The organism is Pseudooceanicola sp. NS-SX8, assembly GCF_057380755.1.
On sequence record NZ_CM170819.1, the window covers coordinates 4831898 to 4926900 of the forward strand.

86 protein-coding genes and 1 tRNA gene (1 of these 87 cut by a window edge) are annotated in these 95003 nt (G+C 67.8%); 46 read left to right on the forward strand and 41 right to left on the reverse strand.

Features of this window, described 5'->3' with window-relative positions; all coding sequences use genetic code 11:
* Positions 1 to 257, reverse strand: partial view of a hypothetical protein gene (locus AC2IR1_RS22190; RefSeq protein ID WP_486474146.1) — the start only. 289 nt of this gene lie to the left of the window's left edge; 257 of the gene's 546 nt are visible here — the first part of the coding sequence; its start codon is at positions 255 to 257; the stop codon falls past the left edge of the window.
* Positions 258 to 540: 283 nt separating this feature from the next.
* On the opposite strand from AC2IR1_RS22190, the gene AC2IR1_RS22195 reads away from it, so the two are divergent.
* Genes AC2IR1_RS22195 through AC2IR1_RS22205 form a run of 3 tightly spaced genes read left to right on the forward strand, consistent with a single transcriptional unit; the run spans position 541 to position 2270 of the window.
* Positions 541 to 828: a hypothetical protein gene (locus AC2IR1_RS22195; protein WP_486474147.1), complete on the forward strand. Its 288-nt coding sequence runs from the start codon at positions 541 to 543 to the stop codon at positions 826 to 828.
* Positions 800 to 1501, forward strand: coding sequence for a winged helix-turn-helix domain-containing protein (locus AC2IR1_RS22200; protein WP_486474148.1), 702 nt, complete (start codon positions 800 to 802; stop codon positions 1499 to 1501). The genes AC2IR1_RS22195 and AC2IR1_RS22200 overlap by 29 nt, the downstream gene beginning before the upstream one ends.
* A 16-nt stretch (positions 1502 to 1517) precedes the next feature.
* Positions 1518 to 2270 carry a LamB/YcsF family protein gene (locus AC2IR1_RS22205; protein WP_486474149.1) on the forward strand — a complete coding sequence of 251 codons (753 nt, stop codon included), beginning with the start codon at positions 1518 to 1520 and terminating at the stop codon, positions 2268 to 2270.
* Between the two features lie 99 nt (positions 2271 to 2369).
* On the opposite strand, the gene AC2IR1_RS22210 is transcribed toward AC2IR1_RS22205, so the two are convergent.
* The 4 genes from AC2IR1_RS22210 to AC2IR1_RS22225 all read right to left on the reverse strand — a co-directional run bounded on the left by AC2IR1_RS22210 (position 2370) and on the right by AC2IR1_RS22225 (position 7630).
* Complete coding sequence (locus AC2IR1_RS22210; RefSeq protein WP_486474150.1) at positions 2370 to 3548, reverse strand: ABC transporter permease; 1179 nt, start codon at positions 3546 to 3548, stop codon at positions 2370 to 2372.
* A 13-nt stretch (positions 3549 to 3561) separates the two neighbouring features.
* The gene (locus AC2IR1_RS22215) at positions 3562 to 5220 is read right to left on the reverse strand and encodes an ABC transporter permease (RefSeq protein WP_486474151.1); all 1659 of its coding nucleotides are present in this window, start codon (positions 5218 to 5220) and stop codon (positions 3562 to 3564) included.
* 112 nt (positions 5221 to 5332) lie between these two features.
* Positions 5333 to 6415, reverse strand: coding sequence for an extracellular solute-binding protein (locus AC2IR1_RS22220; protein WP_486474152.1), 1083 nt, complete (start codon positions 6413 to 6415; stop codon positions 5333 to 5335).
* A gap of 114 nt (positions 6416 to 6529) precedes the next feature.
* On the reverse strand, positions 6530 to 7630 hold the full coding sequence (locus AC2IR1_RS22225) for an ABC transporter ATP-binding protein (RefSeq protein ID WP_486474153.1): 1101 nt from the start codon (positions 7628 to 7630) through the stop codon (positions 6530 to 6532).
* A 398-nt stretch (positions 7631 to 8028) separates the two neighbouring features.
* Here AC2IR1_RS22225 and AC2IR1_RS22230 point away from each other — a divergent pair, with 398 nt between their 5' ends.
* Positions 8029 to 8709 (forward strand): TetR/AcrR family transcriptional regulator, encoded by a 681-nt coding sequence (locus AC2IR1_RS22230; protein WP_486474154.1) that lies wholly within the window; start codon positions 8029 to 8031, stop codon positions 8707 to 8709.
* A 64-nt stretch (positions 8710 to 8773) separates the two neighbouring features.
* Here the strand turns inward: AC2IR1_RS22230 and hglS are convergent, their stop codons facing one another.
* Both hglS and AC2IR1_RS22240 read right to left on the reverse strand, forming a co-directional pair.
* Entirely contained in the window at positions 8774 to 10195 is a 1422-nt protein-coding gene (gene hglS, locus AC2IR1_RS22235) for a 2-oxoadipate dioxygenase/decarboxylase HglS (protein WP_486474155.1), read from the reverse strand.
* Positions 10196 to 10216: 21 nt separating this feature from the next.
* Positions 10217 to 11512 carry an NAD(P)/FAD-dependent oxidoreductase gene (locus tag AC2IR1_RS22240; protein WP_486474156.1) on the reverse strand — a complete coding sequence of 432 codons (1296 nt, stop codon included), beginning with the start codon at positions 11510 to 11512 and terminating at the stop codon, positions 10217 to 10219.
* A gap of 206 nt (positions 11513 to 11718) precedes the next feature.
* Here AC2IR1_RS22240 and AC2IR1_RS22245 point away from each other — a divergent pair, with 206 nt between their 5' ends.
* From AC2IR1_RS22245 to AC2IR1_RS22265, 5 genes are all read left to right on the forward strand, one after another.
* Positions 11719 to 12648, forward strand: a complete 930-nt coding sequence (locus tag AC2IR1_RS22245) for a LysR substrate-binding domain-containing protein (RefSeq protein ID WP_486474157.1) — start codon at positions 11719 to 11721, stop codon at positions 12646 to 12648.
* A 427-nt stretch (positions 12649 to 13075) separates the two neighbouring features.
* Positions 13076 to 14149 (forward strand): NAD(P)H-dependent glycerol-3-phosphate dehydrogenase, encoded by a 1074-nt coding sequence (locus AC2IR1_RS22250; RefSeq protein WP_486474158.1) that lies wholly within the window; start codon positions 13076 to 13078, stop codon positions 14147 to 14149.
* Positions 14146 to 14940 carry an HAD-IIB family hydrolase gene (locus AC2IR1_RS22255; protein ID WP_486474159.1) on the forward strand — a complete coding sequence of 265 codons (795 nt, stop codon included), beginning with the start codon at positions 14146 to 14148 and terminating at the stop codon, positions 14938 to 14940. Before AC2IR1_RS22250 ends, AC2IR1_RS22255 begins: the two co-directional genes overlap by 4 nt.
* Position 14941: 1 nt before the next feature.
* Positions 14942 to 16447: a glucosylglycerol-phosphate synthase gene (gene ggpS, locus AC2IR1_RS22260; protein WP_486474160.1), complete on the forward strand. Its 1506-nt coding sequence runs from the start codon at positions 14942 to 14944 to the stop codon at positions 16445 to 16447.
* Positions 16448 to 16698: 251 nt separating this feature from the next.
* A complete protein-coding gene (locus tag AC2IR1_RS22265; RefSeq protein WP_486474161.1) occupies positions 16699 to 17469 on the forward strand; it encodes a hypothetical protein in 771 nt (256 codons plus the stop codon).
* 187 nt (positions 17470 to 17656) lie between these two features.
* On the opposite strand, the gene AC2IR1_RS22270 is transcribed toward AC2IR1_RS22265, so the two are convergent.
* A tRNA-Lys gene (locus AC2IR1_RS22270) sits at positions 17657 to 17732 on the reverse strand.
* Between the two features lie 139 nt (positions 17733 to 17871).
* Between AC2IR1_RS22270 and dapF the strand changes: the two genes are divergently transcribed.
* The 4 genes from dapF to AC2IR1_RS22290 all read left to right on the forward strand — a co-directional run bounded on the left by dapF (position 17872) and on the right by AC2IR1_RS22290 (position 21636).
* Positions 17872 to 18711 (forward strand): diaminopimelate epimerase, encoded by an 840-nt coding sequence (gene dapF / locus AC2IR1_RS22275; protein WP_486474162.1) that lies wholly within the window; start codon positions 17872 to 17874, stop codon positions 18709 to 18711.
* Entirely contained in the window at positions 18712 to 19986 is a 1275-nt protein-coding gene (gene mtaB / locus AC2IR1_RS22280; protein WP_486474163.1) for a tRNA (N(6)-L-threonylcarbamoyladenosine(37)-C(2))-methylthiotransferase MtaB, read from the forward strand. It abuts the gene before it with no gap.
* A gap of 316 nt (positions 19987 to 20302) precedes the next feature.
* Positions 20303 to 20929: an FMN-binding negative transcriptional regulator gene (locus AC2IR1_RS22285; RefSeq protein ID WP_486474164.1), complete on the forward strand. Its 627-nt coding sequence runs from the start codon at positions 20303 to 20305 to the stop codon at positions 20927 to 20929.
* Between the two features lie 95 nt (positions 20930 to 21024).
* Complete coding sequence (locus AC2IR1_RS22290) at positions 21025 to 21636, forward strand: glutathione S-transferase family protein (protein ID WP_486474165.1); 612 nt, start codon at positions 21025 to 21027, stop codon at positions 21634 to 21636.
* 150 nt (positions 21637 to 21786) lie between these two features.
* Here the strand turns inward: AC2IR1_RS22290 and AC2IR1_RS22295 are convergent, their stop codons facing one another.
* Positions 21787 to 22473 (reverse strand): outer membrane protein, encoded by a 687-nt coding sequence (locus AC2IR1_RS22295; RefSeq protein WP_486474166.1) that lies wholly within the window; start codon positions 22471 to 22473, stop codon positions 21787 to 21789.
* A gap of 225 nt (positions 22474 to 22698) precedes the next feature.
* Here AC2IR1_RS22295 and petA point away from each other — a divergent pair, with 225 nt between their 5' ends.
* The 3 genes from petA to AC2IR1_RS22310 are packed head-to-tail and all read left to right on the forward strand — an operon-like array spanning position 22699 to position 25459.
* Positions 22699 to 23280 carry a ubiquinol-cytochrome c reductase iron-sulfur subunit gene (gene petA / locus AC2IR1_RS22300; RefSeq protein WP_486474167.1) on the forward strand — a complete coding sequence of 194 codons (582 nt, stop codon included), beginning with the start codon at positions 22699 to 22701 and terminating at the stop codon, positions 23278 to 23280.
* A gap of 14 nt (positions 23281 to 23294) precedes the next feature.
* On the forward strand, positions 23295 to 24620 hold the full coding sequence (gene petB / locus AC2IR1_RS22305) for a cytochrome b (protein ID WP_486474168.1): 1326 nt from the start codon (positions 23295 to 23297) through the stop codon (positions 24618 to 24620).
* A 17-nt stretch (positions 24621 to 24637) separates the two neighbouring features.
* On the forward strand, positions 24638 to 25459 hold the full coding sequence (locus AC2IR1_RS22310) for a cytochrome c1 (protein WP_486474169.1): 822 nt from the start codon (positions 24638 to 24640) through the stop codon (positions 25457 to 25459).
* A gap of 306 nt (positions 25460 to 25765) precedes the next feature.
* Here the strand turns inward: AC2IR1_RS22310 and pbpC are convergent, their stop codons facing one another.
* A complete protein-coding gene (gene pbpC, locus AC2IR1_RS22315) occupies positions 25766 to 27832 on the reverse strand; it encodes a penicillin-binding protein 1C (RefSeq protein ID WP_486474170.1) in 2067 nt (688 codons plus the stop codon).
* Positions 27829 to 33306, reverse strand: coding sequence for an alpha-2-macroglobulin family protein (locus AC2IR1_RS22320; RefSeq protein ID WP_486474171.1), 5478 nt, complete (start codon positions 33304 to 33306; stop codon positions 27829 to 27831). The genes pbpC and AC2IR1_RS22320 overlap by 4 nt, the downstream gene beginning before the upstream one ends.
* A 164-nt stretch (positions 33307 to 33470) precedes the next feature.
* Between AC2IR1_RS22320 and AC2IR1_RS22325 the strand changes: the two genes are divergently transcribed.
* Positions 33471 to 35762, forward strand: a complete 2292-nt coding sequence (locus AC2IR1_RS22325) for a response regulator (RefSeq protein ID WP_486474172.1) — start codon at positions 33471 to 33473, stop codon at positions 35760 to 35762.
* A 211-nt stretch (positions 35763 to 35973) separates the two neighbouring features.
* Here the strand turns inward: AC2IR1_RS22325 and yaaA are convergent, their stop codons facing one another.
* The 3 genes from yaaA to AC2IR1_RS22340 all read right to left on the reverse strand — a co-directional run bounded on the left by yaaA (position 35974) and on the right by AC2IR1_RS22340 (position 39278).
* Positions 35974 to 36753, reverse strand: a complete 780-nt coding sequence (yaaA, locus tag AC2IR1_RS22330) for a peroxide stress protein YaaA (protein ID WP_486474173.1) — start codon at positions 36751 to 36753, stop codon at positions 35974 to 35976.
* A 99-nt stretch (positions 36754 to 36852) separates the two neighbouring features.
* Positions 36853 to 38901 carry a DNA helicase RecQ gene (gene recQ / locus AC2IR1_RS22335; RefSeq protein ID WP_486474174.1) on the reverse strand — a complete coding sequence of 683 codons (2049 nt, stop codon included), beginning with the start codon at positions 38899 to 38901 and terminating at the stop codon, positions 36853 to 36855.
* 89 nt (positions 38902 to 38990) lie between these two features.
* Positions 38991 to 39278 carry a YggT family protein gene (locus AC2IR1_RS22340; protein ID WP_486474175.1) on the reverse strand — a complete coding sequence of 96 codons (288 nt, stop codon included), beginning with the start codon at positions 39276 to 39278 and terminating at the stop codon, positions 38991 to 38993.
* A gap of 130 nt (positions 39279 to 39408) precedes the next feature.
* Between AC2IR1_RS22340 and AC2IR1_RS22345 the strand changes: the two genes are divergently transcribed.
* From AC2IR1_RS22345 to arfB, 6 genes are all read left to right on the forward strand, one after another.
* Positions 39409 to 39939 carry an acyl-CoA thioesterase gene (locus AC2IR1_RS22345; RefSeq protein WP_486474176.1) on the forward strand — a complete coding sequence of 177 codons (531 nt, stop codon included), beginning with the start codon at positions 39409 to 39411 and terminating at the stop codon, positions 39937 to 39939.
* A 178-nt stretch (positions 39940 to 40117) separates the two neighbouring features.
* Positions 40118 to 41455 carry an MFS transporter gene (locus AC2IR1_RS22350; protein WP_486474177.1) on the forward strand — a complete coding sequence of 446 codons (1338 nt, stop codon included), beginning with the start codon at positions 40118 to 40120 and terminating at the stop codon, positions 41453 to 41455.
* Positions 41456 to 41465: 10 nt separating this feature from the next.
* Entirely contained in the window at positions 41466 to 42395 is a 930-nt protein-coding gene (gene mepA / locus AC2IR1_RS22355; protein WP_486474178.1) for a penicillin-insensitive murein endopeptidase, read from the forward strand.
* Complete coding sequence (locus AC2IR1_RS22360) at positions 42368 to 43291, forward strand: esterase-like activity of phytase family protein (protein ID WP_486474179.1); 924 nt, start codon at positions 42368 to 42370, stop codon at positions 43289 to 43291. The genes mepA and AC2IR1_RS22360 overlap by 28 nt, the downstream gene beginning before the upstream one ends.
* A gap of 68 nt (positions 43292 to 43359) precedes the next feature.
* Complete coding sequence (locus AC2IR1_RS22365; protein ID WP_486474180.1) at positions 43360 to 44001, forward strand: queuosine precursor transporter; 642 nt, start codon at positions 43360 to 43362, stop codon at positions 43999 to 44001.
* 558 nt (positions 44002 to 44559) lie between these two features.
* Positions 44560 to 44973, forward strand: coding sequence for an alternative ribosome rescue aminoacyl-tRNA hydrolase ArfB (gene arfB / locus AC2IR1_RS22370; protein ID WP_486474181.1), 414 nt, complete (start codon positions 44560 to 44562; stop codon positions 44971 to 44973).
* A 356-nt stretch (positions 44974 to 45329) separates the two neighbouring features.
* Here the strand turns inward: arfB and AC2IR1_RS22375 are convergent, their stop codons facing one another.
* The gene (locus tag AC2IR1_RS22375) at positions 45330 to 46295 is read right to left on the reverse strand and encodes a hypothetical protein (protein WP_486474182.1); all 966 of its coding nucleotides are present in this window, start codon (positions 46293 to 46295) and stop codon (positions 45330 to 45332) included.
* A gap of 50 nt (positions 46296 to 46345) precedes the next feature.
* Positions 46346 to 47638, reverse strand: a complete 1293-nt coding sequence (pncB, locus tag AC2IR1_RS22380; protein WP_486474183.1) for a nicotinate phosphoribosyltransferase — start codon at positions 47636 to 47638, stop codon at positions 46346 to 46348.
* Between the two features lie 205 nt (positions 47639 to 47843).
* Between pncB and AC2IR1_RS22385 the strand changes: the two genes are divergently transcribed.
* Positions 47844 to 49415 carry a hypothetical protein gene (locus tag AC2IR1_RS22385; protein WP_486474184.1) on the forward strand — a complete coding sequence of 524 codons (1572 nt, stop codon included), beginning with the start codon at positions 47844 to 47846 and terminating at the stop codon, positions 49413 to 49415.
* A 90-nt stretch (positions 49416 to 49505) separates the two neighbouring features.
* Here AC2IR1_RS22385 and AC2IR1_RS22390 read toward each other — a convergent pair whose 3' ends face one another.
* Complete coding sequence (locus AC2IR1_RS22390; protein WP_486474185.1) at positions 49506 to 50267, reverse strand: SDR family NAD(P)-dependent oxidoreductase; 762 nt, start codon at positions 50265 to 50267, stop codon at positions 49506 to 49508.
* A gap of 169 nt (positions 50268 to 50436) precedes the next feature.
* Between AC2IR1_RS22390 and AC2IR1_RS22395 the strand changes: the two genes are divergently transcribed.
* Positions 50437 to 51321 carry a helix-turn-helix domain-containing protein gene (locus AC2IR1_RS22395; protein WP_486474186.1) on the forward strand — a complete coding sequence of 295 codons (885 nt, stop codon included), beginning with the start codon at positions 50437 to 50439 and terminating at the stop codon, positions 51319 to 51321.
* Positions 51322 to 51779: 458 nt separating this feature from the next.
* Positions 51780 to 52511, forward strand: a complete 732-nt coding sequence (locus AC2IR1_RS22400; RefSeq protein ID WP_486474187.1) for a hypothetical protein — start codon at positions 51780 to 51782, stop codon at positions 52509 to 52511.
* A 129-nt stretch (positions 52512 to 52640) separates the two neighbouring features.
* Here AC2IR1_RS22400 and pncA read toward each other — a convergent pair whose 3' ends face one another.
* On the reverse strand, positions 52641 to 53237 hold the full coding sequence (gene pncA, locus AC2IR1_RS22405; RefSeq protein ID WP_486474188.1) for a bifunctional nicotinamidase/pyrazinamidase: 597 nt from the start codon (positions 53235 to 53237) through the stop codon (positions 52641 to 52643).
* 358 nt (positions 53238 to 53595) lie between these two features.
* Between pncA and AC2IR1_RS22410 the strand changes: the two genes are divergently transcribed.
* From AC2IR1_RS22410 to trhO, 3 genes are all read left to right on the forward strand, one after another.
* Positions 53596 to 54108: a hypothetical protein gene (locus tag AC2IR1_RS22410; protein WP_486474189.1), complete on the forward strand. Its 513-nt coding sequence runs from the start codon at positions 53596 to 53598 to the stop codon at positions 54106 to 54108.
* Between the two features lie 146 nt (positions 54109 to 54254).
* Entirely contained in the window at positions 54255 to 54806 is a 552-nt protein-coding gene (locus tag AC2IR1_RS22415) for an NADPH-dependent FMN reductase (RefSeq protein ID WP_486474190.1), read from the forward strand.
* 97 nt (positions 54807 to 54903) lie between these two features.
* Complete coding sequence (gene trhO / locus AC2IR1_RS22420; RefSeq protein ID WP_486474191.1) at positions 54904 to 55815, forward strand: oxygen-dependent tRNA uridine(34) hydroxylase TrhO; 912 nt, start codon at positions 54904 to 54906, stop codon at positions 55813 to 55815.
* A gap of 106 nt (positions 55816 to 55921) precedes the next feature.
* Here the strand turns inward: trhO and AC2IR1_RS22425 are convergent, their stop codons facing one another.
* From AC2IR1_RS22425 to fliF, 5 genes are all read right to left on the reverse strand, one after another.
* The gene (locus AC2IR1_RS22425) at positions 55922 to 56869 is read right to left on the reverse strand and encodes an alpha/beta hydrolase (protein WP_486474192.1); all 948 of its coding nucleotides are present in this window, start codon (positions 56867 to 56869) and stop codon (positions 55922 to 55924) included.
* 522 nt (positions 56870 to 57391) lie between these two features.
* Positions 57392 to 58111, reverse strand: coding sequence for a flagellar type III secretion system pore protein FliP (fliP, locus tag AC2IR1_RS22430; protein ID WP_486476455.1), 720 nt, complete (start codon positions 58109 to 58111; stop codon positions 57392 to 57394).
* Positions 58112 to 58807: 696 nt separating this feature from the next.
* Positions 58808 to 59089, reverse strand: coding sequence for a FliM/FliN family flagellar motor switch protein (locus AC2IR1_RS22435; RefSeq protein WP_486474193.1), 282 nt, complete (start codon positions 59087 to 59089; stop codon positions 58808 to 58810).
* A complete protein-coding gene (locus tag AC2IR1_RS22440) occupies positions 59082 to 59678 on the reverse strand; it encodes a FliH/SctL family protein (protein WP_486474194.1) in 597 nt (198 codons plus the stop codon). The genes AC2IR1_RS22435 and AC2IR1_RS22440 overlap by 8 nt, the downstream gene beginning before the upstream one ends.
* Positions 59675 to 61282 (reverse strand): flagellar basal-body MS-ring/collar protein FliF, encoded by a 1608-nt coding sequence (gene fliF / locus AC2IR1_RS22445; RefSeq protein WP_486474195.1) that lies wholly within the window; start codon positions 61280 to 61282, stop codon positions 59675 to 59677. Before fliF ends, AC2IR1_RS22440 begins: the two co-directional genes overlap by 4 nt.
* Positions 61283 to 61414: 132 nt before the next feature.
* Here fliF and AC2IR1_RS22450 point away from each other — a divergent pair, with 132 nt between their 5' ends.
* From AC2IR1_RS22450 to AC2IR1_RS22490, 9 genes are all read left to right on the forward strand, one after another.
* Positions 61415 to 61912 carry a flagellar basal body-associated FliL family protein gene (locus AC2IR1_RS22450; RefSeq protein WP_486474196.1) on the forward strand — a complete coding sequence of 166 codons (498 nt, stop codon included), beginning with the start codon at positions 61415 to 61417 and terminating at the stop codon, positions 61910 to 61912.
* A gap of 21 nt (positions 61913 to 61933) precedes the next feature.
* Positions 61934 to 62302, forward strand: a complete 369-nt coding sequence (locus AC2IR1_RS22455; protein ID WP_486474197.1) for a hypothetical protein — start codon at positions 61934 to 61936, stop codon at positions 62300 to 62302.
* A gap of 9 nt (positions 62303 to 62311) precedes the next feature.
* Positions 62312 to 63016, forward strand: coding sequence for a MotE family protein (locus AC2IR1_RS22460; RefSeq protein ID WP_486474198.1), 705 nt, complete (start codon positions 62312 to 62314; stop codon positions 63014 to 63016).
* Between the two features lie 41 nt (positions 63017 to 63057).
* Complete coding sequence (gene motA / locus AC2IR1_RS22465; protein WP_486474199.1) at positions 63058 to 63930, forward strand: flagellar motor stator protein MotA; 873 nt, start codon at positions 63058 to 63060, stop codon at positions 63928 to 63930.
* Entirely contained in the window at positions 63927 to 66587 is a 2661-nt protein-coding gene (locus AC2IR1_RS22470) for a hypothetical protein (RefSeq protein ID WP_486474200.1), read from the forward strand. The genes motA and AC2IR1_RS22470 overlap by 4 nt, the downstream gene beginning before the upstream one ends.
* A gap of 92 nt (positions 66588 to 66679) precedes the next feature.
* Positions 66680 to 68785 carry a flagellar biosynthesis protein FlhA gene (flhA, locus tag AC2IR1_RS22475; protein ID WP_486474201.1) on the forward strand — a complete coding sequence of 702 codons (2106 nt, stop codon included), beginning with the start codon at positions 66680 to 66682 and terminating at the stop codon, positions 68783 to 68785.
* Positions 68778 to 69554 (forward strand): flagellar biosynthetic protein FliR, encoded by a 777-nt coding sequence (locus tag AC2IR1_RS22480; RefSeq protein WP_486474202.1) that lies wholly within the window; start codon positions 68778 to 68780, stop codon positions 69552 to 69554. The genes flhA and AC2IR1_RS22480 overlap by 8 nt, the downstream gene beginning before the upstream one ends.
* 10 nt (positions 69555 to 69564) lie before the next feature.
* Complete coding sequence (flhB, locus tag AC2IR1_RS22485) at positions 69565 to 70650, forward strand: flagellar type III secretion system protein FlhB (protein WP_486474203.1); 1086 nt, start codon at positions 69565 to 69567, stop codon at positions 70648 to 70650.
* Positions 70650 to 71114, forward strand: coding sequence for a hypothetical protein (locus AC2IR1_RS22490; protein ID WP_486474204.1), 465 nt, complete (start codon positions 70650 to 70652; stop codon positions 71112 to 71114). Before flhB ends, AC2IR1_RS22490 begins: the two co-directional genes overlap by 1 nt.
* A gap of 119 nt (positions 71115 to 71233) precedes the next feature.
* Here the strand turns inward: AC2IR1_RS22490 and AC2IR1_RS22495 are convergent, their stop codons facing one another.
* From AC2IR1_RS22495 to AC2IR1_RS22535, 9 genes are all read right to left on the reverse strand, one after another.
* The gene (locus AC2IR1_RS22495) at positions 71234 to 71740 is read right to left on the reverse strand and encodes a flagellar basal body-associated FliL family protein (RefSeq protein ID WP_486474205.1); all 507 of its coding nucleotides are present in this window, start codon (positions 71738 to 71740) and stop codon (positions 71234 to 71236) included.
* A gap of 8 nt (positions 71741 to 71748) precedes the next feature.
* The gene (gene flgH, locus AC2IR1_RS22500) at positions 71749 to 72492 is read right to left on the reverse strand and encodes a flagellar basal body L-ring protein FlgH (protein ID WP_486474206.1); all 744 of its coding nucleotides are present in this window, start codon (positions 72490 to 72492) and stop codon (positions 71749 to 71751) included.
* Positions 72489 to 72923 carry a flagellar basal body P-ring formation chaperone FlgA gene (gene flgA / locus AC2IR1_RS22505; RefSeq protein ID WP_486474207.1) on the reverse strand — a complete coding sequence of 145 codons (435 nt, stop codon included), beginning with the start codon at positions 72921 to 72923 and terminating at the stop codon, positions 72489 to 72491. Before flgA ends, flgH begins: the two co-directional genes overlap by 4 nt.
* Positions 72923 to 73708, reverse strand: coding sequence for a flagellar basal-body rod protein FlgG (flgG, locus tag AC2IR1_RS22510; protein WP_486474208.1), 786 nt, complete (start codon positions 73706 to 73708; stop codon positions 72923 to 72925). Before flgG ends, flgA begins: the two co-directional genes overlap by 1 nt.
* Before the next feature lie 164 nt (positions 73709 to 73872).
* Positions 73873 to 74583, reverse strand: a complete 711-nt coding sequence (locus AC2IR1_RS22515; RefSeq protein ID WP_486474209.1) for a flagellar hook-basal body complex protein — start codon at positions 74581 to 74583, stop codon at positions 73873 to 73875.
* Between the two features lie 2 nt (positions 74584 to 74585).
* Positions 74586 to 74852, reverse strand: coding sequence for a flagellar biosynthetic protein FliQ (locus AC2IR1_RS22520; RefSeq protein ID WP_486474210.1), 267 nt, complete (start codon positions 74850 to 74852; stop codon positions 74586 to 74588).
* 138 nt (positions 74853 to 74990) lie between these two features.
* Positions 74991 to 75284 carry a flagellar hook-basal body complex protein FliE gene (gene fliE, locus AC2IR1_RS22525; protein WP_486474211.1) on the reverse strand — a complete coding sequence of 98 codons (294 nt, stop codon included), beginning with the start codon at positions 75282 to 75284 and terminating at the stop codon, positions 74991 to 74993.
* Positions 75285 to 75296: 12 nt separating this feature from the next.
* A complete protein-coding gene (flgC, locus tag AC2IR1_RS22530) occupies positions 75297 to 75686 on the reverse strand; it encodes a flagellar basal body rod protein FlgC (RefSeq protein ID WP_486474212.1) in 390 nt (129 codons plus the stop codon).
* A 4-nt stretch (positions 75687 to 75690) separates the two neighbouring features.
* Positions 75691 to 76080 (reverse strand): FlgB family protein, encoded by a 390-nt coding sequence (locus tag AC2IR1_RS22535; RefSeq protein WP_486474213.1) that lies wholly within the window; start codon positions 76078 to 76080, stop codon positions 75691 to 75693.
* 85 nt (positions 76081 to 76165) lie between these two features.
* Here AC2IR1_RS22535 and AC2IR1_RS22540 point away from each other — a divergent pair, with 85 nt between their 5' ends.
* The gene (locus AC2IR1_RS22540; protein WP_486474214.1) at positions 76166 to 77593 is read left to right on the forward strand and encodes a FliI/YscN family ATPase; all 1428 of its coding nucleotides are present in this window, start codon (positions 76166 to 76168) and stop codon (positions 77591 to 77593) included.
* 209 nt (positions 77594 to 77802) lie between these two features.
* Here AC2IR1_RS22540 and AC2IR1_RS22545 read toward each other — a convergent pair whose 3' ends face one another.
* The 4 genes from AC2IR1_RS22545 to AC2IR1_RS22560 all read right to left on the reverse strand — a co-directional run bounded on the left by AC2IR1_RS22545 (position 77803) and on the right by AC2IR1_RS22560 (position 80768).
* Positions 77803 to 78618, reverse strand: coding sequence for a DUF1217 domain-containing protein (locus AC2IR1_RS22545; protein WP_486474215.1), 816 nt, complete (start codon positions 78616 to 78618; stop codon positions 77803 to 77805).
* A complete protein-coding gene (gene flbT, locus AC2IR1_RS22550) occupies positions 78618 to 79022 on the reverse strand; it encodes a flagellar biosynthesis repressor FlbT (RefSeq protein WP_486474216.1) in 405 nt (134 codons plus the stop codon). The genes AC2IR1_RS22545 and flbT overlap by 1 nt, the downstream gene beginning before the upstream one ends.
* On the reverse strand, positions 79019 to 79399 hold the full coding sequence (flaF, locus tag AC2IR1_RS22555; protein WP_486474217.1) for a flagellar biosynthesis regulator FlaF: 381 nt from the start codon (positions 79397 to 79399) through the stop codon (positions 79019 to 79021). The genes flbT and flaF overlap by 4 nt, the downstream gene beginning before the upstream one ends.
* A gap of 79 nt (positions 79400 to 79478) precedes the next feature.
* Positions 79479 to 80768, reverse strand: a complete 1290-nt coding sequence (locus AC2IR1_RS22560; RefSeq protein ID WP_486474218.1) for a flagellin N-terminal helical domain-containing protein — start codon at positions 80766 to 80768, stop codon at positions 79479 to 79481.
* A gap of 550 nt (positions 80769 to 81318) precedes the next feature.
* Between AC2IR1_RS22560 and AC2IR1_RS22565 the strand changes: the two genes are divergently transcribed.
* Positions 81319 to 82710 (forward strand): MFS transporter, encoded by a 1392-nt coding sequence (locus tag AC2IR1_RS22565; RefSeq protein ID WP_486474219.1) that lies wholly within the window; start codon positions 81319 to 81321, stop codon positions 82708 to 82710.
* Between the two features lie 287 nt (positions 82711 to 82997).
* Here AC2IR1_RS22565 and AC2IR1_RS22570 read toward each other — a convergent pair whose 3' ends face one another.
* Positions 82998 to 83357, reverse strand: coding sequence for a hypothetical protein (locus AC2IR1_RS22570; protein WP_486474220.1), 360 nt, complete (start codon positions 83355 to 83357; stop codon positions 82998 to 83000).
* Positions 83354 to 83587 (reverse strand): rod-binding protein, encoded by a 234-nt coding sequence (locus AC2IR1_RS22575; protein WP_486476456.1) that lies wholly within the window; start codon positions 83585 to 83587, stop codon positions 83354 to 83356. The genes AC2IR1_RS22570 and AC2IR1_RS22575 overlap by 4 nt, the downstream gene beginning before the upstream one ends.
* Positions 83588 to 83766: 179 nt before the next feature.
* Between AC2IR1_RS22575 and AC2IR1_RS22580 the strand changes: the two genes are divergently transcribed.
* The 3 genes from AC2IR1_RS22580 (at position 83767) to AC2IR1_RS22590 (ending at position 88346) form a co-directional block, all read left to right on the forward strand.
* A complete protein-coding gene (locus AC2IR1_RS22580; RefSeq protein ID WP_486474221.1) occupies positions 83767 to 86568 on the forward strand; it encodes a flagellar hook-length control protein FliK in 2802 nt (933 codons plus the stop codon).
* Between the two features lie 27 nt (positions 86569 to 86595).
* Entirely contained in the window at positions 86596 to 87282 is a 687-nt protein-coding gene (locus AC2IR1_RS22585; protein WP_486474222.1) for a flagellar hook capping FlgD N-terminal domain-containing protein, read from the forward strand.
* 131 nt (positions 87283 to 87413) lie between these two features.
* The gene (locus AC2IR1_RS22590) at positions 87414 to 88346 is read left to right on the forward strand and encodes a phosphotransferase family protein (RefSeq protein WP_486474223.1); all 933 of its coding nucleotides are present in this window, start codon (positions 87414 to 87416) and stop codon (positions 88344 to 88346) included.
* Between the two features lie 102 nt (positions 88347 to 88448).
* Here AC2IR1_RS22590 and ubiB read toward each other — a convergent pair whose 3' ends face one another.
* Positions 88449 to 89981 carry a 2-polyprenylphenol 6-hydroxylase gene (ubiB, locus tag AC2IR1_RS22595; protein WP_486474224.1) on the reverse strand — a complete coding sequence of 511 codons (1533 nt, stop codon included), beginning with the start codon at positions 89979 to 89981 and terminating at the stop codon, positions 88449 to 88451.
* 2 nt (positions 89982 to 89983) lie between these two features.
* Positions 89984 to 90724, reverse strand: coding sequence for a bifunctional demethylmenaquinone methyltransferase/2-methoxy-6-polyprenyl-1,4-benzoquinol methylase UbiE (gene ubiE, locus AC2IR1_RS22600; RefSeq protein ID WP_486474225.1), 741 nt, complete (start codon positions 90722 to 90724; stop codon positions 89984 to 89986).
* Between the two features lie 168 nt (positions 90725 to 90892).
* Here ubiE and mutM point away from each other — a divergent pair, with 168 nt between their 5' ends.
* On the forward strand, positions 90893 to 91744 hold the full coding sequence (mutM, locus tag AC2IR1_RS22605) for a bifunctional DNA-formamidopyrimidine glycosylase/DNA-(apurinic or apyrimidinic site) lyase (protein WP_486474226.1): 852 nt from the start codon (positions 90893 to 90895) through the stop codon (positions 91742 to 91744).
* Positions 91745 to 91810: 66 nt separating this feature from the next.
* Complete coding sequence (locus tag AC2IR1_RS22610; protein ID WP_486474227.1) at positions 91811 to 92587, forward strand: enoyl-CoA hydratase; 777 nt, start codon at positions 91811 to 91813, stop codon at positions 92585 to 92587.
* 109 nt (positions 92588 to 92696) lie between these two features.
* On the opposite strand, the gene AC2IR1_RS22615 is transcribed toward AC2IR1_RS22610, so the two are convergent.
* Positions 92697 to 93860, reverse strand: coding sequence for an NAD(P)/FAD-dependent oxidoreductase (locus AC2IR1_RS22615; protein WP_486474228.1), 1164 nt, complete (start codon positions 93858 to 93860; stop codon positions 92697 to 92699).
* A 454-nt stretch (positions 93861 to 94314) separates the two neighbouring features.
* Between AC2IR1_RS22615 and rpsT the strand changes: the two genes are divergently transcribed.
* Positions 94315 to 94578, forward strand: a complete 264-nt coding sequence (gene rpsT, locus AC2IR1_RS22620; protein WP_486474229.1) for a 30S ribosomal protein S20 — start codon at positions 94315 to 94317, stop codon at positions 94576 to 94578.
* The last annotated feature ends 425 nt before the right edge of the window (positions 94579 to 95003 follow it).

Consider the following 95003-nt stretch of genomic DNA (forward strand, 5'->3'; position numbering starts at 1 on the left):
GACACGGTCAGGCGCGGGCGGTACTGCGGCTGCTGGTGGCGCGGCGGCTGGTGATAGCCCGGTTGCGGCGCGGGGCGGGCCTTCGACTCGTTGGCCAGCGCGCTGCCGATGATCGCGATGGCGCCGATGCCGATCAGGGCGCGGGCCAGTTCGTCATTGCCGGCCTGCGCCGGGGTGACGGCGAGGGAAGAAAGCGCAACGGCCCCCGCGATGGTGGAGAGCAGGGCCTTGCGGGTGGTGCGGAAGAAGCGGGTCATTGATCTGTCCTTTCAACTCTGCGGCGGGGCGTGTTTCCTGCCGCCTGCTGGGTGCCTTGCCCGCCGTCCCGGGACGGGCTGTGAAGCGATGAGAGGAGATTGGGGCCGCCGCCGCCTGCCGGGCAATATCACCCGCGCGCTATCCGATAGCGCCCCTGGAACCCCCACTGCTATCCGATAACAACGTCACGAAAAGGCTGCCGGGTCAGACTGTTATCCGATATCGGCCGCCGCCCGCCGCTCTGTCATTGAATAGCGGCGGGGGATCGCCGAGAGTGGGGCCATGAAACGTATCTCCGCATATCTCGCGCTGGCCCTGACCGCGCTTTTCCTGCCCGCTGCGGCGCAGGCGGCCTGCTATGCCGACTACAAGGCGAAGCGGGATCAGCCCTACGAGCTGCACTACGGCGTCATGCAGATATCCGCCTGCGACAAGGGCGCGGCGACCTCGGAAGTGAAGCAGAGGCTTGCACAGGCGGGCTGGGTCCTGCTCAATATCGTCTCTGTCTTCGATGACAGCGGACTGGCAGCCAGGAAGGCCGATGCAGGACCCTACTTTCTTCGCTTCTGACATCCGGAAATCCGGAAATCGCGCCGTGGCCCTGGGCCTGGCGGCAGTGGTGGCCGTGCTCGCACTGGCCGCCATCTTCCTGTTCCTGACCCTGCCCGACGCCAATGCCTTCAACCACCGGGTCGAACGCATCTTCGTCGAAAACGACCTGACGACCCAGGCAGAGGTCAAGCTGCTGAACATCCTGGCCCTGTCCGGCACCGCCTTTTCCGAGACGCTGACCAGCTACCGCATGGTGATCTTCGTGCTGCTGCTGTTCTCTGCCGCGCTCCTGCTGGCCGCGCTCGGCTCCCTCGTCATGCTGGTGACGCTGAACCGGCGCATGGCGCAGATCGAACGCGCGGGGATCGAGGTGAACTCGCTCATGATTTCCCGCGATGAGAAGATGGTCTACCTCAACAACCTGGGGTTCCGCCTGACCGATGCCGCGCTGGAGACGCTTTCGGTGCTGGCGGAGGCGCGGATGGACGACGACGTGCTGTCGGGCGCACAGATCGAGGCGATGATTTCCGGCCGGAACGAGGCCGACTGCGAGGAAGCAGCGGGGGCCACTCGGATCAAGCGGTTGCGCGATACCCTGGGCAACCAGATCGTCAGCGAGCTGCTGATCAAGAATATCGCGCGCCGTGGCTATGTTCTTTCCGTCGGCAAGGATGTTATCCGGATGCTGTGACGGCAGCGGAGGGACCATGACCAAGATCGACATCAATTCCGACCTGGGCGAAGCCTACGGCCCCTGGCCCATGGGCGATGACGAGGCGATGCTGGACATCGTCAGCTCTGCCAACGTGGCCTGCGGGGGGCATGCCTCCGATCCACAGACGATGTTCCGCACGCTGGAGCTCTGCCGGCAAAAGGGCGTCGTGGCCGGTGCGCATCCGGGCTATGCCGACCGCGAAGGTTTCGGCCGCCGGGTGATCCCCATGACGGCCGAGGAAATCACCCGGATGACCGCCGCCCAGATCGGTGCCCTGGCCGGAGTTGCGACGCTGACGGGCACGCCGCTGGCCTATGTGAAGCCGCACGGGGCGCTGAACACCTATGCCTGCGCCAACCGCTGGGCCGCCGATGCCATCGCCGTGGCGGTGAAGGCGAGCGGGCTGACCATGCTGGCGATCTCGGGCACCGAGCTGGAGAAGGCCTCCCGCGCGGCGGGCATCCCGACGATTTCCGAGATCTTCGCCGACCGGGGCTACCTGCCCTCCGGCCTGCTGGTGCCGCGTGGGGAACCGGGGGCGATGATCCACGATCCCGGGGCCGCCGCCGACCGTATCCTGCACCTGCTGGACACCGGCCGCATGCAGACGGTGACCGGGGAGGAGATCGAGCTAGAGGCGCAATCGGTCTGCGTGCATGGCGACGAGGCAAGTGCCGTCGCCCTTGCGGCTGAGCTGCGCGCGCGGCTGGAGGCCGAAGGCGTGACCATCGCGCCCTTCATCTGACTGGGCCACGCTCTGACAGGGCCGGGTCCGATTGGGCCGGGCCGACACGAAAAAGGGGGCCTCTCGGCCCCCTTTTGCATTGCATGAACGGCATTCCGATCAGCTGGGCGACATGCCCCGGAGCCGTTCGGAGCGGCGCCGCAGCAGTTCCACCGTTGCCAGCAGCGCGATGGAGATCCCCACGAGGATCGTCGCCACGGCAAGGATGGTCGGCGAAATCTGTTCGCGCAGGCCGATGAACATCTGCCAGGGCAGCGTCTTCTGGCCGGCGGAGCCGACGAAGAGCACCACGACCACCTCGTCGAAGGACGTGATGAAGGCGAAGAGACCGCCGGAGATCACGCCGGGCAGGATCAGCGGCATCTGCACCCGGAAGAAGGTTGTGATCGGGTTGGCCCCCATGTTCGCCGCCGCGCGGACCAGGCTTCGGTCGAAGCCCACCAGCGTCGCCGTCACCGTGATGATGACGAAGGGAATGCCGAGGGCCGCGTGGGCCAGGACGACGCCCAGGTAGGTGCCCTGCAGGCCGATGCGGGAGTAGAAGAAGTACATCCCCGCGGCCGAGATGATCAGCGGCACGATCATCGGCGAGATCAGGATCGCCATGATCGCCTGCCGGAAGGGCACGTGCGGTTGCGAAAGGCCGATCGCCGCCAGGGTGCCGAAGCCCACGGCCAGCAGCGTCGCCACCGGCGCGATGCGGACCGAGTTCCACAGGGCGCCCTGCCAGTCGGAGTTGGTGAAAAAGTCGCGGTAGTGCTTCAGCGAGTAGCCGGCCGGATCGAAGGACAGCATTTCAGGCGTGAAGGTGAAGAAGTCCTCGGCGTTGAAGGACAGCGGCATGACCACCAGGATCGGCGTGATCAGGAAGACCAGGATCATGCCGGCGATGGTGCGGAAGGCATAGTGCCACAGCACCTGGCCAGGGGTCATGTAAGGCGGGATGTTTTCCCGGTAGCGACCGGAGGCGGTGAAGAAGATCAGCCAGCCGAAGAAGACGCCGAAGATCAGCCCCATCACCGCACCCGGCACCCCGGCGAAGATCGCGCCAAGAGCGACGAAGATCACGGCGAGCGCCAGGCGGGCGGGTTTTTCCATGTCCCGCAGGAAGTTCACCACCACCCAGGTCAGGGCGAAGATGACCACCGCGCCCAGCACCAGGCCCAAGATGCCGGAGCCCTGCGCCGTGCCGATGAAGATGCCGAAGAAAGCGCCGAAGATGGCCGCGACGGTCGCGGCGAAGACGGCGGATGTGGGTTTTGCGATTGCCAGTGCCATTGATGCGCCCTCCTCAGCCCAGTTTCACGTTGTCGATGCCGACGATCCGGTCGTAGGCCCAGTAGAGCACCAGAACCACCGCCAGCAGGATCGCGCCAAGTGCCGCGCCCAGACCCCAGTTCAGAGAGCTGGAGATGTGGTAGGCGATCCGGTTCGAGATGAAGGTACCGGTCGTGCCGCCGACGATTTCCGGCGTGATGTAGTAGCCGATTGCCAGGATGAACACGAGGATCGAGCCTGCGCCGATGCCCGGCACCGATTGCGGGAAGTAGACGCGCCAGAAGGCGGTCCAGTTCGTCGCGCCAAGGGACTTGGCCGCGCGCAGGTAGGTCGGCGGAATGCCCTGCATCACCGAGTAGAGCGGCAGGATCATGAAGGGCAGCAGGATGTGGGTCATCGCGACGATGGTACCGAACTGGTTGTTGATCATGACCAACCGGTTCGCATCATCCACGAGGCCCAGCCAGACCAGCACGTCGTTGATCACGCCCTGCTGTTGCAACATCACCTTCCAGGCCGAGGTCCGCACCAGCAGCGAGGTCCAGAAGGGCAGAAGCACCAGGATCATCAGCAGGTTGGCCTTGGAGCTGGGCAGGTTCGCCAGCAGCCAGGCCACCGGATACCCCAGCAGGATGCAGGAACAGGTGATCACCAGCGACATGAAGAGCGTCCGCTTGAACAGCATGATGTAGATCTGCTGGTTCTCGGGGCGTGCCTCGATCCCGTCCGGGGTCAGTTGCAGGTCGACGGCGTTCAGGAAGTAGCCGGAGGTGTATTTCGACGAATAGACCTGCACCGTTGCCCAGATGTCGGGGTTCAGCCAGTCTTCGTCCTCATCCCCGAAGAAGGTCTTGTAGGGGATGTATTCGATATCCGCGGTCGCGGCCTTTGCCTCTTGCAGCTGCTCGGCACCGGGGCCGGAATAGCCCGCGACATCGGCGGTCTGCAGGTCGGTCATCAGCGCGGCGAAGACGGTTTCCCAGGGGTCCTCCTCGGCCACGACATCTTCGTCGACCAGGGCGGTGTAGACGGCGAAATCGGTGTAGGCGGCGGTGGTCAGCGGCAGCAGATCCTCGATTGCCTGGGAGGGGGCGAAGCCCACGTCGCCCGACAGCTTGTCGCCCGTCACGGTTTCGACCCGCTTGATGTGTTCTGCCACGAGATCCTCGTCGACGGCGCCGGTGCCGGACATGAGCTCATACCAGAATTCGGGGGTATCCCAGGCCTTGTCGATCTTCTTCAGCGGCTTGAGGTAATCCTTGCCCAGGTCATCCAGGCTGCGCCCGGTGGAGCGGAAGAGAGAGGAGACGCCGGTGTATTCGTAGTTCAGGCGGGTGCCGAGCTTGGTATGTTCCTTGGCCTCGGCCGCCAGGAACAGATCGTAGTAGAGCGCCTCGTAGACATCCTCCCCCGGCGCGTCGCCGGTGGTGTGATCCCAGTCCTTCAACACCGCTGTGGTGGAGGGCAGGGTTTCCGAGACGATCTCATTCTCGACCGAGCGGAACAGCATGTCCGCGATCGGCGCGATGAAGGTCACCAGGACGAAGATCAGCAGCGGTGCGATCAGCATCAGCGCACGCATCTTCTGGCGGCGAAGGGCACGGTTCAGGCTGCGTTTCAGAGGCGTGCCGTCGGCGGCCAGCATCGGGCCGTTCTGGGTCGTATCGCTCATATCGTCCCTGTTTGTCTGTTGGGATGGCCCACTCGCGGGGCCTTTGGGGTGGGGCGGGCCCGAAAGCCCGCCCCGATCAGTCAGATCGCGTCACGCGATCCGGCGCATCAGATCACTTGGCCAGCCAGGACTGGAACTTGGCGTCGATGTCGTCGCGGTAGTCAGCCCAGAACTCGTAGTTGTAGAGCAGGGTGTTCTTCGCGTTCTCCGGATCGGTCGGCATGTGCATCTTCATGTCTTCCGGAACGGCCGGAGCAGAGGACAGACGGGCCGGGCCGTAGGAGATGTACTTGGCCTGGTCGGCCAGACGCTGGGTGTCGGTGGCGAAGTAGACGAACTTCTCGACCGCTTCGAGCTTCTCGTCGGACAGGCCGGCGGGGATGATCCAGCCATCCAGGTCGAACACCTGCATGTCCCAGAGCATGCCCACGGGCTGGTCCTGCTCTTCGATCACGGAGTAGAGGCGACCGTTGTAGGTGGAGCCCATGAAGACTTCGCCGTCAGCCAGCAGCTGGGGCGTGTCGGCACCGGAGGACCACCAGACCACTTCGTCCTTGATGGTGTCGAGCTTGGCCAGGGCCTGATCCTGACCTTCCGGGGTCGCCAGGACGTCGTAGATGTCGTCCTTGGCAACGCCGTCACAGTACAGCGCCCATTCCATGTTGTTGATCGGACGCTTTTCCAGGGCGCGCTTGCCCGGGTAGGTGTCCAGATCGAAGATCGCGCAGATGTCGGAGGGCGCATCGGTGCCCTCGGGGACCAGGTCGGTGCGGTAGCCGACGGTGGTGGAGTAGACGATCTGCGGGATGAAGCAGTCGGAGACGATCATGTCGCCGAAGTCATCCTCGGCCGAGGTGCCGTCGGGCGCGGGCGCCAGCAGCTCATCGGGGTCGTATTCCATCGCCAGGCCTTCGTCGCACAGACGGATGGCGTCAGCGGCGACGACATCGACCAGGTCCCAGGTGATGTTGCCGGCTTCGTTCATGGCGCGCAGCTTGGCGACGGCCTCGGCCGAGCTCTCGTCCCAGGTGACGGAGACGTCGGAGTTCTCGGCGAGGTAGGGCTCAACATAGGCCTTCTGCTGCGAATTCTGGTAGGCACCGCCCCAGGAAACGAAGGTCATGTCCTCTGCGGCTGCAGCGCCGGCCAGCAGGGCCAGCGCGGAACCCGCGAGGAGGGATTGAGTGAGTTTCATTGCATAACTCCCATTTTCAACCCGTTGGTTTCATTATGGATCCGCCGTTACGGGTGAAACGCACGGTATCTCGACAGGCTGTTGCCGTCCCCACGGCAACAGGTGTTCCGGTGATCAGGGATCAAGCGCCCGGCAGTCATCGGGCAGCCAGCCGATCTCGATCACTTCGCCCTTCTTCAGGCGGACCTGATCAGGGGCGTTACGGGTCTTCATGACGAAGTCCTCGTTGCCGGCGACCCGCAGACGGGTGCGGAAGATGTCGCCCATGTAGATGAATTCCAGCACCTCGGCCTTCAGCAGGTGCGCGCCTTCCTGAAGACGCTCCTTGTTCATCTCGACCCGTTCCGGGCGGATGGACACCTTGGTGCGCTGGCCGACCTCGGTCACGTTGACCGGGCGGGCCGAAATCAGGGCACCGCCATCCAGTTCGACGGTGCAGACATTGCCGGAGATTTCCTTGACGGTGCCTTCCAGCGTGTTGTTTTCACCGATGAACTGCGCGACGAAGCTGTTCTGCGGCTCCTCATAGAGCGCATCCGGCGGTGCCAGCTGCTGAATGCGGCCATCGTTGAAAACGGCGACGCGGTCGGACATGGTCAGCGCTTCGGTCTGGTCGTGGGTCACGTAGACCGTCGTGATGCCCAGTTCGTGCGCCAGGCGGGTGATTTCGAACTGCATGTGTTCGCGCAGCTGCTTGTCGAGCGCGCCGAGCGGTTCGTCCATCAGCACCAGTTCGGGTTCGAACACCAGGGCGCGGGCCAGGGCGATCCGCTGCTGCTGGCCACCCGACAGCTGGGTCGGCCGGCGCCCGGCGAAATCGCCCATCTGGACCATGTCCAGCGCGCGCTTGATCTTCGCCTCCCGATCCGACTTGCCCATCTTGCGGACTTCCAGCGGGAAGGAGAGGTTTTCGGCCACCGTCATGTGCGGGAACAGGGCGTAGTTCTGGAAGACCATGCCGATGCCGCGCTTGTGCGGCGGGATGTTGTTGATCGACGTCCCGTCCAGCTTGATCTCGCCGTAGGTGGCCGTTTCGAAGCCGGCCAGCATCATCAGGCAGGTCGTCTTGCCGGAGCCCGACGGCCCGAGCATCGTCAGGAACTCGCCCTTCGGCATCGTCAGGTTGAGGTCCTTCACGACCAGCGTTTCGCCGTCGTAGCTCTTCTGCACACGTTCGAATGCGACGAATGCCTCGCTGTCAGATGTTTCTGCCAATTCTGGCTCCCCGTTTCATTTTTTGTTCGCAGACCTACGGATCCGCGCTACCGTTGGGCGGAAGTTTGCCGCCAGGCCGCATGGCCCACTGTACAAGGCGGTCCGTCACTGCCGATCCAAACTTCAAGGCCAGCTCCTCCGGCCCCTACAGATGGCAGCATTTCACCCATGAACGCCATTCATCTTCAGTCTTTAATCATCTTTGAGCAGAGTTCGCATCCCGAAATCCGGAGATTTCCTGCGCTTCCGCCCAGTCTTGTCGTGATTTGATCACTAGCCTACCCACATGCTCACGAATTAGGCAACCCCCTCGCACGGAAAGAGCGCCCCACTCTTTCCACCCGCCTCACTTGCGAGCATCCTCGGAGTTGAATAACGTTCATTTCCATGAGGGCGAAATGATGCGGAACGACAGCGAGAGCGAGATGAAGGAAGGCCGGGTGGCGCGGCGGCAGCGGCGCAACCGGGAGGCCCTGATTCGCGCGGCCAGCGACGTGATGTCCGAAAAGGGCATCGATGCGGCGACCATGCTGGAAATCGCCGACCGCGCCGATGTCGGGGCGGGCACCGTCTACAACTACTTCCGATCGAAGGACGACCTGGCGATCGCCGTGCTGGAAGAAATCATGCAGGGCCTGGCCCTGCGGGTCGAGGATGCGACCTCCGGCTTCGAGGACCCGGCACATGTCTACGCGGTGGCGCTGATGACGGTGCTGGAAACCGCCACGACGGATACCCGCTGGCGCCAGTTGCTGAACCGCTCGGGCATCGTTGCGGACGTGATGTACCGGCGCATCGGCCCCTTCACCATCGACCTGCTGAGCCGGGCGGCCTCCACCGGGCGGCTGGCGCCGGGCGACCCGGCCCTGGCCTGGAAGATGAGCACCCATGCCATCGTCGGCTTTGGCCTGGCGGTGACGCGCAAGGACATGTCCGCCGTCTCCATCCCCAATGCGGCCGCGCGGCTGCTGTGCCTGGCCGGGCTGGACGCGGGCGAGGCGGAGGAGCTGGTCGCGAGGCCGCGCCCGATCCTGCCGCCCGAAAACGTTCTGCAGGGCTTCGCCGGCACAGGGGATTAAACCGGCGACTGAACCGGGGACGGGCTGCGCAGGACCTGTCACGGGCAATTGGCCCTCACCCGTATCAGCCGCCTACCGCCACCGGGACACCTGCAAGCAGGCTCAGCGCTTGCGCCAGGCTGCGCGTTTCGACCTCTCGGTAGAGCTCCATTTCAGAGATCACGGCCCGGCCAAGTGCCGCCTCGAACACCTCGCGGTTGGCGGTTTCGCCGAAGGTCGACTGCTCATCGGTTCCCAGGTTCGACTGGAAGATGCCCGCGGCGGAGACCGGCAGGAAGTCTTCGTAGGTCTGCGGATCGGCCACCAGGGCGCCGGCGTCGATCAGGGCCTCGACCGTATCCGGCGCGGCCTGCAACCCGTCGGGCAGCGGCCCGGCAACGCGGTAGCGGCAGAAGGCCAGGCCCTCGCGCCGCATCGCCCCCGCATCATCGGGGAAATCGGCAAAGGCCGCCTGCAGGGCATCGACATAGCTTCCGGCCCCCTCTCCGCCTGCGCCGACCGCAGCGGAGGCACGCGCCCGAGCCAGACACTCGTCGTAAAGAGCGCGCCCGGCGGGCGTCAGGGCGACGCCGCGCTGTTCGATTTCCCCGAAACGGGCGGTATGGGTGCCCTCCTGGCCGTTGTCGCCGCCCTCCCCGGGGAAGAGGATCGCCTCTTCCAGCGCCTTGAAGGAGGTCTGCCGCAGAAGGATGTCCACCGCGCGGCGCGGCGGGCCCTCGATCACGGCCTTGGGCGCGATGCCCCGGTCCGGCATGCCCTTCTGAACCGCGTCGATGTCCAGCGTCCGGGGCGTCAGGTGATTGATGTGCGGCCCGTGGAAGCAGACCACATCGGCGATCAGCCGGTGTTCGGCGGCAAGCCGGCCGTAGGTGCGGGCCGTGACCGTGGCATCGGAATGCCAGCGGAAGGTTTCCAGCGCCTCCGCCACGAAATCCGCCGCATCTTCGGGCGACAGGCCGCCTTCGGCCTCTGCCTGCGCGATCAGCTCCAGGCAGCGCGGCGTGACGATGGCGCGGCGCGACAGGATCTGCTCCGCCTCGGCCGCAAGGGCGCGGTCTTCCAGCAGTTCCAGCCGGATAAGAGAGGTGAAGACGCGGAAGGGGTTGCGCGACAGCGCCTCTGTCGTGACCGGGCGGAAGGCGGTGGAATGGACCGGAAGCCCCGCGACGGACAGGTCGTAGTAGCCCACCGGCGACATGCCCATGACCGCGAACATGCGACCGATGTTGAAAAGCTCCTCTGCCGTGCCGAGGCGGATCGCGCCATGGCGTTCGACGTCGAGCCGCTCCATTTCCCCCGCGGCCTCCAACCGGGTCCGCAGCGCGGGATCGGCGGCAAGGGTGGCCGCGTTCACGTCTTTCACCAGGTCGATGAGCGTGCCGTATTGCGGCACCTCCCTGCGGTACATTTCCGACATGGCGCCGGAGAAGAGCGTGCGGATGTCATCGGGCGGCAGCAGGGAAGAGGGCGGAACGGGCTGGGTCATTGCGATCTCCGATCGGGCCGGTCAGTGGGTGGGGGCGGGCCGGTTCAGCAGACCGGGCCGCAGGGCATGGGTGAGGGTCGCGCCGAATTCGTACCAGGCCTCGTAAAGCCCGCTCAGCGGCTCCCGGTAGCCCTGGCGGACAGGCAGCGGGAAGGCATCGGGCCGGTCTTCCAGCAGGGCCGTGGCCGCAGCGATGCCGAAGACGGTGCCGGGGCAGATGCCGCGCCCGGAATAGCCGAAACAGGCATGGGCGGAGGGGCCGAAGTTCACCACCTTGGGGATATGATCGCCGGTCATGGCGATGCGCCCGCGCCAGCTGTGTTCGAAGGGGATATCGGCAAGCTCCGGGTAAAGCTCCTTCACCTTGCGGCGGGCCCAGCCGGCGTGGATGGAGGCCCCCGCCCCTTCGGCATTGCCCATGCCCCCGACGATCAGCCGCCCCGCCGCGTCTATCCGGACGGAGGACATGACCATGGCCGTATCCCAGCAACCTTCCCCGCGGGGAAGGATTTTCGCTTTCACCCCCTCAGGCAGCGGAGCAGTAGCGAATTGGCTGTAGTTCACCACAACATATTGTGGTGCATATCCGCCCGCGATGGCCTCGTGATAGGCATTCGTCGCCAGCAGAAGGCGCGGCGCCGTGACGGTGTGGCCATTGGCGGTCACGGTCCATACCCCATCCGCATGGCCGATGGAGGTCACGGCAGAGCCTTCGTGCACCCGGGCGCCCAGCTCCGTCGCGGCGCGGGCCAGGCCGGTGCAATAGGCCAGCGGCTGCACCGTGCCCGCGCGGGGATCCAGCAATGCGCCATGAAAGGCCCCGCTGCCCGTGCGCGCCGCCGTTTCCGCTGCATCGAGCAGCTGCAGGGGCGCGCCGTGGCGATTGCCCTGGCGGAACCGGTTCTGCAGATCGGCCAGACCGGCGGGCGAATGGGCCAGGTGCAGGGTGCCGCTGCGGGTCGCCTCGCAGTCGATGCCGTGTTCCGCGATGCGATCGAAGACCATCTGGGGACCCTGGCCCAGCTCCTCCACCAGGCGGGTGCCGGCCTCTTCGCCCATCTGGGCAATCACGTCGTCCGGCGGCAGCCAGAGGCCCGCATTCACGAGCCCGACATTCCGGCCGGATCCGCCATGGGCGATCGAATTGGCTTCCAGCACCACGACGGAGGCGCCGCGACGCGACGCTTCGAGCGCTGCGGCATTGCCCGTGAACCCGGCGCCGATCACCACCAGGTCGGCGGAAGTGTCCGCCGACAGCGGGGTGGTTTCCAGCCGTTCCGCGCAGCTGGCACGCCAGAGGTTCGTGTCGGCCGTCACGGCGCCACCCCACAGGGCCTGCGGCCGGAGCGATGCGCGGGGCGGGTCAGGGGGGCAGGAAACATCGCGGACCTTTCGGATCGTCGGCCAGGATACAGGAGCGTCGCGCAGGGTCATGCGCCGCACCGGGCCTTTCGCGTCAGGCTAGCCGGTGGAATCGCCGCCAAAAAGCGATAGAAAATCCCAGACACTGGAGAAAAACTCACATGCTTGCCCCGCGACGCTTTCTGCCTTCGATTTCATCCCTGCTGGCACTGGAGGCCGTCGACAGGCTTGGCTCCGCCACGGCCGCCGCGCGGGAGCTGTCGCTGACCCATTCGGCCGTCAGCCGGCAGTTGAAGGTTCTGGAAGGGCAGATCGGGGTCAGCTTGCTGGTGCGCGAGGGGCAGGGCCTGTCGCTGACCCCGGCGGGGGTGAACTATGCCCGGTCGGTTCGGGACTGCCTGCAGGACCTGGCCCAGGCGAGCATGCGCCTTCGCGCGAGCGGATCGCGGGACAGTCTGAACCTGGCCCTGCCGCCCAGCTTCGGTATGTACTGGATGGGGCCGCGGCTGCATGCTTTCATGGCCCGCCATCCGGAGATCCAGGTGAACCAGGGCACGCGGATGAGCCGGTTCGACTTCGCGCGGGAAAAGTTCGATGCGGCGGTCCACTACGGGACGGAGGACTGGCCGGCGGTGCATTACCTGCCGCTGTCGCGGGACCGGGTGATCCCGCTCTGCGCGCCTTCGCTGTGCCCCGACGGGCCGCTGATGCCCGAGGCGCTGCGACAGATGCCCCTGCTGCACCTCGACAGCCGGCCCGGCGCCTGGGAAAGCTGGTTCGAAGGGCACGGCCTGTCCGCCGGGCAGCTGCGCGGCCCGCTGTTCGACCAGTTCTTCACCATGGCGGAGGCCGCCGCCGCGGGCTTCGGCCTGGCGCTGTTGCCCGGCTTCCTGGCGGAGGCGGAGGTCGCCAAGGGGCGGCTCGTGAAGGCCTACCCCGACTACGTGACCGCCGACGGGACCTATTTTCTGGTCTGGCCGCGCAACGTGGAACCGCGCGAGCCACTGCGCCTCTTGATCGACTGGCTGAAGGACAGGCGCGATCCCGCGCTGTCGGATCCGGCGACCCCAGGGGCGCTACCGCCCGGCTGATCCGCCCGGCACGGGGTCGGACGGCCCCACGCCCCCCCCCCCTGAAGGCACCTCTGACTGCCACCCCGGGTCACCCAGCCGCAGCGCGAACATTCCGCAGTGCGGCGAAATTTCGCCGCAGCGAAGAAAACCTTTCCCCGCAAATCAGTGCCTTAGACAGAATTCCCGGTGTTTTCCTTGTCTTAACGGGTGGTCACGCTACTATGTCAAACAAAGTTGATGCGGCGAACCCGAGGGCCGACCACGGTCTTTTCCATTCGCGCGACGGTCTTGCGACCTGTCCCTGCTCCTTGCCGCAGGCCCCTGATCCGGGTCGGTGGAGCGCGCTTTGTCAGACGAACGCGTAGCCGTAACGAGCACCTGAAAGGAGTTCGCCATCAAGGATTCTCTCTCCGAACCGTCACCTATCCCCTACAACCGCGTCACCGTGCTGGGCGCCGGCAGCTGGGGCACCGCCCTTGCCTCTGTCCTGGCGCGCAACGGGCGCGACGTTCGTCTTTGGGCCCGCCGGCCCGAACTGGCGCAGGGGATCAACGAAACCGGCGAGAACGTCGACTATCTGGATGGCGTGACCCTGCCGGAGGGCATCACCGCCACCGCGGACCTGGGCCAGGCACTGGATGGCGCCGAGGCCGTGCTGATGGTCACCCCCTCTGCCACGCTGCGGCCAATGTGCCAGGCCATCGCCCCCTTCCTGCCCGAGGGCATCCCGATCGCCCTGGCCTGCAAGGGCGTCGAACGCGGCACCGGCTACCTGCTGTCCGAGGTTGTCACCGAAGAGCTGCCGGGCCATGTCGTCGGCGCCGTGTCGGGCCCGACATTCGCGAAGGAAACCGCGCTGGATCACCCCACCGCGGCCACCGTCGCCTTCCCCTTCTCCTACGCGGACCGGCTGGAGCCGGAGGCAAGCCCCGCGGCACGCATGGCGCTGTCGCTGTCGGGCAGCGGCTTCCGCGCCTACGTGTCGGATGACCTGGTGGGGGTCGAGGTCGGCGGAGCGATGAAGAACGTGATCGCCATCGCCTGCGGAATGATGTCCGGCGCCGGCTTCGCGGAGAACACCCGCGCCGCCCTGATCACGCGCGGCATCGACGAGATGAAGCAGATGGCCCAGGCCCTGGGCGGCCGCCGGGAAACCGTGACCGGCCTGTCGGGCGCCGGGGACCTGACGCTGACCTGTTCGTCGACCACGTCACGCAACATGTCGCTGGGATACCAACTGGGACAGGGCATCCCGCGCCCCTCCTGCTTCGAAGGCCGCCCGGTGGTGGTCGAGGGGGAGGTCAACTCCGTCTCCGTCACGGACCTGGCGCGGCGCATCAACGTGCCCCTGCCGATCTGCGAGACGGTGCATGCGGTGCTGCACAAGGGCGCCGACCTGCAGGAGGCGTTCAATGCGCTCTGGGCTCGCCCGATCGAGGCGGAACCGCAGACCCTTTCGATGTCCCTCGCCCATCCCTTCCCCGATCAACCCCTGCAATTCGGAGCGACAGACCAGTGAACGTCCATGCCTCTCCGCGCCCGGATATCGCCGCGCGCCGTTTCACCCTTGCCACCGACCTGGACGGGACCTTCCTTGGCGGGACAGAGGCGGAGCGTGCCGCGCTCTACTCCTGGATCGAGGCGAACCGCGACAGTGTCGGCCTGATCTTCGTCACCGGGCGCGACCCGGAATTCATCATGGAGATGTGCCGGGAGCGCGGCCTGCCCTGGCCCGAGTACGTGGTGGGCGACGTCGGCACGACCATTGCCGAGGTTGCGCCCGATGGCTCCGTCGTGCCGATCGAACCGCTGGAGGAAGACATCGCGGCCCGCTGGAAGAACAGCGGCCCGGCGGTGCGCGAGGCCCTGGAAGATCACCCCGGCCTGGCCCTGCAGGCCACGCGGTTCCGATACCGGGTGAGCTATGACCTGTTCCCCGACAGCTTCGACGACAGCGCGAAGGACAAGGTCGAAGAGATGGAGCTGGACTGGCTCATCTCCGACAACCGCTATTTCGACGTGCTGCCCAGGGGCGTGTCCAAGGGGCCGTCGATCCGGCGCCTGATCGAACACCTGGGCATCCCGGAGGCGCGCGTGCTCTGTGCCGGGGATACCCTCAACGACCTGTCCATGCTCGTGTCCGGGCTGAATGCCGTCGCGGTCGGAAATTCCGAGACCGCCCTGACGGATCGCCTGGATGCGCATGACGCCAGCAAGGACAGCGTCTACCGCGCCCGCGCCCATGGCGCCGCGGGCATCCTGGAGGCGATCGACGCCTTCGACCTGCATGATATTCCGGAGAAGAACTGAAATGTCTTCCAATCTCGTCATCGTCTACCATCGCCAGCCCTATGAAGAGGTCGAGGTCGACGGCAAAGTCGAATACCGCGAAAACAAGAGCCCCAACGGCATCGTGCCGACGCTGAAAAGCTTCTTCGGTCGCTTCGAAAAGGGCGCCTGGGTGGCGTGGAAGCACGCCGAGGACCCGGCGAACCCCGATTTCGAACGGGTGATCGAGATCGACGACCAGTACGGCAAGTACACCGTGTCGCGCCTGCCGCTGACGCCGGAACAGGTGACCAGCTTCTACCACGTGTCGTCGAAGGAGGCCTTCTGGCCGATCCTGCACGGCTTCAAGGAGCGCTACAACTACGACCCCGTCGACTGGCCCACCTTCCGGGAAGTGAACTGGGCCTTCGCAGAGGCCGCCGCCGCCGAGGCTGCCGAAGGCGCTGTTGTCTGGGTGCATGACTACAACCTGTGGCTGGTGCCCGGTTACCTGCGCACCCTGCGCCCCGACGTGAAGATCAGCTTCTTCCACCACACGCCCTTCCCCAATGCCGACATCTTCAACGTGCTGCCATGGCGCAAGGAGATCCTGGAAAGCCTGCTGTGCTGCGATGTCGTGGGCTTCCACATCCCGCGCTACGTCAACAACTTCGTCTCCGCCGCGCGGTCGCTGCTGGAGGTGGACACCGTCAAGCGCGAGAAGGTGAAGCCCGAGATGAACGCCCAGACCTCTGCCCTGTCGGAGCAGTCGGTGGTGACGGAACTGGAGTACGAGGGTCGCACGATCCGCCTGCAGGCCAGCCCGGTGGGTGTCGACGTGGATTACATCGAGGACGTGGTGGCCCGGCCCGAAACCGCCACCCGGGTCGAGGAGATCCGCAAGGAGCTGGGCGACTGCCGCCTGATCCTCTCCGTCGGACGGACGGATTACACCAAGGGCGGCATCGAACAGCTGCAGAGCTTCGAACGGCTGCTGGAAAGCCGCCCAGACCTGCGCGGCAAGGTGCGGCTGATGCACGTCTCGGTCGCGGCCAATGCCAACATGACCGCCTACGAGGAAATCCAGCACGACCTGGAGCATATGGCGGGGATGATCAACGGCCGCTACGGCAGCTTCGACTGGCAGCCGGTTGCGCTGATCTCCCGGCCCGTGCCCTTCACTGACCTGGTCTCCTACTACCGCGCCGCCGACGTGGCCTGGATCACCCCGCTGGCCGACGGCATGAACCTGGTGTGCAAGGAATTCTGCGCCGCGCGGACGGATGGTGACGGCGTTCTGGTCCTGTCGGAATTCGCCGGGGCCGCCGTGGAACTGGCCGCCGCTGTGCCGACCAACCCCTTCTCCCACAAGTCGATGGATGGCGCGATCCAGTTCGCCCTGGACATGGAGGAAGAGGAGCGGCGCGGCCGGATGCAGGCCAACAGGGAGATGGTGCGCCGGCAGGACATCCGGTTCTGGGCAGAGGACCAGATGCAGGCGCTTGCCTCCGACTTCTTTCCACCGGCCGCACCCCGCGCCGCCCGCTAAGGCGCCCGCCAGCAGGCCCTGAGAGCGGCCAGGAGGCCGCCCGGAAGGCCGCGAACAGCAGGCGTCGGAGGGATCGCCCCTCCGGCGCCTGATTGCGTTCCACCGTCCGTTTTCCGCCGTTTTTCCCGCGATGTCAGGGACATGGTTGCACTCGGCCTGCGCAAGCGCCCAAAACTGCGCCGACGTCCGGCCCTTTTGGGGGTCGGATCCTGTCGCGCGGTCCCTGCGCGATATTTTACGGAGTTACGAGTTTGAAAGTTTACCTGCATGTCGGGTTTCACAAGACCGGCACGACCTCTTTCCAGAAGCTCCTGGCCGAGAACCGGACGCATTTCCCCCGCGGCTTCAGCGCCTATGCCAGTGCCCTGCGCAACGGACGCAGCACCACCCTGGGCTTTCCGAGGTTCCACAAGAGGGCTGCCTTCTATGGCACGGCACATCTGAGGCGTGACCTTTGCGCGCTGCGGCAGGAGATGATCGACGACCGGGCCGAGGTCGCGCTGGTTTCCATGGAAAACGCCCTGGGCCGCATCCCACGCCGTGCCGAGGGCGGCAATTTCTATCCCAATGGCGCCACGGTCATCCGTCTGCTGGACGAGGTCTTTGCCGGAGAGGCGCCGGAGTACCTTTTCACCACCCGCAATCCTGAGAGCTGGGCGCGCAGCCTGCACGGGCACCTCGTGCTGAACCGTGGGCTGAACACCACGGAAGACGCCTTCCTGGAGAAGGCACGGATCGAGGAATTCCGCTGGCAACGGCAGATCGCGGCCGTCATGGGCCGCTCTCGCAGCGCCTGGCACCGCTTTGCCATGGAAGAGGACCTGGAGCACCCCCTGGGGCCCGGGGCGGCCATCCTGGACCATATAGGTGCCGAGCGGACGGGCGCGGAGGCCTACAGGCCGCTGCAGCGCGCGCAGAATGCGGGGCTGGACCGCCGCGCGAAGGCGCGCCTCTTCTCACCCCGACTGCGGCTGCTGCCCGCCCCCCTGCGCCGGCAGATCGCGCAGAAGGTCGCGCGGTAATGCAGGCCCGCCGCCTTGCAGCAGGCGGCGGGCCATGCGCGAAAGCGGACTAAGGGAATGTGGACGGCGGGAGTTCGGGGGGAGTTCTGGCCGGACATAAGCGGGACCGCGAACACGTAGACCCGAAAACGAGAAATGCCCCGCTCTTACAGCGTGTTGCTGCAAGAACGGGGCATTTTCTGGTAAGTGGTGAGCCGTGAAGGATTCGAACCTTCGACCCACTGATTAAAAGTCAGTTGCTCTACCAACTGAGCTAACGGCCCACTGTGGGCGCGTCTCTAAGGGTGTGGCGCGGGAGGGTCAAGCGCGAATCCGAAAAAAGATAACAGAAATGTTGCGCCCGCATGGCCCGGCCTGCCGGAGCGCCTTTTCAACAAGGGGCCGAGGCGCTATATCGCCGCAATGCAGAGTCAGGTTATCCCCACCGCCCTGCCGTTCATGAAGATGCACGGGCTGGGCAACGATTTCGTCGTGATCGATTCGCGGGGCCGCGAAGCGGTGACCACGCCCGCGCTGGCACGCGCCCTGGGCGATCGCCACCGTGGCGTCGGATTCGACCAGCTGGCGGAGATCCGGGACGGCGATCATTCTGATATCTCGCTGGATTTCTGGAACAGCGACGGCAGCCGCGCGGGCGCCTGCGGCAATGCCACCCGCTGCGTCGCGGCCTATATCATGGGCCAGACCGGCGCCGGGGCGATGACGATCCGCACCAGCCGTGGCCTGCTGAACGCCTGCCAGCTGAACGGAATCACCTGGGTCAACATGGGCCCGCCGCAACTGACCTGGGACGAGGTCCCCCTGGCCCGGGAGATGGAGGTCACCGCGCTGCCGCTGGCGGGCGATCCGGTGGCCGTCGGCATGGGCAATCCGCATTGCGTCTTCGTGGTGGAAGACGCCGAGGCGGTGCAAGTCACGGAAATCGGCCCGAAAATCGAACATGACCCGCTGTTTCCCGAGCGTACCAACGTGGAATTCGCCGAAGTGCGGTCGCGCAGCGAGGTCCGCATGCGGGTCTGGGAACGCGGCACCGGCGTGACCCTGGCCTGCGGGTCGGGCGCCTGTGCGACCGTGGTCGCCACCGCCCTGCGCGGCCTGACGGAACGCCGGGTGAAGATGGAACTGGACGGCGGCTGGCTGGAACTGGACTGGCGGGAGAACGGCGTCTGGATGGGCGGGCCGACCGCCCTGGTCTTCGACGCCGTCCTGAGCGAGGCCTTCCTCGCCGCCGTGGAGGCGTAAGTGACTGCCAATCCGCCGAAATTCGCGACACTGGGCTGTCGCCTGAACGCCTATGAGACCGAGGCGATGAAGGCCATGGCCGCCGAACATGGCGTGGGCAACGCGGTGATCGTCAACACCTGCGCCGTCACCGCAGAGGCCGTGCGCAAGGCCCGGCAGGACATCCGCAAGCTGCGCCGGGAAAACCCCGACGCCAAGCTGATCGTCACCGGCTGCGCGGCCCAGACCGAGCCGGAGACCTTCGCCAAGATGTCCGAGGTCGACCTGGTGATCGGCAATTCCGAGAAGATGAAGCCGGAGACATGGGCCGGCCTTGGCCCTGATTTCATTGGGGAAACCGAGCGGGTGCAGGTCGACGACATCATGTCGGTGACCGAAACCGCGGGCCACCTGATCGACGGGTTCGGCACGCGGTCCCGCGCCTATGTCCAGGTGCAGAACGGCTGCGACCACCGCTGCACCTTCTGCATCATCCCCTATGGCCGCGGCAATTCCCGCTCGGTCCCTGCGGGGGTGGTGGTGGACCAGATCAAGCGGCTGGTTCAGCAAGGATATCAGGAAGTTGTGCTGACGGGGGTCGATCTGACCTCCTGGGGGGCCGACCTGCCGGCAGAGCCGCGCCTGGGGGATCTGGTGATGCGCATCCTGCGGCTGACGGATGTGCCGCGCCTGCGGATCAGCTCGATCGATTCGATCGAGGCGGACGAGGCGCTGATGCAGGCCATCGCGACCGAACCGCGCCTGATGCCCCATCTGCACCTGAGCCTGCAGGCGGGCGACGACATGATCCTGAAACGGATGAAACGCCGCCACCTGCGTGACGATGCGATCCGCTTCTGCGAGGAGGCGCGCCGCCTGCGCCCCGAGATGACCTTTGGCGCCGACATCATCGCGGGCTTCCCGACCGAGACCGAGGAGATGTTTGCCAACTCCTTGAAACTGGTGGAGGAATGCGACCTGACCTGGCTGCATGTCTTCCCCTATTCCAAGCGCGAAGGCACGCCTGCGGCGAAGATCCCGACCCAGGTGAAGGGCCCCGCGATCAAGGATCGCGCCGCGCGTCTGCGAGCCCTGGGGGACAGGCAGGTGGCCCGCCACCTGGCTGCGCAGCAGGGCCGGACGCACCAGGTTCTGATGGAAAGCCCCCGCATGGGCCGGACCGAACAGTTCGCCGAGGTGCATTTCGACAGCGACCAGCCCGAGGGCCGGATCGTCGAGGCCAGGATTGGCGGCGTCGAGGGCATCCAGCTGCTGGGTGTCCCCACCCGGAGCTGACCAACGCACCGTAGGGCGGGAGACATCCCGCCTTCCTTTGGCCAGCCCCCCAAGTTCGCCCCCGACTTCGGGCGCGAACCTTACCTGAACCTTACCCCCAACGCCCCAACGTCGGTACTGCAGCGCGGCGAATCGGCCGTGAAAACCCGGGTTAACAGGGGAAAACCCGCCAAATCGGCACGTCGGTATCACGTCGGTATTACGTCGGTATCGCGGCGGTGCGGAAACCGGGGGCATGCCATCGTGAAGGCGGCGCACGGTGCTTGCGCCGCGCACCGCCCGCGCGCAGTCTGGCAGCCACAGAACGGAGACCCCGATGCACCCGAACCCCGCCTTCCGCCAGGCCAGCCGGGATCAGAACCTTGCCTTCGCCGCAGAGATCGGCGCGGGCCTGCTGACCCTGTCCACCGAGACCGCGCCGATCGCCGCCCAGGTGCCCTTTGCCCTGCATGATGGCGCGGCGATCCTGCACCTGGTCCGGTCCAACCCGGTGGCCCGCGCCGCCCCGGGCCCGGCCCGGCTGATCGTCACCGGGCCGCAGGGCTATATTTCCCCCGACTGGTACGGGATGGACCACCAGGTGCCGACCTGGAACTACGTGTCCGTCCATTTGCTGGGCCGGCTGGAGCCGCTGCCGCAGGAAGAGCTGCTGCCGGTGCTGGAGGCGCTGTCGGATACCTTCGAGACGCGGTTGCTGCCAAAGCCCGTCTGGAAGACCGCGAAGATGCCCGAAGAGCTGATGGCGCGCATGATGCGGCAGATCCAGCCCTTCCGGATGGAGATCGAGGCGGTCGAGGGCACCTGGAAGCTGGCCCAGACCAAGCCGGAGGAAGCCCGGCTGGCCGCCGCCGATGCCATGGCTGCCGCAGATACCACGGCTGACAGCCCCCTGGGCCTGGGGCTGGCCCGGCTTGCGGCCTGGATGCGGGATCCGCCCGCCTGATTGGGCCCGCTGACGGCACCCACTGGACGGGGGCCGGCCCGGCTCCTAGGGTTCGCCCGACCGCAGAAGGTGCCGACCGCAGCAGGAGCCCCCGGATGACCGACCTGACCCTCTTTTCCTCCCCGACCTCGCCATACGTGCGCAAGGTGCGCGTGCTGATCGCAGAGGCCGGGCTGAGCGCGCGCGTGACCGAGAAGGTGGTCGCGACCAATGCCTTCGACACCGATGCCGAGCTGGCGGCGGTGAACCCGCTGGGCCGGATCCCGGCCCTTGTGCGCAGTGATGCGCCGCTGATCTGCGACAGCCGGGTGATCTGCCGCTACCTCGACGACATTTGCGACGGGGGCTTCTACCCCTCGGACCGCCAGTGGGAGGTGCTGACGCTGGAAGCCCTGGCGGAAGGGATCCTCGACAGCTCCGTCAACATGGCCTACGAGGTCCGGCTGCGGCCGGAGGAGATCGTCTTCCAGAAGTGGCTGGACGCCCAGTGGGAGAAGATCGCCCGCACCCTGGATGCGCTGGAAGCGGATTGGGAGGAGGCCCTGGCGGCGCCGCTGGACGCGGGCCAGATCGCCCTGGGCTGCGCCATGGGCTACCTCGACTTCCGTCACGCCGCCCGGGGCTGGCGCGACGGCCATCCGAAGCTCTCCGCCTGGTACGAGGCGATCAGCGCCCGCCCCTCCTTCGCCGCCACCGCCCCGGCCTAGACCCGCACCATCCTGGACCTGCATCGGCCTGGACCTGCCCTGATCTGATTACCCCCGAAACGCGAAAAGGCCCGCCGATGGGCGGGCCTTTGGATGTCCGGTTCCTGGATGTTCGGTCCCCGGGCCGATGCCCGGCCCCGGAATGCGCGATCAGAACTGGAAGTTGACGCCGACGTTGACCGCATTGGTGAAGATGCGGGTGTCGAGGTTGCCGTCGCCTTCGAGATCGGTGTCGTTCTGCGACCAGGTGAACTGGTATTCGCTGAAGACCGACCACTTGTCGTTCAGAGGGTAGCTGACACCGGCGGTCAGGCGCGCGGCGGGGCCGGCCAGCTGGTAGCCGAAGGTATCGTCGCCGCCCGTCGGGGTGACCTCGACATGGGGGACGGCGATGCCGAGGCCGGCGCTGACGTAGGGGGTGGCGGTGCCCCAGGCCTCGGACCAGCGGCGCGACACGTTCGCGGTCAGGATGTTCAGGCCATCGGTGAATTCCAGGGTCGAGAAGCCGGCATCTGCCATGTCGTTCTCGTTCGCGTAGACCTTGTTGTGGGAGAATTCGAAGCCCCAGCCCCAGTCCTCGGGTTTCCACCAGGTGGCGCGCAGACCGTAGTAGGGCGGCATGGCGAAGCTCTTGCCATCCCAGCCGATCAGGTCGTTGAAGGAGGAGGTCGCATCGGGGCCGGACCCGTAGGTCCCCTTGACGCGGGAATGCGGTGCCGTCTGCCAGCCGCCGTAGAAGCTGAGCTCCACCTGGGCGGAGGCAGGCGCCGCGAAGAGCGCTGCCGCGAGGGCGATTGCGGAAATGCGGCCAAGGCGCGGTGCGGGATTCGGAATCATCTATGTCTCTCCGGGCGCGTACGAATGTCCAGCCCGACTTACACCCCCCGGGCAGGCGCCTCAAGCGCGACACTTCGGCGCCCTCTGTGTGCAGGGACCAACATATGCTAGACCTGTGGAAGTCAGGACGCTAAGAATCCGCGAGATAACAAAGGCGTGAAATGCTCATGCCGGACACATGTTTATCGCGACTGCCCAGCCGGGCCCAGGAGAGGAGCTAGGTACGTGTCCCACGCAGAAGATCACGAAGGCACCCGGAGGGACTTCCTCTATTACGCCACCGGCGGGGCGGCTGTCGTCGCAACCGGCGCTGTCGTATGGCCCCTGGTCAACCAGATGAACCCATCTGCCGATGTCCAGGCGCTGTCGTCCATCCGGGTCGATATTTCCGGTGTCGAAGAGGGCACCCAGCTGACGGTGAAGTGGCGCGGCAAGCCCGTCTTCATCCGCCGGCGTACGCAGGAAGAGATCGACATGGCGAACGAGGTCGACCCGGCCACGCTGCCCGATCCGGACGCGCGCAATTCCAACATCGAGGCCGGCGCGCCGGCCACCGATGCCAACCGTGCCCTGGCCCCCGCGGGCGCAGAGGGCAAGGCCGCCGAGGAATGGCTGGTCATGATGGGTGTCTGCACCCACCTCGGCTGTGTCCCCCTGGGCGAAAGCGGTGACTTCGGCGGCTGGTTCTGCCCCTGCCACGGCTCCCACTACGACACCGCGGGCCGCATCCGCAAAGGCCCGGCACCCGAGAACCTGCCCGTGCCCGTCGCCGCCTTCGACGGCGAGACCGAAATCGTCCTGGGCTGAGGGAGGAGAACCAAATGTCCGGCATTCCGCACGACCATTACGAACCGAAGACCGGCGCCGAGAAGTGGATCCACACTCGTCTGCCGATCGTGGGACTGATCTACGACACGATCATGATCCCGACGCCGAAGAACCTGAACTGGATGTGGATCTGGGGCATCGTCCTGGCCTTCTGCCTGGCGCTGCAGATCGTCACCGGGATCGTCCTGGTGATGCATTACACCCCCCATGTCGATTACGCCTTCCGGTCGGTCGAACACATCATGCGTGACGTGAACGGCGGCCACATGCTGCGCTATCTGCATGCCAACGGCGCCTCGCTGTTCTTCTTCGCCGTCTACCTGCACATCTTCCGCGGTCTCTACTACGGGTCCTACAAGGCCCCGCGGGAGATCACCTGGATCATCGGCATGATCATCTACCTGCTGATGATGGGCACCGGCTTCATGGGCTACGTCCTGCCCTGGGGGCAGATGTCCTTCTGGGGCGCCACGGTGATCACCGGCCTCTTCGGCGCGATCCCCTTCGTGGGCGAGGCGCTGCAGACCTGGCTGCTGGGCGGACCGGCGGTGGACAATGCCACGCTGAACCGCTTCTTCAGCCTGCACTACCTGCTGCCCTTCGTCATCGCGGGCCTGGTCATCGTGCACATCTGGGCCTTCCACAACACCGGCAACAACAACCCCACCGGCGTTGACCCGCGCAAGACCTCGAAGGCGGAAGCCGAGAAGGACACCCTGCCCTTCTGGCCCTACTTCGTGATCAAGGACTTCTTCGCCCTGGCGGTCGTCCTGGCGGTGTTCTTCGCCATCGTCGGCTTCATGCCGAACTACCTGGGCCACCCCGACAACTACATCGAGGCCAACCCCCTGGCGACGCCCGCGCACATCGTGCCCGAATGGTACTTCCTGCCGTTCTACGCGATCCTGCGGGCCTTCACCTCGGACGTGTGGATCGTGATGTTCTTCAACTGGATCACCGGGGGCATCATCGACGCCAAGTTCTTCGGCGTGCTGGCCATGTTCGGCGCCATCGTCGCCATGGCGCTGGTGCCCTGGCTGGACCGGTCGCGCGTGCGGTCGGGCCGCTACCGGCCGATGTTCAAGTGGTGGTTCGCGCTGCTCGCGCTCGACTTCATGGTGCTGATGTGGGCCGGGGCCATGCCGGCAGAGCCGCCCTACTCCACCATCTCGCTGATCGGAGCTACCTACTGGTTCGCCTATTTCTTCGTGATCCTGCCCCTGCTGGGCGTGATCGAACCGGCGCCCAGGAACATGCCCGCGACGATCGAGGAAGACTTCGACGCCCACTACGGCAAGCCCGCAGAGCCGGCCGAGTAAGCGAAAGGACAGAGATCATGATCAGGAAACTTTCCCTCTCTGCCCTGGCAGCCCTGGCGGTCACCGCCGGCGCCGCCACCGCGGCCGAGGAAGCGAGCCACATCCACGACGTGTCCTTCTCCTTCGAGGGGCCCTTCGGCAGCTACGACGAGAACCAGCTGCAACGCGGGCTGAAGATCTACACCGAGATCTGCTCCTCCTGCCACGGGCTGAAGTTCGTCCCCATCCGCACCCTGGCGGACGAGGGTGGGCCGCATATGCCCGAGGCAGAGGTGCGTGCCTATGCCGCCGCCTTCCCGGTGAACGACGAAGCCTCGAACATGGATCTTTACGACTATGACGAGGGCGCGGCCCGGGCCCTGACGGAGAACGACTTCTTCCCCGCCAACAACAGCCAGAACGCCCCGGACCTGAGCCTGATGGCCAAGGCCCGCGCGGCCTTCCACGGCCCGGCCGGGACGGGGATCAACCAGTTCTTCAAGGGCATCGGCGGGCCCGAGTACATCGTCGCCATCCTGACCGGCTACACCGGAGAGGAAAAGGTCCAGGCGGGTGTGACCTACTACGAGAACACCGCCTTCCCGGGCGGCTGGATCGCCATGGCCCCGCCGCTTTACGGCGAGGACGTGGAGTTCGACGACGGGCACAGCACCGAGCTGCACCACGAGGCCGAGGATGTCGCGGCCTTCCTGATGTGGACGGCGGAACCCAAGATGATGGCGCGCAAGCACACCGGCTTTGTCGCGGTCACCTTCCTGATCCTGCTGAGCTCGCTGCTGTACCTGACCAACAAGCGGATCTGGAAACCGGTGAAGAAGGCGGCCAAGGCCAAGGCCTGAACCGGCCCTCTTCGATGAAATGAGACCCCCGCCGGTGCAATCCGGCGGGGGTTTTTCTTGTCTGGGAGGGGGAGCGGGCAGAGGGGGCGCTGCCCCCGTCTCCTGCGGAGACTCCCCCGGAGTATTTTCAGCCATCGAATGCAAAGAAGAACTGCGACGGGCGGAGGTTTCCGCCACCGGGTCGACCGGGGGGACGGTTCGGCACCCGCCTGCTTCCATTCGATGGCTGAAAATACTCCCGCCGGAGGCATGGCCCGGTACGGGCCAACAGGGTTGGGCCAACAGCATCGGGGCAAGAGGGTCCGGTCAGTTCAGCCGGATCCTCGCGCGGGAGGAGCGGCCCTCGGCATCCACCACAGTCACATCGGTGAAGCCGGGGCCGAGGGCGGGCAGGAAGGCCTCTGCCCGGCGCTGCCCGGTCAGCACCGGGGCGCCGTTGATCAGCCAGGTGAAGGGCGGCGTGCCCCGGTCGACCCGCACCGGCAGGCTGCCCCCGCCAAGATCCAGCGTGGCGCCTTCGGGCGGAAAGGCCAGCCGGGGCGCGGAGGCATCGGCCATCAGCCCGTCCGCGCCGCGGCGGCGGAAGTGGCGCAGCGGCGGGGGCAGTTCACCCTGCGACAGCTGCAGCACCGTCGCGGGGGGCGGCGGCAGGGGGGTCGTCTGCGGGGCGATCCGCCCGAAGGCCTGGAAGAGCACCGGCGCCGCCAGGTCGCCGCCGAAGGCGCCGGGGACCGGGCTGCCGTCGGGCCGGCCGATCCAGACCCCCACCACATGCGCCCCGTCCCAGCCCAGGGCCCAGGCATCGCGGTGCCCGTAGGAGGTGCCGGTCTTCCAGGCGATGCGCCCGCGCGGGCCGCCATCCGGGGCCGGCAGTTCCGCCAGGATATGCTGCACCTGCCAGGCGGCCGCAGGCGAGAGGATGCGCTGCGACTGATCCTCAGCCTGGCCCCCTGCCTCCCCCTGGCGCCAGGACAGGGGCCGGGACTGCCCGCCTTCGGCGAGGCCGGCGTAGAGGGTCACCAGGTCTTCCAGCGTCACGCCGAGACCGCCCAGCGAAATGGCAAGGCCCGGGACCTCCCCCGGCAGGCTGGCCTCTACCCCGGCGCGGCGCAGCCCCGCCATGACATTCGCCGGGCCCAGGGCCTCCGTCAGGGCGACCACGGGCAGGTTGAGCGACAGTTGCAGCGCTTCGCGGACCGGGACGGGGCCCCGGAAGTGGCCATCGAAGTTCACCGGGCTGTAGCCGTCGAAATCGGTGGCGCGGTCGTCGATCAGGGTTTCGGGGTGGGCCAGGCCCGCGTCGAAGGCCAGGGCGTAGATCAGCGGTTTCAGTGTCGAGCCGGGCGAGCGGATGGCGCGGGTCATGTCGACGAAGCCATGCCCGCGATCGGCAAAGCCGCGCGAGCCCACGGAGGCCAGGATGCGGCCATCGCGGTGATCGGCCACGAGGATCGCCACCGACAGTTCGGACTGGCGCCCCTGCAGCGCGGCGCGGGCCAGGTCTTCCAGGCTGGATTGCAGCGCGGCATCGAGGGTGAGGTCATGGCGCCGCAGGTCCGGCGCCTCGGCCCGGGCGCGGTCGGTCAGGTGCGGGGCCAGCGCCGGGAAGGGCCTGCGGCCGCGCGGCACGCTGTCGCGCCGGGCGGCGCGGGCGGTGTCGGCATCTATCACGCCGGCGGCCTGCATGCGGTCCAGCACGCGGTTGCGCGCCGCTTCGGCGGCCAGGGGCGCGCGGTCGGGGCGGCGGGCCTCCGGCGATTGCGGCAGGGCGACCAGAAGGGCGGCCTCTGCCGGGGTCAGCCGGCCCGGTTCCTTGCCGAAATAGCTGAGCGTGGCGGCGCGGAGCCCTTCGAGGTTGCCGCCCATCGGGGCGAGTTCGAGGTAGAGCCCGAGGATCTGCGCCTTGGTCATCCGCCGTTCCAGCGCCAGCGCCACCCGCGCCTGGCGCAGCTTGCCCGCCCATTGCCCGGTGCCGCTTTCCTCCAGCAGGCGGGCGACCTGCATCGTCAGGGTCGAGCCGCCCGAAACCACCCGCCCGGCCCGCAGCGCCTGCGCCCCGGCGCGCAGCACCGCCAGCGGGTCGATCCCGTGGTGATCCCGGAACCGCCGGTCTTCGTAGGCGGTGAGCATGGAGAGATAGAGCGGATCCACCTGATCCGGAGAGAGCGCCAGCCGCCAGCGCCCGTCGGCCACGGTATAGGCGCGCAGCAGCTGACCGGCGCCGTCGCGCATTTCCACCGAGGTGTCGAGCGCGAGGGGCGGCAGCCGGGTGGCATCGACCCAGCGATCCAGCCCGTCGCGCGCCAGCCCGCCGGCCCAGAGCAGGACCGCCAGGCAGGCCAGCCAGCCGGCAGCGCGGCGCGGGCGCCTCATTCGGTGACCGTGATGCGCGATTCCCCGGTGTTGGCGCGGTAGCGGGGGCGGTACATGTCCTCCACCGAGGCGGCGGGAAGCAGGAAGTCGCCCGGGGTCACCGCACGCACCACGTAGGCCAGCGAGAAGGGTTTGTCGGAGCGCCAGTCGAGCGCGGCGAGGAAGCGGTCGGAGCGGAACTCCGCCATCTCGGTATCGACGGTTTCGAGCCAGTCGAGCGCGGCGATATCGCCGGAGCCGAGCATCCGGGGGTTGTCGATTTCAAACCCGGCGGGCAGCGGGTCGGAGACCATGAGCCGGGCGCCTGCCTCTTCGAAGGGGGTGACGCGCAGCACCACGACGAGCCGGTCGCCGGAGCGCGTTTCGGTGGGCGAGACCTCCTGCCCCTGGTGGGTGTAGTAGCTGCGGGTGATGGCATAGCCGTAGCCGCCGGACTGCAGTGGCCCGGAGGGGACGCCGATGGTGGTGAGGGTCAGGTCGGTGGCACGGCTTCCCTGGTTCGCGATGTCCAGCGGGTCGGGGGCAGCGCCCGGCAGGGTGCGCACGAAGGTGCCCACGGGCTGTCCGTCGACGGAGAGGCCCGAGGCGGTGGGATCCTGCAGCAGGGCGGAGGAGGCCATCAGCGTCCAGGCGCTTTCCTGGGTGGAGAGCGGGCCCTCGTGCCGGGCCAGCTGCTGTGCCAGGCCGTCCCGATCCACCGCCTGGGTCCCGGCCTCTGCCGCGAGGGCCAGCAGGCCCGCCGTGTCGCGGTAGGAGGTGCCGAAGTCGGAGCGGATGAGCCGGGCTTCGGCCGTGCCGGTCCCCGCGCCCGCAGCGATCGCCTTGCGGAAGAGCGCGTCGGCGCGGGACTGGTCACCGTAGAAGGCCAGCGCCGTGCCCAGCTGGGCCTGGGCCAGCGGGGTCGCGAAATCATCCGCCTTCACGTCGGCATAGTAGCGCAAGTCGCCCATGGCGGCGCTGCCTTCGCGGGCGAGCACCATGAGCTGATAGGCCAGGGCCTGACCGCCGCCGTTGGTGTCCTCTTCGAAGTCGGGGGCGAAGTTGACCTGGTTGCGCAGGTTGTCCAGCGCCCGCAGTAAGGCGGCATCGGGCACCGCGTAGCCGGCCTGGCGCGCGCGCGACAGGAAGTCGGTCACATAGGCATCCAGCCAGGGCGTGCCATCGGACCCGGGCCAGAGCCGGAAGGCGCCGGAGGCTTCCTGGCGGGACAGCACGGTGGAGATCGCATCGGTGATCCGGGTGGCGACCCTTTCGCCGGTCACCAGGCCCAGCTGGTCGGCCACCGGCGCCAGCGACAGCAGCGGCATGGCCTTGGAGGTGACCTGTTCGGTGCAGCCGTAGGGGTACTGATCCAGCAGGGAGAGCACGCCCGGCACATCCAGCCGCGCCAGCACGCCGGAGGAGATCACCGCATGGGCCGTCGCCGGATCGAAGCCGTCGAAGGCATCGGCGTTCAGGGTGAAGGTGCTGCCCGCCGCCAGGTCGAAGCGCCGGGTGACCGCGACCTGGGGCGTGTTGCGCCGCACCGGCAGGGTGAGCTGTTTCGACAGGGCGCGGCCGTCGGGCGTGGTCAGGGTGACGGTGACGGGGAAGTCGCCTTCACTCGCCGCCGTGACGGGCAGGCGGAAGCGCGCGGTGGCCCCTTCGGTCAGGGTGAAGGGCGCGGGCTGGGCGCCCAGGGTCAGCCCCGGCGCCGTGACCTGCAGCTGCATCTGCCCGGTGGGGCCGGTGGCATGGACCGCTTCCAGCAGCACCTGGGCCGTGTCACCCGGGGCCAGGAAGTTCGGCAGGGAGGTGGTGACGACGACCGGATCACGCACCAGCAGGTCCGCTTCGGCGGAGCCGGTGCCCGTCGCGCTCCAGGCGAGGGCCATCAGGCGCAGGGTGCCGTTGAAGGCGGGGATGTCGAAGCTGCCGGAGACGGTGCCGTCGGCGGCGACGGGGATGGGGCCTGAGAACCAGGTCACCAGGTCTTCGGTCGGCGGCGGCGAGGCAAAGCCCGTGCCGCCCGCCGCATCCCCGCCGGAGCGCAGGCGCCCCATCTCCCCCTGGGTGGGGTCGATCAGGCGACCGTAGAGATCGCGGATTTCCATCCCCAGCCGCCGCTGGCCGAAGTAATGCGCCTGCGGGTCGGGGGTGCGGAACCCGGTGAGGTTCAGGATGCCGAGGTCGACGGCGGCAAGGGTCACGTAGGCCTGCTCCCCCGGGGTCACGCCCGAAACGGTCAGCTCCGCGGTGAAGCTGCCGCGCGGATCTGCCTCCGGCGGGGTGTCGAAGGCGACGGAGAGCGCCCGGGCCCCGGGATCGACGGAGGTATAATCGAGACCCAGAGCACGGGCCGGGTTCTGCCCCTGGTCGATATCCATGGGCCTGAGCACGGTGGCGGTGACATAGGCCCCCGCGCCCCAGTCGGCGGTGACATCAAGCGGCACGATGTTTTCACCCCGGGTGACCGGCACGACCTTCATGTCGATCATCCGGTTCGACATGACGGAAACGAGCGCCGTCCCATCGTAGCGCGGCACCAGCCGCAGTTGCGCGGTGTCGCCGGGCGCGTAGCTGTCGGCATCCAGCGACAGTTCCAGCGTGTCGGGTGTCGCCGTGGGATCTGCGGGCACGTACCAGCCGGCATAGAAATCGACGGAGGCCACGGTGCGGTCATTGTCGCGCGCCTCGACCACCAGTTCGTAACGCCCCCAGTCGACCGCGCCTGCCACGGTGACCGGATCGGCCCCCAGGGTGGCGGTGCCGGAGGCGACCTCGGTCCGGGTGGTGAAGCTTTCCCATTCCCAGGAGCCCCACTGGTTGTACCACTGGTACCGGGTGCGGACGCGGTTGAGGCGCCAGACGACCTCCATCCCCGTGGGCTGCAGGCCCGCGTCGAAGGCCGAGAGCTGGAACGCTGCCTCGCCGCCTTCGGGGACGACGCCGTCGAACTGCGGCCGGATGCCCAGGAAGGGTTCGGCGGGAAGCACGGTCTGCGTCAGGCGCCGTTCAACGGGCCGGCCGGAGCCTTCGTGGATGCTGGCGGTCAGGGTCATCGTGGCCGGCATCGGCACGTCCTGGGCGTAGCCGTCGAAGGTGACGGGCAGGCGGGTCAGGCCGGTTTCATCGGTTTCGCTGCGGTCGAAGTAGAAGCGTTCGGGGCTGTTTTCGCCGTCATGCAGGCCGAAGTGGTAGCCCGGCAGGGCCTCCAGCGTGGTGGCGGGGCGCAGGACGTAGCTGCCGAAGACGTCGAGCCCGGCCCCCGGCGCCCCGAAGAGGTAGCGCGCCTGGACCGAGAGGTCGCGGGCATCCACCAGGGACATCGGCCCCTCGCCGGTCAGCGAAAGGTCGGCGTCGATGCGTTCGGGCAGGAAATCTTCGACCAGGACGGTGCGGGTGGCCAGCGGGGCGGCGTCGAGATCGGATTTCACCGACAGGCGCCAGGTGCCGCGCGGCACGGTGGGGGCCACCGGGAAGGCAAAGACATAGCCGCCCGCATCGCCCGAAGACAGCGTTTTGCGGGCGTATTCCACCCCGTCGGGCCGGGTCAGGATCGCCGTCACCGGCAGGCCGTCGATGGCCTGGGCGACCCCGTCGCGGGCCAGGGCCGTCAGGTGGATGGTTTCCCCCGCACGGTAGGCGCCACGGTCGGTCGCCAGGAAGACGTCGATCGCCCCCGCGGGTTCACGCCCGGCGACCCCGCGATCCGACAGGTCGAAGGCGGGCGAGGTCAGGGAGAGGAAGGCCATGTCGCGCACCCCGCCGTCCTGCGAAAAATCCTGGGCCAGCAGCAGGGCGGGCGCGGCGCCGCCGGTCCCGCGCAGGAGCCCCGGGGCAAAGCTGGCGATGCCTTCGTCATCGGTTTCGGCGGTGCCCAGGACCTCGTTTGCGCTGGCCAAGAGCGACAGGGTCACCCCCGGTTTCGGCCCCGCGTCCGACAGCCCCCGCACGATGGCATGCAGCCCGTCCGCCCCGGACCAGCTGGTCATCCCGAGGTCGGAGACGATGAACCACTGGGTTGCCGGATCGTAGTCCCATTCGTCCTGGTCCGGCACGACGGCGCGCAGGGCGTAGACCCCGGGGGCCTGGCCCGCCAGCGCCTCGTCCAGGGGCAGGCGCGTCGTGACTTCCACGTTCGGATCCTTGCGGATCAGCCCCTCCCCCGTCCAGACTTCGGTCGCGACCTCGGTCGAGAGGTCATCAAGCTCCCACCCGTAGATCTGGCGGCCGAACATGTCGTCCTGAATGCTGCGCAGGATGTTGCGATCCGTCACCCGGTAAAGCGTGAGGTCGAGCCGGTCGAGGTTGACCGTTTCCACCGGCAGCGCGGCCCCCGCCCCGGAGGCCAGCACATAGCCGCGCCCGGGGAAATGCACCTGGGGATCGCGGTCGGGAATCGTGAAGGTGACGTCATGGGCATCGGCCAGCGCCTCCCCCGCGCGGGAGGGCAGACCGGCGCGGAGAGTGACGGTATAGCGGTAGCCATGGGTGCCGCCGGTGATGCAGAGCTCCCGGCCCTCGGCCTCGACCGCCATGGTGCTGTCGGGTAGCTGGACATAGTCGGCGTAATCCACCCCGGTCTTTGCCAGCGGTTCGGACATCTGGATGCAGGTGCGGGGCAGGGCCGAGCTGCTGTCGACCTCGTACTCCTCGACCGAGAAACCGTAGAGCCCGTTGGCCCGTTCCAGCGCCTGGGCGATGTCGCGGCGCGGCGAAAGGCCGGTGGCGAGGCGCAGGACGGGGATCATCGCCTCTCCGTAGCCGTTTTCCTCGAACGCGCGGGCCATGACGAAGAGGGCGTTGGCGCGGGCGGCCTCCGTCCCGGCCCGCAGGTAGGCGTTGATCGCGGCGGGCAGGGCGCGGCGGCGGTAGGCGCGCTGCTGGGCGCTGTCGCCGGGGTTTGCCTGCAGCAGCAGGTCGGCGTAGTCGGCCCAGTCGGTGGCCGCGTCGGAGGCCGCGGCGGCCGCCCCGGTCAGCCGCAGGGCCGCCAGGGTATCGCCCTGGCTGCGCGACGCGCCGGCGAGCTGGCGCAGCAGTTCGGCGCGGGCATCGCCAGCCGGGTGATACCAGGAAATCCGCAGCGCGAGGTCGCGGGCGTCGTCCAGGCGGCTGTCGGTGACCACCTGGCGCACCTCCGACAGGCGCATCGCGGCCAGGTCCCGGGCGGCCTGGGGCAGGTCGATCATCCGGGCGGAATAGGCACCGTCATAGTCCGAGGTCCCCGTGACGGAGGATTTCGGGAAGCAGGAGTTGTTGCGCGTGTTGAAGGTGAGCCCGGTGCAGTCCTCATCGGCCAGGCAGGCGTTGCGACAGGCGGAAATGGTCGTATCGAAGAGCTGTTGCAGGTCGGTGCCGGCCATGTCGGTATCCGGGTAGACGATCATCCGTCGATCCGGCAGCGCGTCCTGTGCCTCCTGTGCCAGGGCGGGAGCGAGGGAGAGAAGCCCCGCAAGGGCCCCCGAAGCGATCGTGGCCAGGAAACGGGTCATCTGCAAACTCCTTCAAGCAACATCCCGAACCTGCCCGCCCCCTCCCCCCGGGGCAAGGATTCTGTGCCTTCTCCTCAATTTCTAAACGGTTTTTTCACCCCCCCGTCACAGGCTGCCGATGCGGGCCGGAAGACGGCCCGGGACGCCAGTACGGAGAACCGGCCATGAGCCTGGCCAGCAAACTCGCGGAGGAACGCCGCGCACGCCTCGCGGCGGAGCGCCTGCTGGAACTGAAGCAGGCGGAGCTGCATGCAGCCAACCGCAAGCTGGGCCGTCACGCAAAGCTGCTGTCGGAACAGATCCACGAGAAGCGGGCGGAGGTCGAGGCCGTGCTGGGCGCCCACGAGAAGGTCAAATCCGACCTGGACGTCGCCCATCAGCGCATCGCGGTGGCCGAACGCCGGCTGTGGCTGTCGATCGAGACGATCCCCGACGGCTTTGCCTTCTGGGACAGCGACGGGCGGATGATCGCGGCCAACAAGGCCTGGATCAGCGTCTTCGACGGGCTGGAGGAAATCGCGCCGGGTGTCACCTACATGCGGTTGCTGCAGCTGGCGACGGAGGAAGGCGTGATCGACATCGGCGACACCGCCCCGGTCGACTGGCGTCAGCAGATGATGGCACGCTGGCAGGGCCCCGCGCCGGACCCGCGGGTGATCCGGCTGTGGAACGGGCAATACGTCAAGCTGCTGGATCAGCGCGGCCATGACGGGGACGTGGTGACGCTGGCGCTGAACATCACCTCCACCGTGCGCTACGAACGCCGCCTGCGGGAGGCGCGCCAGCGGGCGGAGGCCGCCAATCGCGCCAAGTCCACCTTCCTTGCGAACATGAGCCACGAGATCCGCACGCCGATGAACGGCGTCGTCGGCATGGCGGATCTGCTGGCCGATACCGAGATGACGGAGGAACAGCGGCTTTACGTCGACACGATCCGCAATTCGGGCGAGGCGCTGCTGGTGATCATCAACGACGTGCTGGACTATTCGAAGATCGAGGCGGAGCGGCTGGAGTTGCACCCCGTGCCCTTCGATCTGGAGCGTTGCATCCACGAGGTCGTGCTGCTGCTGCGGCCCACGGCGCGGGAAAAGGGGCTGTCGCTGCTGATCGACTTCGACCTGTTCACGCCGACGGGGTTCATCGCCGACCCCGGGCGGATCCGGCAGGTGCTGACCAACCTGGTGGGCAATGCGGTGAAATTCACCAACCACGGCCATGTCCTGATCCGGGTGGTGGGCCTGCCCCGGCCCGAGGGCGACCGGGTCGACGTCACCGTCACGGTGGAGGACACCGGGATCGGCATCGCGCCGGACAAGGTCGGCATGATCTTCGGGGAGTTCAACCAGGTGGAGGCCGACAACACCCGCCAGTTCGAGGGCACAGGCCTGGGCCTGGCGATTTCGGAACGGCTGGTGCGGCTGATGGGCGGGCGGATCTGGGTCGACAGCGAGCTGGGCGCGGGATCGGCCTTCGGTTTCCGCATCACCCTGCCGCTGGCCGAGGGCGCGGGCCCCCGCCACGAGGCGGAGCCGATCGCGGAGCTGGGCCGGGTTCTGGTGGTCGACGACAACGAGCTGCAGCGCGACATCCTGGAAAAGCAGCTGCAGGTGCTGGGCGCGGAGGTCGTCAGCTGCCGCAGCGGGGCCGAGGCGCTGGCGCGGCTCGACGGCGCGGACCTTGTGGTGACCGATCACAACATGCCCGGGATGGACGGGATGGAGCTGGCCGAGGCGATCCGCGAGGCGGGATCGCAGGTGCCGGTCATCCTCTTCACCCCGGCGGTGCATTTCGCCGAGGCCGATCCGGCGCGGCGGCACCTGCAGGCAGTGCTGCAGAGCCCCTGCCTGAGGGACGATTTCTTCGACGTGCTGCGGGGGCTGGGCGGATTGCGCGGGCCGGGCGACGCGGCGCCGGAGGCGGAAACGGCGGAAAGCCCCCCGGACGCCCCACCCCTGCCCGAACCCCGCGGCCGCCGGGCCGCAAGGGTGCTGGCCGCGGAGGACAACCGCACCAACCGGCTGGTCTTCGGCAAGATGCTGGCACAGGCGGATATCGAACTGCGCTTCGCCGAGAACGGGGCGGAGGCCGTGGCCCTGCACGAAAGCTTTGCCCCCGACCTGATCTTCATGGACATCTCGATGCCCGGGATGGACGGCAAGGAGGCGACCCGGCAGATCCGCGCGGCGGAGGCGGCGGGCGACACCCATGTGCCGATCATCGCCATGACCGCCCATGCGCTGGACGGCGATGCCGAACGCTTCCTGGCGGAGGGAATGGATCACTACCTGTCCAAGCCGCTGCGCAAGGCGGACCTGCTGGACACGCTGGCGGCCTTCACCCCGCCGGAGCTGCGCCCGCCCTACCACGCGCCGGAGCTGCGCCCGCCCTACCACGCGCCGGAGGGTGAAAGCTGGGCCGAGGAACCCCGGGCCGAGGCGCCTTCCGAAGCCGGCTAGGGGGCGCTGCCCCGCCCGCCTGCGGCGGTCCCCCCGGAGTATTTGGGGCCCAGTGAAAGAGCGGGGCCGTGCCCGGCTGGGTGGCGGACGTTCGCAAAGGGGGGTTTGGCACGCTCGGGAATGCGAAAGGAGGCCGCCCTTGCGGCACGGCCTGCTCTTTCACTGGGCCGAAAATACTCCCGCCGGAGGCACCGCCCGGAACGGTCGCTCTTCAGGCCGCCATCGCCTCCGCGTCGCGCAGGAAGACCAGCTCGGTCTCGGAGGAGCGGGCGGGCTGGAAGTGGTAGCCGCCGGTGTCGAATTCGGCCAGGCCTTCGGGGGTGGTCAGCCGGCGGGTGATGGCGAAACGGGCCATGGCACCACGGGCGCGCTTGGCGTTGAAGGAAATGACCTTTTCCGCGCCGTTCTTCACGTCGAGGAAGACCGGGGTGACGACACGCAGGCCCAATGCCTTCAGGTCCACCGCCCCGAAATATTCCTGGGAGGCGCAGTTGACCAGGGTGTCGGTGCCAAGGGCCTCGGCCTGGGATTTCAGCGCGCGCGCGATCTTGTCGCCCCAGAACTGGTAGAGGTTGCCGCCGCGCGCGGTCTTCAGGCGCGTGCCCATTTCCAGCCGGTAGGGCTGCATCCCGTCGAAGGGCCGCAGCACGCCGTAGAGGCCCGAGAGGATGCGCAGGTGATCCTGGGCGAAGGCCAGTTCCTCTGCATCCAGCGAACCCGCGTCGAGGCCCTGGTAGGTGTCCCCGGCAAAGGCGTGGATGGCCGGGCGCAGCTGGTCGGGCGCGGGATCTTCGGCGTAGTCGCGGTAGCGGTCGTAGTTCAGTTTCGAGAGGCTGTCGGAGAGGGACATGAGCTTGGCGATCTCGGGGATCGACTTTTCGCGCATCACGCCGATCAGTTCGGCACTGTCGGCCAGGAAGGGCGGCGTGGTCAGCGCGGTGTCCCTTTCGGTCCAGTCGAGTTTCTTCGCGGGCGAGACGGCGATCAGCATGTTTGTTCCCCTTACAGTCCTGCCCCTCAGATAACGGGTTCGGCGCCGAGGTCCAGCCCCGGATGCCCCGAACGCGACGTCCCTTTTCAGGCGTGCTCCTCAGGCGTCTTCGCGCAGAACGTCGAGGAAGGCGGCGCCGAAGCGTTCGGCCCGGCGGTCACCCAGGATCCGGGCCAGCTGACCGGGATCGGCGGGGCGTGCTTCGGCCACCTTCGCGATCAGCGAGGCGGAGCAGGACAGCGGCTTGTCCATGCCTTCGGGACCGCGCGCCAGCTCCTGGGACACCGCCATCAGCCGGTCGTAGAGCGCGCCCGCGCCGTCCCGGGCGGCAAGCCGGGCGCGTTTCGGGTGCAGCTGTTCCACCGCGCCGGTGATCACCTCGAGGAAGGTCGCCCCATAGGCGGAGAGCTTTTTCGCGCCGATGCCGGTGATGCCACCCATTTCGTCGAGGCTCTGGGGTTTCACCTCTGCCATCTCGATCAGGGTGCGGTCGTTGAAGATCACGTAGGCGGGCACGCGGGCCTCTTCGGCGAGCGCGCGGCGTTTGGCCTTGAGCGCCGACAGCAGGGGTTCGTCCTCTTCCGAGACCAGCGTTTTGGCCGCCGGGCGGCGGTTGGCGCGGGCGGCGGCGATGCTGTCGCGGCGCAGGCGGATCGTTTCCTCCCCCCGCAGGATGGGGCGGGCGGCTTCGGTCATGAAGAGCGCGCCGTGGCGTTCGCCGTTGGGGCGGATCAGGTCATGGCCCTGCATCTGCCGGAAGATCGCCTGCCATTCGGCCTTCTTGAACTCCGTCCCCACGCCGAAGGTGGGCAGGCGGTCGTGGCCGCGTTCGCGGATCTTGTCGGTTTCGGTCCCGGTGAGGATGTCGATCAGGTGGCCCGCGCCGAACCATTCCTCGGTCCGCAGGATGGCGGAGAGCGCCTTGCGCACGGCTTCGGTGCCGTCGAAGGTTTCGGGCGGACGGTCGCAGAGGTCGCAATTGCCGCAGTGTTCGCAGGTCTCGCCGAAGTATTTCAGCAGGGTGGCGCGGCGGCAGTCCAGCGCCTCGGCTAGGCCCAGCAGGGCGTTGAGGCGGGCGTGGTCGGCGGCGCGGCGTTCGGGGGGCGCGAGGCCCTCGTCGATCTGGGCGCGGCGCAGGCGGATGTCATCGGCCCCGAAGAGCGTCAGCGTTTCGGCAGGCGCGCCATCGCGGCCCGCGCGGCCGATTTCCTGGTAATAGGCCTCTATCGACTTGGGCAGGTCGGAATGGGCGACCCAGCGGATGTCGGGCTTGTCGACGCCCATGCCGAAGGCCACCGTGGCCACGACGATCAGCCCGTCTTCCTGCTGGAACTGCAGCTCGGCCTCGCGCCGGGCGTCGGGCTCCATCCCGCCGTGGTAGTGGATCGCGCGCATCCCGGCCTCTCGCAGGGCGCCGGCAATGCTTTCGGTGCGGGCGCGGGTGCCGCAGTAGACGATGCCGGACTGGCCGCGCCGGGCCGCGGCGAAATCGAGGATCTGGCGGCGGGGCGAATTCTTGGCCGCGAAAGCCAGGTGGATGTTGGGACGGTCGAAGCCACGCAGGAAGCTTTGCGGCTGCTCCCCGGCAAACAGACGACGAACGATTTCCTGCTGGGTTTCCTCATCCGCGGTGGCGGTGAAGGCCGCGAGCGGCACGTCCAGCGCCTCCCGCAGCTCACCGATGCGCAGGTAGTCGGGGCGGAAGTCGTGGCCCCACTGGCTGACGCAGTGGGCTTCGTCCACGGCGATGAGGGAGACATTGATGCGGTGCAGCATGTCCCGCGCCCCGGCGGAGGCGAGGCGTTCGGGCGCGAGGTACAGAAGCTTCAGCGTGCCCGCTTCCAGCGCGGCCCAGACCGCGTCCGTCTCTTCCTCGGTATTGCCGGAGGTGAGCGCGCCTGCCTCCACCCCCGCTTCGCGCAGGGCGCGGACCTGGTCGCGCATCAGGGCGATCAGGGGGGAGATGACGACGGTCACGCCATGGCGGATCAGCGCCGGAAGCTGATAGCAGAGCGACTTGCCGCCGCCGGTGGGCATGATGGCGAGGGTGTTCTGACCGGAGGCCACGGCCTCCACGATCTCACGCTGGCCAGGGCGGAAGGCGTCGAATCCGAATACCTCACGCAGCAGCGTGTCTGCCTCTGCCATGTCCTGCCCCTGTTTCGCGTGAACAGGGGACACCATCCCATATTAACAATGGGTGAACAAGGCAGGGCAGGCCCCGCCGCGCGGCTGCGTCAGTAGACGTAGCCGATGTTGTTGGCGATGATGATGCGCAGCGCCATGATGGCCAGCAGCACGATCAGCGGCGCCAGGTCGAGCCCGCCCATGGGCGGCAGGATGCGGCGGATCGGTTCGTAGATCGGCTCCAGCAGGCGGTTGAGGCCGTACCAGATCTGCCCGACCAGCTGCTGGCGGACGTTGAGGACCTGGAAAGAGATCAGCCAGGACATGATCACATGGGCGATGACGAAGAACCACGCCACGTTGAGGACGAGGTTGAGGATCATCAGCAGGGATTGCATGGGCATCTATCTCCGGTATCTGGGGCCGGGAACAGGTAAGCAACCCGGGCGCAAATCTCAAGCTTCGACGCAGGGTCTCGGTTGACGAAGGACGCGCGGCACCGCAGCAAGGGCGCCGAAGGAGACGCCCATGTACCCCTATATCCGCCTGACCAAGGAAGCGTTGAAGTACCGCCGCGCGCCGAAGCTGAAGATCGGCGAGACGCATGTGTCGCATCACCTGGTCTGGCCCTGGGACATCGACCCCTGGATGGAGCTGAACAACGGGCGCACCCTGACCATCTTCGACCTGGGCCGGATCCCCTATGCGCAGCGCACCGGGCTAGTCGGGGTGATGAAGGAAAAGGGCTGGGGCCTGACGGTGGCGGGCACGGCGATCCGGTACCGCAAGCGGCTGACACCCTTCACGAAGGTGGAGATGAAGACGCGGCTGATGGGCGTCGACGATCGCTTCATCTACATGGAGCAGAGCATGTGGACCGGCGGCGAATGCGCCAACCATGCCACCCTGCGCACCGGCGTCATCCACAAGCGCAAGCTGGTGCCGGTGGCCGAGGTCGCGGCGGCCTTCGGCCCGGATGTCACCCTGCCCGCCCTGCCCGATTGGGCCGCGCGGCTTTTCACCGCCGAGAACGAGCGCCCCTGGCCGCCCGAGATGTGACGGGCGCCGGTGGGGGCCGGCGGGGGATCGCGGCGGGGCAGCGGGGCAATTCTGCCGCCATCTTTCCCGCCTCCTCTTCCGTCATCTCTCACGTCCTGGGAAATTTCATCAAGGATTGCCTTGCCCTGCCGCACCCGCGTGGATCATATCGGCGCATCCGGCAGAACGAGGGTGAGGCATGACGACGGCGGTTTCGCGCAAGCGCATCTGGGGGTGGTTCTTCTTTGACTGGGCCAGCCAGCCCTACAACACCCTGCTGATCACCTTCATCTTCGGCCCCTACGTGAAGGAGCTGATGGGCGATGGCACCGCGGCGCAATCCGCCTGGGGCTTCGGCATCGGCGCCGCCGGGATCGTCATCGCCATCCTGGCCCCGATCCTGGGCGCGATCTCGGATGTCTCGGGCAATCGCCTGCGCTGGATCTGGGGCTTTTCCCTGCTCTACGTCGTCGGCGCCTGGATGCTGTGGTACGCCGCGCCCGGGGATTTCAACCTGCTGACAACGCTGTTCTTCTTTGCCATCGGCATGATCGGGATGGAGTTCGCGACGATCTTCACCAACTCCATGCTGCCCGACCTGGGCACGAAGGAGGAGATCGGGCGGATTTCCGGCAACGGCTGGGCCTTCGGCTACCTCGGCGGGCTGATCGCGCTGGTGATCATGCTGCTTCTGCTGGCCGAAAACGCCGCGACGGGCCGCACCCTGATCGGGATCGAGCCGATCCTGGGCCTGGACCCGGCGATGCGCGAAGGCACCCGGGCCGTCGGACCGCTGACCGCGATCTGGTACGCGGTCTTCATGGTGCCCTTCTTCCTTTGGGTCCGCGATCCGAAGCCCGCGAAGCCGCCGAAGGGCGCCGCCCGTGCCGCGCTGGTGGCCCTTGGCGGCACCATCCGGGGCCTGCGCCGCACGCCGTCGCTGTTTTCCTACCTTGTCGCCTCCCTGTGCTACCGCGATGCGCTGAACGGGATCTACGTCTTCGGCGGCATCTATGCCTCCGGCGTGCTGGACTGGTCGGTGACGCAGATCGGGATCTTCGGCATCCTGTCCATCGTCTCCGGCACGGTCTTCACCATTCTGGGCGGCCGCGCGGACGAGAAGTTCGGCCCCAAGCCGGTGATCACCACCTGCATCCTGCTGCTGACCCTGGTGGCGATCATCGCGATCAGCATCTCCCCCAGTTCGGTCCTGTGGGTGGAGGTCGGCGCCGACAGCCCCCTGCCCGACGTGGCCTTCTTCATCCTGGGCGCGGTGATCGGGGCGACCGGCGGCGTCATCCAGTCGGCCAGCCGCACGATGATGGTGCGCCAGGCCCTGCCCGGGCGGATGGCCGAAAGCTTTGGCCTTTATGCGCTGGCGGGCAAGGCGACCGCCTTCCTCGCGCCGACCTCCATCGGGATCGTCACCGCATTGAGCGGATCGCAGCAGTTCGGCATCCTGCCCCTGGTTTTCCTTTTCCTGGCGGGCGCCGTGCTGCTACGCTGGGTGAAACCCGACGGAGACACGACGGACTGATCCCCCCCACATGCGCCTTTCCCATATCCTGCTGAGCCTGCTTCTGTTTTCCACCGCCGCCTGCGTGAGCGAGGAGGCACCGCCGAGGCCAGCGGAGCCCGCCGCCGTGCGCGTGGCCACCGTCCCGGCGGAGCTGGCCGACAAGCCTGCAAAGTTCTATTTCGGCGCACAGTCGACACCGTCGAAACAGGCCTCCGCCGCCTTCGGCAGCTATGCCAAGGGGTGCCAGGCCGGTGCCGTGCAACTGCCCGAGACCGGCCCCACCTGGCAGGCGATGCGGCTGAGCCGGAACCGCAACTGGGGCCAGCCGGAGCTGGTGGATTACCTGGAGGACCTGAGCCGCAGCGCCGCGAAGATCCCCGGCTGGAAGGGGATCTACATCGGTGACATGTCGCAGCCGCGCGGCGGGCCGATGACCTCTGGCCATGCCAGCCACCAGATGGGGCTGGATGCCGATGTCTGGCTCCTGCCCGCCACCGACCTGACGCTGAGCGCGGCGGAGCGCGAGAGCCTCTCCTCCGTCTCGACCCGGCGCGCGGGCGGGGCCTATGTCAACGACAACTGGACGCCGCAGCACATGGCCCTGCTGAAGGCCGCGGCGAGCGATCCGCGGGTGGCGCGGATCTTCCTCTTCCCCGGGGCCAAGGTCTGGATGTGCGACCATGCCGGGGCCGATCGCGACTGGCTGCGCAAGGTGCGGCCCTGGTGGGGGCACCACTACCATTTCCACGTCAGGCTGAGCTGCCCCGCCGGCATGGCCGGTTGCGTCAACCAGGATCCGCCGCCCCCCGGCGACGGCTGTGACGAGGCGCGCGAGTGGGTCAGCAACATCCTGAACCCGCCGCCGCCCGACCCCGATGCGCCGAAGCCCGTCCCCCGGGGCCCGCTGACCCTGACAGACCTGCCCGGCCAATGCGTTTCCGTGCTGCAGGCGCCCTGACGGCGCTCCTCTTGCAGGCGGCCTGCGTGACCGATGGCACCGGCCTGCCCCCCGGCGCCCCGCAACCGGTTGAAATCACGTCCGATCCCGGCGAGACCTTGTCCGAGATCGGCGGCCTGTCCGCGCTTGAGGTCACCCAAGGCGGCCGTCATTTCATCGCGCTGAGCGACCGCGGGATGAGGGTCGAAGGGGATCTTCTGCGGCGCGAAGACGGGCGGCTGACCGGCGCCCGCGCCACCGCCGCCGCGCCCCTGGCCCTGCCCCGCGGGATGGCCATGCCCGAAGACGGGCTGGATACCGAGGGCCTGGCGCTGATGCCCGATGGCAGTCTTGCCGTGTCGATGGAGCTGCACCCGGGCGTCTGGATCTACCCCCCCGGCGGCCTCCCGCCCCGCGTCATCGCGCCCCCCTCCGATGCGCCGGTGCTGGGCATCAACGGCATGTACGAAGCCCTGGCCGTGGATACCCGCGGGCGGCTTCTGACCCTGCCGGAGGTGCCCCTGGGCGGCGGCTCCCACCATTCCCTCTGGCGGTTGGAGGCCGGAACCTGGCAGGAGATCGCGATCCTTGCCAGCGATGACGGATTTCGCCCCGTCGGCGCAGATTTTGCCGATGACGGAACGCTTTACCTGCTGGAGCGCGCCTTTGGCCGGGGCTTCCGCAACCGGCTGGTGCGGGTCGATGCGCGCGCGCTGGATGCGACCCATCCCTCCCTGACCCCACAGGTGATCTGGACGACCTCCAGCAGCCGCACGACCAACTACGAGGGGGTCTCCGTCTGGCAGGACAAGACCGGCCGGCGCTTCGCCACCCTGGTGTCCGACGACAACTTCATGAGCCTGTTGAACCAGTCCCTGTTGGAAATTCCGCTTGATCCGGACGAGGCGACCCGTTAGAGCCCGCGCGGTCCCGGTCCCTGCCGGAACACAAGTCTCCGCGACCTTGTCTAAAAAACGGATCTGACATGAAACGCTATCTTCCTGGCATCCTTGCCATGGCCGCGATCGTCGTGGCCTCCAATATCCTGGTTCAGTTCCTGATCCTGGACGGGCTGCTCACCTGGGGCGCCTTCACCTATCCCTTCGCCTTCCTCGTCACCGACGTGATGAACCGGGTCTACGGCCCCGGTGCGGCCCGTCGCGTGATCTTTGCCGGTTTCGTCACCGGCATCCTCTGCTCCCTCATCGGGACGCAGGTGATTTTGCAAGGCGACGGTTACACTTATGCCGCCGTTTCCCTGCGGGTCGCCGTCGGCTCCGCCCTGGGCTTCCTGGTGGCGCAGCTGGTCGACGTGGCCATCTTCGACCGGCTCCGCTCCGGCGCCTGGTGGCGGGCGCCGCTGGTCTCCTCGATCTTCGGATCGGCGCTGGACACCACCATCTTCTTCACCGTCAGCTTTGCCCAGGTCATTACGATCTTTGGCGAAAATGCCGATGCGGAGGTGTCCTGGGCCTGGGAGGCCGTGCCCTTCATGCTGATGGGTCCCGCCGTGCCGCTGTGGATTTCCCTCGCCGTGGCGGACTGGCTGGTCAAGCTGGCGCTGGCCATGATCGCCCTGCTGCCTTTCCGGGCGCTCACGGGTAAAATTTCCGCGCGGGCTGCATAAAGTGTTTTGTTGTTAACGAGTTCCGTGCCACCTTTATTGCATCGGAAACATGCAGAAAGGAGGTGCTCTAGTGTCTATTGAGGTATTGGAGAAAGGGTTCGGAACAGTCTGGAGGGTCAACGTCTGAGGCAGCCCTCGGGCGTCGAAACACCAGGTTGGTTCGCCTAACCGAACCACCTCCTGATCTCGAGAAGGGTCGTTCCATCCGATGGGGCGGCCCTTTCCATTTGCCCTTTTGCAAAAGGTTAAGGGGGCGTGCGGTCCGGGGTACTACGTACCCATGGTTGTTTCGCCAATAGGCTGAAAAGGCGCGATTAAAACGTCGGTATTACGTCGGTATCGCATCGGTATTGCGGGGGTGCGTTTTGCAAGGGTCCAGGGGGCTTTGCCCCCGCGCCTGGCGGCGCTCCCCCAGAGTATTTCCGGCCATCGAATGGGAGGGGCGGGGCGCGATGCCGGGGCGGGGCGAGGGCGTTGGCGTTCGGGCGTCGGCCTTCGGGACGGTTTGAGCTTTCGCCCGGGCGTGCCATATGGAGGCCGGAGACAGGAGTTGGACGGATGCTGCGGATCACGGATCAAATCGCGATCGAGGAATGGGAACTGGTGGAGCAATTCGTGCGCGCCTCCGGTCCCGGGGGGCAGAACGTCAACAAGGTGTCCTCTGCCGTGGAGCTGCGGTTCGAGGCGGAACGCTCGCCCTCCCTGCCCGACCCGGTGAAGCGCCGGTTGCGGCGGCTGGCCGGGCGGCGCTGGACCAAGGAGGGCGCCATCGTGTTGCAGGTGTCCGAGGAGCGCAGCCAGGCGCGCAACCGGGAGGTGGCGCGGGAGCGGCTGGCGGAGCTGGTGCGGAAGGCCCTGGTGGCGCCGAAGCGGCGGATCGCGACGAAGGTGTCGCAGAACCAGAAGCGGAAGCGGGTGGAGGCGAAGAAGCAGAGGGCCGAGGTGAAGGAGAAGCGGGGGTGGGAGAGGTAGGTTTTCTCCTTTGTTCGAGGAGGTTTGGCTAGTGTACCTCCCCCTTCTCGGAGTGCATATTTTGAAATACTCCTCACTGTCAGATAGCCAAGGCACAAGCGCGCATTGAGCTCCAAAGTTCTGATATTTAAAAAAAAATTTACCAGCTCAGTCGAACCTAGTTGCAAATGCGCCGGACATATCTACATGATGCCTCAGAGACAGACAAACCTTCGGCGCTCTGCGCACCATGGAACTTGCACCTCGCTGGAGCGTTTGTTACTAATGAGACTGGATCGTTTGACAGAAGGAAAAACGATGAGCAACAAAGTCAATGTCTACCGTAAGCCTGGCCGTCCGTGATCGCCAAGCTTGGTTTAGTCGCTTAGCGTCACAAAACCGCGGTCAACGTACTCTCTCTGGATAAGTTGAACAACACTGTCAGGAAGCGGCTCAAGGTACACCCTGAGCCGCTTCTGCCGTATGAGATCCCTTACCATTTCCGCCCCCCGAACTCTCAGGCCAGTATCCCCTGTCAAACGTCCGATATGAACCGCGTAAAAACAGAACGTATCTGCAGCCTGCCACCAAGGGAAATTGCGGGACGCCATCAACTCTCCCAAACCAAACTCAAGTAACTTTTCTGCAATCTCATGCATTTCAGAAGCGAGCATTTTTGATGGTCCGCACCCCTCCAAAATAGCGCAAGAAGTTTCAGCATACAGCAAGGCATTCAGCAAGTTTACGTAAGGATGCAATGTTTCATAGTCATCCAGGAATGCGGTAGTCTCCTCACCATTCAAATCCTCGACAAATCCAAGCGCCCGAACAACCATTTCCCTCGCAAGGGCTACAGAGCCTTCGGCTCCCCTCAAGTCCGAATCAGAGGGCTTATCCCCTACTCCCGCAACGGCGTTGAGCCGAGATTGGACAATTGGCTCGTACCTCACGAACTGCCCATAAGAGTCCTCATTATATGAAAAAACCAGGAAATGCGCCTTCGCCTGACGCAGTTTGGAATCAAGAATGAGTTTATAATCCCGATCAACTTTTCGCCGTATCAACTCGTAGAGGCCGACACCAAGTATGCCAGTGACTGCTGCGCATGCAGACAGAAGAGTAAGGAAAATTCCTGAAAACTTACCATAGATCTCCTGCTGAATAGAGATCACTTCCTGTTTCAGCACCTTTACAGCAAGTTCCTTCTCACCCGGGAGCCCCCCGGGAAAATCAACATGCAAAACCCGATTGAAACTCAAGCTCATGTATATCGATACAGCTGACACAGACAGAGAAAGCACAAGTATTGCCAAATACACCTTGGATTCATTGGAAATATGCATAACAGCCCCACAAAAATGCGCTTTCCAAAGACTATATCAAAAAAACAAATTCACACCACCACCTCAAACCGCTCCTGCTCCCCAACCCCGAAGACCCGCTTGTAGCGCGCGATCTCATCCGCGGGCCCCATGGCCTTCTCGGGGTTATCCGACAATTTCACCGTCGGGTGCCCATCCGCCGCAACAGCTTTGCATACGAGGGAGAATGGTGCCAAGGCATCATTTTTCGCCAGCCCCCTGAAATCGTTCGTCAGCAGGGTGCCCCAGCCGAAGCTGACCTTCACGCGGCCGTGGAACTGGTGGTAGAGTTCCTCGATCTTGGCCTCGTCCAGACCGTCGGAGAAGATGACCAGCTTCGTCGTCGGGTCCTCGCCGCGGGATTTCCACCAGTCGATCGCCGTTTCGGCCCCCTTCGCCGGGTCGCCTGAATCGATGCGGATGCCCGTCCAGCCAGCGAGCCAGTCGGGGGCGCGCTCCAGGAAACCCGCCGTGCCGTAGGTGTCGGGCAGGATCATGCGGAGGTTGCCGGAATGCTCCTCGTGCCAGTCGGCCAGCACCTCGTAGGGGGCGCGGGCCAGCTCTGCGTCGTCCTTGGCCAGGGCGGAGTAGACCATGGGGAGTTCGTGGGCGTTGGTGCCCACGGCCTCCAGGTCGCGCTTCATGGCGATGAGGCAGTTGGAGGTGCCGGTGAACTTGGAGCCCAGACCTTCGACCATGGCCTGCACGCACCAGTCCTGCCAGAGGTAGGAATGCCGCCGCCGGGTGCCGAAATCGGCGATCTTGAGGTCGGGGAGCTTGTTCAGCCGCTCGATCTTCTCCCAGAGCTTGGCCATGGCGCGGGCATAGAGGACCTGCAGCTCGAACTTGCGCATCTCGTGCAGGACGGCGCGGCCGCGCAGCTCCATCAGGATGGCGAGGGCGGGAATTTCCCAGAGCATGACCTCATGCCACTTGCCTTCGAAGGTCAGCTCGTACTGGTCGCCCTTGCGTTCGAGGGTGTAGGGCGGCAGGCGGTGGTTTTCGAACCACTCCATGAAATCGGGGCGGAACATCTGGCGCTTGCCGTAGAACATGTTGCCGCGCATCCAGGTGGACTCGCCCCGCGAGAGGGACAGCGAGCGGACGTGGTCCAGCTGTTCGCGCAGCTCGCCCTCGTCGATCATCTTGGCCAGCGGCACGGCGCTGGAGCGGTTGATGAGGGAGAAGGTGACCGTGGTGTCGGGCTTGTTGCGGAACACCGACTGGCACATCAGCAGCTTGTAGAAATCCGTGTCGATCAGGGAGCGGACGATCGGGTCGATCTTCCATTTGTGATTGTGGACACGGGTGGCGATGTCGACCATGGGGCGGGCTCCTCACTTATCGGTGCGATAAAGCAGGGGGTTTTGCCGGAATGCAAGGGCGAGCGCCCGGGGCGGGCTGCGAAGGTCGCAAGGCCAAAAGGCGGCGGATGTGCTAGACTGACGCGCATTAGATGACTCGATTTCGCCCATAGATTGCAAGGCGCCCGCCAGTTTTCCGCCTGTTTTCTCCGAGAGGACAAGATCAATGCATTCCCCCGATCCCCATGCCACCCCCCAAAACCCCGGCGAAAATCCCGCCGATACCCCCGCCGGGGACCCTGCCGCCGGGGCGGAGACGGCGCAGAGGCCGCCCGGGAAATCCGGCGACCACCGGCCGAAGGCGAGCTTCCTGCTGTTCCTGTTCCTGCTGGGGGGCGCCTGCATCGCGGTGACCGCGATCAATTCCCCCGGCACCTATATCGGCCGCGTCTTCCTTTATGCCGGGCTGGCCTTCTGGCTGACGGCGGGGGGCGGCGTGGTGACCGGGAAGGTGGGCCCGTTTTCCGTGGCCGGCACCGTGGGCGCGCTGGCGCTGCTGCTGTGGCTGGACCAGGCGCCGACGCCCGACAGCCTGCCCCATGTGCGGATCGAGGGCGGGGGCGTGATGACCGGCGCGCGGGACGTGTCGGCGCTGGACAGCGGGTCACGCCTGCTGTTCGTGCGCCCCGATGCCAACCGGGATTCGATCGACGTGCTGATGGATGCCCGCGCGCTGGAGGGCGACGAGGTTCTGATGCAGATCGCCGACGACAGTGACAACGTGCTGAAGCTGCACCTGTGCCTGGAACGGCTGGACGAGGCGATGGAGAAGGTCAGCACCCGCTTGCCGCAGCTGAAACTGCAGTTCCAGAAGGCGGCGCCGCCGGTCGTCCTGCTGGCGGGGGAGCCGGTGACCGTGCCGGGGCTGTGCCCGCAACGACAGGTGAAGCCCGGCCTGCGCGAGAAGCTGACGCAGGGCTTTTCCTTCGGCGCGGCCAATGCGGCCACCGGGGGATGCACCCTGACGGAGGAGGAAACCGCCGCCCAGCTGGAGGCCCTGCAGGACAGCCGCAACACCGCCCGGGCCAGCGCCGCCAAGGGGATCGCCAGCAACTGCGGCCCCGCGATCCTGGCCGAGGTGCTGACCCACGACAAGAGCGGCGTCCCCGTCACGGTCTATGGCAGTGCCACGCTGGAAATGATCCGGACCATGCTGCAGAACGGCACCCCCGGCGAGGACCTGGCGCAGGTTATCCCGGACGGTGGCTACGACTTTTTCGCAGAGCTGCTGCTGACCGGGTCGGAGCAGCTGGCGACGGAGGCGGCGAATACGCTGACCTACCTGCATGACCCCCGCGCGGCGATGATGCTGTTGCAGGTGGCGCGCGACCCGGCGGTGCCGGAGGTGGCGATGACCGATATCGGCCGGGCGATCGCGGCCGGATATTACGCCGCCGACGAGGGCACCCGGGCCCAGATCAGCGCCCTGATCGCGCGCGGTGGCCTGCCGCCTGCGCTGTCGCAGCCCCTGGCCCGGCTGACGCAACCGGCGACGGGCGATGCGATCACCGGCTGGGTTGCCTCTGCCGAGGTGGCGCCGGGCGGTGCGAAGATATCGCAGGGCAGCCAGCTGACCCTGCAGCAATCGGTGACTCTGGATGAGGCGCCGACCTCGTTTTCCATCGAGGAGGGCTGGACCCAGGCGCCGGTCGTGGGGCTGGCCACCGCCGGCAGCACCCTGGAGGTGACGGGCATCGCCCCCGGGTCGACCTGGCTGCAGGTGCAGGTCACGCAGTGACGCGAGGTTGCCACATGGGACGGAAGGGGGGCGGGGCCGTGATGGCCCCGCCCCTTTTCGTGGCTTCCCCTTTTCGCGTCCGGGGCGTGGTCAGAGGAACATCCCGCCCGAGACCTCGATCCGCTGGCCGGTGACCCAGTTGCCCTGCGACAGCAGCAGGGAGGCCGCCGCCGCGCCCACGTCGTCGGGCAGGCCGGCACGGCCCATGGCGGTGAAACCGGCCACCATGGCGTTGACCTGCGCATCGTCACGGGTGCGGCCCCCGCCGAAGTCGGTCTCGATCGCCCCCGGCGCCAGCACGTTGGAGGAGATGCCGCGCGGCCCCAGTTCGCGGGCGTAGTAGCGCGAGAGCACCTCCACCGCGCCCTTCATGGCCGCATAGGCGCCGTAGCCCGGCAGGGAGAAGCGGGCGAGGCCGGAGGACACGAAGAGCAGGCGCCCGCCATCGGTGATCCGCGGCAGCAGGGCGGCGGTGAGCAGGGCCGGGCCCTTCACGTGCAGGGTGTAGAGGGTGTCGAAGGTCTCCTCGCTCGTGTCGGCCAGCGGACCGTAGAGGCCGATGCCCGCATTGTTGACCAGCCCGGTGAGGGTGGCGTGCCCCATCTCTGCCAGGGTGGCGGCGAGGGTTTCGGCGAAGGCGGCGAAGGTATCGGTTTCGGTGGTGTCCAGCGTCAGCGCGCGGATCTGGGTGCCCTGGGTCGCAAGATCGGCCACGACGTCCGAGGCATCGCCCCGGGTGGTGATGATGACATCGGCACCGCCACGGGCGAGATGCTCGGCCATGGCGCGGCCGAGGCCGCGGTTGCCGCCGGTGATCAGGAAGACGGGCTGGGTGGCAAGGGGGGTGGTCATGGGAAGGCTCCTGTCTGGAAGGGGCTGCCTGTGTGCGCGCCCCGGGTGAGCCAGAGATGGCCCGGCGCGCGCCGGCTTGCCTGCCCGATCCTGTCGCAGGCTTGCCCGATCCTGCAGGCGGCGGGGCGGCGGGCTTGCCAGCGCGGGCGCGCGCGACGATGGTCGGCGCATGATGACACTCGACGAGTTGAGACGGGATGCGCAGCGGCGGGCGCTGCAGATGGGGGTGAAATCCGCCCCCGCGCCGCTGCTGGTGCCGCGCCTGACCCTGATGCAGACGCCGGAGCCGGGCGGGATCCGGCATTCGATCTACGAACCGGTCTTCTGCATGGTGCTGCAGGGGGCGAAATCGGTGACCTTCGACAGCGGAGAGGTGATGTTCCGCGCGGGCACGGGGGTGGTGGTGAGCCACGAGCTGCCCGGGGTGAACCGGGTGGTGGAGGCGCGGCGCGATGCGCCCTACCTGGCGGCGGCGGTGGCGCTGGACGTGGCCCTGCTGCGGGAGCTGGCGCCTGATGTTGCCGAACGGGAGAGCAGGGGCGCCCCCGCCCCGGCGCTGGCCAGCGGGCCGCTGACCCCGGGGATGGTGGACGTGATGGGCCGGCTGCTGGCGCTGCTGGACCGCGAGGGGCCGGTGGAGATGCTGGCCGATCTCTACCTGCGGGAACTGCATCTGCTTCTGCTGGCCGCGCCCGAGGGCGCCATGCTGCGGCGGCTGGCGCGGCCCGACGGGCCGGAGGCGCAGATCGCCCGCGCCCTGAACCTGCTGCGCCGCCATCCCGAGCAGGGGATGAGCATCGAGGCCCTGGCGCGGGAAAGCGGGATGAGCCCCAGCCGCTTCCACCGCCATTTCCGGGAGATCACCGGCACGACGCCACTGCAGTACCACAAGCGCCTGCGCCTGCTGGAGGCGCGGCGGATGCTGCGGGAAACCGGGGCGGGCGTGACCCAGGCGGCCTTCCGCGTGGGCTATGAAAGCCCGTCGCAGTTCAGCCGGGACTACCGGCGGCTGTTCGGCCATGCGCCGCGGCTGGCGCGGGAAGCGGAGGCCTGAGGCGGGCTGCCGGGGCAGAATCGACCCGCGGCGCTTCCCCCAAGGTAGGGGAAATCGGGGCAGGAAAGGTGCGGGATCGGTCCGGAAGGAAGGCGAAATCTGGCCGCCGCCCTTGCCCGCGATGGCAGGATTGGGGCAGCGCTGGCCCGCCAGCGGACCGCCCGACCAGCCTGCCCGCCCGCCGGGGACTATCCGGGCCCTGACCGGGAAGCCCCGGGTTTTCAAAGAGTTTTCAACAGTCGCCCAATTCCCGCCGGATTTCCGCCCCGCGCAAGCCCGGATGCGGCCCGCAGAGTGCCCCACGCCCGCCCGAAACCTGCCCCCGGATCGGCCCGAAACGGCCCCGTACAGGCCCCGGGTCCGGCCCGGCAGCGCCGCATTTCCGCCAGAGATCGGCATCATCCTGTCCCCATTGCAGACACCAACCGCGAGGATCGGGATCCTCGTTCGGGAACACCATGAATTACGACTTCGACATGATCATGGTTCTGCCGCTGGCCGCGCAGAGGAAGGCCCGGGATCCGGGCCAGAAGGGCGATCCGTCGGGACAACGGATCGCCCTCTTCCGCGACCGGCAGGTGGTCGAGGCCCTGCAGACCGCCGATCCGGCGGTGCAGGACCTGTTCCTGGAGGCCGGTTTCGGCCTGGCGAACTGGTCGAGCGACATGCCCGAGGGATATTACCGGGCCAGCGAGGAAGAGGCACGCCAGGCACTTCTGGCGCGTTTCAACGCGGGGCTGCGCGCCAGTGGCGGGCGGCTCCGGTCGAAGAACTGGGGCGGTTTTTCGATCGCCGGTTTCACCGACGGCATCCTGTCGTCGCAGCCGGTCACACAGCGGGAGCTGCGGGACGTGCGCGTGCCGGAAAGTGTGCCGGAGTGTGAGCCGGCTTTCAGCGCGGCCACCGGCAACGTGACGAATAACCGGGGGGCAACCTGGCCAGGGACAGGCCAGGCAACCCCGGCAGCAGGCCGGGAACCGGGCTGGTCGGGGATGGCCAGCCCGGTGCCTGCTGAAAATACGGGGCCTGCTAGGAAGGGCCCGCTTCGGCGGTCGCCGGGACAGCAGGCCCTGGCAATCGCCGTTCTGGCGACAGTCGCCGTGGTCGGCGTGGCATTGTGGCAGGTGTTGGCAGAGAGCGGCGCAGTGGAACACGCCGCGAGCTCTGCCCAGCTCCTGCAGGGTTTCTAGGGAACCGGAGCCCGTCCATATGCCAGGTGGCCACGCCCCGGGGGCGCAGTTGACGCTGTGCCCCCGGGGACCCCGCGCGCGGCCCTTACGGGACCCCTTTCGAGGGAAGGGCCGCGCGGGGCCGCGGGATCAGGCGAGGATGCAGCCCGCATCCGCCATGGCCGTTTCGGCCGCGGCGAGGGATCCATCCATGTCGATCCCGCGGCACAGATCCCGCCGCACCGTCACCTCGAACCCGAGGCGGGCGGCATCCACGGCAGAGTAGTTGACGCAGAAGTCGGTGGCGATGCCGACCATCACCAGTTTCGTGATGCCCCGCGTCTTCAGGTAGCCTTCCAGCCCGGTGGGCGTGACGTGGTCGTTTTCGAAAAAGGCCGAGTAGCTGTCGATCGCCGGGTTGAACCCCTTGCGGATGATCAGGTCTGCCCGGTCCACCGCCAGATCGGCGTGGAAGTTCGCCCCGTCCGAGCCCTGGATGCAGTGATCCGGCCAGAGGACCTGCGGCCCGTAGGGCATTTCCGTCATCGACATGACCGCCGCCCCGGGATGGGAGGAGGCGAAGGAGGAATGGCCCGCAGGGTGCCAATCCTGCGTCAGCACCACCGCCGCGCTTTCGGCCATCAGGGCATTAATGCCCGGCACGATTTCATCGCCGCCGGCCACGGCCAGCGCGCCGCCCGGGCAGAAATCCTTCTGAACGTCGATGACGATGAGGGCCTCGGTCATGGTGTGCTCCTATATTCGCAGTCTGGTCTGTGCCGTCCGGCTTATGCCTGTTCGGGCGGAGCTTTGCCGCTGTGGCGCGGGGCGTCAATGCGGGGCATCGCGCGGCCACCGCCAGAGGGGCCGGGTAACGGGACCGGAGGCCGGGACACGCCCGTGGCGCAGGCAAAGGGAGCAGGCAGAGGGGGCATGGGGGCTGCTGCGGGACGGCTCCGGAGCTGGGCGGCATCCCGCCGCCCCGGCACGCCCAGGTTGCTGGGAAGCTTGATCGCTCCCCCATGGAATGCAAGGGTTGCGCCATTTGATGCCGCACCCTTGTGCAGCCAGGTCCATTTTCAACCGGAAGAGCCGGAGGTTTCCCATGAAGGTCAACAAGCTGCCACCGGAAGTGGAAATCACCGCACCGGCGGATTTCGCGGGAAAATACGTCCATTCGCCAGCGGGAAACGTCTGGTGCTGGTTCCGTGAGGATCTGCCCCACAACACCCCGGACAAGCCGCATCTGTCCGTCACTCTCAGTGACGCCTCCCCCAACGGAAACTGGATCGGCTTCCACGTGACCGTGCCGGTCAACAGCGGAGGAGGTTCAGTTGCCAATGTGCACGTCTATTACGATATCATCACGGGCGGGAAGCTCAGTCGCGGCAGGCTGGATCTGCAGGGACTGTCATCCGGGCCACGCAAAAAGGCTCTTCAGCTGATCAGCACGGGGCATTTCGACAACGGGATGCCGGTGATCAACGATGTCTACCGCCTTTACGCCCGGAACATGTACCAGGCGATGAAAGCCAAGAAACCGAAGGCCGGGGCCGCGACCAGCAAAGCCGGAGGGATCTACGGCGGCGCTGATGAGGATGGCTGGACAACGGTGTGACCGGTCCGCTGCAGGCCACGCCGGATCGCCGGCACGTCAGGGCCATCGTGGGCGTCTGGGCCATTGTGTCCTGTGCGGTTTCACGCTCTGCTTCGGGCAGGTGCAACAGGAGCCCCGCCCCGCAGGAGACCCCGTAGGAGACCCCCATGACCGATCTGACCCTTGTCGCCCTGTGCGGTTCGCTGCGTCGCGCGTCGCTGACGCGGATGCTGCGCGCCACCCTGCCGGAACTGGCCCCCGAAGGTCTGCGCCTGGTCGACGTCGAGATCGACGAAATCCCCCTGTTCAACGGCGACATCCGCGAGGAAAGCGGCACACCCGCCCCGGTCACCGCGCTGTGCGAGGCGATCCGCGCGGCCGACGGCGTGGTGATCTGTTCGCCCGAGTACAACCGGATGGTGCCCGGCGGGCTGAAGAACGCGATGGACTGGGTGTCGACCGAACCCGGCTACCCGATGTCGGGCAAGCCGGTGGCGGTGCTGACGCAAAGCACCGGCCCGCGCGGTGGCAACATGTCGAACTACGCCTGGCGGCAGGTCCTGTCGGTGATCGGGGCGGAGGTGGTGCCGGGCCCGGATGTGTCGATCGGACTGATGGAGGGCAAGGTGGCCGGGGGGCGCCTGGTGGACGAGGGCGCGCGCAAGCAGGTGGCCCGGGCCCTTGCCGCGCTGGCCGCCCGTGCCGGGCGGACAGGCTGACACCCTGCTGACGCCCGCCACGAAACCCATCGTGTGGGCTGAATGCCGCAGCGTATGGCCCTTGCCCGGCGGGCGGGGCCACGCTAATCCGCCCGGCATGTTCACCGTCTGCGCGCTCTACCACTTCACCCGTTTCGAGGACCCCGCGGCCATCAAGGGCCCGCTGGAGGCGCTTTGCGCCGAGCAGAAGATCTGCGGATCGCTGCTTCTGGCGAAGGAGGGGATCAACGGCACCATCGCCGGCACCCGCGAGGGGATCGAGGCGGTGCTGGCCCATATCCGCGCCCTGCCCGGCTGCGCCGACCTGGAGTACAAGTTCTCCACCGCGGCCGACCGGCCCTTCGCCCGCATGAAGGTGCGGCTGAAGAAGGAGATCGTGACCATGGGCCAGCCGGACGTGGATCCGCTGGCCTCCGTCGGGCATTACGTGGCGCCCGCCGACTGGAACGCGCTGATCCGCAGCCCCGACGTGGCCGTGATCGACACCCGCAACGATTACGAGGTCGCCATCGGCACCTTCGAAGGCGCGGTGGATCCCAAGACCGTCAGCTTCCGCGAATTCCCCGCCTGGTGGGAGGAGAACAAGGAGCGTTTCCACAACAAGCGCATCGCCATGTTCTGCACCGGCGGCATCCGTTGCGAGAAATCGACGAACTACCTGCTGGGCCAGGGCGTGCCGGAGGTCTACCACCTGAAGGGCGGCATCCTGAAATACCTGGAGGAAGTGCCCGCCGAGGAAAGCACCTGGGAGGGCGAATGCTTCGTCTTCGACCGGCGCGTGTCGGTCGGTCACGGGCTGGCCGAGGGGCCGCATATCCTGTGCCACGCCTGCCGCCGCCCGATCCTGCCCGAGGACCGCGCCCGCCCCGAGTACGAAGAGGGCGTGTCCTGCCACCTGTGCATCGAGGAGACCTCGGACGAGGACAAGGCGCGGTTCCGCGAACGGCAGAAGCAGATCGCCCTGGCAAAGGCCCGGGGCGAGCAGCACCTGACCGGTTTCGAGGACTGAAAGGCGCGTTGAGGGGGGCGGATCTGGCCGCCCGCCCTGCGTACGACCTGTCCCCGCCCTGCACCCGACCTGCGCCGGGGCAAGGGGCCGGGTAGTCTTCGGGATCTCAGTCCGCGTCGGCCGCCATCGCCTGCATGGTCACGAAATCCAGCAGCGCCAGGCCGAAGGTTTCATCGGCCGTGCCGAAATGGCTGATGATCGAGATGTGGTTGTGCCCGGGCGCCGAGGCGATCAGGGGCAGCCGGCCATCCCGCGCCCGCAGCGCGTCGATCAGGGTGCCGACCTGGCCGATGATCTTGTCCGGCTCGTTCTGGGCATAGGCCACCATCACCGGGATTTTGCGCCCCTCGGGCACCGCGTTCACCACCGACTGCGCCGCCCGGTCACCGTCTTCGCCGTAGTAGAGCAGGTCCCGCTTGGGATCGAGGTCCATCGCCGTCATGTCGACGGTCGGGGTGGAGATCAGGACGGACCCGATCACCCCGTCATCCGCCAGCTGCAGCTCATCCCGGAAGGTGTAGTCGGCCACGTGCATCGACCCGGCGGAATCGCCCATCAGGACCAGCTTTGACGCATCGCCGCCGTAGCCGGAGATATTCTCCTTCGCCCAGCCGATGGCCCCGGCAAGGTCCCGCGCGCCGTCCGGCCATGTCGCATCGGGGGCGTAGCGGTAGTTGATCAGGACGCTGACCACCCCGTGACGGGCGAACCACCGGCCCAGGTTGGCGACCTCTGCCTTGTCGCCGCGCACGAAGCCGCCGCCGTGGACAAAGATCACCACCGGCAGATCCGATGCCCCCTGGGGTGCGTAGACGTCCAGCCTGTTCCGCTCCGCCGTGCCGTAAGCAAGATCGCGGGAAACGGCGAGGCCGTCGTCATTGTCCCCGGCCAGGAGCCCGCCGTAGAGCTTCATCGTGCCGCCGATCAGCTCCGGCGTCAGGTCGCGGCCGAGGTGCTGCAGCACGCTGTAGGCCTCCGGCGTGGCGGAGACCTGGGCATTGGCCTGCGGGGCAAGCAGCAGCCCGGCCGCGAGCGCGGCGATTGCGATTTTCATGGTGGTATCCTCCCTTGCAGTTGCCCTTCGGGAGTGGCCCATGGGGCGGCAGAGCCGGGGAGGATCGCCCCCAGGCAACAGACTGCACGCGCCGGTTTCCACGCCCGGCGGCAGCGCCATGACGCGCCGCCGCCCGAAGGGCAGGTCATCCGGTTTCGATAGGACCGGGGGACGGGCAAGTCGACGGGGCGGCCGGAACGACGTCGCGGCACAGGGTGATTATTGCTCTTTTTCAGTCAATTGCGCGTCGCGATGGGGAAGGGTCGCGGCACGCGCGGCGGTGCCGCTCTGGCACCGGGAAAAGGCCCGCCGGGTGCGGCGCCGACAAGAGGCCCGCCAAGGCGCAGGGGGCCAGAGCGCCGGACGTGCCCATGGCCCGCCGGCGGCGGGGCAATCCCCCTGTCGCTGGTCGCGCGACCTTGTCCTGCCCCTGCCGGTCGGGCCACCGGTCACGACCCTGTTCGCAGCCGACCGTCACGGCCCCCGATCTTGGCCCCGATCTTGGCCCCGCGCCGGGATGCCCTAGCCGTAACTTCGGACCAGGGCAGAGGCGAGCAGGGTCCAGCCGTCGGCGATGACGAAGAAGGACAGCTTGAACGGCAACGAGACGATGGCGGGGGGCACCATCATCATGCCCATGGACATCAGCACCGCCGCCACCACCAGGTCGATGATCAGGAAGGGCAGGAACAGCAGGAAGCCGATCTGGAAGGCACGGGCGATTTCCGACAGCATGAAGGAGGGGATGAGGACAGAGAGCGGCGCATCGGGGCCGGTCTCTATCTGCGCCGCGTCGGGGCGCAGGGCGGCCATCGCCTCGAATGTGTCGGGATCCATACGGTTGGCCATGAAGCCGCGGAAGGGGGTTATGGCCAGCGGAAGCGCCTCTTCCGCCGTCATTTCCTCTGCCACCAGGGGGGCGATGCCGCGGGTCCAGCTTTCGGTCATCACCGGCTCCATGATGAACCAGGTGAGGAAGAGCGCCAGGCTGATCAGCAGCATGTTGGGCGGGGCCTGCTGCAGGCCCAGCGCCTGGCGCAGGATCGACAGGACGGTGACGAGGAAGGGGAAGCAGGTGACGGTGATCAGGATGCCCGGCGCGAGGCTGAGCACGGTGATCAGCAGGATCATCTGGATCCCCCGCGCCGAGAGCGACCCGCCGCCGAGATCCAGCGTGATGTCCTGTGCCTGCAGGGGAGCGGGCAGAAGGATCAGCAGGAAAAGCGCCAGCGCCGGAAGCAGCCAGGGGCGGAGGGGCAGCCGATGGGCCAGGCCAGCCGGGATCCCGGCAGAGGTTCGGGTGGGGCTGGGAGCAGCACTGGAGGCCACACTGGGGGCAGCATCCGGGACGAGGCCGGGGACTGGGCTGAGGACTGGGCTGAGGACTGGGCCGGGCGCAGAGAGGCGGTGAGAGGCCCGCGTGGCGACGACAAAGGCGGCGTGCGGGCCCGTCATCGGCCGCGCAGGCAAGCCGGTCCGCCCCCGCCCGGATGACAGGAAAGGTTGCCGAGCAGGTCGGGAGCCCGGTCGAATGCCCAATCGCGAGACAATTCGCACGTCAGGTCCCGTATCAGGGTTCTTGTCAGATATCTTGTCGGGGCGCTGGTCAGGGCGCTGATCAGGTCGTCGGGCGGGCAGGCAGGCAGGTGTCCGCGCCCTTCGCGAGACGGGGTGCGATACAGCCGGGCGGGTCGACAGCGGAGCAGGCTGCGTGGGCGGCAGGCCGAACGGCAGGGGGGCGGATTGCAGGGAGCCGGGCTGCAACGGGGCGGATTGCAATGGGACAGGTAAGCGTGGGGCCAGCAACCGGGCGAGCGGGCGGGCAGGTGGGCAGGCCCTCAGGCAGGCAAGCGGGCGGGGCGCCGGACAGGCCGCCCAGGGCGCCGCCTTTCCGGATCTGCCTGCCTCGGGGAGAGTTCTTCTCCTCCCGGGCATGGCTCAGAGCTCCCCCGAGAGGTCCGAGACCTCTGTCAGGCGCACGGCGAGCTGTCCGGCGTTGTCGCCCTCCATCTCCTCCAGCTCCCCCCGGGCGATCAGGCGATCGCCGACGTAGAGCTCCACCGGGTCCTCCACCCGGCGGTCCAGCGGCAGGACGGAATCGCGCGTCAGCTTCAGCAGGTCGCGGATCAGCGGCCGGGCCTTGCCCACCGAGATCGTGATCTCGATCGGGACGACGGTGAAGGGGTTGGCACGGCCCGGGGCCTCGCTGCTGTCATCCATGCTGCTGCATCCTTTCCTGTTCCGCGAAGAACCCCGCCAGGGCGGTGCGGATACCCTCCGTCACCTCGGTCAGGTCGATCTCCGTCTCTTCCTCTCCGAAGCGCAGGAAGACCTGCCCGTCGGAGAGCGTGTCATCCCCGGCCACCGCGAGGGGGAAGCCGAAATCCTGTTCCGTCAGCTGTTCGATGACGGCGATATTGCCGGGGGCGGCCACGACCTCCACCGGTTGGGTGGCGCGGCGGCGGGCCAGGGCATCCAGCTGATCCTTGACCCGCAGGCCGATGGTTTCGCGCGCGGTTTCCGGCAGGATCTTGTCGACGATGTCGTCCAGCAGGGGCTTCATCGCCGAGAGCATGTGCGACTGCGCCTCGGTATAGGTGAAGGAAAGGTCCTGCAGGTTGCGGGCGAAGTCGGCGGCGACATGGCCCTGTTCATCCCGGGCCGCCTTGGTGGCATCGTCCCACCCCGCCTGGTAGCCGTTCTCGAAGGCTTCGAGGCGGATCGTCTCCAGCTCTTCCTCGGACAGGCCGGGGGGCGGGGCGGTACGGACGGCGCCGAAATCTTCGAGGATCTGGGCGATCTGCTTCATGCGGTTTCCTCCCCCTCTTCGAGCCAGCTGCGCAGGATCTCCATCGTTTCCTCCTTGCGGTCCTCGATCAGCGCCTGGAGCTTGGCCACGGGATCATCCCCGCCCGCCATGCCGTCGCTGTCGAAATCGGCCATCATCGGGAAGCCGCCGCCCTCGTCATCGCCGCCAAAACCCCCCAGGCCGGGAAGGTCGGGCAGGTCGTAGTCATCCTCCTGGATCTCGCCTTCCAGGACCTCTCCGCCATCGGCGGTCAGGAGCGGCGGCTGGGCCCCCTTCGACAGCACCGGCCGGACCACGAAGAGGCCGAGGATCAGCGCCACCAGCGCCAGAACCGCCATCTGGATCAGGGACATCACGTCGAGGTGGATCTGGTCGAGGAAACCGGGCGCCGCGGCGGTGCCAAGCTCCGCCACGGGTTCGAATTCCATCGACTTGATGGTGATCACGTCCCCCCGCGCCTCGTCGAAGCCCACAGCGGAGGCGACCAGTTCGCGCAGATCGGCAAGCTCCGGCTCGGTCCGGTCGGTGAAGACGGGATCGCCGTTGTCATCGGTGCCCCGGGTCCCGTTCACCAGCACCGCGACGGTCAGGCGACGGATGGCACCGGCACTGCGCAGGACCTCCCGGTTGACCTCCGACACCTCGTAGTTGACCCGCTCCCGCGTGCCGCTGTCGGAGGCGGAGGAATTGCCGCCGCCGCCAGCCTCCCCGTTGGGCAGGTTGGAGGCGACGGTGACATCGCCGCTGCCGGAATTCTGGGAGGTGCTGGAGTTCTCCTCCGTCTCGGTGGAGATCGCCACGCGCCCCTGGGGATCGAAGCGGCGTTCGCGGATCGACTCGCTTTCGTTGTTGGTTTCCACCGCGACCTCGACCACGGCATTGCCGAAGCCGACGCGGGCCTCCAGCAGGCGCTGGACCTTCTCCTTCAGCTCCTCCGCCCGGTCCTGGCCGGTGGGGGTGCCCGTCGCCTCGTCCGTGGCGCCGATCAGTTCGCCCGAATCGTCGATCACCGCGACATCGTCGGGGTTGAGCCCGGCCACGGCGGAGGCCACGAGGTAGCGCAGCGCCTTGGCCTGGCTGGCGGAGATGTCGCCGCTGGCCGTCAGCGCGACCGAGGCGGTCGGGCGAATGTCACGTTGAAACGGGGTGGCGCCCTGGTGGGCGATATGCACCCGCGCGGCGCTGACCTGCGGCACCGCGGCGATGGTCCGGGCGAGCTCCCCTTCCTTGGCGCGCCAGTAGGCGGCATCGAACATCTGGCTGGTGGTGCCGAATCCCGACAGGTTGTCGAGCAGTTCGTACCCCTGGGAGGAGTTGCGCGGCAGCCCTTCGGAGGCCAGCGTCATGCGCAGTTCGTCCCGCCGGGCCCCTTCGACGTAGATCGACCCGCCCTGCACGTCATAGACGACGCCACGCTGATCCAGCGCGCGCACGATTTCCCCCGCCTGGCCGTTTTCCAGGCCCGAGTAGAGCAGCGCGAGGGACGGCTGCGACGCCATCCGGGCGAGGCCGAGCACGGCCCCGAACATCGCGAGCGCGGCCAGGATCGCGATGACCCGCCGCCGAGGTTCCAGGTTGGTCCACAGGGTCAGAATCTGTTGCAAACCGCGTCTCCCGTTCCGCCGGCCTTCTGCCGGTGCATGACCCTTAATTGGCCGAACGGGCTTAATAATCGGTTAGTGCCTGCACGCTTATAACCACCCCCAGAGAGTTTCTGCGGAGCGCAGCGGGGGACCATGGCCGAGGCCACGACCGAAATCGAGGAAGAGCCGAAGAAGGCGTCGAAACTGCCGTTGATCATCGCCCTCGTGGTGGCGCTTGGCGGCGGTGGCGGCGCGTTTTTCGCCATCTACAGCGGGATGATCCTGGGCAGTGACGATGCCGCGGGCGCCGGCGGCCACGAGGAGGAGGCGCACGAACCCTTCGTCGCCCCCGACGTGGCCTATATCGCGGTCGATTCGATGGTCATCTCGCTTGGCCGGGCCAGCGACGGGCGGCACCTGCGGTTCACCGCCAACCTGGAGGTGCCCTCCAACCAGGAGGGGAACGTCAGCAAGGTGATGCCGCGCATCGTCGACGTGCTGAACGGCTACCTGCGGGCGCTGCGGATGGAAGACCTGGAAGACCCCGCAGCCCTGGTGCGGATCCGCGCCCAGATGCTGCGCCGGATCAAGGTGGTGACCGGCCCCGATGCCGTCAGCGACCTGCTGATCGTGGAATTCGTGCTGAACTGACGAAGAGAGGACGGAGAGGACATGGAACTGATCGCCGATATCCTGCTGGTGGCCGGCGCGCTCGGCGCCGGGTTCTACTGCTATATCCTGGCCCGCCGGCTGACCCGGTTCAACGACCTGGAAGGCGGCATGGGCGGCGCGGTCGCGGTGCTGTCGGCCCAGGTCGACGACCTGTCGAAGACATTGCAGGCCGCCCAGGGCAGCGCGAAGGACAGCAGCCAGTCCCTGGAACAGCTGACGGAGCGGGCGGAACAGGTGGCCAAGCGGCTGGAACTGCTGGTCGCCTCGATGCACGACCTGGACGTGGCGGCAAGCCAGGCGCAGGCGAAGCAGGAGCTGGCGGAGGAAGAGGCCCCCGCGGTCTTTGCCCGCCACAGCGGCAGTCACTGAGGAGGCAGCATGGCCAGGAAGAAGAATTCCGCCGCCAAGCGCCCCGGCACCCCAGCCGGCCGCCCCCCGGGCAAGCCGCAGGCAAGGGGCGGCGCCCGTCGCAAGGGGCGGCGCGGGGGGCCCCGGCGCGGCGCCCTGACGCTGATCGCCGGCCTGCTGATCGGCTCCGCCCTGCTGCGGGTCGGCCTGCATTCCGACATGGTGATGGCGCTGGACAGCGGCCAGGCAGGGCAGATGGACCAGATGACGGCCCCCGCCGAGGGCGGCCATGGCGAGGCCGTGGCCCAGGCCGGTTGCACCCAGCCGCCCGAGGTGGAGGCGATGCTGCAGGCCTTCGAAGCGCGGGAGGCGCGCCTGGCCCGGCGGGAGGAACAGGTGCGCGACCGGATGAATGCCCTGGCCATCGCCGACGAGGAAATCACCAAGAAGCTGGCCCAGCTGGAGGCGGCGGAAACCGCGCTGAAGGCAACGCTGGCCCTGGCCGACAACGCGGCGGAAAACGACCTGACGCAGCTGACCTCGGTCTACGAGAGCATGAAGCCGAAGGACGCCGCCGCCCTGTTCGAACAGATGGACCCGGAGTTTTCCGCCGGCTTCCTGGGCCGGATGCGACCGGAGGCGGCGGCGGCGGTCATGGCCGGCCTGTCGTCGGAACGCGCCTATGCGATCAGCGTCATCCTGGCGGGCCGGAATTCATCTGTTCCAAAGGAATGACCCCTAGGCTGGCGATCCAGTAGCAACGAGGTGGCGCAGCAATGATCGGTTTTGTCGGAATCGGCGTGATTTTCGTGATGGTCTTCGGCGGCTACATCCTGGCCGGTGGCAAGATGGCGATCATCCTGAAGTCCCTGCCGTTCGAAATGATGATGATCGGTGGCGCCGCCGTGGGCGCCTTCCTGATCTCCAACGACATGGCGGCGGTGAAACACACCGCCAAGGACGTCGGCAAGGTCTTCAAGGGCCCGAAGTGGAAGCATGACGACTATCGCGACCTGCTGTGCCTTCTGTTCGAACTGATCCGCCTGGCGCGCCAGAACCCGGTGGCGATCGAGGAACATATCGAGGATCCCGAGAATTCCTCGATCTTCTCGAAATACACCCGCATCGTCGGCGACAAGGAAGCGATCGCGCTGATCTGCGATACCATGCGCTCTGCCTCGATGAACTACGACGATCCGCACCAGGTCGAAGAGGTGCTGGAAAAGCGGATGGAGGCGAACACCCACCACGCCATGCATTCCAGCCACGCGCTTCAGTCGATGGCGGACGCCCTGCCGGCCCTGGGGATCGTGGCCGCCGTGCTGGGGGTGATCAAGACCATGGGCTCCATCGACCAGCCGCCCGAAGTGCTGGGCAAGATGATCGGCGGCGCCCTTGTGGGCACCTTCCTGGGCGTGTTCCTGGCCTATGGCATCGTCGGCCCCTTCGCCGGGCGGCTGAAGACGGTGATCGAGGATGACGCCCATTTCTACCAGCTCATCCGGGAGGTCCTGGTGGCCAACCTGCACAACCATGCGACCAACATCTGCATCGAGGTCGGGCGGCAGAACACGCCCTCCCACTGCCGCCCCAGCTTTGCCGAGCTGGAAGAGGCGCTGAAGGAAGTGAAGAGCAGCGGGGCGGCATGATGCGGATCTGGCTTTCCCTTCTGCTGATCTGTGCCGCGGCGCCGCTGGCGGCACAGACGGCGGTCATGCGGTCCGGCGACCATGCGGAGTTCACCCGGCTGACCCTGCCCCTGCCCGCGGATACCGATTTTACCCTGGCCCAGGTGCCGGGCCGCGCCGTGCTGACGCTGAGCGGGTCCCTGCAGGAGGTCGACACGAGCCAGGTCTTCGACCGGATCGGCCGCAGCCGCCTGTCGGAGCTGACCAGCGCCCCCGGCCCGGTGGTTTCACTGGCCCTGCCCTGCGATTGCCCGGTCGAGGCGCGGCTGGCCGCCAACCGCCTGCTGGTGATCGACATCGGCAATGGCCCCGCATTGGATGCCCCGCCACCGCCCCTGCGCGCGCCCGAATCCCAGCCAGTACCCCAGCCAGCGCCCCTATCGGGACCAGTTTCGGGACCGGCAGGGCCGACACCTTCCACAACCCCCACCGCCAGCCCGTTGCCGACGTCACCCGACCTGCGAGACGCCGCCGTGAGGGAGGCCATGGCGCTGCGCCTGCGCACGGCGCCGGCCGGGGTCGTGACCGCCCGCCCGGCACCGATCGCATTGCGCGGCATCACCCTGTCCCTGGGTCTGCCGCCGGTCGACCCGCTGGCCCCCGGCCCCGTCACTGTCCCCAGCACGGCCCCCGTACCCGAGGGAGCGGCGCCACCGGCGCCCGGCCCCACCCTCGCCGCGCGCGATGCCCCCGCCACACCGCCCGTGACCCTGCCCCCGGTAACTCCCCAGGTGACTGCTCCGGTGACTGCCCCCTCAGTCGGACAGGTGCCACCCGCCATGCCCGCGACCCAGCCTGCCCAGGCCCCGGAATCTCCGCCCGCCTTGACCCTGCCGCCCATCCCCCTGCCGGAAGGGCCCGGGGCGCGGCAGATGGCCGAAGAGAGGCTGGCCACCCTGCCGGGGGTTCCGACAGAGGCAGAGGCCCGCCTGACCAGGGAGCTGGAACGCAACCTGCTGGCCGCCATCGGCAGCGCGGCGACAGAGGGGCTGCTGGATCCCGACACCGCCAGCGCCACCGCGCTGGCGGAGGAGCAGCGCCGGATCACCGGCACGCTGCAGGATGGCGTGCATCCCGACCCGGGCCTGGCCGCCACCCCCAGCACCTTCGACAACGAGCAGATGAACTCCTCCGGCCGGATCATCCTGTCCGGCAACCCCTGCGCGCTGCACATGCCCCCCCTCGTAGCGGAGGAGGAGACCGGCGATTTCGCCGAGGGGCTGTCCCGGCTGCGCGCCCGCCTGACCGGCGAATTCGACCGCGATGATGTGCAGGCCTACCACGACCTGGCGCATTTCTACCTGCTGCACGGCTTCGGCCCCGAAGCGGCCCGCGTGCTCGATTCGGTCCAGCAACCCCCGATGGAAGAAGCCGAAATGGCCTCTGCCGCGCGGATCCTGGAATTTGGCCACGATCCCGAAGACAGCCCCTTCGACAGCCGCCTGACCTGCGATACCGATGCCGCGCTCTGGGCCGTGCTGGCGGTGGAATACCTGCCACCTGGGACGAACTTCGACGCCGGGGCGATCAAGCGCACGCTGATGGCGATGCCGGAGGTCCTGAAATCCGCGCTCGGACCCGAGTTGGCGGAGCGGTTCATGGCCGCGGGGGAAAAGGATTTCGCCCGTGACATCATGCGGATCGTCGAACGCAACCTGATCGATTCCACGCCGCGCCAGGCCCTGGCAGCGGCCATGCTGGCCGATGGCGACGAGGCGCCGGATCGCGACACCTACCAGGCGCTGATCGCCCAGAACACCGATGTCTCCCCCGAGGCGCTGTTGCATTACACCAACGGCACGCTGGAACACGGCGAACCCGTCGACCAGGAAACGATCGGCCTGCTGGAAAGTTATCGCGGCCAGTACCGGGAGGGGCCGATGAACGCCGAACTGGCCCGGGCAGAGGTCATCGCCCGCGCCGCCACCGGCAATTTCATCGCCGCCTTCGCGCTCTACGATCAGGAGCGGGAGGCCTTCACCCCGGAGGTCCGGCAAGAGATCGTCAACGGGCTGACCCGCAACCTGGCGGATCATTCGGCGGATGCGGTCTTTACCCGGCTCTATTTCAGCCACGCGGGCGAAATGGCCGAACTGGCCAGCGCCCAGGCGATGAACCAGGTGGCGGACCGGCTGCTGTCGCTGCACCTGGCGGAGGTGGCCGATGCCGCCATCGCGGGCCCGGCAGAGGGTGAGGCCGGGCGCGACCGTCGCCTGTTGCGCGCCCGCGCCGCGCTGGAAATGAACCTGCCCCGCCGTGCCGAGGCAGAGCTGGCCGGGCTGACCGGGCCGGAGGTCGATCGCCTGCGGGCCGAGGCCAGCCTTGCCACCGCCGATTTTTCCCAGGCTGCCGCGCTCTTTGCCGGGGCGGGGGAAACCGTCCAGGCGGGGGAGGCCGCCTGGCTTGCCCGCGATTTCGACGCGATGACCGCGGCGCAGGATCCGGTCCGGGCGGAATTTGCCGGCATCCTGAGCGCCCAGCCGGAGGTCACGATCCCGGACGCCGGCCCGCCCACCCTGGCCGCCAGCCGCGACGTGCTGAACCAGAGCGGCGAAACCCGAGAGGCGCTGCGCGCCCTGCTCAACTCGGTCGAGGTCGATACCGCGCTGGAACAATAGCGCATTTGCGAAGCCTCAACCATTTCGCGGAATAACCGACAGGACTGAATTTGCCAGAACGGCCGGGGATTCCCCGCGATTGAAGGTCCGAAATGACCGATGCACCTGCCCTGAGCGGCCCGCAGGCCCGCCCGCTGTTCCAGCCCACGATCCTGCTGGCGCTGGCGCTGATGGCGATCATCGTGATGATGATCCTGCCCGTCCCTGCCTTCGTGCTGGACGTGGGCCTTGCCGCCAGCTTCGCCCTGGCGATCCTGATCTTCACCGTGACCCTCTTTGTCGAGAAACCGCTGGATTTCTCGGCCTTCCCGACCGTGCTGCTGGCCTCTCTGATGCTGCGGCTGTCACTGAACGTCTCCTCCACCAAGCTGATCATCGGGGAGGGGCACACGGGCACCGGCGCGGCGGGGGACGTGATCCGCGGCTTTGCCGATTTCGTCATGTCCGGATCGGTTTTCCTGGGGCTGGTGGTCTTCGGGGTGCTGCTGATCGTCAATTTCATGGTGATCACCAAGGGTGCCGCCCGCATGGCCGAAGTCGGCGCGCGCTTCGCCCTGGACGGCATGCCGGGCAAGCAGCTGGCCATCGACAGCGACATGTCCGCCGGCGCCATCGACCACATGCAGGCCAAGGAACGGCGCGAGCGGGAGCAGCAGGAAACCACCTTCTTCGGCTCTCTCGACGGGGCGTCGAAATTCGTCAAGGGTGACGCGGTGGCGGGCCTGCTGATCACCCTGCTGAACCTGGTGGTGGGGCTGCTGATGGGCGTCGTCGTCCACGACATGCCCCTGGGCGATGCCTTTGAAACCTATGCGATCCTGACCGTCGGCGACGGGCTGGTGACGCAGATCCCGGCGGTGATCATCTCCATCGCATCGGCGCTGCTGCTGGCGCGCGGCGGATCCGTGGGCGCGACCGACCTGGCGCTGGTGGGCCAGCTGGGCCGTCACCCGGCGGCACTGGCCACGGTGGCGGTGCTGATGCTGCTCTTCGCGCTGGTGCCCGGCCTTCCCTTCGTGCCCTTCGTCCTGGGCGGGCTTGTCCTGGGCGGCGCCGCGGCCACGGTGCATCGCCGCCAGAAGGCGGAGCGCGCGGCCCCCGATGCCTCGCGCGAAGATGCGCCGAAACCGCGCCAGAAATCCCTGGGCGATACGCTCGACCTTGATGACATCCACGTGGAGTTCGCCCCCGACCTGGTGAACATGGTGCTGGATCCCGGCACCGGGCTGGACGCCCGGATCGAGAACATGCGCCTGCATGTCGCGGAAAGTTACGGCCTGATCCTGCCGGAAATCCGGCTGACCGATGACCCTTCCCTGCCGTCGGGCAGCTACGTGATCCGCATCCAGGGGGTCGAACAGGCCCGGGCCATCCTGCGCCCCACCCAGGTGCTGGCGCTGACCCAGGGGCGCGGCGGCCCGGCGGGCGAAGACGTGAAGGAACCGGTCTACGGCGCCCCCGCCCGCTGGATCGACCAGTCGGCACAGGACGACGCCGCCCTGTCCGGCCTGACCATGGTCACCCCGACAGAGGTGCTGGCGACCCACCTTCTGGAAACCATCAAGCGCAACTTCCCCCGCCTGCTGTCGATGAAGAGCCTGCGCCGCCTGCTGGAAGAGATGACGAACCTGTCGGACCCGCGCCGGGCGGATGCCAACCGCAAGCTGCTGGACGAGCTGATCCCGGAAAAGGTGCCGCTGGACCTGCTGCACCAGGTGCTGCGCCTGCTGGTGGGCGAACAGGTGTCGATCCGCAACCTGCCCCTGATCCTGGAGGCCGTGGGCGAGGTGCGCCAGATGACCCAGCAGCCGGAGGCGATTTGCGAACATGTGCGCCATCGCATGGGGTTCCAGCTGATCGCGGACCTGCGCCGCGACGACGGCACGGTGCCGCTGATCCAGCTCGCGCCGGAGTGGGAGGACATCTTCACCACCTACCAGGTGGAGCGCGACCGCGGTGTCGTCGACGTGGCCCTGCCACCGGATATCTTCGCCCGGCTGGTCGGCAACGTGGGAGAGGCGCTGACCGAGGCCTCCGAAAAGGGGATCCATGCGGCGCTTGTCACCTCCACCCAGCGGCGGCGCTTCCTGCGCATGGCGCTTTCGGCGCGGGGGATCACCAATCCCGTGCTGTCGTTCGAGGAAATCGGCATCGATGCGCGCCCCTCCCTGGTGGCGATGGTGGGCGCCGATGAATGACACGATGAACGCGCTGGCGACCCAGGCCCTGGACCTGCTCCGCCGTGACGGCTGGTCCGCCTTCGTGGTGCTGCTGCGGGTGGGGACCTTCACCTCCTTCCTGCCGGGGTTCGGGGAACAGTCGGTGCCCGCGCGGGTGAAACTGGTGGTGGCCCTCAGCCTGACGGCGGTGGTCCTGGCGGCCCGCCCGGCCCTGCCGCCGGGCCCGCCGACCCCGGGCCTTTTCGCCCATCTCCTGGCGACGGAGGTGGTGGCGGGCCTTGCGCTCGGCCTCGGGCTGCGGCTCTTCCTGCTGGCGCTGCAGACCACCGGATCCATGATCGCCCAGGCGACCTCCCTCAGCCAGATCCTGGGGATGACGGTGATCGAACCGATGCCGGCGATCGGCAACATCCTGGTCATCGGCGGCCTGTGCCTGGCGATGATCCTGGGGCTGCATGTGCATGTCGTGCTCTACCTGCTGATCAGCTACGAGGCGATGCCCGCGGGCCAGTGGCCCGTGGCGGCGGACCTGGCGCAATGGGGCATCGCCCTGACCGGGCGCAGTTTCCGGCTGGCCTTCACCCTGGCCGCGCCCTTCGTCATCATCTCGGTCATCTACAACCTGACGCTCGGCGTCATAAACCGCGCCATGCCGCAGCTGATGGTCGCCTTCGTCGGCGCGCCGGTGATCACCTTCGGCGGCATTGCCCTGTTGCTCCTGCTCATCATGCCCATCCTTTCCACCTGGTCGGAGGCGCTCTTCGCCTTCCTCGGCCGACCGTTCTGAGGGGCGCAGCATGGCGGAGGAGGAGGACACAGGCGAGAAACCGCACGAGGCGACGGGGCGAAAACTGGAAAAGGCGCGGGAGCGGGGCGAGGTGCCGCGCTCTGCCGACCTGTCGGCGGCCGCGGCCTATGGCGGGCTCTGCCTGGCGGCAATGGCGGCGGGCCCTGCCGCGCTGACAGAGCTCGGCGGTGCCCTGCAGACGCTGATCGACCGGCCCGAGGCGCTGGCGCCGCTGTTCTTCGACGGCCACGGGGCGACGATCACCGGCGGGCTTTTCGGCGCGGTCGTGCCCCGAATCCTGCCCTTCTTCGTGATCCCCGCCGCCGCCGCCCTGGCCGCGATCATCGCCCAGCGGGCCTTCACCGTGTCCGGCAAGAAGATACAGCCCAAGCTGTCGCGCATCTCGGTGCTGAAGAACGCCAAGAACAAGTTCGGCCGTAGCGGGTTGTTCGAATTCGCCAAGAGCTTTGCCAAGCTGCTGATCTATTCGACCCTGCTGTTCCTCTTCGTCTCCGCCAACATGTCGGAAATGGCCTCTGCCCTGCTGCTGGAGCCGGGGATCACCGTGGCGATGCTGCTGCGGCTCTGCGTCGAATTCCTGGCCCTGGTCTTTGCCATCGCGGTGAGCCTGGGCGGAATCGACTTCCTCTGGCAGTGGGCGGAACACCTGCGCAAGAACCGCATGACCGACAAGGAGATCCGCGATGAGCTGAAGGAGAGCGAGGGCGATCCCTACGTCAAGAGCCAGCGCCGCATGCGCGGCGAACAGATCGCCCGGTCGCAGATGATGGCAGAGGTCCCGGATGCCGACGTGGTGATCGTCAACCCGACGCACTACGCCGTGGCGCTGAAATGGGAACGCGCGCGGGGCACCGCGCCGGTGGTCATCGCCAAGGGCGTGGACGAGGTGGCCCAGGCCATCCGCCGCCTGGCGCTGGAACACGCGGTGCCGGTGCACAGCGACCCGCCCACGGCGCGGCGGCTGCATGCAGAGACCGAGATAGGGGAGCAGATCTCCCCCGCAGATTACAAGGCCGTGGCGGCCGCGATCCGGTTCGCGGACGAGATGCGGCGCAAAGCGAAAGGACGGATCTGATGAAGACTTCCAACAAGACCAGGGCCCTGGAACCGGTCGCCCGCGCGACCGCCATGGCCTTCGAGGCGGAGCTGATGCAGCTGCGGCGCGTTGCCCAGCGGGAACGGCAGCTGCGCCTGTCGCTGGATGCGCTGGAACGGCGCGCGGCGGAGCGGTTCGTGGAAACGGTCGACCGCACGGTCACCGGCGAACTGGAACTGGCCGACAGCCAGGACCGCGCCTGGCGGGACTGGATTTCCGTCCGCCGTGGCAAGCTGCAGTCGGAGCTGGCCCTGGTGCTGGCCGAAAAGACCGACCGGATGGAGAAACTCTCCCGCAGCCTCGGCCGGAAGGATATCGCGGCCAGGATGCACGGCGCCAGCCTGTCGGAGGACCGCCGCGCCGCGCTGTCCCGCGAACTGGCGAACCTGCAGGACCTCGCCGTGCTGCTGAAGGCCAACCGCGACCATCGCCAGCTGCACTGATCCAGGCAACACCTGATCCTGCCGAAAGACGGAAAAAACCCGGGCCCTGGAGCCCGGGTTTTCCATCTCTGCGCTTCTGCGCGCCACGTCAGCCCACGGACGGGCCAGGGCGCCTGCCGTCAGGCATCCTGCCGGGCGATATCGGTGATCAGCACATCGGTGACCATGGGCCCCAGGATCTTGCGCGCGACGTTGAAGAGCGCGGCGCGCAGGATGTCCAGGTTGTTGGAATTGGTGAAGGCCCCTTCGAAGCCGCCCACGTTGGCATGATCGAACATCACCTGCAGGAAGGCGTCGCGCAGCTTCGGTTCGCGCGCATAGACCTGCTCCTGCCCGCCCAGGTCGACCTCCAGGCTGATCGACATGACCACCAGCGCGCCGATCTTCTCATTCGTCACCACCGGGATGATGAACTGGTTGTTCATCTTGACGTACTCCCGGTCCACCGGCTCTTCCTCCGCCATCATCTCCTCCTCCTGGGGGGCATGGCCGGCGGGGGCGGGCGCGGTGCCATCGCCACAGGGGTCGATCATCACCGGCGCGGGCTCCGGACGCAGCATCAGCCCCGCGCCGGCGCCGCCACCGATTCCGAAGACGATCAGGAGGATGGGCAGAAGTTTCTTCATGGGCGACCTCAGTAGGGCAGGATCCGGTCCAGCACCTGCTGGCCGATACGCGGTTGCTGCATGTCGGTGATCTGGCCCCGCCCGCCGTAGCTGACCCGGGCCGAGGCGATCTTGTCGTAGGTGATCTCGTTCTGGCGGGAGATATCCTCCGGCCGGACATAGCCGGACACCAGCAGCTCCCTCAGTTCGAAGTTCACCCGCACCTCCTGGTTGCCGGAAATCGCCAGAACCCCGTTGGGCAGCACATCTACCACCGTGGCCGCGACCCGCAGGGTCAGCTGCTCGTTCCGGCTGACCGATCCGTCACCGGAGGAGGCGCTGGAACTGTCCAGCGACACCGCACTGTCCATCGTGGCGCCGTTCTGCAGCACCCGGTTCAACCGCTGCGGAATGCCGAAGAACTCCGTCAGGCCGACACTGTCCGATCCCGATCGCGACCGGTCGGTGGAGTTGGAGATATTCGCGCTCTCGTCGATCTCGATCACGACGGTCAGAATATCCCCCTCCTTCTCCGCCCGGCGATCGCCCAGCAGGGATCCGCGCCCGCCCCGCCAAAGGGAGGCCTCTGGCCGGCCCATGGTATCGGCCAGCCCGGCGCCCTTGGCGGAGGCAAGGTTCATCGCCTCGTATTCCGGCCCGAAGGTATCGGGCGAAAAGGCCGGGGGACGGCCCAGGTGGGACCGGTCGATGCAGCCCGGCAGGGCCAGCAGGGCCGTCAGGGCCAGGAACAGGGGGAAAACGCGGGGTTTCATTCTACTCTGATGCTCCCGTCCGGTTGGATGGTGCCGCTGATGGTCTGGCGGGAGGAGAGGTTCATCACGCGGATCACCTCCCCCGCGCCGCCGCGGGCCAGGGCGCGCCCCTCCGCGGTGATGACCAGCCCGTCGCGGTTGTAGACCAGGCTGACGATTCCGTTGCGTTCGACCAGGGCGGGCGGGCCCACATCGCCGGGCAGGATCGGCCGGCCGGCATAGATGCTGACCCGCGTTTCCATCCCCGCCAGCCCCGCGACAGAGGTCAGCGCGCCCGGCACCTCGATGTCGCGCAGGGCGAAATCCACCGGCGACAGCACGGTCTGGGGCCGCAGGTTGCGCGCCGCAACCACCGTTTCGGCGGCCAGCCCGGCGGGCAGAACCGGTGCCAGGACCGGTGCCAGGAGCAGGATGCAGGCCAGCCACCGCATCAGCGCACCTGGGCCGTGGCGCCCAGCATCTGATCGGCGGCGGAAATGACCTTGGAGTTCAGCTCGTAACCGCGCTGCGCCTCGATCAGGTCGGTGATTTCGCGCACCGGATCGACCGAGCTGTCCTCCAGGTAGCCCTGGCGCAGGGTGCCCAGCCCATCGAGCCCCGGCGTGGTGACCGCCGGCGCGCCTGAGGCCTCGGTTTCCACGAAGAGGTTGGACCCGATCGCCTCCAGCCCCTTGGGGTTGGAGAAACCGACGAGGGAGAACTGACCCAGCAGCTGCGCCTGGGCGTTGTTGTTGAAATAGGCGTAGACCTCCCCATCGGCATTGATTGAGATGGAGCGCGCATCCTCGGGAATGGTGATTTCCGGCGCCACCGGGAAGCCGTCGGAGGTGACGATCAGCCCGTCGCCCGTCCGTTTCAGCCCGCCGTCGCGGGTATAGGCCGCCTGGCCGTTCGGCAGCGTTACCTCCAGGTAGCCGCGCCCCTCGATCGCCACGTCCAGGTCGCCCCCGGTCTGGCCCAGCGTCCCCTGCGCCAGCTGCATGGAAACAGAGGCCGGCCGCACCCCCAGGCCCAGCTGGATCCCCGTGGGCAGGACCGTCCCGTCGGAGGCATTCACCGTGCCGGCGCGGGCGAATTGCTGATAGTGCAGATCGGCGAATTCGGCCCGGCGGGCGTTGTAGCCCGTGGTCGACATGTTGGCGAGGTTGTTGGAAATGGTTTCCACCCGCATCTGCTGGGCGGCCATGCCGGTGGCGGCGATTTTCAGCGCTCTCATCTGGTGTCCTTTTGTTGGCGGGGCCCGTGACAAGACCCGTGACAAGGCCCGTGATGGGCCCGTAATCGTTCCCGTGACGGCTCCGGCCTGCGGTTGCCCCTTTGTCCGGGGTGGCGGGGGTGCGGGCCCTGACCGATCGGGCCCATGGTCGTTCCTGCGGGAGCTTAGCGGGTGAGGGTTTTCAACATGTTGCGGACGCGGTCATCTTCGCGGTCAAGAAAGCTCTGCCCCAGTTCGTAGGCCCGCTGGACGGTGATCATCCGCGCCACCTCCGAAATCGGATCGACGTTGGATGCCTCCAGAAAGCCCTGCACGACGCGGGGGTTTTCCACCGCGTCGAACCCTTCATCGGCCACGAACATCGTACCGCCCTCGCGTTGCATGCGGGCGGGATCGGCGGGCATGACCACCCCGATCTGCCCCACGGCGACGCCATCGGCGCTGATCGTGCCGTCGGCGGCGACCCCGATGGTCGCGGCGGGCGGGATGAAGACCGGCGCGCCGCCGGCATCCAGCACCGGGTAACCGTCATTGGTCACCAGGTCCCCCGCGTTGGAGGTGGCAAAGCTGCCCGCACGGGTCAGCCGGTCCCCGTTGGGGGTCTGGACCAGGAAGAACCCGTCGCCCTCGATGGCGAAATCCAGGCTGCCGCCGGTCGGGCTCAGCGTGCCCTGCGCGTAGGACACCCAGCGGATATCCCCCAGCGCCATGGAGATCGACGGCCCGTCATCCACGCCCTGGATGTACTCGGAAAAGATCATCTCCTCCGTCCGGAACCCGGTGGTGGAGGCATTGGCGATATTGTTCGCAATGATGTCCATTTCCCGCGCCAGGCCGGACAGGCGGGTCAGGGTGGTGTAGCCGGTGCTTTCCATGGTCAGCCTCCGATGATCAGCGGGATCAGGTGGTCCTGGAAGAAGGACACGAGGGTCTGGGACATGAAGGACATCGACAGCCAGAAGACGACGACGATGGCCCCCAGTTTCGGCACGAAGGTCAGGGTCATTTCCTGGATCGAGGTCAGCGCCTGGAACAGGCCCACGGCCAGGCCGGTGACCAGCGCCACCGCCAGGATCGGCGTTGCGGTGATCACCGCGACCCAAAGCCCCTGGCGCAGGGCGTCGAAGAACAGTTCCTCTCCCATTCGATCAGCCCCTTTCGCCAACGCAAGGCCCGGGCCGGGCCCCCTCGACAGAGGGTCACGGATTGTCGCCCCCATGGATCAGCATGGAGGATCAGCAGGGTGGGTCAGCACGATGCGTCACCCGGTAGATCAGCGGCCTCAGACCGGCATCCGCAGGATTTCCTGGTAGGCCTCGACCACCTTGTCGCGGACCGTCACCGCGGCCTCCACCGCCAGTTCGGTCTGCGCCAGGGCCTGGACGAGCGAGGTGCTGTCGGCCTCCCCCACCATGGCGGCGCGGGCTGTCTGCTCTCCCTCGCGGAAGGTCTCGGCGAAGTCCTTCGCAACTTCGCCGAGGGTTTCGCCAAGGCCCTGACCCGTGTTCGGGGTGGGCGTGGTGGCGGGGCGGGCGGCCGCGTATTTCTGCGCGGCATTCAATGCACGAATGTCCATTCTGGACCTCCTTTATCGACGCAGGAGATCGAGCAGGCCTGCCGACATCTGGCGGGCCTGATCGAAGACCTTGAGGTTCGCCTCGTAGCTGCGCTGTGCTTCACGCGCGTCGGCGATTTCGACCACCAGATCGACGTTCGATCCATCATGGTAGCCGCTCTCATCGGCGAGGGGATGAGCGGGGTCGTAGATCCGGGCCGGATCTGTCTGATCCAGCCGGACACGGCCCGTCGTCACCCCGCCTGCCCCCTCGGTTTCCGCAACGCTTTCAAACGGCACGGTTTTCCGGCGGTAACCGGGGGTATCCGCATTGGCGATATTTTCGGATGTATGGCGCAGCCGCTGGCCCTGGGCGCGCAGCCCGGTCGCGGCGATGGCCATGCTTTGTGAAAGGTCGCTCATCCCGTCACCTCCGCCCGATGGAAGTGCGCATCAGCGTGAGGCCCGAGCGATAGATCGCGAGCGCCCGGTCATGCTGCTGCTTCACCTCGACGGATTTCAGCATCTCCTGCTCCAGCGAGACGGAGTTGCCGTTGGGTTCGGACAGGCCTTCGCGTTCTGTTGTCAGGATGGTTTCGGCCAGGCCCGCGCCAGCGTTCAGATGGCTGTCGCGCGTGGCGCGCATCCCCCTGCTGGGGACGCCGCCCTTCATCAGCTCGGCAAAGGGGATGACATCGCCGGCACGGTAGCCGGGCGTATCCGCATTGGCGGTGTTCGCGGCGACGACGGCCTGCCGCACGCCGGCATGACGCGCCATGGATTCCGCCATCTGGAACAGCTGTATCTGGTCGAACATCGGGGCTTCTCCCTCGATCACTTTCAACCAAGGCTTAACCCCGATTCCTTTAGAAATGGTTGGCGACAGATGAAGGGATCGCGCGATGTCACAGAAGGTGCTGCAGGGGGTGAGGGCCGAGATCGGCAACCTGACCGCCGTCCGCCATGTCGGCCGGATCGAAGCCGTGGAACCCGAGGTTCTGAAGGTCACGGGGCTGGGCCGCCACGCCCGCCTTGGGGACATACTGAAGGTCACGCGCGGGGACGGATCGGTCCTGCACGGAGAGGTCGTGCGCCTGGATCGCGACGCGGTGACGGTCATGCCCGACGACCGGACGGAGGGGGTTTCGCTGGGCGACCGGGTGGTGCTGCGCGGCCCGCTGCGGATCGCCCCCGACGACAGCTGGATCGGCCGGGTGATCGACCCGCACGGCTTGGCCCTGGATGGCAAGCCGATCCTGCCCGGACGCGTCGCGCGGGCATTGCGCGGCGATCCCCCGCCGCCGGCCGACCGGCGCGGCCTGGGCGCGCGGCTCGACACCGGGACGACGATCCTCAACACGCTGCTGCCCGTGGTCGAGGGCCAGCGCATCGGCCTTTTCGCCGGATCCGGCGTGGGCAAGTCGCGGCTGATGGCCCATCTTGCGACGCAGATGCAGGCCGACGTGGCGGTGATCGCCCTGGTCGGCGAACGCGGGCGGGAGCTGCGGGAATTTACCGACAAGGTCCTGGGGCCCGAGGGGATGAAGCGCGCGGTGGTGATCGCCGCCACCTCCGACCGTTCCGCCCTGGTGCGGCGGCGCTGCGCCTGGACGGCCATGGCGGTGGCGGAACATTTCCGCGACCAGGGGCGGCACGTCCTCTTCCTGGCCGATTCCATCACCCGCTTCGCGGAGGCGCATCGCGAAGTCGCGGTCGCGGGCGGCGAATTGCCGGCACTGCGCGGCTACCCGCCCTCCACCGCCTACCAGATCATGCAGCTGTGCGAACGCGCGGGCCCCGGTGCGGGGGCGGCGGGCACGATCACCGCCGTCCTGTCGGTGCTGGTCGCCGGGTCCGACATGGAAGAGCCGGTGGCCGATATCCTGCGCGGCGTGCTGGACGGGCATATCGTCATGGACCGCCAGATCGCCGAACGTGGCCGCTATCCGGCGATCGACCTGCTGCGCTCCGTGTCCCGCTCCCTGCCCGATGCCGCCAGCGCCGCGGAAAACCAGATGATCGCAGAGGCGCGCCACCTGCTGTCCGCCTATGCGCGGTCGGAAATGATGGTGCAGGCCGGGCTGTATCAGCCTGGCAGCGATCCTGTGCTGGACCAGGCGATCCGCGCCTTTCCCGACCTCGACGCCTTCCTGGCGGAGGAGGAGGAGAACGGCATCGCCGCCTCTTTCAACCGGCTGCAACTGATCCTGCGGCGGTCGGCCGCTGCGCCCCAGGCCCGGCAGCCCGCCCCGGCCAAACCACGGGCCGCCCCCCGCCGCGACCCTCGACCGGAGCAGGGCAGCCTGCCGCGCCCCGCCCTGCCCCGCTGACCTGCCGGACCCGCTCGCACCCGCCAAACGCAAAGGCCGCCGCCGGAGAAACCGGCAGGCGGCGACACCGGGTGTTCCGCAGAAAATGCGCCGGCCGGGGCCCCGAACGCCCATCCCGCGCCCCTGCTGGCCCCCGTCCCTTCGCGCCGGGCGCAGTGCCATGATCACGGCAGGGAGTGCAGGCAAGCTTCGAGCCAGCAGGCCCCGGTTCAGCCCTCTCGCAGGCTCTTCATGAAGGTCAGCGTGTTCGACAGCAGGGTCTGGGCGATCATGCCCGAACTGGTCGTCGTGAAATCTGACAGCTGTTCTCTCAGCAGGTAGGTCTTCACCAGCTTGTCGCGCAGCTCCTCATCGTTGAACTCCGCCGGGTCGTCGGTCCCCAGAAGCTTTTCCGACCGCTCCTTGAACACCACCAACTGCTGTTCGATGTCGATCTGGCCAAAGCTGGTGGGCAGGCCAAAGGCGGTTTCGAACACCTGGCGCAGGGGTTCGTTGCCCATGATCCGATACCACTTTGTGTTGATCGAACTGTCGTCGGTCGCGAAATCCTCCAGCACGCGCTTGGCGTTCAGGGCCAGGCGCATCGACTCGTCCTGATCCCCCACCGCGATCTCGAATTCCTGGCGCCGGTACTTTGCCGTGATATCGGAACCGAACGTGGAAATCTTGGTCGAAGGGGTCCCCCGGTCGAAACCGAAAGCCTCCGCCAGGTCCTTGTACCGGCTGTCGGAGAGCTTGTTGGCAAGCGCATCCTCTTCCAGCGTGCCCTCCTCCAGCACCTTCTTGATGAAATAGGTGTTGTTGATGTCATCCTGCAGGCCGAAGGCGCCCAGCGCGACGCGCATCAGGCGCCGGTCCTTCACCAGGTCCTCCGCCGTTTCGACCGCACCGATGTTCTCCTCGAAATAGGCGGTATCCCGGGTCAGCAGGGGCGACTTGTCGAAACTCTCCTTCTGCGTCTCGTAGGTCCGTTCCAGGAAGGCCCAGCCGGAATAGCCGGTGTAGGGCAGGATGGGGGTGAACATCAGTTCGGCCTCGCATTCAGCAGGCGATCCTCCCGGGGCAGAAGCCCGCGCAGCGCCTTCAGGCACTGGTAATACTGGTCGCCCAGCACCGCGTCGGTCGCCATGGCCAGCAACTTGCGGCTGTCGGGGTCGGTCAGGATCTGGCTCAGCTCCTCGATCCGGCGCAGCAGCTGGTGACGGGTCTCCTCCGCCGAGGCATCGCCCGTCAGCACCAGTTGGGCGGCGTAGCAGACGCGGCGCACCGGCGTCGTCGCTTCCTCCGGATGGATGGCATCGCGCAGGCGCAGGATGTTGACGTTGGGCGTGACGATGTTCAGCCGCGACCGGCGATCGCCGTTCTCGATCACCGCGCCGTTGATCAGCACCCGCTCCTTCGGGGACAGTTTCAGAACCAGCCCGGTCATTTCGGTGCCCCTCCGGCGCGCAACCCGCGCATGATGGCGGTGTTGACCTCAATCAGTGGGCGCAATTCGGCCTTGTCGTTCAAGACCTTGCGGCTGTGGGCAAAGGTGAACTCCGCCAGGTAAAAGATCTGCGCCCGCAGGGCCTGCGGCAGGCTGTTGCCTTCGCCCGCCACGTCGGCGGCCAGGATCGTCCAAAGCTGACGGTTGTCCTGCACGGCGCGGGCCAGTTCGGGAAAATGCGCCTTCCGGTCACGCCGCGCGGCGGCGACAAGGCGATGGGTGACGCGCGCGAAGACCTCGTATTCGACACCGCGCGGCGTGCGCGTGGAACTCGAGGCCTGGCCGTAGGCGCGCAGGGCTTGGGAATGAGCAGTCACGGCGGAACCTTCCAGTCAGAGGTGGTCTTTCAGGCGGTCGTCAGGGGCACGTCATGCGCCCCCGACAGTCGCGATCCTCTTAGCGGAAGAGCGACAGCAGGGTCTGCGGCGCCTGGTTGGCGATCGACATCGCCTGAACCGCCAGCTGCTGCTGCACCTGAAGCGCCTGCAGCTGGGCAGATGCTTCTTCCATGTTGGCGTCGACCAGGGTGCCGATGCCGGCCTTCAGGCTGTCCACCAGGGTGGAGATGAAGTCCGACTGGGTCTCGATCCGGCCCTGGACGGAACCGAAGGAGGCCGCCGCGTCGATCGAGGTCTGGATCAGGTCCTCGATGTCGGTCAGCGCCGCTTCGACACCCGCGTCGGTCGTCACGTCGATATCCGCCACGGCTTCCAGGCCGCCACCGATGGTCGTGTCGTCCGGATCGTATTCGGACACGGCAACCGAGAAGTTGTTGCCCGTGGTCGTGTCACCGGTGAAGGTGATCGTGCCCGCCGACGCGTCATAGGTCGCCGCAACGGTGCCCAGGGTATCGCCCATGGCGTCTGCCACGTAGGTGTTGAACGCCTTGGCCAGGCCTTCGACCACATCCGCCTCGGTATCGCCATCGCGCGCGACATACTTGATGTCGTTGATGGTGGAGGTGTTCACGCCCGAGGCATAGTCACCGGCACCGGCCGAAATCGCGATGGAGAAGCCCGCACCGGCCTCGACCGCGTCGACGGTCACGGTGGTGGTGGGCGCCGTGGCGGCACCGGTCAGGGCCGTCGCGGTGGAGTCGGCGGTGCCCGACAGGTTGTTCGACGCCGCTGCGATGATCGAGGCAGAGGTGTCGATCTCGGACGCATCGGTGCCGAGGTCCTGCTTGGTCACCGCGATCTGGCTGACGCTGACGCCGGTGGAGGAGCGATCGAGCGAGGCAAGCACGTTCACCGTGCCGGAACCCGCTTCGGCTTCCTTGTTCGACAGCAGGTTCAGGCCGTTGAACTGCGCGGCCGAAACCGTTGCGCCGATCTGGTCGGCCAGGGCGTCGATGTCGGTCTGGATCTTGTCACGGTCGACGTTCTCTTCCTGCGCCGCGACGATCTTTTCCTTCATCTGGGTCAGCAGCTCGTTCACCGTTTCGGAGGCAGAGCGTGCGACGGCGACGGTGGATTCACCCAGACCCAGGGATTCGGAGATCCCCTTGAAGCCGGCGACGTCGGATTCCATGACCTTCGAGATAGCCCAGACGGCGGAGTTGTCCTTGGCGCTCGCCACCTTCTTGCCGGTGGAGATATTGCCCTGGACGTCGGTCAGGCTCTTGTTCACCTGGCTCAGGGTCTGGAGTGCGACCATTGCACTGGTATTCGTCAGAATGCTGGACATGCATTTTTCCTTTGGTCGGTAGGCGCTTTACGCCCGTTAAACATCCCGCCCCCCACGGGACGGATCGAATGTCATTCTGACGCCTGCAGGTTCCGGGCTTTCCCGACCCTGCGCCACCCTTGCGGATGCGAAGGGCAACATGCGCCCGAGTTGCTAATGGAAACCTAAACGGGCCGAAGGCTTTGCCCGGTATTTGAGGCAAATCCGGCAGCAAGGCCCCGGAAGGGCCGCACCCCTGCCGCCGCGCCGCCCGGATCGTCCCCAGGTCACCCCGGCGCCCTCTCCGCCCCTCCGCGATCCTGCCCGGCAGGCCGAAGGTGCCCCGGGCGCCCGGCCTGACCTTGGGCACGACCTTGGGCACGACCTTGGCCCCGGGCGCATTGCCGGAGTGAGCCCGGACAGCTTCCGGACAGGTTCCAGACAGGCCCGCAACGCGCCGTCCTGCCGTGCCCTCCACCGCAGTTACGGAACTGGAACGGAGCCGGGAGGAGGGGCAATTGCGCCGGGGGCGCATTCCTGATCTTTTCGCCGCGACTGCAACGGATCCCTCATGCCCCTCTTCTCTTCGCCCCGCCCAGACCGCATCGCAGATGGCAGCCCTGACGGCATCGCCGCGCCCCGCATTCCGGTTACCGTCTGGTTGCTGGGGCTGGTCAGCCTGCTGATGGATATCTCGTCAGAGATGATCAACGCCCTCCTTCCGCTCTACCTGGCCGGGGGCCTGGGCGCGCCGGTGCTGGCGATCGGTCTTCTCGAAGGGCTGTCGGTGGCCATCGCCACGGGGACGAAGTTCCTTTCGGGCCTGCTGTCGGATCTCGGCCGGCGGTCCAAGCCGCTGGCGGTGGCGGGCTACGGGCTGGCGGCGCTGTCGCGGCTGATCTTCCCCTGGGCCGCCAGCCTGGACATGATCGTGCTGGCCCGCGCGATGGACCGCGTCGGCAAGGGGATTCGCGGCGCCCCGCGCGATGCCATCCTGGCGGCGGCCAGCCCGCCGTCGCTGCGCGGTGCCGCCTTCGGGTTGCGCAAGTCGCTCGACAGCCTGGGCGGTTTCCTCGGGCCGCTGATCGCCGTGGCCGCGATGATCGCGCTGGCGGGCGACATCCCCGCCGTGTTCTGGCTGGCCACGATTCCCGCCGGGCTCTGCCTGCTGGTGCTGGTGGTCTGCGTCCGCGACCCGCAGGATACCCACGCCACCGGACAGGCCCGCTCCGCGCCGTTCCGCCTGGCCGATGCGCTGCGCCTCGACCTGGCGACCTGGGGCGTGATCGGCATCGCCGCGGTCATCATGCTCGCCCGTTTCAGCGAGGCTTTCGTCCTGCTCAAGGCGGTAGAGGCCGGGATGGCCCCGGCCTGGGTGCCGCTCTCGCTCGTGATCATGCACGCCGCTTATGGCGCCGCCGCCTATCCCGTCGGCCGCCTGTCGGATCGCGTGGGGCCAACCGGTCTGCTGATCGGCAGCCTGGGTTTTCTGTGCCTTGCCCATCTGGGTCTGGGGCTGGCCACGACGGTGCCGTCCTACCTGCTGGGCACGGTGCTCTGGGGGCTGCACATGGGGTTTTCCCAGGGCCTTCTGGGCGCAATGATCGCCGGGGCGGCCCCCGAACGGCTGCGCGGAAGCGCCTTCGGCACCTTCAACCTGGTGACCGGGGTCGTCGTCCTTCTGGGCAATACCGCCGCCGGCTGGCTGTGGCAAAGCCATGGTTCCGCCGCGCCCTTCCTTGTCGGCGCCGCGCTGTCTCTCGGCGCGATGGCCCTGCTGGCGCTCTGGCACCGCGCCCGGTCGCGCCCGGATCGGACCGCCTCCCCGGTTCGGGCCGCCTCCCCGGTTCGGGCCGCCTCCCCGGATCACACGGATCACACGGATCACACGGATCACACGGATCATTCCGAACCTCGGGACCAGCCTGACCGCAAGCCCCGCACCGCCCCCAAGGTTCCCTAGCCCGGCGTCGGCAGGCTCTATCCAGTCCGCCCCCTGTCGCGAAAACACAGGCCACGCCCCGCAGAAAAGCCCCCCGCCGAAAAGCCCCGACAAACGGCCCGGGAAAGGCCATCGGACAGCGCCGCCCGACAACACCGCCCGACAGGCCCATCAAACCGCCCGGTCAGGGTCAGCCAACCCGGTCACGCGGGCCTTCACCCCGCTCGCTGATGCCTCCGCCGGTTCCGGCCTCCCACACCGGCTGTCCCGGCGATTGCACAGGCATTCAAACCGGCGCCCGGCGGGGTTCAGGCGCGCTTTTCCAGCCGGTTGTCGTGCTGCTGCACCAGTGCCGACTTGCGCCCCTGGCTGTCGTAGGTTTCGAGCGTGCGGCGGATCTTGCGCAGGGTGGAAAACCGGTTGGCCACCGTGCGAATGCCCCGCAGCGCCCCGTCCAGCAGCACCTGGTTGCGCTGCGCCTTGCCCCTCAGGGGCCGCAACGCGCCTTCCTCCAGCCCGTCCAGCGCCGTCAGCCGGTCGATCAGCGCCTCCTTCCGCTCCAGCAGCGGCGCCAGTTCCTCCAGCTGGCCGGTCATGAGCGCATCACGCTCCCGCTCCAGCAGAAGGTCCAGTTCGTCGATCAGTTCCTGGTGGGGGTCCTTTGTCATCGCTCTCTCTCCAGCAAGGATTGGTACAGGCTTTCTGCCAGGCCGATTCCCCCGGCCCGGACCATCGCCTCCGCCTGCATGTCGCGCAGGAAGGAGGCGAATTGCTCTTCGCCCGCGCCGCCGCCGAAAACCTCCGGCGTGCGGCCCAGGCCACTGGCCTTCAGCATTTCCGACAGGAATCCCGCTTCCAGCTGGCGGGCGGCCTCCCACAGCTCCGGCGCGCGGCGCATGGGCGGCGCGGGCAGGGCAGTGGTCCGGGGCGCCCCGGCAGCGGCGGGGGGAATCGACTCGGTCACGGGACAGGCTCCAATTTGATCCAGTTTCCCGGAAAATGGGGGGAGACCGGTAAAGATGCGGTAACCGCCTTCGGGTCAGGATGCGCGTCGACGGAAGAAATCCGGAGAGACAGATGACCATCTCGCACCTGCCCGCAGCCGCAATGCCGGCCGCCCCCCTTGCTGCCCCGCTGCCGGGGACGCACCCCGGGGCGTCCCCGGCCCCCGGCCCCGAGGGAGAGGCCTTCGAACGGGTCTTCACCCGCCTCACCGCCCCGCGTGGCGACGGCCAGGGCACCCGTGCCGACCAGCGCCCCACGGGGGAAAGCACCGCCGAGGCCGATACCACGGAGGATGCCGGTTCCGAAACCGCAGAAGCCGCGGAAGACACGGCAGACACGCCCCCCGACGCCGGGACCGATAGGGATGACGGCACGACCAGCCGGGCCGACATCGCACCCGGGGCAGAGCGCAGAGCCAGCCCCGTCAGCCGGACCGAAACGGGCCCGAACACCGCAGCAACCCCGAACCCGATCGCAGGCCAGATCGCAGGCCCCGACACTGGCCCCGACACGGAGGCAGCCCCCGGGCGCGCCCCGGGCGTCGACACCCCCCAGAACAGCGGCACCGCCGCCCCCTCCGGCACCGACCCTGCCCCCTTTGCCCACAGGCCCACGCCGGGCGGGGCTTCCGCAACCATGACCCGATCCACCTCCAGATCCATGGACGGCCCCACGGACCGGAACACCGCCCCCACGGCAGGGCAATCCGCCAGCCTGTCCGCGCGCCCTTCGCGCGCCGATGGACAGCCCGCCCGCGCGCAGCAGCCCGGCGCCGAAATCACCACCCGTCCCGCGACGGCGTCGATGGGCCCCGCCGCCCCCCTCGACGCGTCCCGCACTGACGCGCGGCCCGGCGGCACGCGGGGCGAGGGGGGCGAAGGCACCTCTCCGCTGCAGGCCAGCCAGCGCCGCCTGCCGCCTGCCCCGGCGGCACCTTCCAGCGCGCCCCAGACCGGAGTGCACCAGACGGAATCCAGCCAAACCGGACCCGGCAAGGCAGAGAGCCCTCCACCCCGCGCCCGCGCCACCACGGCACAGCCGGGCGCCCTTTCCCCGTCGGCGGAGCAACGGACCGACCCGCCCCGGTCCCGCCCATCCGATGCAGCCCAACCCGTCCTCCGCACCACGCCCGCAGGGCCTGCGGGCAAGGGGCCAACCGGCGCGGGCCTGCCTGATGCGACGACCGGGGAAACGGCGACCGCCGGGGACAAGTCCCTGACTTTCCGGCACAGGGCGCCAGGCCCGCAACCCGCCCCGACCGCCCCCGCAGGGCGCCAGGGCGCGGCCCCCTCCGGCGTGACCGATGGCAGGCAGGCCGCACCGCTGACTACCGCAGCTGACACCTCTCGCCAGGCATCGCCCTCCAGGGCAGCCCTGCCCCCCGCCCCGCCGCCAACCGCGACCACAACCGCCGGCCAAACCACAGCCAAATCCACAGCCAAATCCACCGGCCAAACAAAAGCACCCCGCGCAGATGCAACGCCGGGAGCCCGGCTGACACAGGCCCAGTCCGGGGTCCCGCAACAGGCCCTCGCCTCGTCAGGATCTGCGACCCCGGCGCCCTCCGCCGTGACGGCTCAGCCCACCGGCGAAGCCGCAGAAAGGGCCGGACAAGGGATCGCGGCCCCATCGGCCCGCCCCGCCGTCGCAGGCCCCCCGCCAGGCCACCCGTCAGACCACCTGTCGGGCCAGGGCACGGTGATCCGGCAAGCAGGCCAGCCCGGCAGCACGGGCGGCGCAGCGGCCACGACTGCCACGGGTAACGCACAGGCGACCTCCGGTCCTTCCGCCCCGGAAACCCGCCGCGCGGGGATCTCCGCCACGGCCCGCGACCCGCTGGGGGCGGGGAGCGTGGCACCCCCGACCACCCGGGCTGCAGGCGCCGCCACCACGCCCGTACCCCCCTCTGGCCCCGCGCTGCCCGCCACACCGGGTGCCTCGGCGCCGCTGTCCCAACCTGTCCCTGCGCAGGCCACGCCCCCTGCGGTCGCCGCGCCTCAGGCCCAGGCGCCGATGCAAACATCGGTTACGGCCCCAATCTCGGCCCCGGCTCCGGCCCAAACCCTGTCCGGCTTCCGCAGCAGCCGCGCCACCGCCCCTGCCCGGGGCGAAGGGCCGGGCTTTGCCTCCCGTCGCAAGGCCACGGCAGATGCCCCGCTGCCAGACCGCATCCCTGCCACCGCCGAAGCCACCCGCCGGGCGCCCGCCGTGCAGGCCAAGGCGCCAACGGCCGGCCCCTCCCCCAACCCCGGTCCGGCCTTCGGCCCGGATCCCTCCCTCCTCCCGCCGGGGGAAGGCACCGCGACCTTCGCCTCCATCCGGGGCGATGCGGCGCTCTCCGATCCTTCCCTGGGGCTGTCCCCGGATGCCCCCGCCCCGGTCAGCGCGGCCTCCGCCCCGCAAGCGCAGCCGCCCCATGGGCAGGCCCGAAGCGAGCTCGCCCGGCAGGTCACCGCCCAGATCGTCAGCCGCACCGCCGAAGCCCCGACCGAGATCCAGCTCGATCCGCAGGAACTGGGCCGCGTCACCCTGCGGCTGGCCACGGACGACACCGGCGTCACCCTGCACCTGACCGCCGAACGCCCCGAAACGTCGGAGCTGATGCGCCGCCACGTCGCCCTGCTGGAACAAAGCTACCGCGCGCTCGGCTATGAGCGGGTGGAGATCGCGATCAACGGCCGACAGGCCGGTGGCACCGGTGGTTTCGGCAGCGGGCTGGCCGATCAGCAGGCCCCGCAGGACGGCGCCGATCCGGCCCGCAGCGATGCCGACACAGGCCAGGCCGCGACCGGCGATCCCGCCCGCACCGCCCTGACGCCCACCCCCGGCAGCGCCCCCGCCACCCTGCAAGACAAGATCGACATCCGGCTCTGACCGGCCCCCCCTGACCCAGAGGTTCCCATGACCGACGTCACCTCCGCCACCAGCACCGTCACCACGGCCACCACCAGCACCGCCAGCAGCAGTTCCGTCGACAGCACGGCGCAGCCGATGATTTCCTCCGATTTCGAAACCTTCCTCGAAATGCTCTCCACCCAGCTGCAGAACCAGGACCCGCTGAATCCGGTCAAGTCCGAAGACTTCGCGGTGCAGCTCGCCACCTTTTCCTCCGTCGAACAGCAGGTGCTTACGAATACCCTGCTGGAAACCCTGATCGGCCAGTCCGTCAGCTCCGCCATGTCCGACCTGGCCGATTGGGTGGGGCTCGACGCGCGCTCCCTCGCGCCCGGGGTCTGGCAGGGGGATCCGATCTCGATCTCCCCCAACCCGCTGACCAGCGCCGATACCGCGATCCTCGTGGTCCGCAACAGCGCCGGCACCACCGTCTACGAGGGGGAGGTTCCCGTTTCCGCCGATACGATCATCTGGGACGGCACCGGCACGGATGGCGCGACCCTGCCCTACGGCAGCTATACCTTCGAGCTGGAGAATTACGCGGAGGGAGAGCTTCTCGCGACGGACCAGCTCGAAAGCTACGCCCGCATCGCCGAAGCCCGCCTGGTGGATGGCGCCACCGTCCTGGTCACCGCGGCAGGCGACCTGATCCCCTCCGACATGGTGACCGGCCTGCGCCAGCCCGAAGACTGATGCCGCAAACTGGCGCCGAAGTCTGGTGCCGAAATCTGATGGGGCGTCTTTATTGACCCGTCAGTCAACGGACCACTTGCCGCCTGCGTCACCTTTGCCCTAGGCTCGGGTTCCGAAGCGGAAGGGACATCATGGAAGACAGCCCGCACCTGCGGCAGGCGCTCTGCCGGGAGCTCGCCTCCCGGCTGCCCGATCCCCCGGATCCGGCGCACTGGCGCCGCCTGACCGGCGGGCGCAGCAACCTGTGCTGGCTGCTGCCCGACACCCGCCTGTCCCTGCGCGGTGGCGACAGGGACAGTGTCGTGCTGAAACTCTACCGCAGCGCGGCGGCCAGCCCGCTCTTTCCCAACACCCCCCTGGCGGAGCTTTCCTGCCTCGCGGCCCTGGCGCCCTTTGCCCTGGCGCCCCAGGTCCTGGCGGCCTGGCAGGGACAGGCGGGGCATTGCATCGCCTATCGCCACCTGCCCGGCCCGCCCTGGCACCAGGACGTGACCCAGGTGGCCGGGCTGCTGCGCCGGCTGCACGACCTGCCCCTGCCCGTCACCCTGCAGGGCCTGCGCCCCGTGTCCTGCACCACCGACAGCCTGGCGGCAGAGATCCGCGCGACCGCCACCGCCCTGCCGCCGGAGCTGGGCAATGGCCTGCTCGACCGGCTGGCCCGGATGCCCCTGCCAGAGGTGCCGCCGCCCGCCCCGGCGCCCTGCCTGCTGCACGGCGACCCGGTGCCGGGCAATATCGTGATGACCCCGGAGGGCGCCCGGCTGATCGACTGGCAATGCCCGGGGCTGGGCGATCCCTGCCACGACCTGTCGATCTTCCTGTCCCCGGCGATGGCGCATCTCTACCTCGGGCGGCAGCTGTCGCTGGCGGAACGGCGGGAATTCCTGTCGGCCTATGGCGCGCCCGCCGTGGCACGGCGGCTCCTGGCCCTCGCGCCGCTGCTGCACCTGCGCATGGCCGCCTATTGCCTGGCCCGCGCGGCCACCGGCCCCCTCGCCGGGCAAAACGCAGACCAGGAAGCCGCTCGCCTGGAACTGGCCGCGATCGACCGCGCGGCGGCCTGATCCCGCCCGACCCTCAGGAAACGAAAAGGCCGGCCCCAGGGGGACCGGCCGAAACACAGATGTCGGATCCGGGGTGCCGCATCAGGGCACCCGCAATGCGCCTCAGAACAGGCAGGCCCCCAGTGCCACCAGCGCGGCGCCCAGGGCCGTGCCACCCAGCCCCCACAGCAGCCGCGACAGGACCGCCGGGCGCGGCTTTGCCTCTGCGCCGTGGATCTGCCGGCTCAGGATCTCGTCCACCATGTCGGGCAGGCGCGGCCCGTAGCGGCCCAGCACCTTCACCGTGCGGGTCAGGTCGGTCAGCATGGCGCGCGGGCCGATGCTCTTCTCGATGTATTCCTGCACCACCGGCTTTGCCGTGTCCCAGATGTTGATCGAGGGGTTCAGCGACCGCGCCACGCCCTCGACCACCACCATGGTGCGCTGCAACAGGATCAGCTCCGTCCGGGTTTCCATGCCGAAACGCTCCGTCACCTCGAAGAGGTAGTTCAGCAGCCGCCCCATGGAAATCCGCGTGGCATCCATGCCGAAGATCGGCTCGCCCACGGCGCGCAGGGCACGGGCAAACTCATCCACGTCGCGGTCGGCGGGCACGTAGCCCGCTTCGAAGTGCACCCGGGCGACGCGGTGGTAATCGCGCTTGATGAAGCCATAGAGGATCTCGGCGTAGACCCGGCGGGTGTATTCGTCGATATGCCCCATGATGCCGAAATCATAGGCCAGCAGCGTGCCGTCCGCGGCCACCTTCAGGTTGCCGTGGTGCATGTCGCCGTGGAAGTAGCCGTCGCGCAGCGCATGCTTCAGGAACAGCGACAGCACCCGCTCGCCCAGCTCGGCCCGGTCGATGCCCGCGGCGTCGATCGCCTCCGGCTCGCCCAGCGGGATGCCCTCGACCCAGCCCATGGTCATGACCCGGCGGCCCGAATGGAACCAGTCCACCTTCGGCAGTTCGAACCCCTCGTCGCCCTCGGTATTGGCGGCGTATTCGCTGGCGGCGGCGGCTTCCAGCCGCAGGTCCAGCTCTGCCCGGACAACGCCGTCGAAATGCACGATCACGTCCGACGGGCGCAGCCGGCGGGAAAACGGCGCCAGGGTCTCGATCAGCCAGGCGGCGAAGTAGAAGGCGTCCACATCCTTGCGGAAGGCCTTCTCGATGCCGGGGCGCAGGATCTTCACCGCCACTTCCTCGCCGGTCTCGGCCAGCCGCGCCTTGTGCACCTGCGCGATGGAGGCCGCGGCGATCGGCTCGCTGAACTCGCTGAAAAGCTCCGTCGCGGGGTGGCCCAGCTCCGCCTCGACCGACTGCATCGCGACATCGCGAGAGAAGGGCGGCAGCTTGTCCTGCAGCACGCGCAGCTGCTGCGCCAGGTCGGGGCCCACCACGTCGGGCCGGGTCGACAGGATCTGGCCGAACTTGATGTAGGCCGGGCCCAGCGCCGACAGGGCGCGCGGCAGCGGCGGCTGCGCCGGGTCGCCCTTCAGGCCGAGGAACTGGAACGGCCAGCCCAGCACGCGCGCGGCAATGCGCAGCACGGGCGGCGCCTCGTAGGCGTCCAGCAGCAGCTTCATCGCCCCGGTGCGTTCGAAGGTGGCGCCGGTCCGGATCAGGCGCCAGATATTGTGCGGTCCGCGCATGCTTACAGTTTCCACCCCGAATGCAGGCAGGCGATGCCCAGCGACAGGTTGCGGTACTTGGCATTCTCGAACCCGGCGGCGCGCACCATGCCCAGGAAGGTCTCCTGGTCGGGGAACTTGCGGATCGATTCCACCAGGTACTGGTAGCTGTCGCGGTCATCCGCGATGATCTTGCCCATCACCGGGATGCAGTTGAAACTGTAGCGGTCATAGGCCCATTGCAGCGCCGGGGTGGGGATCTGGCTGAATTCCAGCACCATCAGCCGGCCGCCGGGTTTCAGCACGCGGTAGGCCTCGTTCAGGGCATCCTGCGGGCGGGTGACGTTCCGGATGCCGAAGGAAATGGTGTAGGTGTCGAAGGTGTTGTCCTCGAAGGGCAGCGCCATGGCGTCCCCCACCACCCAGTCCAGGCTTTCGGCCATGCTCGCCGCCTCGGCCCGCTTGCGGCCCTCGACCAGCATCGGCTCGGTCAGGTCCAGCACGGTGGCATGGCCGTGGCCCGCCCGTTTCAGGTAGCGGAAGGAGATGTCGCCGGTGCCGCCCGCGACGTCCAGCAGGGTCGTGCCCGGGCGTGGCGCCAGCCAGTCCATCATCGCATCCTTCCAGATCCGGTGGATGCCCAGCGACATGGCGTCGTTCATCACGTCGTACTTGGAGGCGACCGAACCGAAGACGCCCTTCACCCGGCCCGCCTTTTCGGATTCGGGGATCTCGGTGAAGCCGAAATGCGTGGTCTTTTCCATCGTCTCGTCCTGCCTTATCTGTCTACCTCTCCTTATAGGGCGAACCGGGGCCGCTGCAATGCGACCCGCGCGCATGTGAGGGGCCGCGGGATGGGGGGCCAGCCCCCCTTGAGCCGTGCCGGCTCAATTCCCCCCGGAGTATTTCCGGCCATCGAATAGGAGGGGCGCATGCCCGAATTGCCAGAGGTAGAGACGGTCCGGGCGGGCCTTGCCCCCGCGATGGAGGGCGCGGTGATCATCAAGGCCTCGGTCAACCGCCCCGACTTGCGCTGGCCCTTCCCCGAAAGGATGGCCGAACGGCTGACCGGGCGGCGCGTGCTGCAGCTGCGACGGCGGTCCAAGTACATCCTGGCCGATCTCGACAGCGGCGAAAGCCTGCTGATCCATCTCGGCATGTCGGGGCGGATGACCGTTTCGGGGGATCCGCTGGGCCGTTTCGTGCACGAACACCCGGCGGCGCAGAAGCATGACCACGTGATCTTCGACATGGAGAGCGGCGCCCGGGTGACCTTCAACGATCCCCGCCGCTTCGGCGCCATGGACCTGCTGACGACCGCCACGGCCGAAAGCCACCCCCTGCTGGCCAGCCTCGGCCCCGAACCCCTGGGCAACAGCTTCGACGGCGAGTACCTCGCCGCCGCGCTGAAACCGCGCCGCAGCCCGATCAAGGCCGCGCTGCTGGACCAGAAGGTCGTCGCGGGCCTGGGCAACATCTACGTCTGCGAGGCACTTTTCCGTGCGCGCCTCTCCCCCGTGCGACGCTGTGACCGGATTGCCACGGACCGGCTGGGAGCGCTCGCGCCCATCATCCGCGAGGTCCTGCAGGAGGCGATCGCCGCCGGGGGCTCCTCCTTGAAGGATTTTCGCCAGGCAGACGGCGAATTGGGCTATTTTCAGCACAATTTCGACGTTTACGGTAGGGAAGGCGCGCCCTGCCGCACCCCCGGCTGCGGGCATACGATTCGACGGATCGTGCAATCCGGGCGCTCCAGCTTCTACTGCCCGCAATGTCAAAGATAGCTTGATCAGCAGGGCCAACCTGTTAGGGAATCGGGCTCATATCTCAGCAACAGGGACACTCACCCCATGGCTTACGAGACGATCATCGTCGAGATCGAGGACCACATCGCGCTGGTGAAACTGAACCGGCCGGACGCGATGAACGCGCTCAACGACGTCCTCCTGGGCGAGCTGGCAGAGGCGCTCTGTGCCGCGCAACGCGATCCCAAGGTCCGCTGCATCGTCGTCACCGGGACCGAGAAATTCTTCGCCGCCGGTGCGGATATCAAGATGATGGCCGAAAAGAGCTTCGTCGACGTCTACTCCGAAGACCTGTTTTCCGCGGCCACGGGCACCATCGCCCGCATCCGCAAGCCGATCATCGCGGCCGTGTCGGGCTATGCACTCGGCGGGGGCTGCGAACTGGCCATGATGTGCGATTTCATCATCGCCGGCGACAATGCCAAGTTCGGCCAGCCGGAGATCAACCTGGGCGTCATGGCCGGCATGGGCGGCAGCCAGCGGCTGGCCCGCGCCGTGGGCAAGGCCAAGGCGATGGACATGAACCTGACCGGGCGCTTCATGGATGCCGAGGAGGCGGAGCGCGCCGGCCTCGTCTCCCGCGTTGTGCCCTGCAAGAAGCTGATGGAAACGGCCATGGGCGCCGCGACCAAGATCGCCGAGAAGAGCATGATCTCCGTCATGGCGGTGAAGGAAGCCGTCAACCGGGCGGAGGAAACGACCCTGGCCGAAGGCCTGCTGTTCGAAAAGCGCCTGTTCCTGTCGATGTTCGCGACCGAGGACCAGAAGGAGGGCATGACCGCCTTCCTCGAAAAGCGCGAACCCCAGTTCCGCGACCGCTGACCCCCCCGCGCCGGGCCCGTAGGGTGGGGTTCACCCCACCTTCCCGGCCCCTCCCCGGCCACCTTCGCGGCGCCCCCTCCCGGCACCCCTTCCCAACCCTCCCCCCCCATCACCCCCGCGCCGCAAACCGGCCCGGCGCCAGCCGGTCCGCCGCCACGGCCAGGCTGTCCAGCGCCGGGTCCGCCGGGCTGCCCATGATGCGCGCCGCGGCCAGCCCTGCCAGCGCGGGGGAGGTCTGTATCCCCGTCGCCCCCTGGCCCGCCAGCCAGAAGAACCCCGCCCGTTCCGGGTCGAAACCGCAGACCGGCAGCCGGTCCGGGGCATAGCTGCGCAGCCCGGCCCAGCTGCGCCGCACGGCCTTCACGGGCAGGTCGAAACAGGCGCCGATCCGGTCCAGGCACAGGGTCACGTCCAGCGCTTCGGGCCGTGGGCCCTCGGGCGTCAGCTCCGGCGCGACCTCGGTTTCATCGGCCGGTGACAGCAGCAGGCGCCGCCCCTCGGGCTTCAGGTAGAAATGCAGGTCGGTGTCGGCGATCAGCGGCATTTCCGCCAGGCTCCGCGCCACGCCGGGCGGCAGCGGATCGGTCGCCAGTTCCAGCACCGTGCGGCGCAGGCTGCGCAGGCCCAGCGGGGCGCATCCGGCCATCCGGCCCAGCCGCTCCGCCCAGGCCCCGGCGGCATTGACCACGATCGGGGCCTCGAACCGGCCCCGGGTCGTTTCCACCTGCCAGACGCCGCCGGGCAGGCGCCGCAACGCCGTCACCCCGGCATCGCAGATCACCTGCCCCTCCTGCCGGGCCAGCCGGCGACAGTGCAGATCGACCAGGCGCGGCACATGCAGATCCCGCGCGCCATCCTCCAGCAGGGCGCCCACGGCATAGCCCCGGCGCAGCATCGGCACCTCGCGTTCCAGGTCCGCCACCTCCAGCCGCCGCAGCGTGCCGTCGTCGGGCACCGCACGGCCGACCCGGTCCAGCAGCCGCAGCTGGTCTTCCCGCGCCAGCAGCAAAAGCCCGCGCGGCCCGGTCAGGGGGGCGCCGTCGACCTCCTCGTGCCGGGCGTCGAAGAACGGGCGGGATGCCTCGACCAGCTGACGCAGCTCCGGTCGCGGGTGCAGCAGGCGCAGCAGGCCGGTGGCATGGCCCGTCGCATGGCCCGCCGGGCGCGCCGCGCGGTCCAGCACCAGCACCCGCGCGCCTTCGGCCAGCGCGCTGGCAACGGACAGGCCCACGATGCCCGCGCCCACGATGATCACGTCGACTGTCTTTGCCATTTCTCCGGATCCGGCTGTCGGATCGGCCGCCACGCGTCCCCGGGCGGCCTGCGTGGCTCCATAAGCGAATCCATTCGTTAACGAATGGTAAATTCCGTCCCCCCGAAACGGGCCCGAAGGGGCCCCGGCCGCGCTCCCACCAACTTTCCCATCAACTTTCCCACCAGGGTGCCCCGCCCGGCCCGGGCCTTCCGCACAGCCTGTCACCCGGGTGTTGACTCCCCTGCGAAAGCAGCCTATCAGCCCGGCTTCAGAATACATCGCACCTCTTCGAGGTCGTACAGTGTCGTGAGGCCGCATTGCGCCGGAGTACGCGGGGGAAAACGCCCCCGTAACCTGCCACGGGACTGTTTCTGCCTGGCAGGTTTTTTGTTTCGGGGCCCGGCCCCGGACGACCGGCCCCGGCGACGGCACCGAAGCGACCACGAAACCGCAGACCGGAAAGACCGATACCATGGCAAATTCGCCGCAGTCCAAGAAACGCGCACGTCAGATCGAAACCCGCACCGCCGTCAACAAGGCGCGCCGTTCGCGGATCCGCACCTTCCTGCGCAAGGTGGAAGAGGCAATCGCCTCCGGCGACAAGGAAGCCGCCACCGCAGCCCTGAAAGCCGTCCAGCCCGAGCTGATGCGCGGCGTGACCAAGGGCGTCTACCACAAGAACACCGCCTCCCGGAAAATGTCCCGCCTCGCAGCTCGCGTGAAGGCCATTTCCTGAGCAGGTTCCGGCCGGTTCGCGGACCCCGCCCGGGACCCGCGACCGACCACGCGAAAGCAATGAAACAAAGGGCGTGACCCCGGTCGCGCCCTTTGCCGTCCCGGCCTGTCCGGAACGGGTTCAGGCCGTCCTGCAACACCTTTCGCGATTCCTTCCGAGTCGTTCGGAGTCAAGCGCGTTGTGCTGTTGCGGTGGCCGCGACGAAGTTGATAGCGTCTAGCATGCGAGTCACATATCGCCTTGGGGGGGACCTTGCTGTCCCGATGACAGGGGCTGCTGACTGACACCTGCCGTCCGAAACTGCTGTCGGACACGCTCCCGGTTGTCAGTCATGTCCAGGTTAAGAAAATTGAAACGGCCCGATGCTGCGGGGGATCCCTCTCGGCACCGGATGCGTTTCGCGATCCGCTCCGGTTCACCGGAAA

Coding starts and splice junctions, on each gene's coding strand:
- AC2IR1_RS22415 (WP_486474190.1), top strand. CDS start 54,255: ATGACCGATCTGACCCTTGTCGCCCTGTGCGGTTCGCTGCGTCGCGCG.
- AC2IR1_RS22245 (WP_486474157.1), top strand. CDS start 11,719: ATGCTTGCCCCGCGACGCTTTCTGCCTTCGATTTCATCCCTGCTGGCA.
- AC2IR1_RS22455 (WP_486474197.1), top strand. CDS start 61,934: ATGGAACTGATCGCCGATATCCTGCTGGTGGCCGGCGCGCTCGGCGCC.
- AC2IR1_RS22580 (WP_486474221.1), top strand. CDS start 83,767: ATGACCATCTCGCACCTGCCCGCAGCCGCAATGCCGGCCGCCCCCCTT.
- AC2IR1_RS22495 (WP_486474205.1), bottom strand. CDS start 71,740: ATGAAGAAACTTCTGCCCATCCTCCTGATCGTCTTCGGAATCGGTGGC.
- AC2IR1_RS22545 (WP_486474215.1), bottom strand. CDS start 78,618: ATGTTCACCCCCATCCTGCCCTACACCGGCTATTCCGGCTGGGCCTTC.
- AC2IR1_RS22230 (WP_486474154.1), top strand. CDS start 8,029: ATGATGCGGAACGACAGCGAGAGCGAGATGAAGGAAGGCCGGGTGGCG.
- mutM (WP_486474226.1), top strand. CDS start 90,893: ATGCCCGAATTGCCAGAGGTAGAGACGGTCCGGGCGGGCCTTGCCCCC.
- trhO (WP_486474191.1), top strand. CDS start 54,904: ATGTTCACCGTCTGCGCGCTCTACCACTTCACCCGTTTCGAGGACCCC.
- AC2IR1_RS22390 (WP_486474185.1), bottom strand. CDS start 50,267: ATGACCACCCCCCTTGCCACCCAGCCCGTCTTCCTGATCACCGGCGGC.
- AC2IR1_RS22290 (WP_486474165.1), top strand. CDS start 21,025: ATGACCGACCTGACCCTCTTTTCCTCCCCGACCTCGCCATACGTGCGC.
- yaaA (WP_486474173.1), bottom strand. CDS start 36,753: ATGCTGATCGCCGTCTCGCCCGCGAAGAAACTCGACTGGACCGAAAGG.
- AC2IR1_RS22480 (WP_486474202.1), top strand. CDS start 68,778: ATGAATGACACGATGAACGCGCTGGCGACCCAGGCCCTGGACCTGCTC.
- flgG (WP_486474208.1), bottom strand. CDS start 73,708: ATGAGAGCGCTGAAAATCGCCGCCACCGGCATGGCCGCCCAGCAGATG.
- AC2IR1_RS22450 (WP_486474196.1), top strand. CDS start 61,415: ATGGCCGAGGCCACGACCGAAATCGAGGAAGAGCCGAAGAAGGCGTCG.
- rpsT (WP_486474229.1), top strand. CDS start 94,315: ATGGCAAATTCGCCGCAGTCCAAGAAACGCGCACGTCAGATCGAAACC.
- AC2IR1_RS22575 (WP_486476456.1), bottom strand. CDS start 83,587: ATGCGCCGCGCGCCGGAGCTGTGGGAGGCCGCCCGCCAGCTGGAAGCG.
- AC2IR1_RS22345 (WP_486474176.1), top strand. CDS start 39,409: ATGTACCCCTATATCCGCCTGACCAAGGAAGCGTTGAAGTACCGCCGC.
- AC2IR1_RS22425 (WP_486474192.1), bottom strand. CDS start 56,869: ATGAAAATCGCAATCGCCGCGCTCGCGGCCGGGCTGCTGCTTGCCCCG.
- flgH (WP_486474206.1), bottom strand. CDS start 72,492: ATGAAACCCCGCGTTTTCCCCCTGTTCCTGGCCCTGACGGCCCTGCTG.
- ggpS (WP_486474160.1), top strand. CDS start 14,942: ATGTCTTCCAATCTCGTCATCGTCTACCATCGCCAGCCCTATGAAGAG.
- AC2IR1_RS22470 (WP_486474200.1), top strand. CDS start 63,927: ATGATGCGGATCTGGCTTTCCCTTCTGCTGATCTGTGCCGCGGCGCCG.
- recQ (WP_486474174.1), bottom strand. CDS start 38,901: ATGGCAGAGGCAGACACGCTGCTGCGTGAGGTATTCGGATTCGACGCC.
- flhB (WP_486474203.1), top strand. CDS start 69,565: ATGGCGGAGGAGGAGGACACAGGCGAGAAACCGCACGAGGCGACGGGG.
- AC2IR1_RS22285 (WP_486474164.1), top strand. CDS start 20,303: ATGCACCCGAACCCCGCCTTCCGCCAGGCCAGCCGGGATCAGAACCTT.
- AC2IR1_RS22325 (WP_486474172.1), top strand. CDS start 33,471: ATGAGCCTGGCCAGCAAACTCGCGGAGGAACGCCGCGCACGCCTCGCG.
- pbpC (WP_486474170.1), bottom strand. CDS start 27,832: ATGAGGCGCCCGCGCCGCGCTGCCGGCTGGCTGGCCTGCCTGGCGGTC.
- mepA (WP_486474178.1), top strand. CDS start 41,466: ATGCGCCTTTCCCATATCCTGCTGAGCCTGCTTCTGTTTTCCACCGCC.
- AC2IR1_RS22585 (WP_486474222.1), top strand. CDS start 86,596: ATGACCGACGTCACCTCCGCCACCAGCACCGTCACCACGGCCACCACC.
- AC2IR1_RS22410 (WP_486474189.1), top strand. CDS start 53,596: ATGAAGGTCAACAAGCTGCCACCGGAAGTGGAAATCACCGCACCGGCG.
- AC2IR1_RS22560 (WP_486474218.1), bottom strand. CDS start 80,768: ATGTCCAGCATTCTGACGAATACCAGTGCAATGGTCGCACTCCAGACC.
- flgC (WP_486474212.1), bottom strand. CDS start 75,686: ATGAGCGACCTTTCACAAAGCATGGCCATCGCCGCGACCGGGCTGCGC.
- AC2IR1_RS22200 (WP_486474148.1), top strand. CDS start 800: ATGCAGGACCCTACTTTCTTCGCTTCTGACATCCGGAAATCCGGAAAT.
- arfB (WP_486474181.1), top strand. CDS start 44,560: ATGCTGCGGATCACGGATCAAATCGCGATCGAGGAATGGGAACTGGTG.
- AC2IR1_RS22215 (WP_486474151.1), bottom strand. CDS start 5,220: ATGAGCGATACGACCCAGAACGGCCCGATGCTGGCCGCCGACGGCACG.
- AC2IR1_RS22295 (WP_486474166.1), bottom strand. CDS start 22,473: ATGATTCCGAATCCCGCACCGCGCCTTGGCCGCATTTCCGCAATCGCC.
- hglS (WP_486474155.1), bottom strand. CDS start 10,195: ATGACCCAGCCCGTTCCGCCCTCTTCCCTGCTGCCGCCCGATGACATC.
- AC2IR1_RS22515 (WP_486474209.1), bottom strand. CDS start 74,583: ATGGAAAGCACCGGCTACACCACCCTGACCCGCCTGTCCGGCCTGGCG.
- AC2IR1_RS22460 (WP_486474198.1), top strand. CDS start 62,312: ATGGCCAGGAAGAAGAATTCCGCCGCCAAGCGCCCCGGCACCCCAGCC.
- AC2IR1_RS22210 (WP_486474150.1), bottom strand. CDS start 3,548: ATGGCACTGGCAATCGCAAAACCCACATCCGCCGTCTTCGCCGCGACC.
- AC2IR1_RS22520 (WP_486474210.1), bottom strand. CDS start 74,852: ATGGGAGAGGAACTGTTCTTCGACGCCCTGCGCCAGGGGCTTTGGGTC.
- AC2IR1_RS22220 (WP_486474152.1), bottom strand. CDS start 6,415: ATGAAACTCACTCAATCCCTCCTCGCGGGTTCCGCGCTGGCCCTGCTG.
- AC2IR1_RS22440 (WP_486474194.1), bottom strand. CDS start 59,678: ATGAAGCAGATCGCCCAGATCCTCGAAGATTTCGGCGCCGTCCGTACC.
- fliE (WP_486474211.1), bottom strand. CDS start 75,284: ATGGACATTCGTGCATTGAATGCCGCGCAGAAATACGCGGCCGCCCGC.
- AC2IR1_RS22320 (WP_486474171.1), bottom strand. CDS start 33,306: ATGACCCGTTTCCTGGCCACGATCGCTTCGGGGGCCCTTGCGGGGCTT.
- petB (WP_486474168.1), top strand. CDS start 23,295: ATGTCCGGCATTCCGCACGACCATTACGAACCGAAGACCGGCGCCGAG.
- AC2IR1_RS22400 (WP_486474187.1), top strand. CDS start 51,780: ATGAATTACGACTTCGACATGATCATGGTTCTGCCGCTGGCCGCGCAG.
- AC2IR1_RS22535 (WP_486474213.1), bottom strand. CDS start 76,080: ATGTTCGACCAGATACAGCTGTTCCAGATGGCGGAATCCATGGCGCGT.
- AC2IR1_RS22435 (WP_486474193.1), bottom strand. CDS start 59,089: ATGGATGACAGCAGCGAGGCCCCGGGCCGTGCCAACCCCTTCACCGTC.
- AC2IR1_RS22205 (WP_486474149.1), top strand. CDS start 1,518: ATGACCAAGATCGACATCAATTCCGACCTGGGCGAAGCCTACGGCCCC.
- dapF (WP_486474162.1), top strand. CDS start 17,872: ATGCAGAGTCAGGTTATCCCCACCGCCCTGCCGTTCATGAAGATGCAC.
- AC2IR1_RS22615 (WP_486474228.1), bottom strand. CDS start 93,860: ATGGCAAAGACAGTCGACGTGATCATCGTGGGCGCGGGCATCGTGGGC.
- flgA (WP_486474207.1), bottom strand. CDS start 72,923: ATGCGGTGGCTGGCCTGCATCCTGCTCCTGGCACCGGTCCTGGCACCG.
- AC2IR1_RS22365 (WP_486474180.1), top strand. CDS start 43,360: ATGAAACGCTATCTTCCTGGCATCCTTGCCATGGCCGCGATCGTCGTG.
- AC2IR1_RS22395 (WP_486474186.1), top strand. CDS start 50,437: ATGATGACACTCGACGAGTTGAGACGGGATGCGCAGCGGCGGGCGCTG.
- AC2IR1_RS22540 (WP_486474214.1), top strand. CDS start 76,166: ATGTCACAGAAGGTGCTGCAGGGGGTGAGGGCCGAGATCGGCAACCTG.
- AC2IR1_RS22565 (WP_486474219.1), top strand. CDS start 81,319: ATGCCCCTCTTCTCTTCGCCCCGCCCAGACCGCATCGCAGATGGCAGC.
- AC2IR1_RS22385 (WP_486474184.1), top strand. CDS start 47,844: ATGCATTCCCCCGATCCCCATGCCACCCCCCAAAACCCCGGCGAAAAT.
- flbT (WP_486474216.1), bottom strand. CDS start 79,022: ATGACCGGGCTGGTTCTGAAACTGTCCCCGAAGGAGCGGGTGCTGATC.
- AC2IR1_RS22195 (WP_486474147.1), top strand. CDS start 541: ATGAAACGTATCTCCGCATATCTCGCGCTGGCCCTGACCGCGCTTTTC.
- AC2IR1_RS22340 (WP_486474175.1), bottom strand. CDS start 39,278: ATGCAATCCCTGCTGATGATCCTCAACCTCGTCCTCAACGTGGCGTGG.
- AC2IR1_RS22310 (WP_486474169.1), top strand. CDS start 24,638: ATGATCAGGAAACTTTCCCTCTCTGCCCTGGCAGCCCTGGCGGTCACC.
- ubiB (WP_486474224.1), bottom strand. CDS start 89,981: ATGCGCGGACCGCACAATATCTGGCGCCTGATCCGGACCGGCGCCACC.
- pncA (WP_486474188.1), bottom strand. CDS start 53,237: ATGACCGAGGCCCTCATCGTCATCGACGTTCAGAAGGATTTCTGCCCG.
- ubiE (WP_486474225.1), bottom strand. CDS start 90,724: ATGGAAAAGACCACGCATTTCGGCTTCACCGAGATCCCCGAATCCGAA.
- AC2IR1_RS22610 (WP_486474227.1), top strand. CDS start 91,811: ATGGCTTACGAGACGATCATCGTCGAGATCGAGGACCACATCGCGCTG.
- AC2IR1_RS22375 (WP_486474182.1), bottom strand. CDS start 46,295: ATGCATATTTCCAATGAATCCAAGGTGTATTTGGCAATACTTGTGCTT.
- pncB (WP_486474183.1), bottom strand. CDS start 47,638: ATGGTCGACATCGCCACCCGTGTCCACAATCACAAATGGAAGATCGAC.
- AC2IR1_RS22350 (WP_486474177.1), top strand. CDS start 40,118: ATGACGACGGCGGTTTCGCGCAAGCGCATCTGGGGGTGGTTCTTCTTT.
- AC2IR1_RS22490 (WP_486474204.1), top strand. CDS start 70,650: ATGAAGACTTCCAACAAGACCAGGGCCCTGGAACCGGTCGCCCGCGCG.
- AC2IR1_RS22570 (WP_486474220.1), bottom strand. CDS start 83,357: ATGACAAAGGACCCCCACCAGGAACTGATCGACGAACTGGACCTTCTG.
- AC2IR1_RS22360 (WP_486474179.1), top strand. CDS start 42,368: ATGCGTTTCCGTGCTGCAGGCGCCCTGACGGCGCTCCTCTTGCAGGCG.
- motA (WP_486474199.1), top strand. CDS start 63,058: ATGATCGGTTTTGTCGGAATCGGCGTGATTTTCGTGATGGTCTTCGGC.
- flhA (WP_486474201.1), top strand. CDS start 66,680: ATGACCGATGCACCTGCCCTGAGCGGCCCGCAGGCCCGCCCGCTGTTC.
- AC2IR1_RS22590 (WP_486474223.1), top strand. CDS start 87,414: ATGGAAGACAGCCCGCACCTGCGGCAGGCGCTCTGCCGGGAGCTCGCC.